The organism is Cyclobacterium xiamenense (assembly GCF_042140265.1).
Taxonomy (GTDB): domain Bacteria; phylum Bacteroidota; class Bacteroidia; order Cytophagales; family Cyclobacteriaceae; genus Cyclobacterium; species Cyclobacterium xiamenense_A.
Genome location: NZ_CP159481.1, coordinates 3,266,612 through 3,381,954, shown reverse-complemented (window position 1 = coordinate 3,381,954; position 115,343 = coordinate 3,266,612). Strand labels below are relative to the sequence as shown.

General features: G+C 47.9%; 86 protein-coding genes, 1 tRNA gene and 2 pseudogenes (2 of these 89 running past the window's edge). 56 read left to right on the top strand and 33 right to left on the bottom strand.

The annotated features are described in order from the left end of the window. The 20 genes from eat to lepB all read left to right on the top strand — a co-directional run. Positions 1-51 carry the final stretch of an ethanolamine permease gene (gene eat / locus ABWH99_RS13885; RefSeq protein ID WP_375582447.1) on the top strand. It extends 1,275 nt beyond the left edge of the window, so 51 of the gene's 1,326 nt are visible here — the last part of the coding sequence; the start codon falls outside the window, past its left edge; it ends in the stop codon at positions 49-51. Between the two features lie 12 nt (positions 52-63). Further along, positions 64-1,422 (top strand): glutamine synthetase family protein, encoded by a 1,359-nt coding sequence (locus tag ABWH99_RS13880; RefSeq protein WP_375586580.1) that lies wholly within the window; start codon positions 64-66, stop codon positions 1,420-1,422. Positions 1,423-1,462: 40 nt separating this feature from the next. After that, positions 1,463-2,611, top strand: coding sequence for an iron-containing alcohol dehydrogenase (locus ABWH99_RS13875; RefSeq protein WP_375582446.1), 1,149 nt, complete (start codon positions 1,463-1,465; stop codon positions 2,609-2,611). 3 nt (positions 2,612-2,614) lie between these two features. Next, positions 2,615-3,382 (top strand): gamma-glutamyl-gamma-aminobutyrate hydrolase family protein, encoded by a 768-nt coding sequence (locus ABWH99_RS13870; protein WP_375582445.1) that lies wholly within the window; start codon positions 2,615-2,617, stop codon positions 3,380-3,382. Positions 3,383-3,386: 4 nt separating this feature from the next. Further along, positions 3,387-4,757, top strand: a complete 1,371-nt coding sequence (locus ABWH99_RS13865; RefSeq protein ID WP_375582444.1) for an aldehyde dehydrogenase family protein — start codon at positions 3,387-3,389, stop codon at positions 4,755-4,757. 328 nt (positions 4,758-5,085) lie between these two features. After that, on the top strand, positions 5,086-8,343 hold the full coding sequence (locus ABWH99_RS13860; protein ID WP_375582443.1) for a SusC/RagA family TonB-linked outer membrane protein: 3,258 nt from the start codon (positions 5,086-5,088) through the stop codon (positions 8,341-8,343). 166 nt (positions 8,344-8,509) lie between these two features. Next, on the top strand, positions 8,510-10,066 hold the full coding sequence (locus ABWH99_RS13855) for a SusD/RagB family nutrient-binding outer membrane lipoprotein (RefSeq protein ID WP_375582442.1): 1,557 nt from the start codon (positions 8,510-8,512) through the stop codon (positions 10,064-10,066). A 100-nt stretch (positions 10,067-10,166) separates the two neighbouring features. Further along, entirely contained in the window at positions 10,167-12,725 is a 2,559-nt protein-coding gene (locus ABWH99_RS13850; RefSeq protein ID WP_375582441.1) for a phosphocholine-specific phospholipase C, read from the top strand. Between the two features lie 379 nt (positions 12,726-13,104). Beyond that, on the top strand, positions 13,105-14,100 hold the full coding sequence (locus ABWH99_RS13845) for a 2-dehydro-3-deoxygalactonokinase (protein WP_375582440.1): 996 nt from the start codon (positions 13,105-13,107) through the stop codon (positions 14,098-14,100). Continuing rightward, positions 14,069-14,725, top strand: coding sequence for a bifunctional 4-hydroxy-2-oxoglutarate aldolase/2-dehydro-3-deoxy-phosphogluconate aldolase (locus ABWH99_RS13840; RefSeq protein WP_375582439.1), 657 nt, complete (start codon positions 14,069-14,071; stop codon positions 14,723-14,725). Before ABWH99_RS13845 ends, ABWH99_RS13840 begins: the two co-directional genes overlap by 32 nt. Before the next feature lie 48 nt (positions 14,726-14,773). Continuing rightward, entirely contained in the window at positions 14,774-16,138 is a 1,365-nt protein-coding gene (locus ABWH99_RS13835; RefSeq protein ID WP_375582438.1) for a GntP family permease, read from the top strand. Positions 16,139-16,172: 34 nt separating this feature from the next. Continuing rightward, on the top strand, positions 16,173-17,009 hold the full coding sequence (locus ABWH99_RS13830) for a fumarylacetoacetate hydrolase family protein (protein WP_375582437.1): 837 nt from the start codon (positions 16,173-16,175) through the stop codon (positions 17,007-17,009). Between the two features lie 197 nt (positions 17,010-17,206). Then, on the top strand, positions 17,207-18,829 hold the full coding sequence (locus tag ABWH99_RS13825) for a CTP synthase (protein WP_375582436.1): 1,623 nt from the start codon (positions 17,207-17,209) through the stop codon (positions 18,827-18,829). A gap of 56 nt (positions 18,830-18,885) precedes the next feature. Then, entirely contained in the window at positions 18,886-20,703 is a 1,818-nt protein-coding gene (gene yidC, locus ABWH99_RS13820; protein WP_375582435.1) for a membrane protein insertase YidC, read from the top strand. A 221-nt stretch (positions 20,704-20,924) separates the two neighbouring features. After that, the gene (locus ABWH99_RS13815; protein WP_375582434.1) at positions 20,925-21,608 is read left to right on the top strand and encodes a metal-dependent hydrolase; all 684 of its coding nucleotides are present in this window, start codon (positions 20,925-20,927) and stop codon (positions 21,606-21,608) included. A 6-nt stretch (positions 21,609-21,614) separates the two neighbouring features. Further along, entirely contained in the window at positions 21,615-22,394 is a 780-nt protein-coding gene (locus ABWH99_RS13810) for a ParA family protein (protein WP_375582433.1), read from the top strand. A gap of 14 nt (positions 22,395-22,408) precedes the next feature. After that, on the top strand, positions 22,409-23,323 hold the full coding sequence (locus ABWH99_RS13805; RefSeq protein ID WP_375582432.1) for a ParB/RepB/Spo0J family partition protein: 915 nt from the start codon (positions 22,409-22,411) through the stop codon (positions 23,321-23,323). 63 nt (positions 23,324-23,386) lie between these two features. Continuing rightward, a complete protein-coding gene (locus tag ABWH99_RS13800) occupies positions 23,387-23,932 on the top strand; it encodes a DUF5683 domain-containing protein (protein WP_375586579.1) in 546 nt (181 codons plus the stop codon). Between the two features lies 1 nt (position 23,933). Beyond that, the gene (dapB, locus tag ABWH99_RS13795) at positions 23,934-24,656 is read left to right on the top strand and encodes a 4-hydroxy-tetrahydrodipicolinate reductase (protein ID WP_375582431.1); all 723 of its coding nucleotides are present in this window, start codon (positions 23,934-23,936) and stop codon (positions 24,654-24,656) included. Positions 24,657-24,668: 12 nt separating this feature from the next. Beyond that, complete coding sequence (gene lepB / locus ABWH99_RS13790) at positions 24,669-25,745, top strand: signal peptidase I (RefSeq protein WP_375582430.1); 1,077 nt, start codon at positions 24,669-24,671, stop codon at positions 25,743-25,745. 50 nt (positions 25,746-25,795) lie between these two features. Here lepB and ung read toward each other — a convergent pair whose 3' ends face one another. Then, positions 25,796-26,458 (bottom strand): uracil-DNA glycosylase, encoded by a 663-nt coding sequence (gene ung, locus ABWH99_RS13785; protein ID WP_375582429.1) that lies wholly within the window; start codon positions 26,456-26,458, stop codon positions 25,796-25,798. 71 nt (positions 26,459-26,529) lie between these two features. On the opposite strand from ung, the gene apaG reads away from it, so the two are divergent. The 9 genes from apaG (at position 26,530) to priA (ending at position 35,814) form a co-directional block, all read left to right on the top strand. Then, the gene (gene apaG / locus ABWH99_RS13780; RefSeq protein WP_375582428.1) at positions 26,530-26,916 is read left to right on the top strand and encodes a Co2+/Mg2+ efflux protein ApaG; all 387 of its coding nucleotides are present in this window, start codon (positions 26,530-26,532) and stop codon (positions 26,914-26,916) included. Further along, positions 26,917-27,699, top strand: a complete 783-nt coding sequence (locus ABWH99_RS13775) for an O-methyltransferase (protein ID WP_375582427.1) — start codon at positions 26,917-26,919, stop codon at positions 27,697-27,699. It begins immediately after the preceding gene. A gap of 217 nt (positions 27,700-27,916) precedes the next feature. After that, the gene (locus ABWH99_RS13770; RefSeq protein WP_375582426.1) at positions 27,917-28,840 is read left to right on the top strand and encodes a hypothetical protein; all 924 of its coding nucleotides are present in this window, start codon (positions 27,917-27,919) and stop codon (positions 28,838-28,840) included. Positions 28,841-28,920: 80 nt separating this feature from the next. Next, positions 28,921-29,292 (top strand): 30S ribosomal protein S6, encoded by a 372-nt coding sequence (gene rpsF / locus ABWH99_RS13765; RefSeq protein WP_092169185.1) that lies wholly within the window; start codon positions 28,921-28,923, stop codon positions 29,290-29,292. Further along, positions 29,289-29,540, top strand: coding sequence for a 30S ribosomal protein S18 (gene rpsR, locus ABWH99_RS13760; RefSeq protein ID WP_092169188.1), 252 nt, complete (start codon positions 29,289-29,291; stop codon positions 29,538-29,540). The genes rpsF and rpsR overlap by 4 nt, the downstream gene beginning before the upstream one ends. A gap of 40 nt (positions 29,541-29,580) precedes the next feature. Then, positions 29,581-30,024 (top strand): 50S ribosomal protein L9, encoded by a 444-nt coding sequence (gene rplI, locus ABWH99_RS13755; RefSeq protein ID WP_375582425.1) that lies wholly within the window; start codon positions 29,581-29,583, stop codon positions 30,022-30,024. A gap of 230 nt (positions 30,025-30,254) precedes the next feature. After that, a complete protein-coding gene (locus tag ABWH99_RS13750; RefSeq protein WP_375582424.1) occupies positions 30,255-31,247 on the top strand; it encodes a GSCFA domain-containing protein in 993 nt (330 codons plus the stop codon). A gap of 20 nt (positions 31,248-31,267) precedes the next feature. Further along, positions 31,268-33,295: a thioredoxin domain-containing protein gene (locus tag ABWH99_RS13745; protein ID WP_375582423.1), complete on the top strand. Its 2,028-nt coding sequence runs from the start codon at positions 31,268-31,270 to the stop codon at positions 33,293-33,295. 2 nt (positions 33,296-33,297) lie between these two features. After that, on the top strand, positions 33,298-35,814 hold the full coding sequence (gene priA / locus ABWH99_RS13740) for a primosomal protein N' (protein WP_375582422.1): 2,517 nt from the start codon (positions 33,298-33,300) through the stop codon (positions 35,812-35,814). Between the two features lie 28 nt (positions 35,815-35,842). On the opposite strand, the gene ABWH99_RS13735 is transcribed toward priA, so the two are convergent. Beyond that, positions 35,843-36,307, bottom strand: a complete 465-nt coding sequence (locus tag ABWH99_RS13735) for a YybH family protein (protein ID WP_375582421.1) — start codon at positions 36,305-36,307, stop codon at positions 35,843-35,845. A gap of 287 nt (positions 36,308-36,594) precedes the next feature. Here ABWH99_RS13735 and ABWH99_RS13730 point away from each other — a divergent pair, with 287 nt between their 5' ends. From ABWH99_RS13730 to ABWH99_RS13700, 7 genes are all read left to right on the top strand, one after another. Continuing rightward, entirely contained in the window at positions 36,595-37,608 is a 1,014-nt protein-coding gene (locus tag ABWH99_RS13730) for an esterase (protein WP_375582420.1), read from the top strand. An 8-nt stretch (positions 37,609-37,616) separates the two neighbouring features. Beyond that, on the top strand, positions 37,617-38,501 hold the full coding sequence (locus ABWH99_RS13725) for an acetoacetate decarboxylase family protein (RefSeq protein WP_375582419.1): 885 nt from the start codon (positions 37,617-37,619) through the stop codon (positions 38,499-38,501). A 21-nt stretch (positions 38,502-38,522) separates the two neighbouring features. Further along, positions 38,523-39,020, top strand: coding sequence for a hypothetical protein (locus ABWH99_RS13720; protein ID WP_375582418.1), 498 nt, complete (start codon positions 38,523-38,525; stop codon positions 39,018-39,020). Beyond that, positions 39,013-39,417, top strand: a complete 405-nt coding sequence (locus ABWH99_RS13715; RefSeq protein ID WP_375582417.1) for a patatin — start codon at positions 39,013-39,015, stop codon at positions 39,415-39,417. The genes ABWH99_RS13720 and ABWH99_RS13715 overlap by 8 nt, the downstream gene beginning before the upstream one ends. Positions 39,418-39,484: 67 nt before the next feature. Next, positions 39,485-40,924 (top strand): patatin-like phospholipase family protein, encoded by a 1,440-nt coding sequence (locus tag ABWH99_RS13710; protein WP_375582416.1) that lies wholly within the window; start codon positions 39,485-39,487, stop codon positions 40,922-40,924. Further along, positions 40,914-42,650, top strand: coding sequence for a metallophosphoesterase (locus ABWH99_RS13705; protein ID WP_375582415.1), 1,737 nt, complete (start codon positions 40,914-40,916; stop codon positions 42,648-42,650). The genes ABWH99_RS13710 and ABWH99_RS13705 overlap by 11 nt, the downstream gene beginning before the upstream one ends. Further along, the gene (locus tag ABWH99_RS13700; RefSeq protein WP_375582414.1) at positions 42,634-44,979 is read left to right on the top strand and encodes a GMC family oxidoreductase N-terminal domain-containing protein; all 2,346 of its coding nucleotides are present in this window, start codon (positions 42,634-42,636) and stop codon (positions 44,977-44,979) included. Before ABWH99_RS13705 ends, ABWH99_RS13700 begins: the two co-directional genes overlap by 17 nt. 25 nt (positions 44,980-45,004) lie before the next feature. On the opposite strand, the gene ABWH99_RS13695 is transcribed toward ABWH99_RS13700, so the two are convergent. Genes ABWH99_RS13695 through ABWH99_RS13680 form a run of 4 tightly spaced genes read right to left on the bottom strand, consistent with a single transcriptional unit; the run spans position 45,005 to position 50,302 of the window. Beyond that, positions 45,005-47,113, bottom strand: a complete 2,109-nt coding sequence (locus tag ABWH99_RS13695; protein ID WP_375582413.1) for a DUF4230 domain-containing protein — start codon at positions 47,111-47,113, stop codon at positions 45,005-45,007. Beyond that, entirely contained in the window at positions 47,110-47,733 is a 624-nt protein-coding gene (locus ABWH99_RS13690) for a DUF4230 domain-containing protein (RefSeq protein WP_375582412.1), read from the bottom strand. The genes ABWH99_RS13695 and ABWH99_RS13690 overlap by 4 nt, the downstream gene beginning before the upstream one ends. Beyond that, entirely contained in the window at positions 47,721-49,442 is a 1,722-nt protein-coding gene (locus ABWH99_RS13685; protein ID WP_375582411.1) for an N-acetylmuramidase domain-containing protein, read from the bottom strand. Before ABWH99_RS13685 ends, ABWH99_RS13690 begins: the two co-directional genes overlap by 13 nt. Positions 49,443-49,471: 29 nt before the next feature. Continuing rightward, on the bottom strand, positions 49,472-50,302 hold the full coding sequence (locus tag ABWH99_RS13680) for a DUF5675 family protein (RefSeq protein ID WP_375582410.1): 831 nt from the start codon (positions 50,300-50,302) through the stop codon (positions 49,472-49,474). Positions 50,303-50,728: 426 nt separating this feature from the next. Here ABWH99_RS13680 and ABWH99_RS13675 point away from each other — a divergent pair, with 426 nt between their 5' ends. Further along, positions 50,729-51,190, top strand: coding sequence for a (2Fe-2S)-binding protein (locus ABWH99_RS13675; protein ID WP_375582409.1), 462 nt, complete (start codon positions 50,729-50,731; stop codon positions 51,188-51,190). 2 nt (positions 51,191-51,192) lie between these two features. Continuing rightward, a pseudogene (locus ABWH99_RS13670) lies at positions 51,193-53,350 on the top strand (molybdopterin cofactor-binding domain-containing protein). Positions 53,351-53,510: 160 nt separating this feature from the next. Here ABWH99_RS13670 and ABWH99_RS13665 read toward each other — a convergent pair. Then, the gene (locus tag ABWH99_RS13665) at positions 53,511-55,067 is read right to left on the bottom strand and encodes a RagB/SusD family nutrient uptake outer membrane protein (protein ID WP_375582408.1); all 1,557 of its coding nucleotides are present in this window, start codon (positions 55,065-55,067) and stop codon (positions 53,511-53,513) included. 243 nt (positions 55,068-55,310) lie between these two features. Here ABWH99_RS13665 and ABWH99_RS13660 point away from each other — a divergent pair, with 243 nt between their 5' ends. Next, the gene (locus ABWH99_RS13660) at positions 55,311-56,381 is read left to right on the top strand and encodes an IS110 family transposase (protein ID WP_375582227.1); all 1,071 of its coding nucleotides are present in this window, start codon (positions 55,311-55,313) and stop codon (positions 56,379-56,381) included. 342 nt (positions 56,382-56,723) lie between these two features. Here the strand turns inward: ABWH99_RS13660 and ABWH99_RS13655 are convergent, their stop codons facing one another. Both ABWH99_RS13655 and ABWH99_RS13650 read right to left on the bottom strand, forming a co-directional pair. Then, entirely contained in the window at positions 56,724-59,777 is a 3,054-nt protein-coding gene (locus ABWH99_RS13655; protein WP_375582407.1) for a SusC/RagA family TonB-linked outer membrane protein, read from the bottom strand. 1,089 nt (positions 59,778-60,866) lie between these two features. Further along, positions 60,867-61,262, bottom strand: a complete 396-nt coding sequence (locus ABWH99_RS13650; RefSeq protein WP_375582406.1) for a hypothetical protein — start codon at positions 61,260-61,262, stop codon at positions 60,867-60,869. Positions 61,263-61,351: 89 nt separating this feature from the next. On the opposite strand from ABWH99_RS13650, the gene ABWH99_RS13645 reads away from it, so the two are divergent. Genes ABWH99_RS13645 through ABWH99_RS13630 form a run of 4 tightly spaced genes read left to right on the top strand, consistent with a single transcriptional unit; the run spans position 61,352 to position 64,127 of the window. Beyond that, entirely contained in the window at positions 61,352-61,915 is a 564-nt protein-coding gene (locus tag ABWH99_RS13645; RefSeq protein WP_375582405.1) for a LemA family protein, read from the top strand. A 7-nt stretch (positions 61,916-61,922) separates the two neighbouring features. Beyond that, the gene (locus ABWH99_RS13640; RefSeq protein ID WP_375582404.1) at positions 61,923-62,858 is read left to right on the top strand and encodes a M48 family metallopeptidase; all 936 of its coding nucleotides are present in this window, start codon (positions 61,923-61,925) and stop codon (positions 62,856-62,858) included. Positions 62,859-62,907: 49 nt separating this feature from the next. Further along, positions 62,908-63,819 (top strand): DnaJ C-terminal domain-containing protein, encoded by a 912-nt coding sequence (locus tag ABWH99_RS13635; protein WP_375582403.1) that lies wholly within the window; start codon positions 62,908-62,910, stop codon positions 63,817-63,819. After that, on the top strand, positions 63,816-64,127 hold the full coding sequence (locus tag ABWH99_RS13630; protein WP_375582402.1) for a chaperone modulator CbpM: 312 nt from the start codon (positions 63,816-63,818) through the stop codon (positions 64,125-64,127). Before ABWH99_RS13635 ends, ABWH99_RS13630 begins: the two co-directional genes overlap by 4 nt. A gap of 5 nt (positions 64,128-64,132) precedes the next feature. On the opposite strand, the gene ABWH99_RS13625 is transcribed toward ABWH99_RS13630, so the two are convergent. After that, a tRNA-Val gene (locus ABWH99_RS13625) sits at positions 64,133-64,207 on the bottom strand. A gap of 63 nt (positions 64,208-64,270) precedes the next feature. Here ABWH99_RS13625 and ABWH99_RS13620 point away from each other — a divergent pair. The 4 genes from ABWH99_RS13620 (at position 64,271) to ABWH99_RS13605 (ending at position 72,747) form a co-directional block, all read left to right on the top strand. Then, positions 64,271-65,602: a neutral/alkaline non-lysosomal ceramidase N-terminal domain-containing protein gene (locus ABWH99_RS13620; protein ID WP_375582401.1), complete on the top strand. Its 1,332-nt coding sequence runs from the start codon at positions 64,271-64,273 to the stop codon at positions 65,600-65,602. A 26-nt stretch (positions 65,603-65,628) separates the two neighbouring features. Further along, on the top strand, positions 65,629-68,640 hold the full coding sequence (locus ABWH99_RS13615; RefSeq protein WP_375582400.1) for a PVC-type heme-binding CxxCH protein: 3,012 nt from the start codon (positions 65,629-65,631) through the stop codon (positions 68,638-68,640). Positions 68,641-68,947: 307 nt separating this feature from the next. After that, positions 68,948-71,284, top strand: a complete 2,337-nt coding sequence (locus ABWH99_RS13610; RefSeq protein ID WP_375582399.1) for a PSD1 and planctomycete cytochrome C domain-containing protein — start codon at positions 68,948-68,950, stop codon at positions 71,282-71,284. Positions 71,285-71,286: 2 nt separating this feature from the next. Continuing rightward, a complete protein-coding gene (locus tag ABWH99_RS13605) occupies positions 71,287-72,747 on the top strand; it encodes a DUF1501 domain-containing protein (RefSeq protein WP_375582398.1) in 1,461 nt (486 codons plus the stop codon). 490 nt (positions 72,748-73,237) lie between these two features. Here the strand turns inward: ABWH99_RS13605 and ABWH99_RS13600 are convergent, their stop codons facing one another. The 5 genes from ABWH99_RS13600 to mnmA form a co-directional block, all read right to left on the bottom strand. After that, positions 73,238-74,518 (bottom strand): aminotransferase class V-fold PLP-dependent enzyme, encoded by a 1,281-nt coding sequence (locus ABWH99_RS13600; RefSeq protein ID WP_375582397.1) that lies wholly within the window; start codon positions 74,516-74,518, stop codon positions 73,238-73,240. 160 nt (positions 74,519-74,678) lie between these two features. Further along, positions 74,679-76,790, bottom strand: a complete 2,112-nt coding sequence (locus tag ABWH99_RS13595) for a PQQ-binding-like beta-propeller repeat protein (RefSeq protein ID WP_375582396.1) — start codon at positions 76,788-76,790, stop codon at positions 74,679-74,681. 316 nt (positions 76,791-77,106) lie between these two features. Then, the gene (locus ABWH99_RS13590; protein WP_375582395.1) at positions 77,107-78,603 is read right to left on the bottom strand and encodes a M28 family peptidase; all 1,497 of its coding nucleotides are present in this window, start codon (positions 78,601-78,603) and stop codon (positions 77,107-77,109) included. Positions 78,604-78,644: 41 nt separating this feature from the next. Next, positions 78,645-79,361, bottom strand: coding sequence for a pseudouridine synthase (locus tag ABWH99_RS13585; protein ID WP_375582394.1), 717 nt, complete (start codon positions 79,359-79,361; stop codon positions 78,645-78,647). A gap of 1 nt (position 79,362) precedes the next feature. Continuing rightward, positions 79,363-80,577, bottom strand: a complete 1,215-nt coding sequence (gene mnmA, locus ABWH99_RS13580; RefSeq protein ID WP_375582393.1) for a tRNA 2-thiouridine(34) synthase MnmA — start codon at positions 80,575-80,577, stop codon at positions 79,363-79,365. Positions 80,578-80,659: 82 nt separating this feature from the next. Here mnmA and gndA point away from each other — a divergent pair. After that, positions 80,660-82,595, top strand: a pseudogene (gndA, locus tag ABWH99_RS13575) (NADP-dependent phosphogluconate dehydrogenase). A 252-nt stretch (positions 82,596-82,847) separates the two neighbouring features. Then, positions 82,848-83,264 carry an alternative ribosome rescue aminoacyl-tRNA hydrolase ArfB gene (gene arfB / locus ABWH99_RS13570; protein WP_375582392.1) on the top strand — a complete coding sequence of 139 codons (417 nt, stop codon included), beginning with the start codon at positions 82,848-82,850 and terminating at the stop codon, positions 83,262-83,264. A 549-nt stretch (positions 83,265-83,813) separates the two neighbouring features. Here the strand turns inward: arfB and ABWH99_RS13565 are convergent. Next, entirely contained in the window at positions 83,814-84,857 is a 1,044-nt protein-coding gene (locus ABWH99_RS13565) for a branched-chain amino acid aminotransferase (RefSeq protein ID WP_375582391.1), read from the bottom strand. A gap of 21 nt (positions 84,858-84,878) precedes the next feature. Beyond that, a complete protein-coding gene (locus ABWH99_RS13560; protein WP_375582390.1) occupies positions 84,879-85,409 on the bottom strand; it encodes a YfiT family bacillithiol transferase in 531 nt (176 codons plus the stop codon). A gap of 137 nt (positions 85,410-85,546) precedes the next feature. Between ABWH99_RS13560 and ABWH99_RS13555 the strand changes: the two genes are divergently transcribed. After that, positions 85,547-86,947, top strand: a complete 1,401-nt coding sequence (locus ABWH99_RS13555) for a PLP-dependent aminotransferase family protein (protein ID WP_375582389.1) — start codon at positions 85,547-85,549, stop codon at positions 86,945-86,947. A gap of 9 nt (positions 86,948-86,956) precedes the next feature. Here ABWH99_RS13555 and ABWH99_RS13550 read toward each other — a convergent pair whose 3' ends face one another. The 4 genes from ABWH99_RS13550 to ABWH99_RS13535 form a co-directional block, all read right to left on the bottom strand. Further along, positions 86,957-89,419 carry a TonB-dependent receptor domain-containing protein gene (locus ABWH99_RS13550; protein ID WP_375582388.1) on the bottom strand — a complete coding sequence of 821 codons (2,463 nt, stop codon included), beginning with the start codon at positions 89,417-89,419 and terminating at the stop codon, positions 86,957-86,959. A gap of 78 nt (positions 89,420-89,497) precedes the next feature. Continuing rightward, positions 89,498-90,313 carry a helix-turn-helix domain-containing protein gene (locus ABWH99_RS13545; RefSeq protein ID WP_375582387.1) on the bottom strand — a complete coding sequence of 272 codons (816 nt, stop codon included), beginning with the start codon at positions 90,311-90,313 and terminating at the stop codon, positions 89,498-89,500. 344 nt (positions 90,314-90,657) lie between these two features. Further along, positions 90,658-93,027 (bottom strand): TonB-dependent receptor domain-containing protein, encoded by a 2,370-nt coding sequence (locus tag ABWH99_RS13540; RefSeq protein WP_375582386.1) that lies wholly within the window; start codon positions 93,025-93,027, stop codon positions 90,658-90,660. Positions 93,028-93,456: 429 nt separating this feature from the next. Next, the gene (locus ABWH99_RS13535) at positions 93,457-94,302 is read right to left on the bottom strand and encodes a DUF1080 domain-containing protein (protein ID WP_375582385.1); all 846 of its coding nucleotides are present in this window, start codon (positions 94,300-94,302) and stop codon (positions 93,457-93,459) included. A gap of 590 nt (positions 94,303-94,892) precedes the next feature. Between ABWH99_RS13535 and ABWH99_RS13530 the strand changes: the two genes are divergently transcribed. Then, complete coding sequence (locus ABWH99_RS13530; protein ID WP_375582384.1) at positions 94,893-96,071, top strand: alpha/beta hydrolase family protein; 1,179 nt, start codon at positions 94,893-94,895, stop codon at positions 96,069-96,071. A 19-nt stretch (positions 96,072-96,090) separates the two neighbouring features. Here the strand turns inward: ABWH99_RS13530 and ABWH99_RS13525 are convergent, their stop codons facing one another. From ABWH99_RS13525 to ABWH99_RS13495, 7 genes are all read right to left on the bottom strand, one after another. Continuing rightward, positions 96,091-96,936, bottom strand: a complete 846-nt coding sequence (locus tag ABWH99_RS13525) for a hypothetical protein (protein WP_375586578.1) — start codon at positions 96,934-96,936, stop codon at positions 96,091-96,093. Between the two features lie 1,402 nt (positions 96,937-98,338). After that, positions 98,339-99,586: a PVC-type heme-binding CxxCH protein gene (locus ABWH99_RS13520; RefSeq protein ID WP_375586577.1), complete on the bottom strand. Its 1,248-nt coding sequence runs from the start codon at positions 99,584-99,586 to the stop codon at positions 98,339-98,341. 39 nt (positions 99,587-99,625) lie between these two features. Further along, the gene (locus ABWH99_RS13515; RefSeq protein ID WP_375582383.1) at positions 99,626-100,804 is read right to left on the bottom strand and encodes a GDSL-type esterase/lipase family protein; all 1,179 of its coding nucleotides are present in this window, start codon (positions 100,802-100,804) and stop codon (positions 99,626-99,628) included. Positions 100,805-101,267: 463 nt separating this feature from the next. After that, on the bottom strand, positions 101,268-104,489 hold the full coding sequence (locus ABWH99_RS13510) for a type I restriction endonuclease subunit R (protein WP_375582382.1): 3,222 nt from the start codon (positions 104,487-104,489) through the stop codon (positions 101,268-101,270). Between the two features lie 90 nt (positions 104,490-104,579). Beyond that, positions 104,580-104,909, bottom strand: a complete 330-nt coding sequence (locus ABWH99_RS13505; RefSeq protein ID WP_375582381.1) for a multiprotein-bridging factor 1 family protein — start codon at positions 104,907-104,909, stop codon at positions 104,580-104,582. A 188-nt stretch (positions 104,910-105,097) separates the two neighbouring features. After that, complete coding sequence (locus tag ABWH99_RS13500; protein WP_375582380.1) at positions 105,098-106,465, bottom strand: restriction endonuclease subunit S; 1,368 nt, start codon at positions 106,463-106,465, stop codon at positions 105,098-105,100. Further along, positions 106,462-108,084 (bottom strand): N-6 DNA methylase, encoded by a 1,623-nt coding sequence (locus ABWH99_RS13495; RefSeq protein ID WP_375582379.1) that lies wholly within the window; start codon positions 108,082-108,084, stop codon positions 106,462-106,464. The genes ABWH99_RS13500 and ABWH99_RS13495 overlap by 4 nt, the downstream gene beginning before the upstream one ends. A gap of 319 nt (positions 108,085-108,403) precedes the next feature. Between ABWH99_RS13495 and ABWH99_RS13490 the strand changes: the two genes are divergently transcribed. From ABWH99_RS13490 to ABWH99_RS13480, 3 genes are all read left to right on the top strand, one after another. Beyond that, the gene (locus ABWH99_RS13490; RefSeq protein WP_375582378.1) at positions 108,404-108,580 is read left to right on the top strand and encodes a hypothetical protein; all 177 of its coding nucleotides are present in this window, start codon (positions 108,404-108,406) and stop codon (positions 108,578-108,580) included. A gap of 139 nt (positions 108,581-108,719) precedes the next feature. Next, positions 108,720-109,100 carry a hypothetical protein gene (locus tag ABWH99_RS13485; protein WP_375582377.1) on the top strand — a complete coding sequence of 127 codons (381 nt, stop codon included), beginning with the start codon at positions 108,720-108,722 and terminating at the stop codon, positions 109,098-109,100. Positions 109,101-109,306: 206 nt separating this feature from the next. Continuing rightward, positions 109,307-109,876, top strand: coding sequence for an acyl-CoA thioesterase (locus tag ABWH99_RS13480; RefSeq protein WP_375582376.1), 570 nt, complete (start codon positions 109,307-109,309; stop codon positions 109,874-109,876). A 1-nt stretch (position 109,877) separates the two neighbouring features. Here ABWH99_RS13480 and ABWH99_RS13475 read toward each other — a convergent pair whose 3' ends face one another. Beyond that, positions 109,878-110,597, bottom strand: a complete 720-nt coding sequence (locus ABWH99_RS13475; RefSeq protein ID WP_375582375.1) for a class I SAM-dependent methyltransferase — start codon at positions 110,595-110,597, stop codon at positions 109,878-109,880. A gap of 194 nt (positions 110,598-110,791) precedes the next feature. Here ABWH99_RS13475 and ABWH99_RS13470 point away from each other — a divergent pair, with 194 nt between their 5' ends. Beyond that, complete coding sequence (locus tag ABWH99_RS13470) at positions 110,792-111,238, top strand: DUF4440 domain-containing protein (protein WP_375582374.1); 447 nt, start codon at positions 110,792-110,794, stop codon at positions 111,236-111,238. A gap of 253 nt (positions 111,239-111,491) precedes the next feature. On the opposite strand, the gene ABWH99_RS13465 is transcribed toward ABWH99_RS13470, so the two are convergent. The 4 genes from ABWH99_RS13465 to ABWH99_RS13450 all read right to left on the bottom strand — a co-directional run bounded on the left by ABWH99_RS13465 (position 111,492) and on the right by ABWH99_RS13450 (position 114,570). After that, positions 111,492-112,154: a bifunctional 4-hydroxy-2-oxoglutarate aldolase/2-dehydro-3-deoxy-phosphogluconate aldolase gene (locus tag ABWH99_RS13465; protein ID WP_375582373.1), complete on the bottom strand. Its 663-nt coding sequence runs from the start codon at positions 112,152-112,154 to the stop codon at positions 111,492-111,494. A gap of 96 nt (positions 112,155-112,250) precedes the next feature. Further along, positions 112,251-112,703: a YhcH/YjgK/YiaL family protein gene (locus ABWH99_RS13460; RefSeq protein ID WP_375582372.1), complete on the bottom strand. Its 453-nt coding sequence runs from the start codon at positions 112,701-112,703 to the stop codon at positions 112,251-112,253. An 11-nt stretch (positions 112,704-112,714) separates the two neighbouring features. Further along, complete coding sequence (locus tag ABWH99_RS13455; RefSeq protein WP_375582371.1) at positions 112,715-113,740, bottom strand: PfkB family carbohydrate kinase; 1,026 nt, start codon at positions 113,738-113,740, stop codon at positions 112,715-112,717. Positions 113,741-114,090: 350 nt separating this feature from the next. Next, positions 114,091-114,570 (bottom strand): DUF1456 family protein, encoded by a 480-nt coding sequence (locus tag ABWH99_RS13450; RefSeq protein ID WP_375582370.1) that lies wholly within the window; start codon positions 114,568-114,570, stop codon positions 114,091-114,093. A gap of 517 nt (positions 114,571-115,087) precedes the next feature. On the opposite strand from ABWH99_RS13450, the gene ABWH99_RS13445 reads away from it, so the two are divergent. Next, a protein-coding gene (locus ABWH99_RS13445) for an SDR family NAD(P)-dependent oxidoreductase (protein ID WP_375582369.1) crosses the window boundary here: on the top strand, positions 115,088-115,343 show its beginning. 392 nt of this gene lie beyond the right edge of the window; the window shows 256 of its 648 coding nt (coding positions 1-256); the start codon lies at positions 115,088-115,090; the stop codon falls past the right edge of the window.

Below are 115,343 nucleotides of genomic sequence, written 5' to 3'. Positions count from 1 at the left end.
ATGCTCATCGGTTCTTACCTGTTTTTCAGAATTTTCATCTACAAACCCTGACCTGACATGCAACTGACCAATGAAGAAATAATTCGTTCCCTAAAGGAACGTTCCTGCGAAAAGGTTAAACTAGCCATCGTGGATATCGATGGTGTGTTGAGGGGTAAAGTAGTCTCCCTGGAGAAATTTTCTTCCCTATTGGAAGGAGGGATGGGCTTTTGTGCGGTCGTCTTCGGCTGGGACATGGAGGACAAATCCTACGATAACGTGTCCGTAACCGGCTGGCATACCGGCTACCCGGATTTTAAAGCCCGCATCGATCTATCCACTCAGCGAAACATTCCCTGGGAGAACGATCTGCCATTCTTTTTGGCTGATTTTTACCAGGATACCGAAGGAGGTGCCCTCGTGTGCCCGCGAAGTCTCCTCCGAACGGTCCGCCAAAAATCCCTGGAAATGGGATTCAGTCCACTTTTCTCTCAAGAATTCGAATGGTTTAATTTTGAAGTGACGCCCGATGGGTTTACTGGAAATCCGCCTGCGGGCACGAAACCCATGACGCCTGGCATGTTCGGGTATTCCCACCTCAGGGCCTCATTGAAAAGTGCATTTTTCAACGATCTTTTTGATTTATGTCATCGCTTTGGGATTCCCCTGGAAGGCCTGCATACCGAAACGGGTCCTGGGGTATACGAGGCAGCGATTCGCTACAGCGAACTGCTTTCCGCTGCTGATCGAGCGGTTCTGTTCAAAACCAGCGTGAAAGAAATTGCCTACAAGCACGGATTGATGGCTACGTTTATGGCCAAATGGACGGAAGACTTACCGGGAAATGGGGGACACGTTCACCAAAGTTTGTGGGACTCCGACACGGAAAAAAATCTTTTTTATGATTCTACCGACCCTTGGAGCATGAGTCCTTTGATGCGGCAATACATAGCTGGCCAATTGCATTGCCTGCCCCATATGCTGCCCATGTTTGCACCGACAATCAATAGTTACAAACGATTGGTAGAAGGTGCCTGGGCACCTACCACGCTCACCTGGGCCAGGGACAACCGGACGACAGCACTGCGTGTATTGGCGGGCGGAAAATCCTCCACGCGACTGGAAACGCGTGTAATCGGATCGGATGTAAACCCTTACCTGGCCATGGCTGCCTGTTTGGCAGCTGGACTTTACGGTATTGAGCATCAATTGGAGCTCAAGCAGCCGGCTACGGTTGGGAACGGCTACGAGGATTTTGCGAATGGAACCCTCCCCACTTCGCTTATCGAAGCCACCGCGGCCATGAAAAATTCAGAAGTAGCGGCTGAACTTTTTGGGTCGGATTTTGTGCAGCATTTCTGCAAGACCAGAGAATGGGAATGCCGTGAATTTGCCTCCAAGGTGACCGATTGGGAACGAAGAAGGTATTTTGAAATCATCTAATCAGTACTAAAACCATACAAAAAGATTTGTAACTTGCCGCATGACTACCCAACAAAAATACAGCTTTAGTTTTCCCACCGCCATTCGTTTTGGTGCGGGTGTAATCGCCGAATTGGGAGATTATTTAAAGAGCAATGGCCTCAGTAGGCCCCTTTTGGTCACTGACCCCTTGGTTCGGGAATTGGATTTTTTCAAGAAAATCACTGCCCAGTTACAGGAGGCTGGGATCTCCGTAGCCGTTTTTTCTGACGTACACAAAAATCCCGTGAAGTCCGATGTATTGAAAGGTAAAGAAGCCTATCTCTCTACTGAACGGGACGGGATTGTAGGCATAGGGGGAGGGGTAGGTTTGGACGTCGCCCGGGCGATCGCATTGAGTATCCATCATCCCCGGGATTTGTTTGATTACGACGACTTGATTGGAGGGGATAAATACGTAACCGAACCCATTCCGCATTTTGTGACGATTCCTACGACGGCAGGTACCGGGAGTGAGGTGGGGCGAAGCGCGATCATTTCTGAGGATGAAAGCAAGAAAAAGAGAATCCTTTTCGCCCCATCACTGTTGGCAAAGATGGTTTTTGCCGATCCGGAATTGACCATGGATCTACCCGCATTTGTGACGGCTGCAACAGGAATGGATGCGCTTACACACAATATTGAGGCGTATTTATCGAAAAACTGGCATCCCATGTGCAGCGGCATCGCCCTGGAGGGAATCCAACTGATTGGAAAATCGCTGGAAAGGGCTACCCGTAACCCGGACCTGGAATCTCGTAGCAACATGCTTATGGCTTCGATGATGGGGGCGGTAGCCTTTCAAAAGGGACTGGGAGTCGTGCACAGTCTTGCCCATCCGCTTTCCAGCCTCCTGGATACGCACCATGGCCTGGCAAATGCGGTCAATTTGCCGCAAGGGTTGGCCTTTAATTATCCGGGCTGCGAGGAAAAATTTGATCAGATGGCAATGATGCTCGGATTCGCGAAAGGCGAGGGGGCTTTGCTGCCAACGTATATCAACGAATTAAATACCAAATTGGGCCTTCCTACCCGTCTGTCGGAGATCGGGGTTCAGAAATCACATATTTCCACCCTGGCATCTCTTGCAGTCGCGGATTTTTGCCATCCCAACAATCCCAAACCGGTCACCGAGAAAGATTTTGAAACCATGTATCTAAACGCGTTGTAAGGGATGCTTAAAATTGGTATCAGTGCCTGTTTTATGTATGCCGATCCTTCCCGTCTGGTTTTTGGTCCAAAAAACCTGGCATACGTAGAGTGCGACATGTTTTCCTACCTTTCGCAAGCCGGTATTCTCCCGGTTTTAATTCCCAATTTGCCTATGGAGCGATTGGAACCCTTACTGGCTGAATTGAATGGATTTGTTTTTCAGGGCGGAACGGACCTGGCCCCTCAAAGTTACGGTGAAACGCCATTGATTGCAGGAAAGTGGCTGGGCGATCCGTACCGGGATGCGTACGAATTGCGCCTATTGGATTACGCCATTCGGCATCAAAAACCTGTATTGGGAATATGCCGGGGTTTGCAATTGATCAACGTGTTTTTTGGAGGGACCCTCTACCAGGACATCACCTACCAATTGGCGGACGCCATCCTACACCGGGATGCCGAACGCTATGATGGGTTGACGCACCAAATTGATCTGGTACCTGGAAAGACATTGGAACAGATCTATCCGGAAAAGCAACGAGATACCGTTAATTCGGTGCATCACCAGGGAATAAAGGACCTGGGCAAGGGTTTGGAGGTCCTGGCGCGATGCAGGGAAGATGGCATGATCGAGGCCATTCAATCCTGCGACCCAAAACTGCCTCCGGTGATTGCGGTGCAATGGCATCCTGAATTCTCGGTGGGCAAAGAAGCACCTTTTCTTGACCCGCTTCGCCTTTATCACCATTTTATCGACACCACCAAATCAATAACTGCTAAAAAAAACTAAACAAATGGATATTCTAAACCCAGCAAACGAAACGCTCCTGCAATCCCTACCCGCTGATGATCGAAGTCAGGTCCTGGCTAAGATTGAAAGTCTTAAAAAGGCGCAGCCGGATTGGGCACTTCGTTCCGTAGACGAACGCTTGAACATCCTTGTCCGATTTGGTAGTTTGGTAAAAGAGAATTTGGAAAACCTGGCGCTGGTGCTCACCTCTGAAACTGGAAAACCTCTGGCACAGGCACGGAACGAAATTCGCGGGGCACATAACCGCATTGAACACCTGCAGGCAAACGCAGCCACCTGGCTGGCTCGGGAAAAGGTAGTAACGGAGGGTGCGGTACGAGAGGAAATTGTTCACGAGCCATTGGGTGTAATTGCCAACATATCTGCCTGGAATTTTCCTTATAACGTAGGCTACAATGTTTTTTTGTATGCCCTGCTTGCTGGGAATGCTGTCGCATACAAGCCGTCTGAATATGCCAGTCTCACAGGTCTTAAATTCGGCGAGTTGTTGGCCAAAGCGGGCGTACCGTCCGGTGTATTCGAATGCTTTATCGGCGGCGCTGCCGTGGGTGAAATGCTATTGGAAGCCGATTTAGATGGATATTTTTTTACCGGATCCTATAAGACCGGAAAATACATTACACAGAAGGTAGCTACCAAAATGGTTCCCGTCCAGCTGGAACTTGGAGGCAAAGATGCCCTCTACGTGATGGACGACGTGCAGGATATCAAACAGGCTGCAATCAATGCGGCGGAAGGGGCCTTTTATAACAATGGCCAAAGCTGTTGTGCGGTGGAGCGCATCTATGTACACGAAAACGTGTACGAGGCATTTGTCAAGGCCTTTGAAGAAGAAGTGGAAGGGTACCTGATTGGCGATCCACTAGCAGAAGGGACCTTTATCGGGCCGGTCACCCGGAGGGAACAGTTGGACGTTTTGCAGGACCAGGTTCAGGATGCGTTGGATAAGGGAGCTGTACTGCATACCGGAGGCAAGCGAAGGGCAGGGGCAGGGTATTATTGGGAGCCAACTGTACTAACCGGGGTTTCACACGAAATGAAGGTCATGATGGAAGAGTCCTTTGGCCCGATTATCGGGATACAATCGGTTCGGAACGACGAAGAAGCAGTCGCCCTGATGAAGGATACTACCTATGGATTGACGGCGGCTGTTTTTTCGGATAACGAAGCCCGCGCAGTTCAGGTCCTGGAGAAATTACCAACCGGTACTGCCTACTGGAATTGCTGCGACCGGGTCAGTCCGAATTTGCCATGGACCGGTCGAAAAAACTCAGGGCTGGGGGTAACACTGTCGTACCTTGGTATCCGTGCATTTACGCAGCCGAAGGCCTATCATCTCAAGGGATCATCCTGAACACACAGCTCTACGCAATACCCTCGATTAAATAATTGTTACTTTTTTTTGATTTGTTGACAAATTCTTAAACGGCATTGGTGCCGGTAAAATAAATTCTTTAGGAAATTTGCGTTCAGACGCGTTTAACCTATGAAAATTATTTATATTTAACATAAGCAAATTAGATTATCTTGCCTGACATGTTGTACCCGGGTTTCTGCGGACCGGAGACAATTGCAAAGCATAGACATCTTTCCAGCTTAATTCCCTATTGAACCTATCTTATAAACCCTGGGGCAACCCTTGTCCCTATCTTATTCCACACCAATCTAACAGATCAAGAATTATGAAAAAATTATTACTTCATTTGAAGAATCGTAGAAACGGTTCTTTCAAAGGATCGGTATTGCTGATGCTACTATTGCTTTTCAGTGGTATCGTCCCGCTAATGGCACAGTCCCGAATTGTCCGGGGTCAGGTGACCGAAAGCTCCGATTCGGAGCCGGTTTTGGGTGCATCGGTGCTTATCAAGGGAACCACCAGAGGAACGGTTACCGACCTGGACGGAAATTTTGAGGTGGAGGTGCCCTCCAACGAGGCCGTTTTGGTTTTCTCCTACATCGGCTTTCAATCGCAGGAAATTCCCGTAGGCAACCAATCCCTTATCAACGTAGTGCTGGAATATTCCTCCGAAGAGCTGAGTGAAGTGGTGGTGACGGCACTGGGCGTAGAGCGGGAGACAAAGGCACTGGGGTATTCGGTACAGGCGGTAGATGGCGACCGATTTACCGAAGCCAGAGAAACAAACGTGGTTAATTCGCTTAGCGGAAGAGTTGCGGGAGTACAGATAACCAATTCCTCCAGTGGCGTGGGCGGATCTTCCCGGGTAACCATCCGGGGGGAGTCTTCACTCAATATCAATGCAAACCAACCGCTTTTCGTAGTCGACGGTGTGCCCATTAGCAATAACATCGTAGGCTCCTCCGGATCAGGAAACCAGGAAGTTGACTATGGCAATCCGGCCGGTGAGATAAATCCGGATGATATCGCTTCCATGAGTATTTTGAAGGGTCCGGCGGCCGCTGCTTTATACGGCTCCCGTGCGGCAAATGGCGCGATTCTCATTACCACCAAATCCGGTAAAAACAGACGTGGGTTGGGTGTAAGCATCAATTCCAACACTACCTTCGATACACCCTTACGGTTGCCTGATTGGCAGGACAAGTACGGGCAGGGCAACAATGGCTTGTTCACATTTGTAAACGGCGCAGGAGCTGGTATTGCGGACGGAGTCGACGAGAGTTGGGGGCCGCTTTTAGACCAAGGTACGTTGATTCCTCAGTTTGATTCGCCAAGGGATGTTGCTGGATTTAGAGGGGGTGATTTGAATGCCCCGGCCAATAGCACCATTACCCCCACACCCTGGGTTTCTCAACCGAATAACATCAATGATTTTTTCCAGACCGGACGAACGCTGTCCAATAACGTATCTATCGCCTCTGGAAACGAGCGCTCTAATTTTCGATTTTCCTGGACCAATCTGGATCAAAAAGGTACCATTCCAAACACGGACCTGAAAAGGAATACCCTGGCATTCAATGGAATGACCCAGATCACCGATCGGCTCTCCGTTACGACCGCCATAAACTATCAGAATTCAGTAAGTGGAAATAGGCCTAGCATCAGCTATGGTACGGAAAGTCTCATGTACTTATGGATTTGGTACGGTAGGCAGATCAATACCCACAACCTCCGAGATTATTGGATGCCGGGATTGGAAGGCAGGCAACAGTTTAACTACAATTACAACTATCACGATAACCCGTATTTTAACGTGTACGAAAATACGAACGGACAATCCAAGGACCGGATTTTTGGAAACGTGATGGTTAACTATAAATTTACTGACAAGCTCAATTTGATGGTGCGTACGGGTCTCGATTTGTACAACGACCTGCGCGATCGTAAGCGGGCCTTCAGCACCCAGCGTTTCCCGTTTGGAAGCTATCGGGAAGATGCTGTTTTCTTTAGTGAGCGTAATACGGATTTTTTGCTGACCTATTCCGAGACGGAAAAGCCGAACTGGTCCTATACCGTATCGTTGGGAGGAAACCAGATGATCCAGGAAAATCGGTTTACCCGCACCATGGCGCCTCAGCTATTGATTCCGGAAATCTATAATTTCACCAATACAGCGGTAAACTTGCAAGTGGACCACATGGTTTCTGAGAAGCGAATCAATTCTTTGTATGGCTTCGGGCAAATCGGTTACAAAAACATCCTTTTCCTCGATATCACCGGAAGAAACGATTGGTCCAGTACCTTGCCGGTTTCGAACAACAGTTATTTCTACCCTTCTGCCACCATGAGTGCCGTTATTTCGGACATGGTTGCGTTGCCTGATTTCTTCTCATTCTTCAAAGTCCGGGCCGCGTACGCAGAAGTTGGAAACGATACCAATCCATACAGTCTGACCAACGTGTTTAATCCAGCCGTAGCATGGGGGTCCATACAGAGTAAAACCGAATCCAATCGACTTGCCAATGCAGACCTGAAACCTGAGCGGACCGGATCGGTGGAGTTTGGTACCGATATCCGCTTGCTTAAGGGCAGATTGGGTTTGGATTTCACGTATTATGACAACCGTACCCGTAATCAGATTATCCCAATTGAATTGGATATAGCCACCGGATATGCGAGTCGGATTATCAATGCTGGTGAGATCCAAAATAACGGAATTGAAATCGTCCTCTCCGGTAGTCCTTTGCAGAACGTTAACGGATTGAATTGGAACGTCATGGCGAATTTTACCCGAAATCGCAGCCGGGTACTCGAATTAACCGATGATCTGGACTCCTATTCCATGGTAGGGAGAAATGGTGCCACCATACAGGCCCGTATTGGCGAGCGAATGGGTAATATCTACGGAAGGGGATTTGACCGGGTGGATGATCCTAACAGCCCGTATTTTGGACAAATCATACACAATACCTCCGGTACCCCACTTACTTCGCCCGAACTCGTGCTTCAAGGGAATTACAATCCCGATTGGATGCTTGGGATACAAAATAGCTTCAACTACAAGAAATTTACCTTCGGATTCCTGTTCGACATCCGCTATGGTGGCATTGTGGTTTCCCGAACCAAGACCATTGGAAGTACCGCAGGGCAGTTGGAAGAGACCTTACTTGGGCGGGAAAATGGCTATGACCTGTCCATGGATGGGAATGGAATAATCAGCCCGGGAGTGATTCGGAATACCGATGGAAGTTTCGTACCCAACGACCGGAAAATCAGTTCCAGGGACTGGCACAACCGATATTACGAGCGTAGCAATGTGGAAGCTGCTAAATACGATGCATCTTTTGTTAAGCTACGTGAGGTCACGCTTGGCTACACCATTCCAGGGTCATCCATGGGCAAGTTGCCGTTTCAGGAAGCCCGCCTTTCTCTGGTAGCAAGAAATCTGGCTCTTTGGACGGAGAACCCACATTTCGATCCGGAAACAATGGCCATGAGCGGGGGTACACTTATTCCAGGAGTGGAAGACATGGCTTTTCCTTCTTCCAGAAGCGTCGGATTTAACATCAACCTTAAGTTTTAATTTCTCAGAGCAAACGCAGCATGAAATCGAGCATTTCGAACATCGATCGACAGGCCGAAAATGTCACCTGCGGTGGCGATCAGGCTACGGCTGCTTTCCAGCATATTGGTGCTGGATTCACTGTCGATAGGCAAGCGTTTGTTTAAAAAATGAAAATCATATACCTATGAAAGCAATAGTAAAAAATACGTCAAGCGTCTGGTTTCTGTTCCTGCTTTTAGGGCTGTTAACCGGTTGTGACAAAGATTTTGAGGAAGTGAATCAAAATCCTAACAGCCCGGAAACGGTTTCTTCCTCGCTTTTGCTACCAAATATCATTCGCAACGCTTCCAATGAAATCATTGGGAAAGGCTGGGGAATTGGTAATGTGGTCATGCAATACACCGCAAAAATTCAGTTTACCAACGAAGATCGGTATAACTGGGGACCGGAAGGAAATCCCTACAGTGTGTTTTATAACAGCTTGCGGGACGTGAATAACGTGGTATTGTTGTCCACAGAGCAGGGCGAGAATAATTACATCGGCGTAGCATTGGTGATGAAATCGCTCATGTACGCGTTTATGACCGATGCTTACGGAGACCTGCCTTACACGGAGGCAATTGGTGCAAAGGAAGGGATCAATTATCCGAAATTTGATCGGCAAGAAGTGATTTATGAAGGGATTTTGAGCGATTTGGAACGAGCCAACCAGTTGCTCGGAAGTTCTTCCGAGGCGGTGAACGGGGACATTCTTTTTCAAGGAGATATCATGAAATGGAAAAAGTTGGCAAATTCCTTACGTTTACGGGCCCTAATGCGGCTTTCGGATAGAAAAGACCCTTCGGCAGCCATGCAGGCGATTGTGACGAATCCTCAGCAATTCCCCATCTTTGAAGGAAACGAGGACAATGCGGCACTACAGTATTTACAGGATGTACCTAACCAGCACTACCTGTACACCACCCGTTCCGGGTCTTTTGATGAGTACCGGCTCAGTACCACTGTAGAAGGGTATTTAAAAGACCTTGGCGACCCGCGTTTATTTGCCTATTTTCAGCCGACCAATGCCAGCGGTGCGGGAATCATCGGAGATCCGGAGGACTATGCAGGCGTGCCGAATGGACTTGCAGATGAGGACGCGCTTGAGTATTCTCCGAGTGGGGACCCTACGAGAGGAGGTTCAAATTTCATTTCCCGGGTGGGCCTGCTGTTCTCCTGTCTTGCATGTTCGGAATTCGCTTCACCAATTGGCTTTCAAACCATGTTGATGGGGTATTCTGAACTTCAATTCTTACTCGCTGAAGCAAGAGAAAGAGGGTATATTTCCGTAGGTGATGCAGGTACCTATTATGAAAACGGCATCAAAGCGTCTTTTGACTACTACGAAGAGCGCTTACGAATCGCCAATTTAAACGAGTTGGCCGATGCGGTACAGCCGGATGCAAGCTATTTTTCTCAGGCCGACGTAGCTTATGCCGGTAGTCCCGAGGAAAAGCTGGAAAAAATCGGCACTCAAAAGTGGTTAGCACTTTTCTTTGGCGGATTGGAAGGATGGTTCGACTGGAGAAGAACGGGGATTCCTGCCATTCAACCCGGTCCGGCAGCGTACATTGAGACAATTCCGGTCCGATTCATGTATCCTACGGGTGTTCAGGCGCTCAATCGGGAGAATTACCAGCAAGCAGTGGGTGTGCAAGGTGAGGATCGAATTACCACTCGTGTTTGGTGGGATGTAGAGTAATGGAATATAAGCCGGATAGGGAAATGTAGTACTTATCCGGCTTTTTCGTTAACCTATTTGTACGGGCAGGCATGCCTCTCAAAAATAAGCGTATCTAATCATGAACGAAAACGGAAGGGAGTTTTTAAAGAAAGCGGCATTTTTTTCAGGTGGACTGGGCCTCTGGGGCGCGTTGCCCTCATCGATACAAAAAGCAATGGCCATCGATCCGGACCCCGGTACTACCTTCCTCGATGCAGAGCATGTGGTCATTTTGATGCAGGAAAACCGCTCGTTTGACCATTGTTTTGGAAAACTGAAAGGAGTGCGTGGGTTCAATGACCCTCGTGCCCTTCGGCTTCCAAACAAAGATTTGGTTTGGTTACAACGGGATGCGAAAGGACATACCTTTGCGCCTTTCCGCTTGAATATCAAGGACACGAAGGCCACCTGGATGAGTGCGATTCCTCACTCCTGGGAAGATCAGGTGGATGCCCGGAATACGGGTAAGTACGATGGCTGGATCGAAGCCAAGCGTCCCGGAAGAAAGGAGTTTTCGCACGTGCCCATGACCATGGGTTTTTATGATCGGGAAGATATCCCTTTTTACTACGCATTTGCGGACGCATTTACCGTGTGTGACCAGCATTTTTGTGCTTCGCTTACAGGAACGACTACCAATAGAAATTACCTGTGGGCGGGAAAGTCAGTGGGAAATCCGGGAGAAAAGCCGCTGGTAAGAAACGGAGAACACACGTACGGAAAAGAAGTGGATTGGAAAACCTTTCCGGATCGGCTTCAGCAACACGGGATAGATTGGCGGGTTTACCAAAATGAAGTCAGTGTCAATACCCTGTTGGAGGGAGAGGACAAATCCTGGCTGGCTAATTTTACCGACAATAACCTGGAGTGGTTCAAGCAATTCGGCGTCCGGTTTACGCCCGGACATTATGCCTATTTGCAGCAGCAGCAGAAGCATTTACCGGCTGAAATAGCAAGGCTGCAGCAAAAATCACAAGAGGCCATCGGTGCGGAAAAAGACAGCCTTCTGAAGGAAGGGAGGAGCAAAAGAGAACTGCTGCAGTCTATTGAAAAAAGTTTATCCGAGTACAATCCGGAAACATTTGCCCAAAAGCCTGAGGGAGAAAAAGAGCTGCACCGGCGCGCCTTTACGGTAAATCAAGGGGATCCGAATTACCACCGTACCGAAACCCTTGAATACTTGGACGGTACCGAAAAACGTGCCACAAAAATCCCAAAAGGCGATATTTTTTATCAATTCCGAAAGGATGTGGACGCGGGTAAGTTACCGGCGGTTTCCTGGCTGGTGGCACCTCAGAAATTTTCGGACCATCCAAGTGCTCCCTGGTACGGAGCCTGGTACGTGTCCGAAGCCCTGGAGATCTTGACCAAGAACCCCGAGGTTTGGAAAAAGACCATATTCATTCTCAACTACGATGAAAATGACGGGTACTTCGATCACGTTCCCCCCTTTGTACCGCCGAAGCCCGGCGATCCGTCTACTGGTCTGGTTTCCGAGGGTTTGGATGCAACTACCGAATTTGTAACGTTGGAACAGGAGCTAGCGTATCCGGGAATGAAGCCCGAAAACGCAAGGGAAAGCCCGGTCGGTCTGGGCTATCGGGTACCACTGATCGTTGCTTCGCCCTGGAGTAGGGGGGGATGGGTGAATTCTCAAGTCTGCGATATTTCTTCCACCATCCAGTTTCTCGAGAAATTTCTATCGCATAAAACGGGAAAAACCATTCGGGAGGATAACATCAGCTCCTGGAGAAGGGCCGTGTGCGGGGACCTTACTTCTGTTTTCCGACCCTACCACGGTGAGCAAATTCCGTTACCGGATTTTGTGGATTTTGAGAGGCACGTAAAAACCATCCACAGTGCCGGATTCAAGGAATTACCCAATAATTTTAGAGTCCTGGATGAAAATGACATCCGTAAAGCAAACCTGGATCCCCAACAATCCCCCTGGATTCCGACGCAGGAACCCGGTATCAAGCCTTCCAATTCCTTGCCCTATGAACTCTTTGTTGAAGGCAATTTAGATGAAACAGGTGCCAATCTTCGCGTTAAATTTGAGGCTTCGGATCGGCACTTTGGAAAAAAGGCTCTGGGAGCACCCTTTCTCGTCTATGCACCTGGGGGCTATCGCTCAAAAGGACACGGAGAGCAGGAAACCTGCCGCACCTGGTCTTTCGCGGTAAAAGCTGGCGATGAATTGTACTTTGACTGGCCGCTGGAAGATTTTCAAGGGGAGGATTATGAATTGCTGGTATACGGTCCCAACGGGTTATTTCGGTCGATCCGTGGCAAAAAAAGTTCCGGCACACTGAACATTGAAACCTCTACCTTGCGGGACAATCCGGGTGCAGGTTCTGGTGTTTTTCTTGTTGAACTGGAAAATCGGTCTGGAAGAAACATGGCCATCGAAATAGTTGACAATGCTTACGGTCACGGGAAAAAATCCATGCGATTACGTCCAGGTCAAAAAAAACCGGTACGTATTCCCACAGCAGCTAGCTATGGTTGGTACGATTTTTCGGTATTGGAATCGGAGCAATCCGACATTTTTCACCGGTTTTGCGGCCGCCTGGAATTCGGCACAGATAGTTTTTCCGATCCCTTTATGGGCAGAGAGGGACACCTCCGGTCTACTTGAAAAGGACAGGCTATAAAAAAACCACCCAATTTATGGGTGGTTTTTTTATGCATTATTACCTTTTTACTCATGGATTTTTAAGCCGTTCTAAATTTCCGAAAAACGAAGCGATACGAGTAATTTTTCTTTTTTTTCTGAAATTAGGTATGATTTCCTTAATTTAAGCCGCTGATTGATTTTTGGTTGTGTTTTTTGCCTGCCAAAATTAGGGAGATCAAGGGATACCGATGACGTGAAGGCGCGGACGATTTGTTATTGCCTCCGGTTTAGGGGGTATGGGTTAAATGGTTTTGGCAGAAGAGTTTTCCCAAAGGAACTAGGAAGTTGTGAATTCACCCGATCTAATCAGGACAGATACACCCAATAACCTACGAAAGGTATGATTCAGTTTTTAAGTTGTGACTGGGGAACCAGTTCTTTCAGACTTCGATTGGTCCGGGTGGAAGACATGCGGATTATTGGAGAATACCTTTCGGAGATGGGGGTGCAGCAGGCCAACCGTGATTATCTGAACGCAAAGGACAGTTCCGGCAGAACGTTTTTTTACCGGAAACTGATTAAGAAAGCCGTGCGATCGTTGGAAAGCGAATTGCATCTGGATTTGGCCCAAACCATGATCATATGTTCCGGGATGGCCTCCTCTAGTATCGGTATTGATGAGTTGCCCTACGCGGAGCTGCCATTCCCTGTGGATGGAAGTCGGATGAACATTCAATTTTACAGACCCACGGAAGAAATGGATCACCCACTTTTCTTGCTTTCCGGGGTAAAGAGCGAATCCGACGTGATGCGTGGCGAAGAAACACAGCTGATCGGAATCATTTTGCAGCTTAAAAACTTTGACGGTTCCGGGGTATTTGTGTTTCCCGGTACCCACTCCAAGCACATTACGGTCAGTAAGCAGGTGGTGACGGATTTTCAAACCTACATGACGGGCGAGGTTTTTTGGCTGATGTCTCGTTCCAGTATTCTTTCAAAGAGCGTTTCAGAAGGGGAGGAGAACGGCGATGCATCCGAGCTGGCGTTTATAGAAGGGGTGCGCGTTGGGGCAAAAAATAACCTGCTGGGCAGCCTATTTCAGGTGAGGACAAACGATCTGTTTGGAAAATTAGTGCAAAATGATAATTTTCATTTCCTAAGCGGGTTGCTGATCGGAAACGAGCTATGTAATTTAGTGAGGAATGAAAGGCGGCCCGTGTTCCTTTGTGCAGAGGGGCCACTTCATTACTGGTACGCAAAGGCATTGGAAATTTTACGTGTAGAGGCAAAGGTCCTATCACCACAGGAAGTCCGACAGGCGGTGGTTTACGGACAGTTTGAAATAGTTAACGATACCATAAATCATGAAAAGAGCATTTTCCTGGGAAGCTTTTAATAGCGCGCCCATCGTATCCATTTTCAGAAATCTTGCTAGTGACGATTTGTTGCGGGTAGCTACTTGTTTTCAGAAAGCCGGGCTTTCTACCATGGAAATCACCCTAAATTCCGAAAATGCCAAAACCGATATCGGAAGGTTGGTGCAGGAGTTTGGAGAGGTCCTTAACATCGGTGCAGGTACAGTATGTAATCTCAATGCAATGCACGAAGCATTGGATGCCGGAGCTGAATTCATAGTAACGCCCATTTCAGATGTCGATGTGATCAACTTCTGCGTAGCGCAAAAAATTCCGGTATTTCCGGGTGCTTTTACTCCTACGGAAATTTACAAAGCCTGGCAAATGGGAGCTACCATCGTCAAAGTATTTCCCTCGGCTTCGGTGGGGCCAGGTTACATTCGGGATGTATTGGCTCCTTTGAACGAAATTGCCTTGATGCCTACAGGTGGAGTGGACCAAACCAATGTCGCTGCGTATTTTGAGGCAGGTGCCCGTGCGGTAGGTGTTGGGAGCGCGCTGGTTCCAAAGGAGTTTCTAACATCGAAAGACTGGAATGGACTTACCAAACATCTGACTGCTTTTCTGTCTGCCTATCGAATGTATGCGGAAAGAAATCACGCATAATGGAAGTTCCTCTACCCACATCAACCAAAAAACCAACACCGAATCCCTATGGATCAGACCATTTATTTGTTTCTAATCACTTCCTTATCAATACTGCTTTTGCTGGTATTGGTAATGAAGTTAAAAGTTCACGCGTTTATCTCTTTACTTCTCGCAAGCTGTTTCGTTGGTCTGGCAGCGGGAATGCCTTTCCCGGAATTGCTGTCCAGCCTGCAAACAGGCATGGGGAATATCCTGGGATTCATCACCATTGTCGTTGGCCTTGGTGCTATTCTTGGCAAATTACTCGAGGTTTCGGGCGGAGCACAGACCATGGCCCATTTTCTGATTAGAGGATTCGGAGAGAAGCGTACTTCCTGGGCGCTAATGCTTACCGGTTTCATTGTTTCGATTCCAGTTTTTTTGGATGTGGGATTTATTATTCTCATTCCTCTGGTGTATGCACTCGCATACAAAGCCCGAAAATCGCTGCTGCATTTTGCTGTGCCCCTGTTGGCGGGAATGGCCGTTACCCATGCGTTTATCCCACCGACTCCCGGACCGGTTGCAGTTGCTGAAATAATCGCTGCACCATTGGGTTGGATGATTCTATTTGGAGCAGTTGTTGGTTTGCCCTGTGCGATTCTTGCCGGACCTGTGTTTGGCGGCTTTATCTCAAAACGAATTTTTGTTCCGGTACCTTCCCATATTGAGTTTGCGGATACAGAAGAGGCGAAAGCCAGCAAAGCCGATTTTTTTATGATAGCCTTCATTATTGTGCTACCGTTATTTCTGATTCTGATAGCTACTTCTTCGGATATCTTTGTAGATATGGGGTACTTTAACGGAGAGGCGTACTTCATTCAATTGCTACAGTTTTTGGGTCATCCCTTCATTGCGTTGACCATTGCCACACTGGTTGCCTCCTATTTTCTCGGTTTTAAAAAAGGATTTAAGGCAAAGCAGCTGCTGGAGTTTTCGGACAAGGCATTGGCCCCTGCCGGGTTGATCATTGTCATCACCGGTGCGGGAGGTATGTTTAAAGAAATTCTTGTTCAAAGTGGTGCGGGAGAGGCGCTTGCTTCGGTTTTTATTGCCTACAATGTGGCACCAATTGTGATGGCTTACCTGATCGCCGTGGTTATTCGCGTGATTCAAGGATCCGCCACGGTCGCCATGGTGACGGCAGCCGGTATGATCGCCCCCGTATTGACTGGCATGGACTATTCCGATCCCCAAAAAGCGTTGATAGGTATTGCGATAGCTGCAGGCTCCTGTATTCTTTCCCATGTGAATGATAGTGGATTCTGGCTGGTAAAGAAATACCTGGACATATCGGAAAAAGAAACCCTGCAAACCTGGACCGTTTTGGAAACCATTATTTCGGTGACTGGTTTTGTTTTGGTTTTGCTCCTATCTTTGGTCATCCAGTAATGCCCTTTAAAAAAATTGTAACAAACCCGACACAATGAAAATCCACAAAACCCAAAAAGGAATTGTCCTTGAGAAAAACCAGGAGCTTTACGCGCTGAACGATCAAGACTGGGACCGTTTTATCAATGACGATGATTTATATCAGAAACTAACTTACCTATTGGCCGATAAAGAGCCGGGTCCCGAGGCGCACGATTGGATGAATTCAGGTTTGCTGCCACCGGTCGGCAATCAGGAAGTTTGGGCCAGTGGAGTGACCTACTACCGCAGCAAACTCGGGAGACAAGAAGAATCGAAGGATAGCGGAGGAGGTACGTTTTATGAAAAAGTGTACCTGGCAGAACGGCCGGAATTGTTCATGAAATCAACAGGTCCAAGAGTCGTCGGGCACCTACAAAACGTTCGCATCCGAAAGGATTCCACCTGGAACGTGCCCGAACCGGAATTAACGCTGTTGATTTCCGGTTCGGGCAAGATTCTGGGGTATACCATTGGTAACGATATGAGCTCCAGAAGCATTGAGGGTGAGAATCCCTTGTACCTGCCACAGGCGAAGGTATACGACGGAGCCACCTCCCTGGGGCCTTGCATTCTTGTCAGCCCCGAACCGCTGCCAGCGAGTACTACCATTGGTCTGGAAATTATACGCGAAAGCAGCCTTGTTTTTAGTGATTCGATCACCATCGATCAAATCAAGCGAAGCTTTAAGCAATTGGTTGAATTTCTGTACCGGGAATATTCGTTTCCACACGGTGCATTTTTGATGACGGGAACGGGGATCGTCCCGGACCAGTCGTTCACCTTGCATTCGGGAGACAGTATCAAGATTCACATTGAGGGCATAGGAACACTGATCAACGCGGTAGAATAGGGAATAATGCATGGTTACGAATCCGAGTCGCTGCTAAGTACCTACGGCAGCGCTGGTTACAGTGGGTAGTGGCAGCGCGGGGGACATAGGCTGTAGTACCTGCGAAATTTTAACTGGTTTGTTCCTAACCAAGTCAATTATTTTACTTAATTTTGAATCCCATAAGAAGATAAACAAAATATCATTCACGCGTTCTTATGGGTTTGTCAACGAAACACATCTTTATTACCGGAGGGGTTACTTCCTCGCTAGGAAAGGGTATTATTGCGGCATCTTTGGCCAAACTTCTTCAGTCCAGGGGAATCTCGGTAACCATCCAAAAATTTGATCCCTACCTAAATATTGACCCGGGTACCCTAAATCCATACGAACACGGAGAGTGTTACGTGACAGAGGACGGTGCCGAAACCAATTTGGATTTGGGTCATTACGAACGTTTTTTGAATACGGCCACCTCCCAGGATAACAACGTAACCACTGGCCGCATCTACAACAATGTGATTACCAAGGAAAGAAAAGGTGAGTTTTTAGGGAAAACCGTCCAGGTGGTACCTCACATTACCGATGAAATCAAGAATAATTTCTACAAGCTGGGTAAAGACGGTAAATACGATGTAATCATTACCGAAATTGGCGGATGTGTGGGCGATATCGAATCCCTGCCGTTTGTCGAAGCGGTAAGGCAGGCAAGGTGGGATTTGGGTCCCAATAACTTCCTGGTGATTCATTTGACGTTGATTCCTTACTTATCAGCCGCGAAAGAACTGAAGACAAAGCCCACGCAGCATTCGGTAAAACAACTGCTGGAAGCCGGGGTTCAACCGGATATTTTGGTTTGTAGAACCGAACACCACTTGCCGGTGGACGTGAAAAAGAAGATCGCGCTTTTTTGCAACGTGCAGTTGAATTGTGTTATTGAAGCGATGGATGCAGATTCCATCTACGACGTTCCACTGCTAATGAAAAAAGAGCGCCTGGATGAGCGGGTACTTAGCAAGTTGAAGATTTCTCCAAAGACAAATACCGAGTTGGAGCAATGGAAAGATTTTTTGGGCAAACTGAAAAATCCCACCATGGAGGTAGACATTGCCCTGATCGGCAAATACGTTTCCCTTCCAGATGCCTATAAATCGATCATTGAGTCGTTCATACATGCCGGTACCTCCTTGGAATGTAAGGTGAACCTTCATTTGATTTCTTCCGAGGAAGTAAACAAAGACAATGTCGTGAAGAAGCTAAAGGACATGGATGGAGTACTTGTCGCCCCCGGTTTTGGTATTCGGGGTTTGGACGGAAAGCTCGAAGCGGCTAAATTTGCGCGGGAAAACGAGGTCCCTTATTTCGGAATTTGCCTCGGCATGCAGATTGCCGTCATTGAATTTGCCAGGAACGTGTTGGGATTGTCGGATGCCTCGTCCACGGAAATTAATCCCGATTGCAAGGATCCGGTGATCTTTCTGATGGAGGAGCAAAAAGACATCACCCAAATGGGCGGGACCATGCGATTGGGAGCCTATCCTTGCGAATTGGTAAAGGGAACCAAAGCAATAGCTGCCTACGGCAAACAAAAGGTAACCGAACGTCATCGGCATCGGTACGAGTTTAATAACAAGTACCTGAAGGAATTTGAAAAGCATGGAATGATCGCCTCTGGAAAAAATCCGGACAAAGGGCTGGTAGAAATCATCGAGCTAAAAGAGCATCCCTGGTTTGTAGGCACCCAGTTTCACCCGGAATACAAAAGCACTGTTTTGAACCCCCATCCGTTGTTTGTTCGATTTATTAAAGCAGTAGGGGAAAAGAAACAAAACAAGTCTTAACTGAACATCGCATTGGACAACAGATTGGATGAATCTGTTACATAAACGACTATAACATGGATAAAAATCAAGCGACTGGACTTATTCTTTTCGCAGCGGTAATATTGGTCTATTCGCTGTTTTTTGCCAGCGAACCCGAACCGATTATCGAGCCGCAGACCGACTCTGCTACTCAATTGCAATCGAAGACCTCGGATGATGAACCGGAACAATTCGGGGAAGGCGCCCAAAATGACAGCCTCAACGACCTTTCCAATCAGAAAAAATACGGCAATTTCTCTAGCCTGGTAAAGGGGGAGGAACAGGTATTTACGCTGGAAAACGAAGACCTGAAGGTTACGTTTTCCAATAAAGGCGGAGAGATCCAAACGGTGGAAGTAAAGGGATTCAAGACCTACGATCAACAGGCTCTTATCCTTTTCGACAGGGAATTTGGTGACCTGGAATACGAGATCAATGCTCGGGAAGGGAAAATCGGCCTGAACGACTTGTACTTCCAGGGAAGCCAGTCGACGTCCGGTACGGATGAAGATCGGATGCATCAATTGGTATTTACAGCCAATGTCGGAGGAGGTAGTCTGAAACGAAGCTACCGACTACCTGCCACCGGTTACCAGCTAGCCCATACCCTGGAAACCGATGGATTGGAAACTCTGGTATCGGATGAAATCGCTACAGTGAATTGGAAAGCTGATCTGCCGGTTTTAGAAGAAGACATGCTGGAATCCCGCCGGAAGACGTATATGAATTTCTATACAACCGGCGAAGATTACGATTATTTAACAACCGGAGATTCCGAAGATGCTCAGCAGATCGGTGAGCCATTGAAGTGGGTCGCATTCAAGCAGCGGTTCTTTACAGCCGGAATCGTCGCCAATCAACAGTTTCTGGACGGAAATTTGGCCCAGGAGACGCCGCTTGATGCCTCTTCTGTCAAACGTATGTATGCCACCCTACGTCTCCCCATGAATCAGGAGGTGAGTTATTATTTTGGCCCAAATAATTACAAGATCTTAAAGCAGGTTACCCCTGAATTTGATAAAAACGTCGATATGGGTTACGTTTTTGTCAGCTGGGTAAATAAGTACATCATTGTAAACCTGTTTCATTGGTTGGAAAACTTTTTTGACAACTATGGAGTAATCATTATTTTGATCGTTTTCATTATTAAGTTGTTTTTGCTGCCGCTGACCTATAAATCCTATATCGGGATGGCAAAGATGCGGGTGATCAAACCCGAGATCGATGAGTTGAAGGAGAAATACGGAGACGATCAGACAAAAATGCAACAAGAGCAAATGAAGCTGTTCGGGCAATTGGGTGTCAGCCCGATATCCGGTTGCTTGCCTATGGTTTTGCAGATGCCTTTTCTACTGGCCATGTTCTTTTTCTTTCCCAATTCGATTGAGTTGAGGCAGGAATCATTCCTATGGGCCCATGACTTGTCTACCTATGATTCGATTGTAAACCTGCCGTTTACGATTCCCTTTTATGGATCTCATGTCAGCTTGTTTACGCTGCTGATGACCTTATCGCAGATCGCCTATACCCACTTCAATAATCAACTCACTACCGCTCAGGGCCCGATGAAAAACATAGGATACATCATGCCGGTAGTTTTTATGTTTGTGCTGAACTCCTTTCCGGCCGCTTTGAGTTTTTATTACTTTGTATCAAACATGGTGACCTTCGGCCAGCAGGCCTTGATCAAGCAATTTGTAGACGATGCGAAGATTCGCCAGAAAGTCGAGGAGAGCAAAGCGAAGAATGCCAATAAGAAAAAATCCAAATTTCAGCAACGGATTGAGCAGGCCATGAAGGCTGCGGAAAGTAAAAAAGCGGAACCTGCCAAAAAGAAAGGTCGGCAAAAATAACCGTTAGCGTATTAATGAGAAAAAGGCATGGAGGGATTTCATGCCTTTTTTTTGCTTCCGGGATTCAGAGAAAAGCCTAAGAAACCTTATGGACCGATGCTAGCTTATTGATATCCAGAAAAGTGAGAGTTTTCCACCAAACCATGTGGATAAGTACCTGAGGGTAGTTCCGATTAAAATGATATATTTGTAATTATCAGGATTCGAAAAATCAAAAATCAATGATTGAATTAACGTATTTTGGTCATTCTACCTTCTTGATGGGAGTTAACGGAAAAAAAATCCTGTTTGACCCGTTTATTTCTCCCAACTCGCTTGCCAAAGAGGTGGTCATTGACGAAATACGTCCGGATTACCTCCTCGTGAGCCACGGGCATGAGGACCATGTGGCAGACGTTCAGCGAATTGCGGAAAACTGTGGAGCCATGCTCATCTCCAATTTTGAAATCGTATCCTGGTTTCAGGAAAAAGGGCTTCGTCAGGTTCATCCAATGAATCACGGGGGATCGGCTGTTTTCGACTTCGGACGGGTAAAGTACGTAAATGCCATACACAGCAGCACCATGCCGGATGGCTCCAGCGGGGGTAATCCCGGCGGCTTTGTCGTCGATTCGGACGCCGGGACGTTCTATTACGCGGGGGATACCGCTCTGACCTACGACATGAAATTAATTGCAGATTCTTTTGCCATTGATTTTGCTGTGTTGCCTATAGGGGATAACTTTACGATGGACATACACGATGCCATCAAGGCAGCCGATTTTGTGGGTACGGAGACGATAGTCGCCATGCATTACGACACGTTTCCTTACATTGTCATAGACAAGGAAGCCGTGCAACAAATCGCCCTGAATGCGGGTAAAAAACTGATCATGCTTCAAATAGGAGAACGTATCACGCTTTAAGAAATAATGGGAAAAGTAATCGCTATTGCCAACCAAAAAGGAGGAGTGGGTAAGACCACGACGGCCATGAATCTAGCAGCTAGCCTGGCTGTTTTGGAATACAAAACACTCGTGATCGATGCAGACCCGCAAGCCAATACCACTTCGGGATTGGGTTTCGACCCAAAATCGATAGAGACCAGTATTTACGAGTGCATGGTCAATGAGAATGAGATAGAGGACATTATTATTACAACAGAAATTGACAATTTGGACCTGGTTCCGTCGCATATTGACTTGGTAGGTGCAGAAGTCGAGATGGTAAACCTGGAAAACCGGGAAGAAAAAATGCGAGCCGTCATTCAGGGAATCCGGGATAAATACGATTTCATCATCATTGATTGTTCTCCCTCGCTCGGATTGATCACCATTAATGCATTGACGGCTGCCAATTCGGTAATTATTCCCGTTCAGTGTGAGTATTTTGCCCTGGAAGGTCTGGGTAAATTGTTGAACACAATAAAAATCATTCAAACCAGGCTCAATCAGGACCTCGAGATCGAAGGGATTTTACTGACCATGTACGATGTACGGCTTCGACTTTCCAACCAGGTTGTGGAAGAGGTACAAATGCATTTTAAAAACATGACGTTTGAAACCATTATCCCCCGAAATGTAAAGTTAAGTGAGTCGCCCAGTTTCGGTATGCCGGTCGTTGCCTTTGACGCGACTGGAAAAGGAGCCGTGGCTTATTTGAATCTTGCCAATGAAATTGCCACCAAAAATGGAATGGCCAAGGTAAATTGATTAGTTAACACAAAATGGCAGTAAGCAAAACGAATAAAAAGAGAGGTGCCCTGGGAAAAGGATTGGGAGCTTTGCTACAGGATTCTCCCCAAAAAGGCAAAGGAGAGGAAAATGTAGCCCATCCGATTGCGGGTATTTTTGAGATAGGCCTGGAGGAAATTCAGGTAAACCCTTTTCAGCCCAGAACGCATTTTGATAAAACGGCTCTTGAGGAGTTGGCGGAGTCCATTCGCGTGCAGGGTATTATACAACCGATCACGGTACGCAAATTATCCGAGGGGGAGTACCAGTTGATATCCGGCGAAAGAAGGTATCAGGCTTCCAAAATTGCAGGGCTGGAAAAAATTCCCGCCTATGTTCGTCTGGCGAATGACCAGCAAATGCTAGAAATGGCGCTGATTGAAAACATACAGCGCGAAAACTTAAATGCACTTGAAATTGCTCATTCTTACCAGCGTTTGCTTTCGGAATGCGATTTAAAGCAGGAGCAATTGGGTGACCGGGTAGGAAAAAACCGAACCACGGTAAACAACTACCTGCGCCTGCTGAAGTTGCCACCGGACATTCAGGCAGGGATTCGTGATCAAAAGATCAGCATGGGGCATGCAAGAGCGCTGATCAATATCGAGGACGTAGACAAGCAGCTGGCCATTTTTAAGCGAATGGTGAACGAGGAATTAAGCGTGAGGAAAGTCGAAGCCTTGGTGAAGGAACTGAACGAGGGCCGTGAAAGGAAAGACATACCCGCTGCTTCTAAACTGGACCCGGCAAAAAAATACGAAATCAATAAATTACAGCAAAAGCTGGCTTCCCATTTTGGAACCAAGGTTTCCTTGAAAGCTGACCAGAAAGATAAAGGGGAAATAAAAATACCTTTTCATTCTACCAGCGATCTGAACAGAATATTGGAAATTCTTGATTTGATCTGAGTGAAATGGTCGTTACATTTCGTAAGTGAAGGTATTCGTGTCGGGTATTTTTTTACTTGTTGCATGCTGTTGTGCTGTTTGTGTGCGATGCAACGGGGACTGGCTCAGGAGCAAGGCCAGGTAACGATAATTGAAACGGACACCCTTCCTAAGCCGGCATCACAAAATGTTAAAAATCCTAAAAAAGCAGTACTTTTATCGCTTATTGTGCCCGGCGCGGGACAGGTATATAATGAAAAAGTCTGGAAATTGCCGTTACTTTACGGGGGCGTAGCTACTGCTGTGTATTTTCTGGAATTTAATAACCGAAGGTACCAGGAGTTCTTGATCGCGTTGGAGATTGTTAGGGAGGGTGTGGAGCCCAGTCCTTTTCCCAACCTAAACGAGGATGGGATTATCAGGAATGTCAACTACTGGCGACGAAACAGAGATGCCATGTACATGGTTTTTGGTGCCATTTATGCATTGGGTGCGGTGGACGCCTTTGTGGATGCCCACTTGTCCAGTTTCGATGTCAGCGATGATTTAAGTTTAAGACTGGAACCTTCCGTGCAGCCAACCCTGGCGAGCAGCAGTGCGATAGGGATAGCCATAAAAATAAATTTCTAATATGAACATATTGATTTTGGGGTACGGCAAAATGGGGAAAATCATTTCCCAGATAGCCGAAGAAAGAGGCCACCGAATAGTAGCAAAGATAAACATTGACAACCTTTCGGACCTTGCCCGTATCGATGCTGCGGAAGTAGATGTTGCCATCGAATTCAGCCAGCCCGAATCAGCTGTAGAAAACATTACCTGGTGTCTGGAGCGACACGTGCCGGTAGTGGTTGGCACGACGGGTTGGATGAATCAGAAAGCGGAGGTGGAAAACTCCTGCAAAGCGAAGGGTGGCACGGTCTTTTATGCCTCAAATTTTAGCATTGGGGTCAATCTCTTTTTTAAGGTAAATGCGTTCCTCGCCCGACTAATGAACGAGCAAGAGGCCTATCGGGCAACCATTGAGGAGATTCACCACACAGAAAAAAAGGACGCCCCGAGTGGAACTGCCATTACGCTGGCCGAAGGGCTTATCGGGAATCATCAGCGGTATCACGCCTGGCAGTTACAAGGAGAGGAGCCCGTTTCCTCCGATGCTTTGCCCATTACTTCCAAACGCATTGACCCCGCGCCTGGCACCCATACGGTCAGGTACACCTCCGCTATAGACGATATCAGTATCCGACATACGGCACATAGCCGGGAAGGCTTCGCGCTGGGAGCCGTGCGTGTGGCCGAATGGCTACCGGGCAAGAAGGGCATGTTATCCATGAACGACTTTTTGAAATTTTAACACTACTATAAAATGAGTCAACAAAAAAAGAATAAATCGGCCGTAAGAGAATGGGTGGACGCCTTGCTATTTGCGGTCATAGCGGCCAGTCTTATCCGATGGCTTCTGTTGGAGCCTTTTACCATCCCAACGGCATCCATGGAGAAATCGCTTCTTGTAGGGGATTTTCTATTTGTGAGCAAGATGCACTACGGTACCCGGGTCCCCAAGACTATTCTGCAGGTCCCGTTAACCCACCAGAAAATATGGGGAACGGAAATCCCTTCCTACTCGGAAGCCATACAGCTTCCCTATTACCGCCTGCCCGGTTTCACTTCCATCGAGCGAAACGATGTAGTGGTTTTCAACTATCCGGAAGAATTTCAATACCCGGTAGATTTAAAAACGAATTACATCAAGCGGGCGGTGGGTATGCCTGGGGATGTCATTGAAATCCGGGAGGCCAGACTGTTTGTAAACGGGGAAACCGCCGCCATGCCCGAAGAGATGCAGTTTTCCTACGACCTGACAACAAACCGCCCCCTGAATGCAGATTTTTTTGATCGGTACGGTATCAACCCGGACAGCTATTTCCCATTTTCCGATAATTCGGGATACTTTATATTTGCAACCGAAGAAATGGTCCGTGAGCTGGAAGCATCGCCGGCGGTGGCCTCTGTGAAAAAGCGCGTGAGCAAGCCAGGACAAGGAGATCCCAATATATTTCCCGATGGGGCGTATTATGGATGGAATAAAGATAATTTTGGCCCCTTGGAAATACCGGCAAAAGGAACCACCATTCCCCTGACGGAAGACAATGTGCGTCGGTATTCCTATACGATCGAAAAGTTTGAAGGATTGGACAACGTGCAGATTGACGGAAACGAATTGTTTATTGACGGCCAAAAACAAGATACCTATACCTTCAATCAAAATTATTATTTCATGATGGGTGATAACCGCCACGATTCGCTGGATTCCCGGTTCTGGGGCTTCGTCCCCGAGGACCATGTCGTCGGTAAGGCCTGGTTTTTATGGTTATCACTGGAAAAGCATAAATCCATGTTTAATAAGATTCGATGGAATCGGTTCTTCAAATCAATTGATTGATAAGGGTAACGTTGGTAAGAAAAGGCAGGCTCGTAGGGCCGGGCCTTTTTTTACCAATGGATGGGCGCCTCGCCCCTTTTTTTAAGGTATTCGTTCGCTTTGCTGAAATGTCGGCAACCCAAAAATCCCCTGTGGGCAGAAAGCGGACTTGGATGGGGGGCATATAGCTTGAGGTGGCGTCCATCCGGTATGATTTGCCCTTTTTTCTGTGCATAGGCGCCCCAGAGCATGAATACCAACCCCTCTCGTTCTTCGGCTAGCCGCGCCACTACTTGATCGGTGAACTGCTCCCAGCCTTTTTTTTGGTGACTTCCGGCCTTATTGGCTGCCACCGTTAGGGTTGCATTGAGCAGCAATACGCCTTGTTTCGCCCATTTCTCCAAATTACCATGGGGCGGAAAGGGAAGTCCCAAATCGCTCTTCAGTTCTTTAAAAATATTTACCAGAGAAGGAGGAAAGGGAATTCCCTCTTGTACCGAAAAAGAGAGACCATGCGCCTGTCCCGGCCCGTGGTAGGGGTCTTGTCCCAGGATGACCACTCTGGTTTGCGGAACCGGGCATAAAGTAAAGGCATTGAAAATATGGGATCCTTTTGGATAAACCGTTTTGCTTTGGTATTCCTGCTTAACGAACGCAGCAAGGGATGCGAAATAAGCCTTGGAAAACTCGTCCCGAAGCAATTCTTTCCAACTATTTTCTATTTTGACCTCCATTAATAAAATTTCTATTGGTATATTTGTTTTGACAAGCCAAATTTCGAATAAGTTTTCGTAATAAAAAACACATGGTGACGGCGATTACAGAGGGTATAAAAGTAAGCGTGGAAGCGAGATACCAAAAGGAATTTTCCAATCCCGGACAGCACCACCATGTCTTTACCTACAAAGTAACCATAGAAAACCACAGTCCCTTTACCATTCAGCTACTTAAAAGGCGCTGGGAGATATTTGATGCAGCATCTACCTTGAAAGTTGTCGAGGGAGACGGAGTCGTCGGACAGCAGCCGGTGTTGGAACCGGGTGGACGTCATTCCTACATGTCTGGATGCAATTTAAAATCAGGCATGGGAAAGATGAGAGGGAAATACATCATGGAAAAACTGAAAGACGGGAAACTTCTGACCGTGACCATTCCCGAATTTCAACTAATCGCCAACCTGTTTGATAATTGAGTGAATGGTTTGGTTTTTCAGTTGTGGGAATACCTGCTGTATTTTTTAAAAAAGGAGAACGAACACAGCATACACTCGCCTTACTATTTTCAATGCTACTGCGGCTTGCAGGCGTACCTTAAAACAAATAGGGGAGGTAATCGCGAACTGGAGGACCTTCGAAAATCGTTCGCAGGACAGAAGACGCTCATACAAAGCAGGGATTATGGCGCGGGCTCTCGCTGGACAAGTGGCAGCGAAAAAATGATTTCCACGATTGCCAGGCGCGTCGTCTCTCCTTTACGTAACTCACTGATTTACGCGTATTTTTGCCAACAGACGGAGGCAAGGCAGGTATTGGATTTGGGCACCTCTCTGGGCATCAATACAGGCTATCTGCGGGAGCAGGTACAAGGAATGCTGTATTCCTTTGAAGGTGACCCCAGTTTGTTGAAACTGGCCAAGGTCTATTTAGGAAAGTTTTTTAATGTGCAGCTGGTTCCTGGCAATCTGGACGAATCTTTGCAGACGGTAGTGAATCAATTGGATCGAATAGATTTTGTTCTCATGGATGCCAACCACCGGTTTGGCCCCACCCTTGGCTATTTTCGCACGATATATCCAAAATTGCACGAGCGGAGTATCGTGGTGGTAGCGGACATTCATTGGTCGCGTGAAATGAAGCAGGCCTGGGAGCAGTTGAAAGCCTGGCCGGGGGTCACCGGAAGTATCGATTTCTTTGATTGTGGCATTCTCTTCTTTCGACCTTCCCCCAACCAGACACACTTGGTACTGGAGGTATAAATCAGATTTTTATCTGTGTTGTATTTTGAGGATGATTGACAATTTTTAAATTTGCTTGCAAAGTGTTCCGCTGCTTTCGGTTCAGGGTTCGGTTGCCCAAAAACCTGGTCTGATAATTGAGGAGGATTAGGGGCAACTTGCAGGGGCTGACCTCTGAGCCAATAAATCGCAATAGAAGTTAATGAAGTACCCGGAGTGATTGAATTTTCCAAAAATTATGACACAAGGAGATCTGCCTGATAGAAAATCTTCCGGAACGGAGAAGGGAAAAAATATCCTGATCGTTGTTTTGATCATTTTGGTGATTTTGAGCGGTTGGCGTTTGTTCAACGATCATCGGGAAAAATCAAAAAAGAACGAAGAGATTTTGCTACTGACAGCAGACAACAGTGAGTTGAACATTCGTCTGGATTCGATGACGTTTCAATTGGATTTACGGATTCAGGAAATTGAACGGCTAGGAGGGGATGTGGACTCTCTCGTCCGGATCAAAGAGCAACTGATTCGCGAACGGCAATTGGAGACCAGTCGGACCGCAGCAGAGATTGCGAATCTCAATGCGCAAATCGATTCGTACTCGGGTTTACTCAAACAAAAGGATACGGATATTCTCCGCTTGCGGGATCAAAACGAGCAGCTTTTTTCGGAAAATCAGGAATTGAAAAACAGTAAAGCAGAGGTTGAGGAAAAGGTGGTGATTCTCAATTACCAGGCGGAAGAGCTGGAGGAGAAAGTGACGCTTGCCTCGCAGCTGCGGGCAGAAAATATCCGGGTAGCTGCGATAAATTCCCGCGGACGGGAGCGGGAAGATGAATTCCGGAATCGGCAACTCAGCAAGTTGAAAATTTCGTTTTCCATCGCCGAAAACAAAGTTGCTCCCGAAGGCATTCGAGATGTATACGTGCAGGTACTCACGCCCAATGAACAGGTTATTTTTGATATTGCCAAAGGCTCGGGAACGTTTGAGCTGGATGGAAAAGAGGTGTTTTATACCTCCAAACAGGATTTTATATATACCAATACCCAGCAGCAATTGACCTATTATTACGAAAAAGGAAGCGATTATGCGAAGGGCCTGTACACGGTAAAAGTTTTTTCGGAGGGCACAGAAATAGGCAGCGGTAGTTTCGAGGTAAAATAAACGCCGTATTTTTTGTTTATTGCACGTTAAACCCTAATTTTGCAACCTGTTTTAGACTAACAAGTAAAAATTGTAAAAGAATGTTCCAAAAAAATTATGAAACGGTATTCATCCTTACTCCCGTTTTGTCTGAAGTTCAGATGAAGGATACCGTAGACAAGTACGTAGGCTTGTTGAAAGAATTGGGAGCAGATGTGATCAATGTAGAGAATTGGGGGCTAAAGAAGCTGGCGTACCCGATTCAGAAAAAAACCACCGGTTTTTATGTATTGGTGGAGTACAAGGCCGATCCGACCACGATCAAGAAGTTTGAGTTGGATTTCAGAAGAGACGAGACCGTCCTGAGATTTTTGACGACTGTAATGGACAAGCATGGAATTGTTTACGCAGAGCGAAGAAGAAAAGGAGAATTCAACAAAAAAACGGAAGCTAAGGAGGAGCCAGCAAAATGACATTAAAGAACGAACCAATCAATAGAGAGCAGACCAGGAAAAAATACTGCAGATTCAAAAAGCTCGGCATCAAGTATATCGACTACAAGGATCCCAACTTCCTGCTGAAATTTGTGAACGAACAAGGTAAGATTCTTCCTCGGAGACTTACAGGTAACTCTGCGAAATACCAGAGAAAGGTGGCGCAAGCCATAAAAAAAGCCAGGCATTTGGCTTTGTTGCCGTATGTAGCAGATGGATTGAAATAAATACATCTGTATCCTTCACCAATTAAAATTAGTACACGTAATGGAAGTTATCTTAAAAACGGATATAAAAGGACTTGGATACAAGAACGACCTGGTGGAAGTGAAACCGGGTTATGGTCGAAATTATCTGATCCCGCAAGGCTTTGCCGTGTTGGCTACTTCGTCCAATAAGAAAATATTGGAGGAAAACATCAAGCAAGCCGCCCACAAAGCCGAAAAAATTAAAACGGAAGCAGAGGCAGTGGCTGGAAAAATTGACGAATTGACGCTTGAAATCAAAGCGAAAATCGGAGATTCCGGTAAGATTTTTGGAAAAGTGACCACCCTTCAGCTGTCGGATGCGCTTGCCGAAAAAGGCATCGAGGTAGACCGGAAAAAAATTGCCATCACACAGCCGGTAACGACTTCAGGCGAATACGAGGCGGAAGTGGATCTTCACAGAGAAGTAAAGACGTCAATCAAATTTGTTGTCGTCGCAGAATAATACGATTATTTCAATCAACGTACAAAAAGCCGGGTTTTTCCTGGCTTTTTTTTTGATTCGTACCCACCGTTTTTGAGCCTATCGGGTTCCTGAAGCACTGCATTTTGTTTCCCGGGAAAGGTTCCAACGTGGATGGTACAGCATCGGTGTGCACCGATGTTCACGGATAATTCCGTTACCACTTTCGTTCCTCCCGGGCATTGGTTATTTTGCTGTTCGAACCGATGAACATGAGAAATTTCAGAACCGAGTTTGCGATTGACCCCTGCCCAAAAAAAGTAGGCCATGCCGGCAGCATACTGACCATCGGGTCTTGTTTTTCCGAGACGATTGGCGAAAAAATGATGCAAAGTAAATTTAAGGTGCTGGCCAATCCCTTCGGCGTGATCTACAACCCCATCTCTATATTTGATCTGCTGGAAGCCTCGCTTCGTGAAGCAGCTCTCGCAGAGGAACTTTACCTGCAATCTCATTCACGGTTTTACCATTTTCAAGCTCATTCCCGGCTAAGCGGCTTGTCCCGGGAAGAACTTCAGGCACTGCTCAAAAAGGCCCAGGAGGATACTTCTCGGCAACTAAGGGCAAGCAGTCATCTTTTTATTACCTTTGGAACGGCATTTATTTTTCGCCATCTCCCAACCAATGCCCGGGTAGCCAATTGCCACAAGATACCCCAGCAGCAATTCAAGAAGGAGCTTTTGACACTGGAACAGATGCGCGTGTCCTTTGACCGCTTCTACCGGACACTCCGCGAGTTGTGCCCACAGGTACAATTGGTGCTCACCATTAGTCCGGTTCGGCATGTACGGGAGGGAATTTCGAAAAATCAGGTTAGCAAAAGCTTGCTCCGCGTATTTTGCGACCAACTTGTCAATGATTTATCCGATGTTTTTTACTTTCCGGCATACGAAATCATGATGGATGACTTGCGGGATTATCGGTTTTATAAAGATGACCTCATCCATCCGAATTCCATGGCAGAAACGTATATTTGGGAAAAATTTCAGGCCTGCTTCTTCGATCCGCCAACAGCGCAGCTGGTTGAGGAAATTGAACAAATTCAGCGCAGCTTGAGTCATAGGCCTTTTGAGCCACTTTCCCGTCAACACGGTGCATTTCTGAAGAAACTGGCGCTTCGGATAAAGCAATTACCTCAAAGCCTGGATTTTACCTCCGAACTATCGGCCATTACCGATCAGTTAAGCCAGATTGAAAACGAGTAGTCCTTCCTTAAATCGTGCAAATGAAAACCAACAGACTTATTCACAGCCAAAGCCTTTACTTAAAGCAGCATGCCCACAATCCCGTTGACTGGTATCCCTGGGGAGAAGAGGCACTTCAAAAAGCCCGGACGGAAAATAAACCCATCCTGGTAAGTATCGGGTATTCGGCCTGTCATTGGTGCCACGTAATGGAAAAGGAAAGTTTTGAAGACGAGGAAGTGGCCGGACTCATGAACGAGCACTTCGTGGCAATTAAAATCGATCGCGAGGAACGCCCGGATTTGGATAACCTGTACATGGAAGCCGTACAATTGATGGGGCTGCAGGGAGGTTGGCCGCTCAACGTTTTCCTGTTGCCGGACCAACATCCCTTTTATGGAGGCACCTATTTCCCTAAGAATCAGTGGATAAAAGTGCTTTCCGGTGTTTCAAGCGCCTTTAATAACCAATACGAGGAGCTGGCCAGAAGTGCGGCGGGATTCGGAAAAAGTCTGGGCACCTCCCTGGTAGAAAAATATGGCTTATCGGTCAACCCTTCGCCCTTTGAGGCAGGAACGGTTCGGGAAATTGGTGCAAAAATTATGGAAGCCTACGATCCGGTATGGGGTGGCCTGAAGCGTGTGCCCAAATTTCCCATGCCGGCTATTTGGGCGTTTTTGATGGATTTGGCTATTCTGGATCAGCAGGAGGAGTTGGGCGAAAAGGTCTGTTACACCCTTAAAAAAATCGGGATGGGGGGAATCTACGACCACCTGGGAGGTGGTTTTTGTCGCTACAGTGTGGATGGCGAATGGTTTGCGCCTCATTTTGAGAAAATGCTCTACGACAACGGTCAGCTGCTTTCCTTGTATGCAAAAGCCTATCAGTACAGTGGAGATCGTTTTTTTAGCGAAAAGGTGCGGGAGACAGTTGAATGGTTGACCCGGGAAATGAAAAGTCCCGAAAATGGATTTTATGCCGCATTGGACGCAGACAGTGAAGGGAAGGAGGGAAAGTATTACGTGTGGACGGCGGAGGAGATCAGGGAGGTCTTGGGCGGAGACCGCGGGTGGTTTGGCCGACTGTATGGCATCAAAAGCGAGGGAAACTGGGAGTCCGGTGAAAATATCCTTTTCCAAAAGGAATCTTATGCGGCGATTGCAGATTCCCTGGGCTTGAGTGAGGAAGAATTTGTAAAACGACTCCACGAAATCAAAGCAAAGCTGTTTGCACGCAGAAACAAGCGCCAACGACCCGGACTGGATGACAAGATCATCAGCGGGTGGAACGGTTGGGTCATTCAGGGTATTTGCCAGGCCTACCATGCACTGAATGAGGCATCCTACCGGGAACTTGCCCTCTCTGCCGGGGAATTTATCTGGAGCAACATGGTGAAAGGTAACGAGTTGTTTCGTAATTATAAAGATGGAAAGGCCTATACTTCCGGATTTCTGGAGGATTATGCGGCCGTCATACAAGCCTTCCTCTCCTTGTATACGCTTTCTTTTGATCAGAAATGGCTCGACCGTTCCGAGCAGTTACTGGAACGGAGCCTGCAGCGATTTTTTGACGATTCCGACGACTTGTTCTTTTTGAATGACCCCAATCAGGAAAAGTTGATTGCCGATAAAAAGGAGATTTTTGATAACGTCATCCCCTCTTCCAATGCGATCATGGCACGGAATTTACACCGGATGGGGATATACTACTACCGGCAACGTTATAGGGACCAGGCGGAAAAGATGCTGCAACTGGTCCAAGGGATCCTCCTGCAAGAGCCTTCCTTTCTGGCCTATTGGGCTTCCTTTTACCTGGAAAAATCGATACCCACGGCGGAGATTGCGATTCTTGGACCCAGTGCTACAGAGAACGGATTGAATTTCCAGAAGACCTATCGTCCGAATACCGTGCTGGCCGCCAGTTCAGCGCCTACCGGATTGCCGCTACTGGAAGATAAGCCCCTGGATACCAATCGATTTTTTGTCTGTTTCAATAAGACCTGCAAGCAACCCGTTTCGCGATTGGAAGAGGCAGTGGACCAGTTACCGGACCTCACCCAAACAAGCTGATTTTGGAAGACCTTTTTGCGCAAAGCTACCCCGGAACCGGCGGCAGGACACTGTTTGCGGACGTAATTTTACCCGTGCCGATTCCGAAATGGTTTACCTACAAGGTGGAACGGGAATTTCAGGGGCGAATCGGTATCGGCTATCGCGTGATGGTTCGGTTTGGCAATACGAAGATCCTCACCGGTATCGTGGCCAGGGTGCACCAAAAAGCGCCGGAAGCCTATCTGCCCAAACCCTTGTTGGATGTTCTGGACGACTTTCCGGTAGTGAATGCCCTGCAAATCAAATTTTGGAACTGGATGGCCAGCTATTATTGCTGTCATATCGGGGAAGTAATGCATGCGGCACTTCCGAGCGGACTGAAGCTATCCACGGAAAGTCGGGTGCAGCTGCATCCGGACTTCGATCCCGAGAAACCGGGATTTTCGATGGATGAGCGCGAATTGCTGGTGTTGGAGACCCTGGCCAAACACGATGAAATGAGGGTGGAGCAGTTTGAGCAGCTGTTGCCGGGTAAAATCAGCCATAAAATTATCAAGAGCCTGCTGACCAAAGGGGCCGTTTTGCTCTACGAATCCGTGAGGGAAAAATACAGTCCGAAGACGGAGCAGCGGATTCGCCTGTCGCAAAAATACCTTGCGGAGAAAGGATTGCTTCAGGAGTTGTTTGCTCAAATGAAAGGCAAGCAAAAGCAGGAAGAAGTCCTGCTGAAATACCTGCAGGTCCTGCCGGTCTTTCAAAAACCGGAGCAAAATTCCGGGGGGATCGCTAAAGCGGTTTTGATCGATCACGGTTGCTCGCCCAGTTCCATCGACACCTTGGTGAAGAAAGGGATACTGGAGGCATTTAAAGTGACGATAAGTCGGTTTGAGGAGCAGGAACCCGGCCAGGAACAAGTGGAATTGTCCCCCCTTCAGCAGCAAACGCTTGAAGAAATACAACGGCAGTTTCAGGAAAAGCAAACCGTATTGCTCCAGGGCATCACGGGCTCCGGGAAAACGGAAATCTACATCCAATTGATACAAGAAGTGCTGGAAAGTGGTTCTCAGGTCTTGTTGTTACTCCCGGAGATTGCCCTTACCACCCAATTGGTTTTTAGATTAAAGAAGGTATTTGGAAGCAAAATGGGTGTATTTCACTCCAAATACTCCGATAACGAGCGGGTGGAAGTCTGGCAGGGGGTACTCCAGGGCCGGTTTAACTTAATTATTGGCGTGCGCTCCTCCTTATTTTTGCCCTTTGATAGTCTGGGCCTGGTAATTGTAGACGAGGAGCACGAACCGTCTTACAAGCAGTTTGATCCGGCGCCCCGGTTTCAGGCCCGGGATGCCGCCATCATGCTTGCCTGGATGCATCAGGCGAAGACGCTTCTGGGTTCGGCTACCCCGGCCTTTGAATCCTTCCACAACGCTCAAACCGGAAAATTCGGCTTCGTACAACTCGAAAAGCGCTACGGAAATGCCGAACTCCCGTTCTTCCATTTGGCGGATATTCTCAAAGACAAGAAGAAAAACCTTCTCAAACTGGACTTTACACGAATATTACGGGAAAAGATCCAGGAGGCGTTAAACAAACAGGAGCAGGTTTTGATATTTCAGAATCGGCGGGGATATGCGCCGTATCTTTCCTGCGAGGAATGCGGCTGGATCCCCGAATGCGAGCATTGCGACGTGAGCCTTACCTACCACCAATACCAGGAGGAACTCCGGTGTCATTATTGCGGGTTTAAAGAGAAAGTGCCGAAGGCTTGCCCCGCCTGCGGAAGCCATAAGATCACCACGGTAGGGGTAGGGACGGAGCGCATCGAAGAAAATCTCTCCCTGCTGTTTCCCGAAGCCCGAATTGCCCGAATGGACCTGGATACCACGCGTAGCAAATACGGGTACCAGCGCATCCTGGAAGACTTTGGCGCGGGCAATGTGGATATACTGGTGGGTACCCAAATGATCACCAAAGGACTGGATTTCGATAAGGTTTCGCTGGTGGGAATTGTGGACGCTGACCGGATCCTCTATTTCCCGGATTTTAGATCGGGTGAGCGGGCATTCCAGCAAATAACCCAGGTAGCCGGTAGGGCCGGACGGCGGGATAAAACAGGTGAGGTAATCATTCAAACCAGACGTCCGGATCAGTTGATTTTCAGGCAGATAATGGAAGGAGATTACGCGGGGTTCTACCAGCAGGAACTGCGGGAGCGGAAGCAGTTTTTTTACCCTCCCTTTGTTAAAAACATCAAGGTCACCACGAAACACAAGGATTTTAAAACTGCCGAAAGTGCGGCGCTTCATCTGAAAAACCTACTGGCTTCCATCGAGGCCAAAAAGATCTTGCTGGGTCCGGAAAAATCCCTGATTGGAAAGATCAAAAACCTCTACCTTTTTGAGCTATGGATCAAGCTGGAAAAGTCGGTTTCCGTACAGGAGCAGTTTAAGGTTCAGTTAATGGAAGCCATACGCACCCTTCAGGGAGACAAGAAATTCCGCCCGGTTCGGTTTTTGGTAGACGTGGATCCGTATTGATACCGGACGCTCGTTTTATTCATTTTATTTATTCGTTGGCGTTCCAGATGTCGTGCGTGGTTTTCCAGCTGCCATCCGCCTGCCGTTCGAGAATGTTCAGGTATTTGGAGGTGGAATACAGGGTGTCACCGCTGCTTTTGGAATACAGGGTAACCTTTGCGAATCCTCTTCCAAATGCCAGATCCCCGTCCACGGATACTTGTTCGTAGCCACTTTCCAACTCGGTGCGGTAGCTGTCAAAAATCTCCTGATAATAAGCGGCAACCGCAGCAGGTCCGATCATTTTTGGGCTATTGGGTGCCATCAGGACCGCGTCTTCGGTAAAATAGGCGGCAATGGAGCGCGCGTCTCCCTCATTGAAAGCGTTGGCCCTGGCCTGACTCATGGCTTTGATGGCCGCCACATCCGCAGCTTGTCCCTGCTTGGAATCCGGACGGCAACTACCAATACCAATGAAAAGGCTGCCAAGAATACAAAGTATCAGGAATTTCATGAAGATGGATGGGTTGGTTGATGGGTAAAGATACGGTTTTTCTTCCAAAACTGGTTCAGGTAATCCCAGGGATTCACCTATCCAACGCTGCCTGCGGAGATGGAGTCGCCTTGTTTGTTGCAAGCGCTTCTTTCCAGCCAATCCACCTGTGAACGAAACGATCAACTAACCAAACATTCCGTTGGAATGCGAATGCGTATTGCAGGTTTTCTTCTGAAAACTACTTGCGGCGATGCATGTTGAATCCATTTAATTTTGTTAAATTAAGCGAATGAAAAATAATTTCTATGAATGCTGAATTTGAGACCATAGAATTTAATGCCCTGGACGGGTTTGCTTGCGAATTAAAGCGTTTCAAATCGAGCCAGGTGAGCAAAGGACCGGTACTACTGGTACATGGGGCAGGGGTGAGCAGCATGATCTTTAATCCACCTTCTCCAAACAACATCATTTTCAAATTGGCAGAAGAAGGCTACGACGTTTGGTTGGAAAATTGGAGAGGTTCCATTGTGCTGGAACCGAACGAGTGGAACCTGGATGAGGTGGCCCGGTACGATCATCCGGCCGCGGTTAAGAAAGTGGTAGAACTAACCGGAGCGAAAGAAATCAAGGCAATCATCCACTGTCAGGGAAGTACCAGCTTTATGATGTCAGCGGTGATGGGCTTGTTGCCGGAAGTATCACTGATCATTAGCAACGCCGTTTCCCTGCATCCGGTAGTGCCTGCGTTTTCCAGGTTTAAATTAAAGGCCTTGGTCCCTTTGGTCAGTCGGTTTTTTGATTACATCGACCCGCAATGGGGGCTTTTTCCTCCGGATTTCAAATCCAAACTGTTGCTCAGCGTAGTAAAAGCCACTCACTGGGAGAAAGATACCACCGTAGGAAAGATGGTGAGTTTCACCTATGGATCCGGATTTCCGGCCTTGTGGGAACTCGAAAATCTGGACGAAAAGACGATGGACTGGATACAATACGAATTTGCCCATGTACCGCTCTCTTTTTTCAAACACATGCAGAAATGTGTGAAATATGGAGCACTGGTACCCGTCGAAGACGGTAGCCCCGATTACGTGTCCGAAGCTCCCCGTACGGAGGCACGCATGGTCTTGTTTGGAGGGAAAAAGAACAAGTGTTTCCTGGCAGAAAGCCAGGAAAGAACATTTGCTTACCTGGACCGGGCAAAACCAGGATTTCATAAACTGTACCTATTGGATGAGTACAGTCACCTGGATGTATTTTTCGGGAAGAATGCGCACATCGATGTGTTTCCAAAAATGATTAGCGAACTAAACAATGGTTAGAAAAAGAGATGCCTCCTAAACGAATCAAACGGTATGCCGGCAGGTACGCACAGGTAGACGGAATTCCCTATCAAATGCCGGTTCGGTCTACCGATTCTCCCGCTCTCATGGCAGGGTTTTCCTGTGATTGGGAAAAAGCGAACGAATTGCTTCCGGGAAATGAAATTCATGCCCTGAAACTTCCCAATGGCAGGGCCGCATTATTAATTACTGTGATCAATTACCTGGATACCAGTATAGGAAAGTACATCGAGTACAGTATTGCCATTGCCTGTACGCGGGGTGCCCGTCCTGCTCCGCCTGTTGCTAATGCACTGTTTTTGGGGCATTACGGAACCGGACAATACATTTTAGATTTGCCGGTAAGCAGTGAAATTTCGGTAAAAGGAGGAAAAGGAATATGGGGCATGCCGAAACATCAGGCCAATCTGGATTTTGTGGAATCCACGGAGAAGGTCAGTAGCCAATACGAAAAAGACGGGCAATTTGCATTCCGGATCGAAATTGAAAAGCCCAGCTCTCCTTCGATCAAATTGAAAGTAGGTGCTACCAATTACTGTAGATTTCGAAACATGCTGATGGCTTCTTATATCTATTTCGAAACCAGGGCCGGGATCAACCTATTTGGGAAGGCAAAGGGAAGCCTGTACATCGGAGATCATCCCAAGGTAGCTGCCCTGAGAGGGATTGATCTCTCACCCGATCCGTTTTTTACCACCTTTATGCCAAAAACCAACGGTATTTTGGACGATCATTTTCAGTGTTGGTTCATGACCTACCCGGATCCTCCCCAGGAAATGCCAGAGGGGCTGGAATCGGTTTATCCCTTGGGATACAGTGAGGAGTGGTTGTCGCCGCCGTCGATTACCGATTACGAGAAATTCAGAATCTAAACCCATTAGTCAAGCACCATCATGAATCCTATCAAAAAGACCCTCCTTGACCTGAATAATGCCTACATTTTCTTTTGTGCATCCATTTATCTGGGCATGTTTTGGTCCCTCCATTTCTTTTGGTTTCCGAATTACCCCAATACCCTGACGCTCGATAATTACTACGACGCCATCATTCCGCAAACGGATTTGGCAACGCAGTTTTTTTTCATCACCATTCCAATCATGGCGGTCGCATTGGTGATTCTATTGATCACGGAATGGAAGACAGGGCTTCGCTGGGTACCGATCGCCTGGATACCGGGACTATTGGCGCCGGTGGTGGTGCAGCAGGCCTTTATTGAAGACATCAATAATGAATTTAAAGCGGGAGTGGCCGCTGAAGACAGGTTGCAAGTACTCTTGCAGGAATGGATGTGGCTCAATGACATTCGTTGGATTATCCTCACGGTCATGTGGGGAATTACCATGTACTATTTTATCGCCAAAGCTAAATCAAACCACCAAAATCATGGATGAGCAGAAATTATTCGGAATATCTACCCGCTATATTGAGTTGCTGGTCGTCTTGATCGCATTTGTTACGCTGCTATCCGGATTGGTTCAATTGATCCATCCCTCCTTTGTCTTACGTTTTGTTGGCAAAGCGGAGACAAGTCCGGAGTCGGCCCATTTCTTTGCCATTGTTGGCATGTTCATGGTGCTTTTCGGGGGAATGGTGTTGCATGCCGTTTACGGTTCGATCAGCAACAAGCAGATCATTCTCTGGTCATCCTTGCAAAAATTTGGAGCATTTGCGGCAGTGACAGTGGGCGTGTTTAAAGGCCTGTTCTCCATTCTCGCACTGGGTGTTGCCATTTTCGACTTGTTTTCCGGCATTGTTTTTTTGCTTTACCTGAAAAGCTTGCGCGAATGAGTTTTCTCTCCGTCCGACGCTTCAAAGAAAACGTGGTCCTTTTGCCGTCACTCACCCTTCCCCAGCCATGCTGATTCACCCTCAGACCAACGAATCCAAAAGTAGAAAATCCCTGGTACTGGCCGGTGGCGGTATACGGGTTGCCTATCAGGTGGGGGTGTTGCAAGCCATGGAAGAAGCCGGCCTGGCGTTTGATCACGTGGACGGGACTTCCGGAGGCATTTTTAATGCGGCGATGCTGGCCTCAGGACTGGAGGTGCAGGAACTGATGGATCGCTGGGCCGACTTGAAAATGGCGCATTTCGTATCGCCTGCTGGCCTGACCGATTACCTGCGACCCTGGAGAATGAAAGGGATGGGTGACACGGATGCAATTCGAACCAAGGTATTCCCGCATTTCGGAGTGGATCTGGCAGGCATTCACCGGAATAATCTGCCCATTACGTTCTCTCTCTGCAATTTTTCCAAAAAATCAGTCGAGGCCATTCCCGCGAAAAGCCTGCACGAAAACCACCTGCTGGCGGGGGTATCCTTACCCATTGTGATGCCGGCGTTACAGGTAGGAGACGATTGGTTTATCGATGCCGTTTGGATCAAAGACGCCAACCTCATGGAGGCCGTCAGGCGGGGAGCTGAGGAAATATGGGTGGTATGGGGAATAGGAAACTATCCGGCCTATCTGCCCGGAGCACTACGTCAGTACGTTCATTCCATTGAAATGAGTGCAAATGGTGGTTTATGGGAGGAGTTTGAACAGATCAAATGGATTAACAAGGAGATTTTACGGGGGGAATCCGAATATGGACAGCGCAAACCGATCCGGGTTTTTGTCATCCGCCCGCAATTACCGCTTCCCCTGGATCCCGATTTGTTTTTTAACCGGATTACCGCCAGGGATTTGATGGCCATGGGGTATAGCGATGCCACAGCGTACCTGTCTGCGATTCCCGAATCGGGTACACCGCTGAATGATCGCAGCACGGCTACCCGTAATTTGGGCGATTGCCTGGGTTTTCGCCTTGACTTTTCCGGAGAATTGCCCTGGAAAGACGAGATGTCCCGGGTCAGGTTCCGGATTTTTCTCCGATACACCGACTGGCAAGGAAAAGGGACTGCCGAGGTGTATTCCAGTATTTACCTGGGACATTTAAGCCGGGAATTCCTTGGGACAGGGGGGCAGTTTGTGACCAAAGACGGCCCGGGAAGGGTAGCAGAGATCGCTTCCACCTTCCAGATTGAGGGCCGTAAGTACTACCTGCTGGCAAGATTTAACGTCAAGAGCGCTTGGCATTGGTTGGCCGGCATGGAGTTCAAGGCAATAGAGGTTGTGCTCTATCCCAAAATGGAAGCGGATCCCGAAATTGTGATGGAGGGAACCCTGTATCAGTCCTTTGTCGGGCGACTACGAAGTTTTTGGAAGGCATTAGCCATTACCCGGGAAGGGGGCAGGGGAGGAATCGGATATAAATTAAAACAGATAAAAAAAATGATCTACGATGAAGTTTGAAAAGAAACCCATGGTCAATTGGTACGATCCCCGCCAATTGGCATTTACTGGTGTAAAGACCCTGTTGTCTTCGGTGTTTGGCAATTTTGCTGATCGCAGGGAAATGCTTGCGGCTCTGGACCAGGACGTGCAACTCTACGACTATTCTACGAAGGAGGAGTTTTGGTTCGACTTCATTTCGGATTTGGGAGATGGATTTAATCCCACGTATACACTTGCCGAACTACTGGCCCGGGAGTCCTTGACAGTCCGGGGAAAATCGTTGAAACGGGGCGATGTATTGGTGATGGGAGGGGATGAAGTCTATCCTACCCCCGAAATTATTGAATATACCAACCGCCTGCGGGGACCCTATCAGGCGGCTTTTCCCAAAAACGAGGAGGATGACAATCGGCCGGATGTGTTTGCCATTCCCGGGAATCACGACTGGTACGACGGACTTACCAATTTTCTTCGACTTTTTACGCAAAAACGGTCGCTCGGAAACTGGCGCACCCAGCAAAGCCGAAGCTATTTTGCATTGAAACTACCCCACAATTATTGGTTAATCGCCATCGATGTACAGTTGAATGCCGACATCGATTACCCGCAAATTTGCTATTTTCGGGAAATTGCGAAAACTCATTTTACCGAAGCAAGCAAGGTGATTCTCTGCATCTCGGAGCCTTCCTGGGTCTATAAGTCTTTTGACGATAAAAACGAATCCTTCGACCGGCTGCAATTCTTTATCGACAAGGTACTTTTTGGGAAGGGAGAAAAGGATTACGAGACGAAAAACCAGTCCCTACAGATCAAAGCCATCCTAACGGGTGACCTTCACCACTATGCCCGGTATGAAACCCTGCCGGAGGAAAAACCTTCCTGCCAGCTGATTACCGCAGGGGGAGGAGGGGCTTTCATGCATCCAACGCATACCTTGAACCCTGAAATAGAAAGCCTGGGCGGGCAAACCTCTCAACTGAAGAAAGTATTTCCGTCCAAGGAGGCCTCCGTGAAGCTGAGTTTTCTGAATTTACTCTTTCCTTATTTTAGCCTCACCATGCTTTTTTTCTTTGGCATTTACCATGTGTTTACCTCATGGATTTTGCAAACCGATAGTGAAGCAGGAAAGTCCCTGATGGAACGGCTTGCATCCGTAGACCTTTTTGACGGAGGTTTGGGCGAGGTGCTTCAGGCTGTCTGGAGCGGAATCAGCCACCACCCGGGCGCCCTATTTCTGAACCTGCTGCTGCTTATCGGTCTGGTACTATTCACTGACACCAAGTCCGGAAAAAAGAACCTAAACTATATTGCAGGTATCTTTCACGCTGTATTGCATTTGATAAATTTCTATTTTTTACTCTGGCTATTTTCGTATATCAACCTGAACTTACTCGCCTGGCCAGTAGACTCGGCCAAGCAAATACTGCTTTTCATTGGTGAAATGGTGCTGGCCGGGGGGATTATCAGCGGAGTTTTATTTGGGCTCTACCTCACCATAAGTGTGGTGTTAGTAAAAAACCACATTACCGAAGCCTCGTCTTCCTATCGTTGGGAGGGATACAAGAATTTCCTGCGAATAGCAGTCACCGCAGAAGGGCTTACGATTTACCCCATCGGTGTCAAACGGGTGGTGAGTGATTGGAAAAATACCGGTACGGACGAAAACCCACGATTTGAAGGTGGACCCATTAACTATGATTTAATCGAAGACCCCATAACGATACACCATGAAACGACTCGCTAAAGCATTAACAGACATCAAGTCCTCCTATGATTACGTTATCGTCGGATCGGGATACGGCGGAAGCATCGCAGCATCCCGGATGGCACGAAGTGGACAGACCGTTTGCCTGCTTGAAAAAGGTAAAGAATTCTTGCCGGGAGAATTTCCGGATACGCTGGTAAAGGCTTCGGGCGAAATGAACTTTGTCGGTGGGAAGTCGGTCGACCTGGAAAAAAACGGGCTGTACGAGTTTACCATGGGCAGTGGAATCAACGTATTCAAAGGGTGTGGTTTGGGAGGCACTTCTCTGGTCAATGCCAACGTATCCATTCGACCGGAAGCGCGGGTCATGCAGGACGAGGCATGGCCAAGGGCGTTGCGGGAGGATCTGGAATCGTTTGATGCGGGAGTTGCCCGGGCCTGGTCCATGTTGCGGCCCAGTCCTTACCCGGAAAATAAAAATGGCTACCCGGTATTGAAAAAAACAGAAGCCATGCGGAAGTCTGCGGCGCACATGTCTGCTCCCTTTCGACTGTTGGATATCAATGTGAATTTTGACGATCAGATCAATCAGGTCGGGGTTCGCCAGCCGAAATGCACCAACTGCGGGGATTGTGTAACGGGCTGCAATGTCGGTGCAAAAAACACCACCGCCATGAACTACCTGCCCGATGCCTGCTTTCACGGAGCAGAGATATTTACCGAAATAAATGTACAATACGTTAAAAAAGCGGGACCATACTGGCAGGTGTATTTTCACCCCATCGGCGTCGGAAGGGATCTTTTTGATGCGCCCTTGCTATTTATTCAGGCAAAGCACGTGATCCTGGGAGCAGGAGCATTGGGTTCTACCGAGATCCTATTACGCTCGGCTGCCAAAGGTCTCCGCCTGTCCAAACGCCTGGGGCAACGATTTACCGGAAATGGGGATGTGCTGGGTTTTGGGTACAACAACGATGTGCGGATCAATGGCATCGGGCTGGGTAAAAAAGGCACTGACACGATCGCCGAGGTAGGGCCTTGCATTACCAGTATCATTGATTTGCGGGAGAGGAATCCATTGGAGGATGGTATGACGCTGGAAGAAGGAACCATTCCCGGCCCCATTCGTGGCCTCATGCCCAAGGCTCTGGTCGCTTTTTCCCGCTTGGTGGGAAGGGATACAGACAGGGGATTCAAGGACTATTTCAAAGAAAAGTGGCGAGAGATCAGAAGTCTCTTTCTAGGACCGTTTCACGGTGCGTTGGCTCGAACTCAGGTTTATCTGGTAATGACTCACGACGACGGCAATGGATCACTTAAAATGGACGAGCAGGGCAAATTATCGATCAATTGGCATGGGGTTGGTAAACAAGAGATTTTTAAGAAAGTGAATGGAGAAATGTACCAGGCAACGGAAGCACTCGGTGGTACCAAGATCCCGAACCCTACCTGGAATCAGCTGATGAATTACGATCTGGTAACCGTTCATCCCCTGGGGGGATGTGGGATGGGCGACCATGCAGCGCTAGGTGTGGTAGACCACAAAGGGCAGGTGTTTGATGGAGAGGTTGGAGAGCAATTGCACGAAGGGTTGTACGTGCTGGACGGAGCGGTAATTCCAAGGCCTGTGGGAACCAATCCACTACTAACGATCAGCGCACTGGCGGAGCGAAGCTGCCAATTGATCGCCAAAGAAAAGAACTACACGTTGAACTACGATTTCACCGACACGCAACGGCAGGGCTCAGGCGATTCTTTACCCAAAGGCACCGGCGTGCAGTTTACCGAAACGATGAAAGGATTTATTGGTTGGGGTGAAACGGAAGATTTTGATGCCGGTTTTGAAAAAGGTAAGAAGGAAAACACACCGTTTGAATTTACCCTTACCATTCAGACAGAGGATATCGAAGAGTTTATAGCAAGGGAGGACCATCCCGGGAGCATGTTGGGAAGTATGGAGACTCCGGTCCTCGGTAGCGAGGCCTTAACGGCTTTTGGCGGGCAGTTTAATCTGTTCGTTACCGAGAATGGCAGCAGCAGACAAAAGAAAATGAAGTATACAGCGGGTCTCCTGCATCCGGACGGGAACCACTATTACTTTGAAGGGTACAAAGATATTGAAAACGATTGGGTGGTAGATGCCTGGCAAGATACCACTACGCTGTATATTTCCGTGTACGAAGGAAACGATGGGCAGGGAAAACTTCTAGGCAAAGGGAAATTGGTAATCAAGGTATCCGACCTGCTGCGGCAATTACGTACGGTAAAAGCCATCCATCCCAAGTCCAGGGAGGATGGGCTAAAGGCGATTGCGGGCTTTGGGAAATTCTTTGCTGGAAATGTGTACGAGACGTATTTTCGTATATAGGTACGTGGCATTCCCGGAGGCGGTATCACTGAAACTTGTCCAAAATACCGGGCTTGTTTGCCCATTTTTCGGAAAACCAATCTCCGGCCTGGCTGAGAAAATCCCGACTGTGGTAGGCTTGGTGTTTCCGATACAGGCTTTCCAAGAAGGATTGCATTTGTGCTACCTGCCGCTCGGATAGCGCATGATTGGGGTGGGGTTGGTTTAACGCTTCCTGCAAATCTGTAGCAGACCGAATGACAACCCAAGTATCCAGCGTTACTTGTTGCATATTGGAAAGGGAACCGGGACGAAACAGTTCAGGATGGGTAATTTCAGCAAAGGGAATGGAGAATTGCAGCAAGCTGTTCGGCTGACTGGGATCCATGATCCAAAAGACGTTGGAATTTTCGGACAATTGTCGGATGGTATCCGCCCGTTGAATGAGGCGTATTCGTTCGTCCTCCCCAATCCATGATTCCCAGGATTCCGGGGAATAGTTGAAAGGCACGGGAACTTGAAGTAGACTATCTTGCAGTGATTCATCGATTAGAAAGGATTCGAAAACGACCGAATCGCCCAGGAAGGAAAGGTTTCGAAAGCGCATCCCCCCTTTTTCCAATTGCTGCCAGGCCGGAACAGAAAGGGTGCTATCCGAAAAATCTCCCATGGGAACATCTTTCCGATAAAGTTGCATGACACCGGCACCAAACTGCGAGGGCAGGAGCAGGCTGTCCCGATCTGCCCACAAGGCTACCAGCCGGGAATTCGGTTCCATGGAGGAGGATGCCTGGGATTGTATGGCGAGCCATTCGGCACGATCGACCAGTGAATCGGATGCAATCTGGTACCAGAAGGTGGAATAATAATGATAGGGCAGGGCTTCCGATTCAAATTCGTACTGGCGGGCAGTACGTATCATTTGTTGCAAGGTATTTTCTTTGTTTTCCGCCAATCTTCGGTTGTTGTACCGATCTTCCGAAGCGTTTTTTAACGAGTCAATGGTCTGCAACTCGTTTTGAATCGCCTTTTCGAAATGTACTGCTTCTTCGTAACTGATGTAATAATCCCGGGTAATGTCCTGGGTGAGTTGAATGATTTGGTCCTGGTGAAAGAAAACCTTTTTAATTTCTTTACCGGTAAGCAGTGAAAATAACCTTCCCAGAGTTTCTCCGCCATTGCGCTCGGCTTGTTGGATGATGCCCGCATTTCGGGCATTTACGGTTAGTTTTTGGACGGCATACCGTTTCACCTTTTTGCTATCGTTGAAATTTACCCTTCCGTTATACGTCAAAATATCGAAGCCAGGAATGCCTTTTTCCGGAATAAACCAGGGATTGATATCTGCATTCAGGATCTGTGGCGCAAATCCAAAAAAGTGTAACTCCCCCATTTCTTCGTCGTGGTGATACATGCTTTCGCTTAGCCCCTTGAAGTCAAAGCCCGCTTTGACAGTTCCCCGGCCGATCATAGCCAGTTTTTTTCTGGCTTCACTACGCGAGAGGGAACTCAGTTTATTTCCAAAATAATCTGTAGAAAACCGATCGGAATCCCACCATTCGGCGTTCAGGTTTTTGTACCAGGATACCAGCGTTTGGCGGAGCTGCCGTTCGCTAAGTCGGTCTACGGAGGCTTCGTTTCTTTCCTGGAAATGCATGTACGCGAAGGCGGTCACTTCATCAAAAAGCACCCGCTGACTGGTTTCGTCCCAGTCCCCCAAAAAATACAGTTTTTCCAACACATTTTTGTATCCCACCTCATCGATAAGCATTTTACGGCGTTCCCTTCGGCTGAGGTTTTCGGTTCCGGAACTCAATGCCAGGCGGTTTTCTGAGGATAGCTCGTGGAAATTCCGGAGGTTTTCCAATTCAAGTTGTATTTCATCGTAGGTGATTCGGGCTTGCATCCGTATTTCCGGTTCTTCCAGCAGATTCATTTGGGCTTCGTCAATGGAGGCGACTACTTCTCCGTAATACTCTGCACTGATTAGCTGCCCCATCTCCCGAATTTCAGAGACAATATTGGCAGTAGATTGGATTCCGGGTTTGCCACCGAAAATATTCATCGGATTCCACCAATAGACCAATGCTACCAGGCCTACTACCAGAAGGATCTCCAGAATAAACCGGACACTATGCAGGACCTGACGAATCATGGATTTAAAAGATTATCGGGACTATTAACCTGGCGAATCAGTAGGGAATCGCTGTCAAATTGAATGTAGATCTCCTCGAATGCGAGCCCTTTTAGCACCGTATGGATGAGTTTTCGGGCATGCTCCTGACTGGTTTCCACCAGACCCATATAGGGTAAATGCTCGCGAATGTCCATTTCGGCCATTCGGAAAAACGTTTCCTGGTCTTCCAGGGAAATGCTGTTTAGAAAACGCTTCGGATTGGAGACGAGCGTATCGGCAACAAACGCTTCAGGCGGGTAGGAAAAATTGATCACTTCGATGGAGGGGAGGTCCAAACTTATTTTGTTCCCTTCAATCCGTATGTCTTCTTCTTTGATTTCATTCAAATCAATTCCGGTTTTTATCGTGGCCCGGGAATAGGCCATGAAGGAGGCCTCGTTGATTGGAATAAACAGGATGTTCTTTCGTTTTTTCCCAAAGACGACTTTGTCTACCACAAATTCCGACACTACCAGGTCGCTCGCTTGTTGAATTTTGCCAATGACTAACCCACGAGGATCCTGCTGACAGGCGAGGCATGTCCAACACAAACTGGTAACCAGGAGGCCTTTTAGAAAAACGTCTTTTATGCCAACCATGTGTTCTCGTTTTTAAACCGTTCGTACTGGGCTTTCATTTTTATGTGGTATTGATTGACCTTGTACCCACTTCCATTGTATCCATAGGCAAACGACTCCCAGTCGTAATTCCCTTGATTTTCTTCGGAAATGTATTCCAGCAATGCCCTGCCCCGTGTTTTCTTTGTTTTTATAAATTCAAGAAAATCAAGAAAGTGGATATACTCTGATTCGTGCTGTTGTGCTTCAAATTCGGAAAAGCTTTTATATTTTCGACCTTTGATGTGGTGTTCCAGGTTTTCGCCCAGGATCTGAAAGAGTCCCCAGGAGGTCGCGTAGACAGCCGCTTTGGGGTCAATACGCTTCGCAAGGTCCAGTCTATCGTATTCTTTAGCACCAACCCGGTAATGTTCCCTGGTCCATTTTTCGTAAAGAATGTGCTCGTTGCCCGCCTGCAGGGATTTTGGGTCCTTCCCGAATTTTTCCAGCCAATACCAGAATTTATGCCCTTCGAATAATATTTTGGCCCGTCCATCGTGCAAATGTCCCCTTCCGGCAGATTCCACCGCGATGATCGCCTTGATCACCGGTAAGCTAATTTTAATGTTCTCCCGCTGTTCCAGTTCGTCGAGCGCCTGCCGAATATCCATATCACTGAGCACCTTGCTGGTGGAATTGTCTTTTATCTGAACGTATTCTTCCTTGACCTGAAAAGCTTCCGGAACCTGATCAAAGGAAGTAGACAAAGCGACCCGCTGCGCATCGAGTGGTCCTGAATCTGCCGGTGGTGCATTGCTGGTATCAAAAGAGCTGTCTTCCCAGGCAAAAGCTTTTTCATCGAAGTCCAGGGAGCTTTTCGGCTGAGCTGGGGACCAGTTTTCGGAAGCGGGGGATGCGACGTTGTTATCCGATTCTTTGGTCTCGGCCCCTTTTCGCGGAGTCCAGCGATTTTGCAGGTATTTCAGGGATTTATCGCCAAAATAGAAGGCAATCATCATCAGAAAAGCGGTTTCAAAAAATTCAAATTGCTGGCTGAGTAACGCCGCATCTGCTCCTGAATATTGGGTACCAAAACTAACAATCAACAGGGACATGCCTCCCATAAGCAAAGTAAAAGCAATCATCCCCCGCACGGTACCGGGAGGTAATCCGAACGTTTGGCTGCGGTAAGGATTGTATTCCGGAGTGGACATTTCCTCGGCCTTTACGGGGAACCCTTGACTGTACCGGTCTTTCGCATCGTAGATACGTTGCCAATCCTGGTCCGTCAGTCCATAATTGATGTTGTAATGGTAAACCGACCACATGAAATAGACCAAAAACACCGCGATCCAAATCACCGCAGTGGCTAATCCCACCGACTGGAAAAGGTTATCGTAGGTGACATAGGCGAAAAATGCTCCCAACAGGCCAAAGGCTACCAATAAGCCAGCCAGGATAACCGTTCCTCTAAAGAAGAATGTATGGTAGGGATTAAAATTGGGGTTTCGGTCCTTCGTTTTTGGACTGAAATGCCTGGCCAGCAGCGCGTAGCTACTTACCAAAGCGATGACCACCACCAGACCGGACGCAAGAAGCTGATTGGACGACTCCATGCCCGGCACGATCAGCACCAATACGGCCAGCATGATCAGAAAAATGAAACCGATGTGCAGCCATACATAGGTTCGCTCGGAAATCATCCGTTGATGCTTTCCGTTTTTTTCTTTGTTACTTTCTTCAGTTTCCATAATCGATAGAGAGCTTTTTCGGTAAATATTCAGCCTATGGCCGGGACACGATGTTTTTGTCGGATTCCTGCGCGTTCCACCCAGTCCTCGTTAAGAACAGTTATTTCTAACGAAGACTGTGAGGTAAGTCTAGGGTAAATGGACCGGTAAAACCGTTCATATGCCCGTTGGGATTGGGAGACCATTTTCTCCGAAGACCCCGCGTTTACTCCGTCTGCGAGTAGGATGCATCCGCGGGTATCCTGGTGGCTATTTCCAATATGTAAGTACACCAGGTCAAAATTGGGAATGTTCTTTATTTCAATGTGGAATTCGAACCAGGGAAATCGATTCCGGTATCGTTGGGTCAACTCGGTAAGATTCCCGTTGATAGAAAGTGGATACCTGCCTTCTGGGATGCGGGTCTGCCCGGGTATTTTCAGGTCCCGATGGCTATCTTCCAAGGTATAACAGAAAAACCGATTGCCCAGGTATAGCAATCCAAGTGTGGTAGTTCCATCGTCAAGGTACCGAAGTACCGTAACGGCGGTGTCGCCAAGTTTTTCCCAGGCATCCGGATAGGTCTCGGGTAATCGCTCAAGGAGAGGAGATTTTCCCTGCGGCTCGGGCTTGGATTTCTCAATCTTCCCTAAATCCGATGCGGCAGCATCGTCTTGAGCCGACGCTGCCGGCGAAGGGGCCGGTTCCTGTTTGAACAAAGCCAACAGGTTCTTCGCACCTCTATTGATAAAATAAACAACGTACCCAATAAAACCGACCAACCATAACCAAATGGATTGTAGCAACCCGGGTCTGGTAACCAATAGGACCAGCACCAGGACGATCAAGGCGACGAAAAGTAGTCCTAAAAACCGTTTCATTGTCGATTAAATGGGTACAATGTGCGCATAAAGTAGGGTTGATTTATTTTAAATCAAAATATAATTATTAAAACAGGAAGATCAAAAAAACAATTGCGCTTTGTTCGTATCAAATTCCGGTCAGCTTGCTATGCAGGAGTCGGTACCTGAAAAAATATCGGCCATGCGCGGGCTTATTTAGAAAAAGTATGAATTGTGCACGGTAAAGTCAATTTATGGATGGATCTGCAGGTTATTCCTGAACATAGCTGTAAATTTACTAACATACCGGCTGTAAATCAGTGCGATAGGTTCGGGTAAATTGGGTAATCGGTTAGAGCGGTTACCGAATTCCCTTTATCAAAAAATTCTACCTTCAATAAGGGAATTCATTGAAATTCGAAATAAAAAATTGTATTTTCAAGCACCAACAATAGATGTACTAAAATGGCTAACTACAAACTTCAAATCAACGGCAGGAACTACGAGGTAGACGTGGAAGAAGATACCCCATTGTTGTGGGTGCTTCGGGACACCCTTGGCCTGGTAGGTACAAAGTATTCCTGCGGGGTGGCCCAATGTGGCGCCTGCACCGTGCATGTCAATGACGAGGCCAGGCGGTCCTGCGTGTTACCGGTATCGTCGGTACAAAACGACGCAATCACCACAATAGAAGGATTATCCGAAAACGGAGACCATCCGGTTCAACAAGCCTGGGAAGAGGTAGATGTGGCGCAATGTGGGTATTGTCAGGCAGGCCAAATAATGACAGCAGCTGCTTTATTAAAGAAGAATCCCCAACCCAGTGACGAAGAAATTGTGGCAGGTATGAACGCCAATATCTGCCGATGTGGTACCTATCACCGAATCAAGGAAGCAGTTAAATTGGCATCCGCTAAAACCAAGTAATCATGGAAAAAGCATTGAAAACAAACCGAAGAGATTTCTTAAAAATTGCTGCCACCGCGGGAGGAGGCCTTTTGATCGGTTTTAACTGGTCCAGCTGCGATTCTCCGAAAATGAAAGTGGTGAGCGAAGAGGAGATACTAGACAGCGCATTGAATTTCAACAGCTATTTGTCCATTTCGCCTACCGATCACGTAGTGATTTATTCGCCCAATCCGGAGTTGGGGCAAAATATCAAAACTTCCTTTCCGATGATTGTGGCCGAAGAGTTAGACGTTGATTGGTCGAAGGTTCGTGTCAAACAGGCTTTTTTGGATACAGAAAAATACGATCGGCAGGTCACCGGAGGATCGGGTGCCATGCCTCATTCCTGGGAGCGTTTGCGAAAGGCAGGAGCTACGGCCCGGCAAATGCTCGTTCAGGCGGCAGCCAATCGATTGGGTGTTTCGGCCGCGGACCTGCGCACGGAAAATGGGCACGTAATCCACGGGTCAAAAAAACTTACCTACGGAGAACTGGCAAACGAAGCGGCACTGGTACCTGTACCGGAGGACGTTGCACTTAAGAATAAAAAAGATTTTAAGATCATCGGTACGCCAATAAAAAATGTGGACAACCGCGCCATGTTTACAGGGAAGCCCTTGTATGGATTGGATTTTTACCGGGAAGGGATGGTGCAGGCCATGATACAGCGTCCTCCGTTCGGCATGAAGCTCAAGTCTGTAGATGCCGAGGCAGCCAGAGCGGTGAAAGGAGTGAAAGACGTTGTGACCTTTAAAGAGCAACGTGGCCGTAATCGGTGAATCCACCTGGCCACTAATGAAAGCAAAGAAATTACTAAAAATTACCTATGAGCCGATAGATGGCAAGCTGGAGTCCACGGAGTTTCATAACCGGGTGTTTGATGAAATGCTGGCCTCCGGGAAGGGAGATGTGAAAAGAAAAGATGGAGACGTGAACGCCGCATTCCGTTCCGCCGCAAGGGTAATTAAAAGCGAATACCAATGTCCGTTTCTTTCCCACAGTCCCATGGAGCCGATGAACTTTTTCGCCCATGTGAAGGCAGATGGCGTGGAATTAATCGGTCCTACCCAGACTCCTGATCGGGCCAGAAAAGCTGCGGCCGAAATCTGTGGCCTGCCGCCAGAGAAAGTAACCGTGGAAATGACCCGCTTGGGTGGTGGATTTGGTCGACGATTGCGGGCGGATTTTGTCGAAGAAGCGGTGGAACTCTCAAAAATGCTTCAGGCACCGGTAAAATTAACCTGGTCCAGAGAAGATGATTTGACAGGGGGTGCCTATCGTCCTGCTGTAAAATACCGTTTCGAAGCGGCCCTGGATAGCGAGAACAACCTGATTGGGTACAAATTGAGAGGGGTCGGTATCAATGCGGGTAATTGTACCCGGGAAAATAATTTCCCCTCAGGATCGGTGGATAATCTATTGATAGAGTCCCTTGAGTACAAATCGCCGATTACGACCAATGCATGGCGGGCCCCGATTACCAATTTCCTGGCCTTTGCCGAGCAATCCTTTCTGGACGAAGTTGCCGAGGCCGCGGGAAAGGATCCGGTAACGTTCAGGTTGGAACTGCTGGACCGTGCAAAAAAGAACCCGGTAGGCGAAATCCATTACGATATTGACCGCATGCGGACTGTCGTGGAAACCGCAGCGGAAAAATCCGGCTGGGGAAAGAAACCTGGCGTCTCCCAGGGCTTCAGTGTGTATTTTTCCCATCGATCGTACGTGGCCCAGGTGGCCGAAGCCAGAATAGTAGAAGGCAAACCCAAATTGGATAAAATCTATGCGGTCACAGACTGTGGAATCGTGGTCAATCCCACCGGAGCCGATCAGCAGGTGCGTGGGGGAATGGTGGACGGTATGGGTCATGCCATGTTTACCAACATGACCTTCACGGATGGCATTGCCGATCAGAAAAATTTCGATACCTACCGGTTGATAAAAATGAATGAAATTCCAGAGATCGAAACCCATTTTATCGACAATGGAATCGACCCAACCGGATTGGGCGAACCGGCCTTACCGCCCACAGGTGGAGCGATTGCCAATGCCATTTACAAAGCCTCTGGAAAACGGGTCCGGAATCAGCCCTTCATGGAGCAGGAGGAGATGAAAAATGTTACTCTCGGAGATCCTGCTTGATGAGAGGAGCGCAGGGGTGAGGATCAACGAATCAGCCTGCTGATCTTCCTGTATTTTCAACGATGCGGAAGTCATTGCTCGTTACGGACGTTTGTACGTAGAAATAAAAAAAGCCACAAATTTATTATTTGTGGCTTTTTTTCTTGATGTATTCCCCGTGTTAATAGTTCGGGTTTTGTGTGATTGCGTCGTTGATCTCCATTTCGCTTTGTGGAATTGGCCACAGATAGTCCCTTTCCGGCCTGAAATTCCGGTTTAGGCCGCTGGTGATGGTTTCCCACTGTCCAGAGGTCTCGTTAAAATAATACAGCCCTTCTACGGTACCTATCTTATCCGCTCCAATTTCCCATCGATTCATATCGAATAGCCGCAAGCCTTCAAAGGCCAGCTCCACCGCGCGCTCGTCACGAATGATCGATCGAAGTTCCTCTTGTGTTTTTCCCGCTGTAATTGGTGGCATTTCCACGGTCGGCCTTTCCCGGACACTGTTAATGGCCTCGTACACCGATTCATCAATTTCGTTCAGTTCTATTTTTGACTCGGCATACATTAACAGGACATCGGCATACCGGATCAGGATCATGTTGATCGATCCGGTATTTGGGTTGCTTCTATCAGCTTCGTAATCTACCCACTTCTTTAGATTGTACCCGTGTACCGTCGAAAACTCCGTAGACCTGACCCTATCCGGGGTAGGACTATCCGGTAGAGAGTTGAAGGTACTTGAGCCAATCGGTTGGCCGGTATAGTACGAAGTATAGGACCAACGGGGGTCAATATTTTCAAACGGATCGTTGGGGTTCTGTGGACCTTTGTAGCCGTATTTTAAAAACAAATTATGTATGGGTTCAACCACGGATCCTCCGCCAATCGATGCTGCTGAAAAGGAAAAGGCATTGTAGGTGTCACCACCGACGGTGTACTGCCGGTCAAAAATTACCTCTGACGAGTTTTGGCCCGCATACTGAAACAATTCCTCGTAATTCGGATAGAGTTCGTAGATGCCCAAATCCATAACGGCTTTGGCTGCATCCCTGGCCACCGCATACCGTTCGTTTCGATACGCTACCCGTGCCTTTAACGCCAATGCGGCGCCCATGGTGGCCCTACCGATATCCTGTGAATAGTTCAGCGGCAATTGGTTGCCCTGGATGATTTGGTCCAGTTCGGCAATGACAAAATCGACCACGTCTTCCCTGGCCGTTCGTCCGACCTGAGCGGTCACATCCAAAGGTTCGGTGATGAGTGGCACATCTCCCCAAAGACTGCTCAATTGGGTATAGAAGAACGCACGCAGGAATCGGGCCTCTGCCCCGTATCGGGACAATAACTCTGGATCTGCCTGCTCAATTCTATTGATATTTGCTAGCACGTTGTTTGCGCGCTGCACGCCTCTATAGTATCGGTTCCATTGGGAACCGATTGCTGCATTCACCGGGTCAAAGGAGCCCATGGATACGTCATGTAGGGAACCGGGACCGGAAGGTGCACGAAAGCCGATATCGGTAACGGCGTCCAGCTCTTTCACCATCAATTGACCGTCCAATTCCACATATATCCCGTTTACAGCCAATCTAGCATCTTTTTCTTCTTGCCAGTATATCAGTTCGGATACCTCTCCCGGAGGCAACAGGTCCAGGCCCTGATCGCACGCAACCATGGCCAAAAACAAGCAGGCCATGCCGATGTGTTTCGTCGTATTTTTTATAATGTTCATCTTTTTTCTATTTTTTTGATTAAAACCCAACACTTACACCGCCACTAAAAAGCCTGCTGTGAGGAAAAAACTGACTTCTACCCCGGGGAGTTTCTGGGTCAAACAATTCTGTTTCTGTAAATGTCAGCATGTTTTCTCCGGAGATGTAGACCCGAAGGCCATATGTTTGCAAGAGCAATAGCATAAGTTTCAGGAAATCATTAGATTAAGTTTTCTAGAACCATGCTATAACCTCCGAAACTTATGCAAACACAAGTTAACAAAAACGATTTTTCCGGCCAAAACATTTATGTGGGTATTGATGCCCACCTCAAAAGCTGGAAAGTTACAGTGATGATGGATAATCTTCATAAACGCACGTTTTCACAGGATCCCTGTGCAGAGACTTTGTACAATTATCTTGTCCGGAACTATCCGGGTGCTACCTACTTCAGTGCCTATGAGGCTGGATTCTCGGGATACTGGACTCATTACAAGCTTTGCGCTCTTGGGTTCAATTCCATTGTGGTCAATCCTGCTGATATTCCGACAACCGGCAAGGAAAAAGTACAGAAAGAGGATGCCAGGGACAGCCAAAAAATTGCCCGGTCCCTAAGAAACGGGGAACTGGTCCCTATCTACATACCCTCTTTGGCCTCTCTTGGTGACAGGGGGCTTATGAGGTTAAGAAAAACTGTCGTCAATGATACCACCAGGATCAAAAACAGGATCAAGGCCAGCCTCCATTTTAACGGCATAAGTATTCCCGGGGAAATAAACAGCCCAAAATGGAACAAAAAGCTTCTTAGATGGCTGGATGGACTTGAACTCGGTATGGTGGAAAAACAAATAATGGACAGTCATCTGTCCATTTTGTACCATATGCGGAAAACCACCCTAAATGTCACCAACCAAATACGAACCCTTTCCAAAACAGAAAAGTATGAGCAGGAAATCAAGTTATTGATGACCATTCCAGGAATCGGGCTCTTGACGGCAATGACCCTATTGACCGAGCTGGAAAGGCTGGACAGGTTCAACTCCCTCGACAAACTATGCTCTTTTATCGGCCTTGTACCGTCAACCAACTCATCCGGGGATACCGAAAGAACGGGTAATATCACCCCCAGGGGGCATAAGGTGCTGAGAGCTGCTCTAATAGAATGTGCCTGGGTCGCTGCAAGGACTGATCCGGCATTGGCAAAAAGCTATAACCAATATTGCAAAAGGATGAAAGCCAATCAAGCCATAACCAGAATAGCAAAGAAACTTTTAAGCAGGATCAGATACGTATTGAAAAACAAACAGCCCTATGTGCTTGGAGTCGTCAAATAAAACCGCACAAACATATTATTCTGTAAAACAATCCCCAACCTTTATTGGGACCGTTAAAAAACCTTGCAGCAACTAAGTTGACTGTTATCTCGAAGGCTACGGCCCAATATCCAATAAATTAAAATGTGGCAATGCAGCTCATTGAGTCTGTTAATAGAAGGTTGTTTTATGGAGTAAGTTGCTGTTTTTGATAGTAGTAAAACGAGTTTTTTAAGCTATCAAAAGACAAAGAATTCAAAGATAAAAAAAGCCCCTAACTAAAGGGGCCTGGGAGTATATTCTCCGTCATGAACCCTATTGCTGGTGGGTTGCTCTCCAGCAGAGCCCACTTCCTCTTCAGATTCATGTTTTAAAGATAAAATGTATCTTTCTCAAGAAAAAATATCCCCGCAAATTAGGAAAGCAACATAGAAGGTTTGCAACCACGTTCTGCGGAATGGTATATCCGAATTGGAAGTTTTTCAAGCGCAGATAGCTGGTGTTTTGCAACCAAAAATCGGATTCCATCAGATTTGCCGAGTTTCCGGAACGCACCATCGGCCAGGAACCGTTAGGATTTCTTTCGGGATGAAAGGCCTCACGAGCCATGGTCGTGGGTATGAAATTCGTGTAGTTTGGACCTTCCATCAGTGCCCCATCCAGCGAATGTTGCTGGCGAAGTACGCCCTGCCAAAACATGGAGAAGTCAAACCCCTTGTAGGAAGCGCTAAATCGCACACCAAATTCATACCTCGGATCCTCGTTGCCCATGATGTATTGATCACCCGCTGGGTAAAGGGATTGGGAGATGACTCCGTCCCCGTTTAAATCTTCGTAAATGATGTCTCCGATCGTAACCGATGGAAAAATCGTTGCCGGATAGTTGTCGAGGTCTTCCTGCGTTCGGTAGATACCGGGGGATTGAAGTCCCCTCAACGAGTTGATGGATTCGCCTTCTGTCCAGACGGTGAATTTGTCCGGAAAAAACGGACCCGTTCCCTTCAAGTCCTCTATTCGATTCACAACATCCGAAAAGTTTACCCCAATCGTATATTGAAAACCATTATCGGGTGCCGGGATGCTATTGTAGTTGACAGCCACTTCCCAACCTCGGTTGGAAACCGCCGCTGCATTTTGGACGGGGGGACTGTACCCAATGGTTTGCGGAATGGGCAGCTCAATCAGAATGTCATCCGTGTATTTGTAAAAGTACTCGGCAATGACTTCAATTCGGTCGTCCATAAAACCCATGTCTAACCCAATATTAGACATCGTGGTGGTCTCCCAGGTAATGTCTGGATTTCCTGCACGTGTGATGGCTGTTCCTGGCACTAAATTGTTATTAAATTGGTACCCATTGTTGAGGTTGTAGGTATTCAGGTATCGGTAAAGCCCAATTCGTTGGTTTCCAAGTTGTCCCCAGGAGCCCCTTAATCGCAAATTGCTGAAGGTATCTCCGGTACTCATGAAATTTTCCTCCGAGATTCGCCAACCCGCAGAGAAAGACGGGAAGATTCCCCATCGATTGCCTTCTCCAAATCGGGACGATCCATCGTACCGTACGTTTGCCTGAAACATGTACCGGTCATCAAAATTGTAGTTTGCCCTTCCAAAGAACGAACGCAAGCGCCATTCCTCGGAATATCCCCCGGTGGTTTGATTTTGAATGTCTCCTGCGTTGATGTCCCGCAAGTCATTGCTAAAGAAATTGTCTCTGGAAGCCGAAATCTCTTTGAACTGATTGTAGATTTCCTCGTATCCTGCCGTTCCCTGAATGGTATGCAGCCCGAATGTTTGGTCGTAGTTCAGGTACAGCCGTTGGCTAAGTTCCCGAAGGTTCTCCTGCGTCTCGGTAAGCCTTGAGGTCGCAAACCAACCTCCCACATTCACCAATTCGCCGGTGAGGTAATTCCTCATGCCGGATAGTCCATTTTGGAAGATGAAACCATCCGTAGACGTGGTATTTAGGGTCACGTTACCTTCCAGAGAGAGGGCATCGTTGATGGCATAAGCAAAACCCAACTGACCAAAAACGTCGTCACTGATCCGGCTTGTTTCGCCCTCCTTCACCATCGCCCGGGCATTCCATTGCCCGGAAACCAGGTCATAGGTTCCATCCGGATACTCCATTACAATGTTTCGATTGATGTGTAGAAGCGCCTGCGTGATTCGCTGTCCGGTAAACCCCGGACCACTAAAGGCCCGATTTCGGTACATGAGGTTGGTTTTGATCGTCAGTTTGTCACTGGCGTACAGGTCTGAATTGATCCGCATGGTAACCTGCTTGTTATTGAAATTTTGAAGAATTCCGTCTGTATCTGCATAGTTGATGGACGCAAAAATTCTTCCCGCATCGCTTCCGCTGGAAAGCGATAGCGAATGCCGCTGTTGAAACGCATTTGGGTTAAAAATCCCGCCCTCGTAGTCCGCAAAGGGATATTGCAAGGGATTGGTACCGGCGGCTACGTTTTCAATGTAGGTTTCGCTGTAGGTGGGATTAGCTCCCACATTGGCCTGTGCTTCGTTTTCCAGCCGCATCCAGGTAACGGGGTCGGTTGGTTCTGGAAAGAAATTGGGGTTTTGCCAACCCACAAAATTATTATAATTGATCGCAACGCCACTTTTGGCGCCTCTTTTGGTAGTTACCAATATGACCCCGTTGGCAGCCCTGGAACCGTAAATGGCGGCGGAAGCGGCATCCTTCAATACCGTAATGGTTTCGATGTTCGTGGGTTCCACCGTACTTAAGGACTGTTCGACACCATCAATCAGGATTAGGGGATTGGCATTGTTCAACGTACCTACGCCACGAATTCGAATACTTGTACTTTCGTTACCGGGTGCTCCACCATTATTTTGGATGCTCAGGCCCGGCGTGGTCCCTTGAAGGGCCGCAGCCGTGTTGAGAACCGGCCGTCTGGCAATATCTTCTCCAGCCACGGTACTTACCGCGCCGGTGACATTGGCCCGTTTTTGGGTACCAAAGCCGACTACCACCACCTCGTCCAAAGAGGAAGTGGCCTCGGTAAGCGTAACATTTATAATGGACCGGGCACCGATATTGATGCGCTGACTTTCAAAGCCAATGAATGAAACGACTATTTCAGATCCTTCCGGCACAGTGAGGGCGTATTTTCCATCCAAATCCGTGGCCGTACCGATCGTGGTGCCGGGAAGGGATATGGTGGCGCCTGGAATGGGTTCACCGGACTGATCCGATACCGTACCGGTTACCGTTACGTCCGCGCGTTGTTGAAAGGGGGCTGCTACGATGTGGTAGGTGGAATGGATGCCGAACGCGTCGAGCGTTGCGGAGTGGGCGCGACTTTTCGTCGAATAAATGGTCAGAAGCTGTATTGCCACCAACAAAACCATCGTTTTGTTTGATACAACTCCTCTGAGTAGTGGTTTTTTCATAATTTTTAAGGGAAATGTAGTGATTTGCCTGTACTATTACTGCTAGCGATGTGTTGGCAATACATGCTGCGGCGGTGCCCCATTCTGTGGGAGCTTCTCCGATTTTTGATTCTCTACATAAGAAATAGTTTTCGGTGGATTGATCCATTCCGTCGAAGCGCTTTTTACTACCTTCCTCCGATCCCTGAAAACGGGTTCACAGGTATTCAGTAGGAGAGGTAGGGATTTGTATGCAACAGCTAAGTCCGGAGAAGATCTAGTTGATTTAATAAAGGGTTTTTATATTTCTATGATAAATTGAATATATAATATATATCAAATAAAGAATATACTTAATTTGATACGAAAAACGATTAAAATTACTAAATCGATGGCAGGTTACTTTGGGAAATCACTGCTTCTTGTACCAAATGAGAAATTATTTCGTAAAAAAGTTGTAGGACTACAAATATGAGCAGGAAAAATCAGTATACATTTCGATTTTACCTTCATTATCTTTAAAACGAAAACTTTTGGTTTTGAGAAGGTTAAAAATATCTATTTTTTACTACATAAAAAAATAAATTTTAAATTAGATTAAAAGAAGGAAAATAATCGTCGATTTTCTGTGCTGAACGGTACGTTCTTGGGGATAGGGGGGAATAGGGAGCTGCAAGGCGGAACTCGATGGAGCCGATGCCTCGGGCCGAGACCTAATGCTGTTAAGCCATTTTCGCTCATCGAAAACTTGGAATCTCCAATCGATCGCACGTTCTCGGTGGAATTGCCTGTACCAGTAGGATTCCTCGGCTGTTCGCTTCCCTCTGTAGGGCTGTCTTACAAACGATCTTAAGGGTCAGGCATTGCCATTGGTACCTCAGGTTCCCACAAACACCGTGGAAACAGGTGACAATTATCGCGGGCATACGCATCATACAGGCGCCCGCGACCATCTCTTTGCCAGCCAGGAAGAAGATTATCAGCGAAAATCAGGAAGATTTCTTCTCGGGATAGATGCTGAGCTGCGTATTTTGGGACAAATGCGGGGGATACGATTCCAGAGTATTTCCCAGGGGACTATTATTCTCCCAGGGGGCTTTTTCCCGGTGGTTATTGCATGGGTAATACCGAGCGGTTTGCGTTACCTACTTCTACCACCTCCGTCACAACGTATTCACTCGCACCTCTCCAAGGAATAGGATGGAGGTATTCCTTGTAACGCAATTCAACAAATTTACCACCGGCCCGTTCGAGAATCATTGCCACGGAATCTCCTTCCGCACTGAAGCGAAACTCATTGCTTTGCAGTGCTCCCGGGTTCGGACTTTGAAACCCGTCTTGTACCAATCGTCCCTCCCAGGTTTTAAATACAAACCCTTTTTTCTCAAAGTAGTTGAGGTTACCGGCTTTTATTCCTTCGGAAAACACAAAATAGTACCTCCACCAAAACAGACCTGCTAAAAGAACGACCAGGACGACAGCTACCGGTCCGATAAATTTTTTCATGGATTTTAAATTGAAGTTATACCTCCTTAAAGGTAAGAATAATTCCCATTTTTTGTATATTCCCCGATCAAACGACAAACCCAAAAACTATGAGTATCACTTGGATCGTACTAATTATTGCTGTATTGCTAGGCATTTTCATTGTATCATTATACAATAAACTCGTTGCCTATAAAAACAACCGGGAGAACGCTTTTGCAGACATCGATGTGCAATTGAAACAACGCCACGACTTGATTCCACAGCTGGTAAGTAGCGTCAAGGGATACATGGAGCACGAGGCAGGCGTTCTTACACGAGTGACCGAGGCCAGATCCCGTGCCATGAACGCTTCCAGCATCGACGGGAAGATTGCGGCCGAACAGGAACTAGGTGCTGCCTTGCAGGGGCTGCAAATTCAGGTGGAAGCCTATCCCGATTTAAAAGCAAACACCAACTTTTTACACTTGCAAAACGAGATTTCCGATGTGGAAAACAAGTTGGCCGCCGCCCGGAGGTATTTCAATTCCGCAACCAAAGAATTTAATGTAGCCGTGCAGAGCTTTCCATCCAACCTGATTGCGGGGATGTTTGGGTTCCACACCGAAAAAATGTTTGATGTCGGTACCTCGGAAAGGGAACGGTTGGACCAGGCACCGGAAATTAAATTTTGAGCAGTAGATGGCAGGATATGTAGGGATACAGACGCAAATCAGACGAAATAACCTGCGTTCTGTTCTGTTGCTGCTTGGATTTCCTTTGCTGGTATTGGCGGCTGTTTATGCGTTTTTTTACCTAACGCTTCCACCGGAAGAAACCTCGGATAGGGTTATGGAGCTGTTTCTGCAAACCCTGCCAGGGGTGTTGATTGCGGTTGCCGTTTGGTTTGTTATTGCATTCTTTTTTCATTCGAAGATGATTCGCAGTGCCGCAGGAGCAAAGCCCCTGGAACGAAAAGAAAATATGCGGGTGTACAACCTGGTGGAGAACCTTTGCATCAGCAAGGGCATGAAAATGCCAAAGGTACATATCATTGAGGATCCGGCACTGAATGCATTTGCGAGTGGTATCAACGAAAATACGTATACGGTTACGCTTACGAGAGGGATCATTGATACACTGAACGATGAAGAATTGGAGGGAGTAATCGCCCATGAATTGATGCACATTCGGAACAAAGATGTGCGGCTGCTGATCATCTCCATTATCTTTGTGGGAATTTTCTCATTCGTGGCACAGATTCTTTTTCGAAGCATGATTTACGGTGCAGGCAGGAGGAGGGGAAAGAGCGATAATCGCGCCGTGTTGATTGCTATGCTTATCGCGTTTGTAGCATTTTTGCTGAGCATGCTGTTTCGTTTTGCCATCTCCAGAAAAAGAGAGTACATGGCCGATAGTGGGGCGGCAGAAATGACAAAAAAGCCCTGGGCATTGGCAGCAGCTTTGCGTAAGATTTCAGGAAATTACCGGGTACAGTCCGTAAAAAGTGACGACGTAGCCGAACTTTTCATTGAAAATAGACCGGATAAATCCTCTGGTCTGATGGCGGCAATTACGGGGCTATTTGCTACGCATCCCCCCATAGAAAAGCGGATAGCGATTTTAGAACAGTTTTGACAGATGTTAGTGAAGGCAGAAAACAGAAACCAGCAAAGGCGGATACACCATGGACTTTATTGATTATTACCAACTTCTGGAAATAGGTAAAGATGCCAGTCAAGAAGAAATTAAAAAGGCGTACCGAAAGCTCGCACGAAAATACCATCCCGATCTAAATCCAAACGATCAGGAGGCCCAAAAGAAGTTTCAAGCCATCAATGAAGCGAACGAGGTATTGAGTGATCCGGAAAAAAGAAAAAAATACGATCAATACGGTAAGGACTGGAAACATGCCGAAGCGTTTCAGGGGCAGCCCGGCGGAGGAGGGGCTGGTGGTTTTCGTGGGCAATCGTACCGTCCGGAAGATTTTGAACAAGCATTTGGCCAGGGTGGCTTTTCAGATTTTTTTGAGTCGTTATTTGGAAAGGGAGCGGGAGCGGGTAGGGCTGAATCCAAAATCAGATTCAAAGGTGCGGACCTTCACGCGAGCTTGGAGCTACCTTTACGGGACCTGATGCACACCCATAAGAAAACCCTCGCCATCAATGATCAGAAGATACGAATGACCATTCACGCAGGGGTTGAAGATGGACAAACCATTCGAATCAAGGGGCACGGCGGCGAAGGCATACAGGGAGGTCCACGGGGTGATTTGTACATCACCTTTCATGTAAGCGCCGACCCCGTGTACAGCCGGGAGGGGTCCAATCTGTACAAAACGGAGCCGCTGGATTTGTATACGGCGGTACTGGGAGGCGAAGTGATTGTAGAAACGCTTTCCGGAAAAGTAAAGCTAAAGATTCCGCCCGGGACACAAAATGGAACAAAGGTAAAACTGAAAGGAAAAGGCCTGCCCTTGTACAAACACGAACATATTCTGGGAGACTTGTACTTAACCTATCAGGTAAAGATACCCAAAAACCTCTTGGAGCAAGAGAAAAACCTATTTACCCAGTTAGCAAACCTGAAAAAACCATGAACTACCCTGATGACAGCCTGATACCGCTGGATAAATTTTGCATTTCCTGCGGAATCGAGGTTTCTTTTGTGCACAACCTGTCCGACGAAGGACTTTGTGAATTGATAGTAACGGAAGAATCTACCTATATAACGACGGATCAACTGACCCAATTGGAGCGACTTGCCAGACTCCATTATGAAATGGAGATAAATCTGGAGGGACTGCACGCCGTTTTGAATCTGCAGGAAAAAATTGCTAGTTTAGAAGAGGAAGTTCGAAATCTCCGGAGAAAACTCGAACGACACCAAGGGCCCGAGTTAACGTAGTATAGTAGGTCGTACCAGGCTCGAACTGGTGACCTCTGCCCTGTCAAGGCAGCGCTCTGAACCAACTGAGCTAACGACCTAAATTCTGCTTGCAATATTACAAGAATTCATTTACATAGGCAACAAAACCAATTTAATATAATTTGTCACGCTTGATCGTCTGTATGTTACAAATCGTCCGAATTTTCTCAATCTATCTATTTCTTATCCTGGTCGGGGTTTCTGTCCCTGTTTTGCGTGCGCAGCAGTTGAGGGCTTCGGTTTCGAAGGTTGACATCACCCCGCAAAATAGCCAATGGCTATTGGGCTACGGGGAGCGAAAATCCACTGGTGTCATCGATCGGATCTTTCACCGGGTAGTCTTATTAAGCGAAGGAGCGGAGACATTTTGTTTGATTTCTTCCGATATCTGTCTCGTGTCTCCGGCGGAATACGACCGGGTAGCCGCGGAAATTCACGAGCGGTTTGGGATTCCTCCGTTGAATATTTGGTGGACCGTAACACACACCCATGCGGCGCCGGAGGTGGGACCGCCAGGCCTACCGGAGGCCTTCATGGGGGAACGGTACACCCACGAATGGGACCGTGCATATACCCGGATGGTCGAGGACCGTTTATTGGAATCCATTGGTGAAGCCATGGCCAATCTGGAACCGGCGAAAATGGGATGGGGCTGGGGATTTTCAAAAGCCAATATCAATCGCAGGGCGATCGATGAGAACGGAAATGCCTCCCTTGGTCTGAATCCGGACGGGCCGGTGGACCGCAAAATTGGATTGATCCGAATTGATAAAGCAAATGGAGATCCGTTGACCTTGGTAGCCAACTACCCCATACACGGGACAGTCCTTGGACAGGCAAACACCAACATTAGCGGTGATGCGCCGGGGGTGGTAGCCGCTTACGTGGAAGAAAAAATCGGTGTGCCCATGTTGTTTATAAACGGTGCCGCGGGAAATCTGGCTCCAATTTATAGCGTATACCCTGATCCCCGCTCCGGACACCTCAGCCAGTTTAAGGTGCTGCTGGGAGATAAAATCCTGGATGCCTATGCCAAAATCGAATCGGTTACCGGAGCGGTGGACCTGCAAACGGCTGCATTGATCGTAAACACGCCACGTAAGGAGGGCTTGTCCTGGCCGGATGACCTGGCTGCCTATGCTGAATTGGATGCCCAAGGAAAGCCCCAAATACGGTTGCCTGTACGTTTTCTTAAAATCAATCAGTCATTGGCTATTTGGAGCGCACCCCTGGAATTGTTTTGCGAATTATCGAACGAAGTACGGGAGGAGTCACCCTTTCCCTACACCTATTACTATGGATACAGCAATGGCTGGTTGGGGTATTTGCCGACCGCTGCGGCTTATGCTCACGGAGGGTACGAAGTGGAACGGGTAAATGCCTTTACGCCCAGAGCTGGCGAGGACCTGACCGCTTCGGTTAAGTCATTCCTTATGGGCTGGCTGAGCGAGTGATTACGATGGAATCTTCACCTATGAAAATGAAAAAAACGAATTATCCCCTGCTTTTTCAGCCATTTGTTTGTGTGTTTTTTCTGGTTTTTGTGGGATGTCGACAAGCCGATGTTTCCCCTATAGTTCCAGATGGGTTTGAAATCGACGACCGCTTTCAAATGGAATTGATCGCCTCGGAACCGCTTGTGGCCGATCCGGTCGACATGCTGATTGATGGGCAGGGACGAATGTTTGTCGTGGAAATGCATGGCTATCCGCTGGATTTAAGTGGCACGGGTAAGGTAAAAGTACTGACGGATACCGACGGCGATGGACTCATGGATCAGTCTACGGTATTTGCGGATAGCCTGGTATTACCAACCGGAATAATGGCCTGGAAAAATGGGATTTTGGTGACAGATCCTCCGCATGTATTGTATTTGGAGGATACCGACGGAGACGATGTAGCCGATAAGCGGGAGGTCATCTTGACCGGATTCGCCCGATCCAATCCCCAGCACAATGTAAATAGTCCCAGGTACGGATTGGATAATTGGGTGTACCTGGGCCATGAACCTGCGGTAACGACAGTGATGTATGCTGAAGAACTGGGAGATAAAGGGAGCGAAATTCATTTTCCGTCCAATCCCGAAGGGTTAACGTTACCCGTAAATGCAGGCGGAAGAAGTGTTCGGTTCAAACCGGACGGAACAGGCTTGGAACGATTGGCCAGCCGTACACAATTTGGTCATGCTTTCGACGCCTGGGGTGAACGGTTTCTGATAACAAACAACAACCATTTGATTCATGAGGTGTTGCCGGCCCGGTACCTGGATAAAAACCCCTTTTTTCCAATCAGCAACGTTACCCAATCCTTTTCTGACCATGGAAACGCAGCCACAGTGTATCCCATCACCGATAATCCCGAACACCAGCTCCTGACGGATGTTGGTGTGATGACTTCTGCCTGTGGCATCACTCCTTACCTGGGCGGTGGCTTTCCGGCACCTTTTGACCGTGTGATTTTTACCGCGGAACCTGTCAGTAATCTGGTGCATGCAGACGTGATTCAGGAGAAAGGGGCCACTTTTACCGGTGCGAAACTGTACGAACGGAGCGAATTTTTGAGGTCTCGGGATGCCTGGTTCAGGCCGGTCAATATGTACCTGGGCCCGGATGGAGCCCTCTACCTGCTCGATTACCACCGAAGAATCATTGAGCACCCCGAATGGATGGCCGATGAGGTAAACCAATCCGGCGCGCTTTACGACGGTACGGATCGGGGGAGAATCTACCGTATCAGTCCGAAAGGATCCCAAAAGGCCGATTTTTCGAAAACAATTGATTTGGAGGCAGCCTCAAATGAGGAGCTGATCGAGCTGCTGGCAGTGGAAAATTATTGGTGGAGAAACCATGCGCAACGGATGCTTGTGGACCGCAATCCGGATCCGGTGCCCACCGATTTGGTGGAACTTGCCAGGGATTCCAGTCGACCCTTGGGAAGGCTGCATGCATTGTGGACACTCCATGGCATGGGAAGGCTCCGGCCGGAACTTGTAAAGGAAGCCCTTGACGACCCGGAGCCGGGAGTACGGAAAAATGCCTTGGTGCTGGCCGAGTTTTTTCCAGAAGCAATGGAGCAATGGAGCCAAAAATTGACAGCCATGCAATCCGATCCGGATCCCAAGGTCCGTTTCCAAGTACTTAATAGTCTTGGGATGCTGTCTTCGGAATGGTCGTTTTCTACCCGTATGGCTATTCTGAAGAAGGACATGTCGGACGAGTGGGTGCAGGTGGCCACATTGGCCGCACCCATTGGCCCCGGTGAAAACCTTTTGAGCGAACTGTTGTCTGGCTACAAACCCGATGTTGCCGGAAACGCGGCAATGATCGAAAAGACAGCTCGGATGCAGGCACAAAGGGATGGTTTTGAAGGAGTGAAAGACCTGCTGCTGCCCCTGTTGGAGGCACATCCATCTGAGTCTGGCTGGGAGGCTCCGGCGATTAAGGGCCTTGCAGCCGGGTTGCGAAAAATTCCTCCGGTCGGAAAGGAGTGGATAGCCTTCCAAACTACGGTCGTTCGGAAGCTGCCCTCGATTGGCTCTATTCCGTTAAAAAATGCGTTTCTTGATATCGTAACAGTGACGCAGCTGCCCGATATTCCTGTAAAGAAAGAGGTGCTGGATCATGCGTTTCAAGTCATATTGAACCCGGATGCACCGGAAGAGGATCGATTGGTGGCCTTGCGCATGCTGGATTTGTTTCAAGCAAACGAAGCAAACGATGAACTGATGCAATTGATCAGACCCCAGGAACCGGTTCGCCTGCAACAACAACTCCTCAGGTATTTGAGCAAAGCTGACGAGGAGGCATATGTCCATTTTCTGATGGAACGTTGGACAGGGTTCAGTCCCGAAGTGAGAAATACTGCTGTAGCCTCGCTATTAAGTAGCAGGGAGCGCATCCATTCCCTGCTGGGTGGGCTTGAGACGGGGATCATCATGCCCAGCCATATACCCTGGGGCAACACGGTGTTTTTAATGAATCAGAAGGATCCGACAATCCGCAATAAGGCGCGAGAACTCCTGGTTCCTTCCGCCAGTGGACGTGCAGCTGTAATCGACCGGTACCAAGCTGCGCTGAAGGCGGAAGGTACACCTGAAAAAGGCTTGCGTGTATACGAACAGAATTGTGCGGTCTGTCATCAAATGACCGAAAGCAAGGGTTTCCATTATGGACCCGATTTGTCCTCCCTTCGTAACCGGCGCTACGAAAGCATACTAAAAGATATTCTGGATCCAAATCTTTCCATCGCAGATGGCTATGATTTATGGCAACTCCTTTTGAGTTCCGGGGAAACGGTTCAGGGTATCATCTTGCAGGAAACTCCAGGGGCCATCGAATTGGCACAGGCAGGTGGATTACAACGAACCATCTCACGCTCGGAGATTTCCAGTATGGAAGCGTTGCCGGTATCCGGAATGGCTCAGGGCCTGGAGAATCAAATTACGCTGGAAGAGATGGCTGATTTACTTGCATACATCAAACAAGGCTTGTAGCTATATCATCCGGGCGTCATGCCTACAATTGATGGGAGTATGAAACGAACGCCTGGGGAATTCCCATCCGCAAAAATTTTCGAAATACCGAATTTAGAAATATATTAGTAGTTTATCAGTCGATCGGTCGGGTGTTTTGGCCGGTCTTTAGGCCTACCCAAGCAGCTGTCATCCCTTCAAAAAAGTTCGGTTGTCGGCAAGTGAAATGCTGTTTGGAGGCGGTTGGGCCCACGCTCACTGGTACCGATCAGGTCAAGCCATTAGAAACTGCCGGGAGCGTGCCTGGTTTGCTTAATTCAGATAACCCATGCGTCAGACTGTCCGAAATCTGTTCTTGTTTTTCCTAGTGAGCGTGTTGATCGGACAGGCTGGCTGTGGCGGACGGGAACAAGAGATGGGACCTCGGGAGGGTTTTCCGGATCAGGTCAGCTATAATTTCCATATCCGGCCCATTCTCTCGGACAATTGCTTTGCCTGTCACGGTCCGGACGCCGATGCGAGAAAGGCGGGATTACGATTAGACATAGAAGAGGAAGCCTTTAAGGCTTTGGCCGAGAATCCTGGTTCATTTGCCCTGGTTCCTGGCAAACCGCACCAATCTGAAGTCTATTTGCGGGTGAAATCCAATGATGAGCGTCAGGTGATGCCACCACCCGAAACCAACCTCCGATTGACAGCAAGAGAAATACAGCTTATCAAAACCTGGATCGAAGATGGCGCTGTGTATGAAAAGCACTGGGCCTTTGAAATTCCCCGCTACCCCGAGTTACCTGTAGTCCATACATCCAACTGGCCTGTGAATGAAATTGACTATTTCATCTTAAAGAAACAAGAGGAGCAGGGCTATCGGCCGAATGAGGCGGCGGATAAGGAAATGCTGTTGAAACGAGTGAGTTTTGACCTGACAGGCTTGCCACCAGGGATGGACCTCATGGATAAATTTGCATCGGATACCAGTTCCGGGGCCTACGAAGAAGTCGTGGATTTTCTGATGGCGCAGCCTTCCTTTGGCGAACGCATGGCGGTTTATTGGATGGATGTGTCCAGGTATGCCGATTCCTACGGGTATCAATTGGATAATTTTCGAACGCAGTGGCCCTGGCGCGATTGGGTTATCCATGCCTTCAATAAAAACCTGTCCTACAAGGATTTTATCACCTGGCAACTGGCAGGAGACCTGCTGGAAAACCCCTCAAAAGAACAAATTCTCGCAACGGGATTCAACAGAAACCACAAGATAACCGAAGAAGGAGCGGTGGATGAAGAAGAATACCGAGTCACCTACGTGAGTGATCGGGTCAATACGGTAGGAAAGGCCCTGACCGGGATCACATTTGAGTGTGCGGCCTGCCACGATCACAAATACGATCCGATTTCCCAGCAGGAGTATTACGAGCTTTTTTCATTCTTTAATTCCGTCGACGAACTCAGGACTTCCAAAACACCCATTGACCCTACCGTAGGTACACCGGCATCCTATGCCAAAAAACCTTTTCTGGAAATCACGGATGAAGACGTAGAAGACGTCCTCTCATTTGTGAACAAGACGGACAGCAGCCGGCTGATTGTTTCCGTAATGGGGGACCTGGATACGCTACGAAAAAATTATGTTCTCGAACGGGGTGTTTTCAATGCGTATGGAAAGGAAGTTTTTCCGGCCACACCTGAATCCATCTTTCCCTTTGACCCGGGCTATCCAAAAAACAGACTGGGCCTGGCCATGTGGCTATTTTCTGAAAGAAATCCCCTCACTGCCCGGGTAGCAGTGAACCAGATCTGGAAGGAGTTTTTCGGCCGGGGTATTGTCAATACCACGGGTGATTTTGGCATGCAGGGAGAACTACCCAGCCACCCGGAATTACTCGATTGGTTGGCCTTGGATTTCCGTGAAAATGGATGGGATGTCAAGCGCCTGGTAAAACAACTGGTCATGTCAGCCACGTACCGGCAGTCAGCGACAATAAGGAAGGAAATGCGCACGGCGGATCCCGAAAATAAGTATTATACACGATCCTCACGTGCACACTTGAAGGCGGAATTTATCCGCGATATGGTCTTGGCGAGTAGCGGACTGCTGGTACCTACCATTGGTGGGCGCAGCGTGAAACCGTACCAACCGGAGGGATTGTGGGAAGCTGCCACCGCAGGGGGCTCTACGTTAGCAGAATACGAACAGGATCATGGAGATGACCTGTACCGAAGGGGCTTGTACACCTTCGTCAAGCGAACGGTGCCCCCACCTTCCATGCTGATATTTGATGCAAGTAACCGGGACCAATGCGAAACGGAACGCTCCACGACCAATACCCCCTTGCAGGCTCTGGTCATGATGAATGACCCCACGGTGCTCGAAGCGGCACGAGTTCTCGCAACACAGCTACTGCGCGAGGCCCACTCAGACCGTGACAGGATTCGCAAAGCGTTTCGATTGATCCTTTGTAGGCAACCAAAAGCGAAAGAATTGAGGTTGCTGGAGGACTATTTTGGGAGGAAACTGGCAGAAATGTCGGAAACGAAGGCCGAAGCATTGGTAGCCATCGGCGAGTCGCCCCGACCCCAACCAGCGGAAATGGTGCACGTAGCGGCCCTGATGCAAGTGATCTCCACGCTGTACAATACGGAAGAAGCAATAACGAAATCGTAGTCATGGAAAAAGAACTGTTGGAATACGGATTGAATAGAAACCGACGAAGGTTTCTCTCCCGGCTGAGCCTTGGGATTGGAACGGTAGCCTTGGGTTCCCTATTGATACCGGACCTGTTCAGCTCGCGTAAAGGTAGCCCGGCCCCTTTTGGCAAGCGTCCCAGCATACCGGATTTTGCCCCCAAGGCCAAACGAGTCATTTACCTGTTTCAAAATGGAGCGCCCTCTCAGCTGGAATCCTTCGACTATAAACCAAAATTGAGAGCGATGCAAGGGCAGGATTTGCCGGAATCCATCCGGGGCGGCCAACGTTTGACGGGGTTTACTGCCAACCAGCCTTCCCTTCCACTGGTAGGATCTTTTGTGGACTTTCAACAATACGGCGCATCCAGGGCCTGGATCAGCGACCTCTTCCCCAAAACTGCAGCCATCGTTGACGACATTTGCATCGTCAAATCCATGCACACCGAGGCCATCAACCACGACCCGGCATTGACATTTTTTCAAACGGGAGCACAGCAGGGAAACAGGCCGAGCATGGGTTCCTGGTTGAGTTACGGCTTGGGAAGCGAGAACCAAAATTTACCTGCATTTACGGTGTTGATTTCCCGTGGAAAAGGAAACAGCCAGGGCGTCTATTCCAAGTTATGGTCCAATGGTTTTTTGGATTCCATACACCAGGGAGTTCAGTTTAGCAGTGGGGAAGATCCGGTGTTGTACCTGAGGGACCCGGAGGGATTGACTCGGAAGGATCGGCGGGACATGCTTGATCAATTGGCCCAATTGAACCAATGGTCGTATGAGGAAAACCAGGATCCCGAAATTCACACAAAAATTCAGCAATACGAAATGGCATACCGGATGCAAACCACGGTTCCGGAGGTATTGGACCTGTCAAAAGAACCCCAAAGTATTCTGGACTTGTATGGAGAAGATTGCAGGAAACCGGGTACGTTCGCTGCCAATTGCCTGCTTGCACGAAAATTATCCGAAGAAGGCGTGCGATTCGTCCAACTGTACCACCAGGGCTGGGATCAACACGCAAATCTGCCAAAGGAATTTACCGGGCAGGCGAAAGACGTGGACCAGGCCTCTGCGGCCTTGGTAACCGACCTGAAACAAAGAGGCATGCTGGACGAAACCCTGGTGATTTGGGGCGGAGAATTTGGCCGTACCAATTTCAGCCAGGGAGCATTGACCAAAGACAATTTCGGACGGGACCACCATCCCAGGTGTTTTAGCATCTGGATGGCGGGTGGTGGTATCAAACCAGGGATTGTGTATGGGGAAACGGATGAACTGGGCTACAATATCGTAAAGGATCCGGTCCACGTACACGATTTTCAGGCCACGGTTCTGCATCAATTGGGCCTGGACCACGAGAAATTAGTTTACAAACATCTGGGACGCCGTTTCCGTCTTACCGATGTGGCCGGAAAAGTTGTAAAGGACATCATTTCCTGATTTTGAAACGCTTCACCACAGCATTTAATTTCTTTTGTCGATTTTTGTTTAATCAGGTCTATTCACCCAAACAGTTCGGAAAAGGACAATGGCATCTAGCCTGGCCGGAGCGAAGCGCTTTCCCCCAGGTGGGCGATCCCTGTATAATAGGGATTTTAAGGCCGGATTCCCCATATTAGCTTATGCTTTTGGTTCCTTTTCATTTTTGGCCTTAATAAAACAGCCAAAATTTGATCCAAGAACGAACCAAACCTGGCTGCAGGAATCAAGGCGGTCAAATCTTAATTTAAATAGCGAGTCAGGTTGTTGGGAAAAGACGGAGCAGCCCGTACAGTTCTTCCTAAAATACGCAGAACCAACCACAGAATCCGCTTCGTACCGCCTGGGAATGTCATTCGTTATTCAGTCCTGTGCTCCGGCCTTATGGTCGCAGTGGATTTGCTACCACAGACCTGACCACTGCAAACGAGTCCTTTTTTTCGCTGTAACTTTACGTCTTTGACAAATCTTGAATTCCTTGTATCAATCGATCCAATTCTTCGGTTTTAGTATAGATGTGAGGCGTTACCCGAATACCATGAAACGTACCTGTTTTGTCTCCTTTTTGACCAACATGAATACGATAGTCTTTTAATAATCGCTGAGCTACTTCTTTATCACTCTTGTTCTTTAACGAGAAAGAACCCAACGCACAGGCATAGTCAGGTTTCAAGGATGTTTTAATTTCCACATTCGGATTGTCCGCAACACGGGTAATCCAGTAGTTTTTTAAATACCTCAGCCTTGCTTCTTTTCTTTTAATACCGATCGTGTTGTGAAATTCAATTGCCCTGGCGATGGCCAGTTCTGCGGGTAAATTTCTTGTTCCAAAAGTGGAAAACTTACTGATCCGATCACTTTGCGGGTTTTCATGTGTAAAAAGAGGCCAAAGCTGTTGAATCTCGGATTTCTTTACGTAAAGCATGCCGGTTCCGAAAGGAGCGCAGAGCCATTTGTGTAAACTGGTGCCGTAATAATCGCAGCCTAGGTCTGAAATCTTAAAATCGAGATGGGCAAATCCATGGGCTCCGTCTACCAAGACTTTAATGGCAGGATTTATATTTTTTACAGCAGCGGTAATTTTCTTTACCGGTAGTATATTTCCATTGATGTTATTAACGTGGGTTATCAGTACTACCTTGGTTTTATCCGTGATCGCACGGATGTACGCATTCACAATTTCTTCCTCGTTTTCGGCAGGAAGTGCCAAAGAAAGCCACTTAAGCACCACACCGTATCTAGCTTCGACTTCTTCCCAAGTATTCATCACCGAGGTGTAATCTTGTTGGCTGAGGATGATTTCGTCGCCTTTGCTGTAGTTCATTCCCCAAATCACCGTATTGATCGCTTCCGTTGTATTTCGGTTTACCGCGATTTCTTCCGGGCTGCAGCCCGCCAAAAGTGCCAATTGCTCCCGAACCGCCCTGGAAGCATCCTCCTCGCTCCACATATACATGGAGGGAATGGTGTTAAACTCACGGGTGTAATGGTGAAACACTTCCTGCACGACCTTAGGCTGAGGGCTCACACTACCGTTGTTTAGATTGGCCACTGTAGCTGATACCGAGTACTCGTTACGAACCCAATTCCAAAGCATTTCCTCCTCGTCAATTTGAGGCAATTTCCTCCAGATAGTCCGTTCTGTTTCTGAGCTTATCGCAATATGGGGTAGGGAAAATGCAGTAGAGGCGACTCTAACTCCCTTTTTTATAAAATCTCTTCTGTGCGTCATGCGCTTGGTGGTTAAAATTTAGGTATCGTCGCGTTTTTTCGATTTTTCGTGGCAATTGAATTTTGAAACCGAGCTATGTTGGGCGTTTGGAACGTAAGACTTTTTTTCAGCGGAGCCTACGGGAGTAAACATTCCTTGACTACAGGTAATCAAGCATGCATCAGTCGGGAAGACTAAAAACATACACGGCCCCCTCAGGGTGGGGTTTCAGTTTCGAGCCGCCTACAGAGATGGCCAGGTATTGTTTGCCATTTACCGCGTATACACTGGGAGTAGCATGTCCCTCAGAAGATAGCTGGTACTCCCAGAGTACTTTTCCATTGTCTTTGTCAAACGCCCGGATTTTGGCATCGGCAGTGGCAGCAATAAACAAGAGCCCTCCGGCGGTTACAACCGGACCACCATAATTCTCCGTGCCAGTGATCGGAACTCCACGTGAGGTCAACGCTTCGTATTCTCCTAACGGCACTTTCCATTTGATGGTACCGGTATTTAGATCGACCGCATTCAGTGTTCCCCAGGGTGGCTTGATGGCGGGATATCCTTCTTCATCCTGCCAGCGCTGAAACCCACGGAAGACATACGGTGGCGTATTTTCGTCGCCCTTGTTCCTGGTATTGACCGGTCTTTCTTCATTAAAGAGGAACGTAACAATGGCGTCCAGACGCGATTGCGAAACCTGATCAAAGGCGGGCATACGTCCTCCTCCCATTTTCATGACCCGCATCACGGTTTCCCTGGTTAATCGGCCGGATACGTCTTCAAGCGAAGGAAAACCGTCGGTAGGATTGCCTTTACGATCCGCTCCATGACAGGAGGCACAATGGATCAGGTATTGCCTTTCACCGGCAGGCAAAGGGGTACCATCGGCCTTTTTTGTGGGAACCAACTGATAAAACCAGGGAATCTCGTTTACATTCACATACACTATTCCTCCAGGATCTGCCGCGGCGCCACCCCATTCCATACCGCCGTCGTATCCTGGAAACATGATCGTTTGTTCGGTACTGGGAGGAGGGTAGGCGCCGTAATTCCCAGATTGACTAAATACCTCTTTGCTCATCTGGTTTGCCCTTGGAGAAATGGTCGAAAAGTCATCCTCAGTATATTCCTGCCGCATCAATGGGGGAGGCTTGGTGGGGAAAGGTTGGCTTGTCCAGGTTTGGATGGCATCAATTTTTGTTGCTGCTTTTGGCCTTTCTTCAATAGGCCATAACGGCTCTCCGGTAACCCGATCAAATACAAACAAAAGACCCATTTTTGTACCTACGGCCACTATATCTACATTTTCTCCCCCGTGCTTTACCGTTAATAACGTCGGAGGCTGCGGGATGTCCAGATCCCAGAGGTCATGGTGTACAAGTTGGTGGTGCCAAAGCCGTTCCCCGGTAGTTGCATCGAGGGCAATGAGCGAGTTCGCAAATAAATTTTCTCCGTAACGATCGCCTCCATAAAAATCAGGACCGGCCGTTTCTGTTGATAAATAGACGATCCCCCGTGCGGTATCGAGCGCCAGCCCCGACCAGTCAGCTGCCCCTCCGGTCTTTTGTAAATAGTTTTCCGGCCAGGTATCTGACCCAAATTCACCGGGCCGTGGAAGCGTGTGAAAAATCCACTTTCGTTTTCCGGTACGGATGTCAAATGCGCGCACAGCACCAGGTACATCTTCCGCTACATTGGCCCCAATGATAAATAAGTCCTTGTAAATCTGTCCCGGAGTATTGAGCATTACATTTGGTTCACCCGAAACATCCATGCTGGCACCCAGGTGAATCGATCCGCTATCACCAAAAGAAGTAATAAGTTCGCCAGTTTTGGCATTCAACGCATAAAGGCGGTTTCCCTTCATGGTCAGTATGCGACCCAGGTCACCATCCTGCCAATACATCAAGCCACGTTGGTCCCCATCCGAAAGCGATTCATGGATATCGGAAGGATCAAATGTCCAGTATTCTTTACCGGTGGCCCCATCCAAGGCAACCACCCGGCTGTTTGGCGTCGCCGTGTACAACCAACCATCCACGATAAGGTTGTTTGTCTGATAATTGGCAGCTTCGCCTGTAACATAGGTCCATGCCAATTCTAATTGAGCTACGTTGGCTTTGTTTATCTGGTCCAGCGTCGAGTACTGGTTGCTACTAGGGTGACCCAGATACGTTGCCCAGTCAGCCCCGGCACCTTCCGGTTTGGTTTGTGTGCAGGCATAGTGGAATAACATCAGGAAAAAAATGGCGACTACCTGCTGTATTGAAAAATAGTGATTCCTTTCCATGTTTTGCCCGATTATACAATTTTGGATAACGTCCTATTGAAGATGCAAAATATCAAAAAAATTGATCATGTCTATACGATTGGTAATCTTTCGAAATACGGGAATAAGCAATACAAAGCTTGCAATGTAAGTTTAATGAACTGATACAAATATATGATAATCAATACTATATAGTAGCATTAGTAAATACGATTTCATTCTACTGACCCAGGGTAAGATATATTAACCATGGGTAAATACCTGGGAATAAAAAAAGTCAGCACCATTTCTAATGCTGACCTATTTAGTGAATGAACGCCTTTAGTCCTCCGGAATATTATTCAGGGTAATCGGATCCGTAAAGATTTTTTCCTGCATCTTCGTATTTGTCACCTTTTTTCCAGAGTGGTTTATCGGGATCATTGGCTATCAACTCAGCGGATAGAATATACGATTTCCAATACTTGAGGGCATAATCCAGATCGAAATTATCTATTTGGTCAGAGGCCTGGTGGTAATGTTTGGCAATTTCCGCATCGAATGCTGTAAACCCCAGACTAAAGGTAGGGGCTGGAATTCCTTTTTTAGCAAAATTCACGTTGTCGGAGCGGTCGTACAATCCCTGCTCCGGAGCCGGGTCGGCAATGGCTTCCAGTCCGAAGGTTTTTGCAGCCTCTTGTAAGTGCCGATCTGCTGTGCTACGGCCCAATCCAATTACGGTTACCAGGGTTGTGTCGTTGTATCCGGCATTGTCAATGTTCAGGTTATAGACGATATCGGATAATTCCACCGGTGGATGGTCCGCAAAATAGGAAGAGCCCAGAAGGCCTTTTTCCTCGGCAGTCCAGGCACAGAGTAGAATGGATCGTTTGGGCGGATGTATACCAAAATACTGCGCGGCCTGTATCAGCGCCGCGGTACCCACAGCATTGTCCCTGGCACCATTATAAATCGAATCTCCTGCAGCGTTGGGGGCGCCGATGCCCACGTGGTCGTAGTGGGCAGAAAGCATAAGAAACTCGTCTCGTAGTGTTTCATCTGTGCCTTCAATATATGCTACGACGTTTTTTCCAGATATTTTTCGGTTTATTTTACCCCGGATATCAACATTTATGTGAGACGATTCGTCACGAATGGCTTGGATACGTTCTCCGGTAAGATCTTTCATCCACAGATAAGGAATGGATTTTTCAGCATCCGGATCGGTATCCAGGCCCATTTGGGGTTTGTTCAGGTAGTTGACCAACAAGGTCCAGGGAGTGGTGGGGACGTTGTACATTTCGATCAGTCCAAGTGCACCTTTGGATCGGGCAAGTACCATTTTCTCTCGTCCGGCTGCAAAAAGTTCAGGGGGCGATAATCGGTTGGGGGCACCTACGCGAGCCACCACCCATTTTCCGTCTACATTGACGTTTTCGTAATCTTCTTCCAATCCATAGCCAACAACGACTGCCTCAAAATCCCCCTGAACATCGTCTCCGGCAAGCACCAATAGCTCCTCACCATGCTGAAGCGTATCATTGTTCCAATAAATGGTTCCTACTACAGGAGGATTTGAGTACCGAAGTGGCACTTTCTGGTAAAAGCTTCCCATTTCCTCCAGAGGCTTTGCGCCGTATTTTTCGAATTGATTGGCGATGTATAGCGCTGCCAGGTCAATTTCGGCACGGGCAGGATCCCTGCCCATTAATTCGTCGGCCGCCAAAAATTTAAAATGGGAAACGGCTTCTGCCTTGTCAATGATGGCATCAATTTCCTCTTTTTGCGCCTTCAAGGAAAAAACAAAAAGCATTAGCAAAGAAAATAAGCCGGTGGAAACTAGTTTGCGATTCATTATAATTTTTGATTTAAATATAGGGATTTATTTTTGTGAAGTTACAGATTAAGGAGTTCCGGATTCCAACCCATTGGTTGCATCAACCGACGAAAGTGTTCAGGAACCTCCGCTTGAATCTGAATTTCCATCTGGCTCTCGGGGTGTGGAAAAGTCAGCTTCCAGGCATGTAGCAGCAGGTTACGAAGCTGGAAATGACGATCAAAAAACTTGTTTTGCTTGTTGTCTCCATGCGTAGTATCACCGATGACGTAGTGGCGGATATGGGCAAAATGCCTTCGGATTTGATGCATTCTTCCGGTATGTGGATAGATTTTGACGAGGGAATACCTGCTGCTGGGATACCGGCTGGAAGAAGCATAGGGAATTTCGGTTTGGGCCAGGGTCCAGTACTCGGTCACGGCTTCTTGCAATTCGTACTCCATGTCTTTGGCCAGTGGATGAGAAATCAGTGCATGTTCCTGGGGCATGTAGCCACGAACCAGAGCCAGGTAGTGCTTTTTGATGGAGGTACCCGCAAATTTAGGCTGTAGGCGGGAGGCAGCCCCCGAGTTCTTGGCAAACAACAGCACACCGGAGGTAGGACGGTCGATCCGGTGCAAGGGGTACACCTTGTATCCCAGCTGCTCCCGCAGCAGGTGTACGGCGTATGCTGCATGGGGGTCTTTTTCCAAGGCAGACTTGTGTACCAATACGCCCGCTGGCTTATTAATGGCTAGGTATTCCTGGTCTTCGTAAATCAGGGGCAGTACAGGCATCTCAGGCAATGGTTCCCGATCCGATGGCCTCATTCCCTTTGTACCAGGCTACAAATTGCCCCGCAGCGATTCCCCGCTGTGCATGTTCGAACAACACGTACAAGCCCTTTTCTTTCATGGATAGCAAGGCTTTGGACAAGGGTTGCCGGTACCGTATCCTTGCGAGGTATTCCGCGGTTTCGCCCACCTGTAGCCTTTTGTCTGGCCGGATCCAATGGATGTCGTGCTTTGGAACAAACAATCCGTAGCGCAACAGTCCGGGGTGGTCTTCTCCCAAACCCGTATAGATGACGTGATTTTTCGTATCGGTAGCGATGACGAACAACGGCTTTCCGGTGCCACCAATCTGCAACCCCTTTCGTTGCCCGATGGTGAAGTAGTGAGCCCCGTTATGCTCACCTACCACCTCTCCCTCGTTTTCCAAATACGGGCGAACAAGACAGGTATCTTCCAGCAGCTCCTGGTCGTAGGCGTCCACTTCCATCCCCGCGGGTATGCCCTTTTTTAGGTAGCGCTCCGCCGTTTCCGGAATGGCGATTACCTGGCCTTTTTTTGGTTTCAGTTGTTGCTGTAGAAAAACCGGAAGCCGGACTTTTCCAATAAAGCAAAGGCCTTGGCTATCCTTCTTTCCGGCCGTTACGAGGTCCAGCTCGGCGGCTATCTTTCGGACCTGCGACTTTTGCAGGTGGCCAATGGGAAACAGCGCTTTTGCTAGTTGTTCCTGATTTAGCTGACATAGAAAATAACTCTGATCTTTGTTGGGATCTGCGCCGGCCAAAAGCCGGTAAACCGGCTTACCATCGATTTCCATCGTTGCTTTTTGGCAATAGTGACCGGTGGCTACGTAGTCAGCGTTGAGTCTCAGGGCGGTCTGAAGAAAAATATCAAATTTAATCTCTCGATTACAAAGAATATCCGGATTGGGTGTTCGACCCGCCTCGTACTCCGCAAACATGTAGTCCACTATTCGCTCCTTGTAATCCTCACTCAAATCGATTGCCTGAAAGGGAATGCCGAGTTTTTGAGCGACCAGCATGGCATCCGTGCTGTCCTCCATCCAGGGGCATTCGTTGGACAAGGTGACGGATTCATCGTGCCAGTTTTTCATAAACAAGCCAATAACCTCGTACCCTTGATCCACCAATAGACTGGCTGCTACCGAACTGTCCACTCCTCCGGAAAGTCCGACGACCACGCGTTTTTTATTGTGTTGCATAACCTTTTTATTCAGGAGGAAAACCTAATGGACAACAATCTCCGACCGGGCAATCGTTCCGTTGGCAAATTTAGGTAAATTAATGATCCGATCCGGAGGCTTTTTAGTAATTTCGCAGATGGTTATCATCCTATACGGCGTTACAGGTTGTGGTAAATCCACGATTGGAAGGCTATTGGCCTCCCGCCTGCATCTTCCTTTTTACGATGGAGATCAGTTCCATCCACCGGCCAATAAGAATAAAATGAGGGACGGAATTCCCCTGACAGACGAAGATCGAATCCCTTGGTTGACGGTGCTTGCGAGCTTGATGGTGGGTTGGGAAAAAGATGGGGGAGCGGTTCTGGCTTGTTCTGCATTGAATGAAAAATACCGCAATGTCCTGCAGGTCGTTCCTGATCTTCGCTGGGTGCTCCTGCACGGAAGCAAGGAGCTGGTAAAGGACCGTTTAATGAATAGGGTCGGCCATTTTATGAACCCTGCCTTACTGGATTCACAGTTAGCCACATTAGAGATCCCCGATTATGGCCTTAAGATATCGGTAGACAAGACGCCAGAAAACGTAGTAAAAGAAATTGTAGAAACGATGAATTCCGTTGAAAAACGATCCGAAATAGGCATCATTGGAATGGGCGTTATGGGAAAAAATCTCGCCCTTAACCTGGCAGCGCATCATACCGCGCTATCTATTTATAACCGCCATGTTCCGGGAAAGGAAGAAAAAGTAGCTGAACAAGTGCTTGCAGCTAATCCGGGCCTGAAGCAGGTTCGTGCATTCGATGACCTGGAAACTTTTATGCAAAGTCTGCAATCGCCAAAAAAGGTACTGATGATGATACCGGCAGGGGAGGCGGTGGATCAGCAAATCGAGGAATTGCGTGCATTCTTAAAACCCGGGGACATCCTGATCGATGGGGGCAATTCGTTTTACAAAGACAGCAGTTCCAGGGCCCGTTACCTGCAAGAAAAACAGGTATTGTACATAGGAATGGGTGTGTCCGGAGGGGAAGAAGGAGCCCGGTTCGGCCCGTCCCTGATGCCGGGGGGGACCCAAGCCGGGTACCTACAGATAAAGCCGTATCTGGAAAAAATAGCTGCCAGGGATTTTCGGGGCAATCCTTGCGTCAGCTACATCGGTCCCGATGGTGCCGGGCATTTTGTCAAAATCGTTCACAACAGCATTGAATACGGTGAAATGCAGACCCTAGTGGAGATCTACTTCTTAATGAGACACTACCTACAGCTGCATTTGGACGAAATCGCGGATATTTTTCAATCCTGGATGGATAGCGATTTATCGAGCTACCTATTGGAGATCACCGTAGCCATTCTTCGAAAAAGAGAACGGAGAACCCCTGCTGGATAAGATTCTGGATCAAGCGGCTCAGAAAGGGACCGGAGGCTGGTCGGTGACCACGGCCCTGGAATACGGCCAACCGTACGGAGTTCTGGCGGAAGCAGTGATGGTTCGCAACCTGTCTGCCCGGAAGCCTTTCCGTCGGATCGCCTCGGAGCTGTATAATCCGAAGCAAATCGCAGCAATCGAGGACCGCGAGGTTTTTATTCAGAAACTTAGGGCAGCCTATCAGGTGACACGAATCCTTAATCACGATACCGGGTTTTCCTTGATGTTGGAAGTTTCCGAAAAGAATAACTGGCATCTGAATTTTTCAGAGATCGCCCGGGTCTGGACCAGTGGCTGCATCATCCGCTCCCGGCTGATGGAGGAGTTGGTGGATCTCTTTCAGGAAAGCAACCGTATCTTTCTGCATCCGAAAGCGGTGGCTGCGTTAAATGGTTCTCAGGCTGATCTGTCTTACGTAGTAGGGCAGGCCCTTCGGCATGGATTTTCTGTTCCGTTGCTTTCCAGTGCCATCAATTATTTCCTGGGAGCCGTGACAGCAGATTCGCCGATGAATCTGATTCAGGCCCAACGCGATTATTTTGGCGCTCACAGGTACCAGCGGACCGATAGCGATCTAAACGAATCGTTCCACACAGAATGGAAGGATAGCTGAGGTAAACGATACGCATTAGCTTAATGGGCTGAGGTAGCGGATCGCATGCATTACTTTTCTGTCCATCAGGATGCTGTCCCAACCCATATTCATTAATGAAGGTAGGGAGGCTCCTGAATTCGGCGCGATCTTGCAGGTGTAGGCATTCGGAGTGGTCGAACGCCGGTTTTTTAAATCCTGCCGCGGTGAGGGGAACTTCTTTTTTGTGCAAATCCTTGAACAGACGTCAACAAAATAATCTAATCGGCTGACATGTCTCTTTTTCAGAAAATACAATCGCAATTTTTAAACCAGGAACTGTCCTTTCAGGCGAGCAGAAGCAGTGGCCCGGGTGGGCAAAATGTCAATAAGGTGAATTCAAAAATACTATTGAAGTTCAATGTGCCCGAATCCCGATTATTGGATGCGCACGAACGAAACCTACTGATGAAAAAGTGGGCAAGCAAACTGGATAACGAAGGAACTATAGTCATTCAAGCCCAGGAAAGCAGGTCCCAGCTACAAAACAAAGCCATTGCGCTGCGGAAATTCTATGCCTTGGTAGAAGCCGCGTTTCAGCAAAAAAAGCTACGAAAGGCTACCAGACCCAGCAAACGGGCGATTGAAAAACGGCTCAAAACAAAGCGTATGCAAGCGGAAAAGAAACAACTACGAGGAAAAAAGTGGTAGGTGGGGCAAGGGATCAAACCCGGAGTTAAATAGCCTGACCTACGGTCAAAAAAAATCCCGGGCCGGATGCCGGTTCTACTATTGCACCTTTTTAGGGATAGCCTGATAGGTTTCCACTGCTTTGGTACGGGCGAACACGGATTTTCCTAAATATCCCGAGGCAAGTAGCGTAAATCTGTCGAATTTCAAGTTTCACGATTTGTTTGGTAGCGAGTGTGATTGTCCTGCGCTGTCCCGGCATTGGCAGGATTTCTTTGCCCTTTTGCCTTCACGCATCTGTCGGTAGCTGAGGGAAAACATTTTCTCTTCCAGACACCAGATGTGACCTGAGAGGTCCTGCGGATGGAAAGGACAGGGGCAGGGCCCTGTATCGCCGGGTTTATGGCTTGGGAATCAGTAGTGATTTCGGATTATTTTCAGTTTTGTCCAAGCAAGCCGGAGGCCATTGCCCGGGATGGGGTACCAAGGGCCCACCCTTCCTGGCGGATGATACGAGGTATTCCGGTTCGGGTACTTCTGGCTATGAAAATCTTACAAAAACCTGCTCAATCAGGCATCCAGGAGATGGTTCCACCCATGCTTGTCCGGCAGTACGCCAATGCGTACAGCCGATAGCCGGTTTTTCAGTCGGTACATGCCGGCATCTGCCGCCAGGTAAGTAGCAAAGGATTTGCCCTGGTAGCTGATCGTTTCGATGGGTGAGATTACCGCAGCAGTGCCTGCGCCAAAAGCTTCTACTCGTTCTCCGTTTTCAATCCGTTGACATATTTCTTCAATGGAGACCGGCCGCTCTTCTACGGAAAAACCTTCCTCCCCGGCCAGTTTCAATAAAGAATCACGAGTAATACCATCCAGGATACTATCGCTGAGTTCAGGAGTAACGAGCCGGTTTCCCTCCAGAATAAAAAGAATGTTCATGGTTCCAGACTCTTCAATGAACTTTTTTTCCTTGGCGTCAAGCCAGATAATCTGATCGAACCCCTCTTTTTTTGCGTTGATTTGCGGAAGCAGGGATGCGCCGTAGTTCCCTCCGTTCTTTGCCGCACCGGCTCCCCCCCGGGCAGCGCGGATGTAGTTGGTTTCCACCTTTACTTTCAAGGGCTTGTTGTAGTAGGCCCGCATGGGAGATAGCACGACCATAAATAGGTATTCCTGGGAAGCATCTACGCCTAATTTCTGTTCCGTAGCAATCACAAAAGGACGGATGTACAGGGAATACTCCGGGTCGTCGATCACCCAGGCTGAGTCCTGTTTCAACAGCTGTTGAATACCTTCCATGAAGAGTTCCTCCGGCAAGGGCGGCATGGCCATCCGTTTCAGGGATCGATTGATTCGTTTCCAGTGGCTTTCCATTCGGAAAACATTGATTTTACCATTGCTCATCCGAAAGGCTTTCAGGCCCTCAAAAACCGTCTGCCCGTAATGAAAGCACATGGCCAATGGGGACAGGGAGATGGACTGTACCGGCGCGATGCGGTAGGTGGACCAGGCGCCTTTTTGGTAAGCTGCCATTAGCATGTGATCCGTGGATTGAACGCCAAAGGTGAAGTTTTCAAAATCAAAATCGGGTCTTCGGGTTTCGGTTTGGTTCATGATGTACGTGCGACTAAAAGGTTACTTGTTTGCGTTTTTTACCAGCCGGATGTGGGCCAGGTGGTGTTTACCGTGCCAATCGCGGGCCAAAGCACTTGCATTTCGTGCGATGGACTGCTTTTGTTCCGGATGAAAAAAGGAGCGAAGCCATTGAGGTGCGTTCCTATTTTCCATCAGGTAACACCAGCATTTGTGGATTCCACCGAATAGTTGAACGGATGCGTCAATTTGAAGTTTTGAATCTGCCAGCTCGGCCCAATCATTTTCTTTGTAGGGCTTGATCATCGGGGCTTTTTTTTCTATCACAGCAAGTTTGAATCGAATGAATGCGTTCGTGTGGCTATCGGCCAAATGGTATACCGGTTGCCGGATACTCCATCCGCCGGGCCGGTAGGTTGTCTTCAACTTTTGGTCCGATAAGCCGGTAGGCAATTCCAACAGTGCCACCGGAAAACGCTGCATACCCAAAATCGCCTCCTTCACGCATGCATTCGATTTGGATTCCGGAAAACGGAACCGACCGATGGGATACATGAGGCTTTCTTCAGGCATGATCTAGGAATAATTGAACGATGTATGGAGCGGGAATTCGATGTACCCAAACTCCTCCACAAAGAAACAACGAAATGTGTATTGGTTACAGATACAATTTATTTAAATTTGATGGGTACAGTTAAACAAGCCTGTTTATGACATTGTATCAGGAAGTAGCGGATAATTTTGAACAGCTTATTCAGAAGGGAAGCCTGAAGGTAGGGGACAAGATGCCTTCCATTCGGACGGTGAGTAAGGAGTACGGGGTAAGCAAAAACACCGTGATTCAGGCCTATTTGGTATTGGAAAGCAGGTCATGCATTGTTTCAAGGCCTCAGTCAGGTTTTTTCGTTTGTGAAAAAGCAGACCAACGGTTGCCGGTTCCGGATGCCAGTATGCCTCAAAATCATCCCGCTGACCCGGCGGACGACGGATTGATTGGGAAGGTTTTCCGTAATTTTGTCAACAAAGAGATTACCCAATTATCCCTGAGCGTACCCGATGAGCGTTTTTTTCCTGTCGCCCGGCTCAATAAATGTCTCCAGCAAGCGACCAAAACACTTTCCTCCGGAGGTACAGGGTACGACGACGTCCAGGGTAATGTACGGTTGAGGAAAAATATTGCCAAATGGTCCTTCACCTGGTCCGGCAATTTGGGAGTGCAGGACCTGGTCAGTACTTCCGGAGCCATGCATGCCATTTCGTTGGCATTTATGGCGTTAACACGTCCGGGAACCCGCATAGCGGTGGAGAGTCCGGTATATTTTGGGATACTCCAATTGGCAAAGAACATGGGTCTACAGGTAGTGGAGTTGCCTACCCACCCGGTTTTTGGGGTAAATCCGGATGACCTGAAAGCGGTGGTGGGTAAGATTGATATATGCCTGTTGGTGAGTAATTTCAATAATCCGTTGGGAAGTTGCATGCCGGAGGAAAACAAACGAGCGGTGGTTGAAATTCTGGCTCGGCATGGCATTCCACTGATCGAAGACGATCTGTATGGAGATGTGTACTTCGGGCCAAACCGGCCCAAGCCCTGCAAAGCTTTTGATCAGGAGGGCCTGGTGTTGTGGTGCGGTTCGGTTTCAAAAACGCTGGCTCCGGGCTATCGGGTGGGCTGGATGGCTCCGGGAAAATACATGAAAGACATCTTGAAGTTAAAACTTTTTCATTCGGTGTCTGGTACGGCACTCACGCAGGAAGCCATCGGCTTATTTTTGGAAAATGATCGCTATGAGCGGCATCTACGCCAACTGCGAAAAACCCTCCATGCCAACTCCCTGCATTTTATACGTACAATTGCCGATCACTTTCCAGCTGAAACAAAGGTAAGCCGGCCACAGGGTGGATTCGTATTATGGGTGGAGTTGGCCAAACAGCTGGACACGGGGAAATTATTCGATCCGGTCCTTTCACAGGGAATAAGTTTCGCACCTGGCCGAATGTTTACCCTTCAAAGCCAATTTCACCACTGCCTGCGTTTAAATTATGGCTTGCCCTGGTCTGAAAAATTGGAACAGCAGCTGATGGTACTGGGCAGGCTATTGAAAGGTTGACTTTGTTGTTCAGAATTCTTTCTCTCCAAATTCACTTTTAATAAAGCGTGATTTGTTGCGACTAGGATTGAGGGTGTAGCTTAGATTCAGAAGTACCACATCCACCTCGAGCACGTAATTCGTGCTGGTGTAAAATTCGTTTTCCCTCCAGGTGCTGATTCGTTGTTCATTGGTACGCAAAAGACCCATATCCATATTGAGCCATTGGAGACCCACTCGGAGCCGTTCGTCCATAAAGGTTTTATTCAGAACCAAATTGGGTGACAAAAACCGGGAGTCCTCACCTTGCGCCGTGATACGGCTAGAAAGGTAGTTGAAAGACCATTGCGCTGAAAAGGTTGGAGAGAAGTCGTAGCGGGTATTGGCATTGATGGAATAAACCCAGGCAGCGTTATCAATCGGCCGATCATCAAAGCTACCTTCAATGCGGTACCGATATAGGTTTCCTCCTGCAAATACGCTCCATTTGTCGGCAGGATTGAGCTCCATGCCTACCTCAATCCCTAGTGACCTGGCATTTCCGACGTTGGAATAAATCCGGTTCAGAATGGTATCGTTGTAAACGGTGTTCACCCTGTTGACCAGGTTTTTTACATGCCGGTAATAGGCCGTGGCAAAGAGGCTGTTTTCTCCAAAGTCTTTTATCAACCCGGTCTCTACCAGGTCTATAAATTCAGGGAGCAGGGTGGGATCTCCCTGTTCCAGCGTCTCGGAATGCTCGCGTTCAGGAAAAGGATTCATTTTGAAGGTGGTGGTTCGTTCCACCCTTCGGCTGTACGCTCCTTTTACCCGCATATTGTCTCCCAGCTTGTATTGGACGCTGGCGGTAGGATAGGGTATAAAAAAATCATAGGAATAAAGACTATCTACCGTGTTGGATTTATCCTGGAGCACTAGTTCCCGGTCCATGGATTCCATTCGTACGCCAATCGCATAGTCCCATTTTTTCGTTTGCCCGCTTAGTTGTCCGTACCCGGAATGAATGACGCGGGTCAACGCCACATTGGAGGAAAACTCGGGTACCAATTCAAATTCGCCGGTCTCGTTATTTCTTCGTTCGTATACAAAATCACCCTGATGGTCCAGGAAACGAAACTGATAGCCTGCCTCCAGTATCCCCCATGCCCTGGGATTGGATTGGTAGTCGACCTGCCACCGGATTCCGTGCAGGGGATTATCGTTGGTGTTGTATTCGTCCTGGTAGATCAGACTGGTGTTTGGAAAGCCCAGATTCCGGTTCGTGGTGGGACCTCCCAGCATGGTGTATTCGTACAGGAAAGAACTGGAGAGGCGGCCCTGGTTGGTAAATGTGTGGGCGTAGTCAATGCTTCCCATCGCAAAATCACTTTTCCGGATCCGCAAGTTTTCGTTATAATACTGCAAGGTATAAAGGCGCTGTCCTTTCACGATCGCGTGGTTATCGTAGTACACAATATCCGCGGTGCGGTCCTTGCTGCGTATTCCTCCGTAAAAACCCAGACTGAATTCATTGTTGGCGTCAGGGGTATAGGCCACCGTAAAGCGTCCGGAGTAGGCTTCCTCGTCGAAACCCCGCTCACCCTCCGACGGAAAGCGGGTGGTCGTGTCTCCATCCATCGTATACACATCACCTATTCTCCGGCCATTCACATCATTTCTCAAATAGCTGGCCCCCAGAGAAAAATCCCAATCCCCTTGCCGGTGGTTCAGCGTAAAATCGGCTCCATACCGTTGTGGCTTTTTCTTATTGTCGTAATCCTGTATACTCGGGGCGCCTATTCGGGTGTTAAATTGGATAAATGTCCCATCGGTGGCCCCTTTTTCTGTGGTAATATTGATAATACCTGCTTTACCTTCCGGGTCGTATCGTGCAGAGGGAGCTGTCACTACTTCGATGTTTTTGATGGCGTTGGCTGGCAATTGTCCGAGTAGTATGGCCGGGTCGGATTGTATCGGTTTGCCGTTAAGCATGACTACAAATCCGGTAGCCCCTCTCACCGATAAATCCCCTTCCGCGTTAAGGCTGACGGACGGAAGGTTTCGAATCAGGTCAACGGCCGTCCCTCCCTGAGCAGATAGAAATTCAGCCGCTTCAAATACCTGACGATCTATTCGGTGCATGGCGGTAAACTGGCTTCCGGTTACCTCTACCAGTTCCAATAATTGTTCATTGGGAGTCAGCCGAATGGTCTCAAGGTCCAGTGCCTGTCCCCTTTCCAACAACAAATTTCCGATGGTTATCCTTTCGTATCCCATGAATTGGACGAACAGGTAATAGGCACCAGGCTTCATACCGCTAAGCTCAAAAACTCCGTCAGGTCCGCTTACCGTTCCGGATACCAGGCTAGAGTCAGTGCGGGTGTAAAGCCCCACGCTGCCGTATTCGATGGGGTTGCCTTCCGTAGAATCCACCAGCATACCGCGGACGGTTATTTGAGAAAGGGCCGGAAAAATCAAAAAAAGTTGGACTACGAAGGCCAGAAGTATTTTCATTGCGACATTATTTCCTTCGCAAGTTACGGCTACGGACCTTTCAAATCTGTGGTTAATTTCTGTTAATAATGGTAGATTTTATAATCTTGCACGGTATTCGGTAGGAGTGAGCGTTGTTTGTGCTTTAAAAAACTTCACAAAGTTTGAGGCATCCGAAAAATTCAATTGATAGGCAATTTCAGTTACCTGCAATCCGGTGTGAGTAAGCAGATTTTTGGATTCGATCAGCAAGTATTCGCGAATGAGTTCGATCGCATTGCTTCCCGTTGCCGCCTGGCAAATCTGGTTTAACTTTCGAATGCTGATGCGCATGGCTGCTGCATAGGCTTCGGAAGTTTTCAAATGTCGGTAGTTTTCGCGGAGCAGTTTTTTGAAAATGGCAAATTCATCCAAAACGGTGGGAGGGAGCTTTCGCCGATCTTGTGGCAACTGAATGGTTTTGTAAATCAAGCTATTTAATTGTGCAGCCAATACATCAAGCGGTAGTCCTCGTTTGAAGTCGGAGAAAAAAACATCGAGTAACTGCAGGACAGATGGATCTTCTTCGGAAAGCCTGAAGGTTTCCTTCATCCCAAACAGGTGGGCAAGTGCCTTCGGATAACCCGAAAGTACCTCCTCCCTGAATAACACGACGTAGCCATCGGGTATTCGGGAAAAATTCCAGCAATGAACCTGACCGAGATTCAGGTAGAAACCCATGGGGGGACGTACTTCGTGTACCTGATCACCGACGGTATGTTGCCCGGCCCCTTTTGACAGGTAGATCAGCTCGTGGTATCCTTCGTGTCGGTGGGGTTTGGTGGGTTTGATAACTGGCTTCATCCTGGAAATCTTCAGCATCAAGTCTGGTTCAATCTTGTTTTTACTCCCGATGATTTTTGGTTTAGTTTCCATATAGATGCTTTGTGAGGGTGAAAGCCAGAGGCAAAACCGCATCCTGGCCTCAAATGAAATGGTAAATTAGTAGGTTTTTTCTGGCAATTGGTTCCGGACATCACCCAAGAAGGCCATTTAGGGAAAATCAGCCTGATTCCTAATTCATTACCACTGCAGGCGGTCCCCGCTGCCACTCGATTGGGTCAGGACTTGATTGCTGCGAGGGAAATGGAAGTTCAACCCCACCTGGACTGTTGCCTGGAATCGCCTGGCCTACGTTTTCTGGATACAGGCCTTTCCTGGTGGCAGTACTTGCTGAAAAACAGATCGCAAGGGGCCCATACGATGGGGACGTAAGTCCATTAAAATCTCTTTTGACCGCTGAATTCCATGGCCTCGCCTTTTCCAAAACCATAACTGATACCGAAGGTAATGAACCGGCCCCGTAGTCGGTAATCGTATTGGCGGAAGGTATTCTGCACGGTTTCGTTTTCAAATATCCTGGAGGCAATGGCGTCCCGGATGCTGAGGTTCAAGATGGTTTTGCCCTTCATGATTTTTTTGCGAAGGCCGATATCGGCCAATGCATAGCCGCTAATGGTTCGCTGAAAGGTTTGGTAAGCCGATTGGTAATTACCGATGAGCTCCAGGGTGAAATCCGCAGGCAGGCTAAATTTGGAGGTTAGCCGGGCTGACCACTGATCCGCGGTGAAATCAAACGGGCTGGCTTCGAAAGTTCCTTCCCGGTTGAAATAGTTGTAGTTGAAATCTGCATTGAGAGACAACCAGTCATTGGGGGTGAATTTCCCATTAATTTCCAGGCCGGTTGCTTTATTGGTCCCGATATTCATTGGCTTGGTGATCGCTACGTTGTCTTCAAAAATAGTCACGTTTTCCACGGTTTGGGTGATGTACCGGTGGTACACCGAACTGCTGAGCGAGAGTAATTCAAAGTCGAGAATACCGGTGATTTCGTAACTATCCGTTAATTCCGGCAACAGGTCCGGATTTCCGGTACGGATACTGAAATTGTTTCGGATGTTGTAAAACGGATTCAGGTCAAAAAGCCGGGGACGGGAGATGCGGCGGGAGTAGCCTCCCTGCAAGGAAAAATTATCGGCGAGCTTGTACGAACTGTGTAAGGTAGGGAATAGATTTGTGAAATTTTTTCGGTTTTCTTCTTCGGTTTGCTCCAATAAGGTATTCATGTCCGTGTTTTCCGCTCGTATTCCAAGTTTGAGTCCGAATTTATCTCCCTCGTAGGCGCCGGTACTGTACAGGCCCAGTACTTTTTGCAGGAAAAAAAATGTATTGGTACGCTCGGGGATTTCCTGCCAGCCACCGTTTTCAAAACCCAGTATGGCAAAATCATTGCGCACGTCGGTGATCAGGTATTGTCCCCCCGACTCAAAGGTGAGCTTATCCGTTATCGGGCGGGTATAGTCGGCTTTAAATGTATATTCCCACTGTCCGAAATCGGTATCGGTCTGTTGCCGATCCTGCAGTGCCGATTCACCAAAAGACGGCAGGTTATCGAAAGTGGACTGCTGTTTTTTTGCAAAAGAACTTCCCAAAGCGCTCACCAATAGGTAGTGGTCGTCCTGGTCCGAGAAGTCACTCTTGTACTGCAATTCGTACTGCCACTTGGGATTGGTGGCCTCGGTTGCTTCTTCCCGCATCCAGCCGGCATCAGGTGCGGCTGTTCCGGTTTGGGCGGTAAAGTTTCCATTGGAATACTCGGTCTCCAACTCGTAGGCAAAATTACCAGTCAGCGAAAGGACATTTCGTTCGTTGATGTGGTAATCGGTGCCCAGGATGAGGTTAAAAAACGTTTCGTTCTTTTCCCCATCACCCACATTTCGAATGAAGGTTTGTTCGCTAAGGTTGCTGTTTAAGGTCTCAAAGGTTTCGGGAAAGGTACGGTGACCCAGGCCCAGCTGGCTGAAAAGGTTGAATTTGTCGGTGCGCTTGTTCAGGCTAAATCCCAAACTGTGGTTGTTGGGTACTCCGGTATTGAGCGTAATGGATCCGTTGATACCTCTCTTTTCTTCTTTTTTAAGGACAATGTTGATGATACCTGAGGTACCCGATGCATCGTATTTGGCAGAGGGGTTGGTAATGACTTCCACCCGTTCGATCATGTCTGCAGTGATGGTGCCGAGGGCATTGCCTCCGTCACTGGCTAGCACTGAAGGTTTTCCGTTGATTAGTATCTGAACGCCACCGATGCCCCGAAGCTGGATCTGCCCTTCGATATTCACGGTGACCGAAGGTACATTATTCAACACTTCCAGGGCACTGGCTCCGGTGCTACTCAGGTCCTGGCCCACGTTAAACACGCGCTTATCCAACTGAAATTCGGTAGTTGACCGTTCACCCCGGATCACCACCTCGTCCATCAGCTCGCTGTCCTCAGACAAGCGAATGGTTCCCAAATCCACCTTTCCATCGCTGACCGTATAGTCGGAAATGCGGGTGGTAATAAAGCCGATAAAACTAATCTCCAGGGTAAAATCCTTCCGTTGGGTACTCAGGAGCAGCCTGCCATCCGCTGCCGTGGTGGTACCTGCAAGCATTTCTCCGCTCTGAGCATCCAGAAGCTTGACGGTCGCAAATTCTATGGGTGTCTGGCTATTGGTTTCAACTACTCTACCGGTTATCTCGATGTTTTGTGCCTGTATACAGCTCAAGCTGATTGCCAAACCGATGATTGTGACTAGAATTTTTTTCATGACCTCTTGCGTAGTACCTTACCGCGGTAAATTTCTATAGAAAATACCTCGTAAAAAAATTATTTTTTGTAAATGCCTGGTATTTTTTGCGCAAACGGCAGGACGTATCGATTCTGGCATCAAACCGAAACAATCTAATTTCTCAGCGACACTGGAACTGCTTCAGCGGGAATTGCGCGCTGGAAGCAAACCTATGGCGGACGTTTCAAGCCCATCCTGGGTCAAGACCCGGAATCAGCGGGCTGCACCCAGGGTTCGTAGTGGTAAGGCCCTTTCCAACAAAAAAGCTCCCATCCGACTCCGAAAGCCGAAAGGCTTCAACTGAACGTTTGCTGCCCTTAAGGCGCTTTCTATCTACTTTTGATCGGAGTAGCCTGGCGTTTGCATAACGTGGTAATTGAGCACATGGTGGTGTCTAGGGTGAACCGCCTACTCCAGTTCTTTGATGCGAATGTTTTTAAACTCCACTCCCTGACCTTCCGCCTGTAGCCCGATATAGCCCTCTTTGAGTGGTTTTCCGTCTACTTTGAAGGCAGGGTCGTATCCGTTGGCGACGCCGCCGCCAATCTGGGTTTGGCTGTATTCCAGCACGGTATCTCCGTTTACTTTGTGAATAATCAGGGAATCCCTGTAAACAATCAGTTCGGCATGAACCCATTCATCCCATCCGAAGGTGGGAGAGGTAGAGTTGATGCAATGCCGGGGATCCATTTCCCCCTGAAAGACTACTTCGGTACCCGGTGAACACATATTGCCTGTTGGTCTGGGTTTGCCGTCACCGGCGTCAGCGAGCATTTGGTATTCCACGGAAATGGGCCAATCCTGTTCCTTTAGAATGGTTTCCGGAGCCTGAGAATGGAACATGACTCCGCTGTTGCGGTAGGTATAATCCGGCGCGTCCTCCATCCACTGCTCGGTGAAGCGGTAGTCAAACTTCAAGTGAAAGGAGGAAAAGGGCTTGTGGTAAAAAAGGTGGCCGTATCGCTCCTCAAACTGGGTATAATCGTTGTAGTTCACCTGAATCGTTCCATCGACTACCCGAAAGGTGTTAGCGTAGTTATCGCCCGCTTCGTGATGGTGAAATTTTGGAATCCATCCCTCCAGATCGGTTCCGTTGAAGAGCGTTTGCCAGTTAGAAAGCCGGGTGCGTTCCTCGTTGTTTCGACCGGCGCTGCAGCCCGTGAGCCAGCCAATAGCCGCAGCAACACAGGCGATAAGGGTCAGACAGTTTGTGAACCTGGTGGCAGGTTTTTCGCTAGAATAAGGTATGTTCATTTTCGGGTCGCTTGGTTTTTCGAATACGGTATAAATGGGTGCACGGAGTCCGGGCGTGGCAAGTGCGAACGCCAGGTCGTTCTTGCCAGATATAGAGAGGGACCCCAACTAAAACAAAGGAAACAGCGTTTTTCCTTATTTTTTAACCCAGGAAACAAATGCCACAGCAACGATTCCGATAGCCGGGCAGGTTTCCCTTTCAAGAATTTGAATGCCCAACGGACCGATTTTCCTCTCTATTCGCTTTGGTTTCACCGATGCAAAAGATTATGGATGTGTCCACATGGAAAAGTTTCCTGGGTTATAACTTCGGATGCAACATACGCTTAATTTTTCAGAAATACCGCTCTTTTACGGCAAATGCTCGTCCGGCCTATGCTTGTTTCCGGTCGGTCCAGTATTGGATGAATTGGTGTCGAATCTGCCGGGAGCACTTAGAAAATCGCTATATTTAGCAAAATTTTAAACCATCATCGCTACCAATCATGAGTTGACCGCTGATTTTCGTTGCATTCTGTTTTTTTGCCTGCTTCCTTTCAATTATTCATCCGGTTTATTCTCAGACCGATCCGTTTGTTTTCGGAGATCCCTTGCCCGACGCACCGGAGCTTGCCCGTCCCGGCGCTTTTCGTGTGGGTGTACGCACCCTGGAATTAGTCCATGCGAATCAGCCGGATATCCAAAAGGGCAGCGGGGTGGAAATGCCCGTTTACGACCGGCCCTTGCGCGTAGAAGTGTGGTACCCCGCGCAGGAAAAAATAACTGGTACAACGGCGGAATACAGCGATTTTTTGGGTTCCGCCTCGGATCCCGACCGGCCGCTAACGCCCTTTACCTTTCCGGGAAGAGCAGCGAGGAATGTCGCCCCGAATACCAGCGAAGGTCCCTACCCATTGGTTATCGTTTCCCATGGGTACCTGGGATCCCGTGTGTTAATGACCTACCTGACCGAAAACCTTGCATCCAAAGGCTACCTGGTCGTTGCCATTGACCATACCGAGTCTACCCACGAGAATCCGGGCAAGTTTACCAGTACGCTCTACCACCGGCCTCTGGATGATTTGTTTGTACTTAACGAGATGGATCGGTTCAATCGATCAGGAGAAGGTCACTTTTTATCCGGAATGGTGGACGTATCCCGGACTGCCCTACTGGGCTATTCGATGGGAGGATACGGGGTATTGAATGCTGCAGGGGCGGGATTCGCTCCTGGTTTTGTGGGTGCATTTTCACAAATGACGGCTGGAAGTCAACTGCTTGCTACGCGTAGCCTTTCCGATCCCAGCTATTCAGGTACTGTTGATCCCCGGGTAAAGGCTATTGTCGCGTTTGCTCCATGGGGAATGCAGCGTGGCGCATGGGATAGCGAGGGACTGAAAAACCTGCGTATACCGACGTTTTTCATCGCCGGAAGCGAAGACGACATATCGGGATACGAAGATGGTGTTAAAGCCATTTACGAAGGAGCCTTGAATGCAGAAAGATACCTACTGACCTACTTAAATGCCCGCCATAACGTGGCGCCGAATCCACCGGTATCTCCCTACCTGGAACCGGCGGATTACATGCACTACAGCGAACCTGTCTGGGACGAGCGACGAATCAATAATATCAATCAGCACTTTGTCACTGCCTTTCTCGGTATCTACCTGAAAGGAATGGAGTACGGAAAATTCTTGGATTTGCCAGTAAACTCGCTGGACGAGACCTGGACTGGTTATATGCCCAGAACTTCCATTGGCTTGGAGATGAGGCATTCAGCACCTTAAAATCGGCAAGAGACTACGCTCAGTTTTCTGTAACCAAGCGGTTTTGCGAGGACTGTTTCCCGTCTTCAAGTACCTGTATCCGAAGGAATTCCTGATCTGCAGATCCCAAATCCAGGACAACCTGCACCCGGTGCTTGCCCGGGTCCACCATCGTGCTGGCCTCGGTTGAAGTCAACGACAGCTCTTCAGTTCCTACCCATACACGTAGTGCCTTGATGCTATTGAAACCAAGTGTCAGGGTACCGCTGCCCAGGACTTCCACCTCAAACGTTAGCAGTCCGTATTCCCTGTCATCCACATCCTTCAATACCGGAATTTCTTCGAGCGGGAGGCCTCCTGCAACCCTACTATAGAGGGGCATACGGCCTTTTTCAATGGGTGCAATGGCCTCGGAAGCAACAGCCCCGGAGAGGAGGGAACGCACGGCATCCGTATCCGTGCTGGCATACCAGGTGCGAACAAATTTTTCATTGGTAACACGAAAATCTCCGGAACTTCCCAATTTGGACAGGTAGCCAACCAGGTCAATAAACTCTTCCCGCTCCAAACTTGCCGTAAGACCCGGAGGCATTAGGGACCCGGGTACATTTTCCCGATTGGCCACCTGATTCTTGGGCAACGATGTTTCCTGCCCCGACATGTCCCGCATGAGCAATTCATCCGTTCCATCACCTACCAGGTAGCCCATAAAAATACTACCATCCGTCTTTGTTACCTTTTGTAGTTCATAGCCTTCCTTAACCGACTCAGAGGGGTCCAAAAGGGATTGAATGATATTATCGATAGGAGAACTGGTCCCCAGCGAACTTAGATCGGGCCCTAATCTCCCCCCAGCACCCCCAAGCGCGTGGCAATTCTGACACATCAGTGACTTTCTTCGGTAGATGCTTTCGCCAATAACCGGATCCGCCTTGATCTTTACTTCCTGAGCCAATGCATATACCTGGTTTTCGTCCAATCGCTGGGGCATGCGCTCTGGAGGCAATACCCCACCGGATTTTTCGAACGCGGCTTGTAAGTCTTTCACCTGGGCACTGTTTCTGCGGTACCAGGGGACGTAGCGTTGCATGACTTTTCTACCCTGTATGGCCATATTTTCCGGAATGGTGGAGCCAATCAGGTTTTCGGTGAGTACCTGTGTGCCCGTATCGGTTCGCATAAATGCGCCAAACAATTGGCCGGCAGCCTCTTCGGGAATGCCTCGCTTCCAGGCATCCATCGCCAATGGAATCGCGTCACCCGGCCTGCTGACTGCCAGTTGCCCCAACGCAAGTAACTGAATTTCCAGGTTGGATGCATTTTGAGCGAATTCGTTCAATAGCTGAATGCTGGCATTGTCTTCCATTTGGGCCAGCGCTTGCATGCCTGCAATTTTGACGGGTAGATTTCCTCGATGGATCAACTCCACGATATTTTTCTCGTAGGATGTACTTTTCCAGGATCCTGCCAGGCGAAGGGCCTTGGTTACCAATACTTCCTCCCCCGATTCCAATAAAGAAACAAGCCCCTGCGTCCGATTTTCAGGACGAAGCCCGCGGTCTCTGGCAGCCTGAATCAACGCATCCAGTTCCATTCCACGTTGATCGGCAGCTCGATCCGCCTGCAGGCTTCGCTCAAACAAAATGGCCAGTTCCTTGCCGGAACCGTACCTGCCCAGGGTCTGAATTACCTGAGGCCGAAACGTATCTGGCAATTGGTCCCTTGCATACATGCGTCCAAGAAGCTCGATCGCCTCGGGATCGGTGGCTGTCTGCAGCGCAAAAATAGTTTTGGCCGTATCCCCAAAATAGCCCGGGTCTGCAAGCAGCTTAGGAAGCCAGGCAGAACGCAGGGCTTTGACCGTGGTATACAGCGCAAACTCCAGGTTGGTGTCCAGCTCTTGTTCCAAGGTGGTCAAGGCCAGTCCCGCTGCGGCTGCATCCGTTTCGTTCTGTAAACTTACCACGGCTGCCAACCGCACCCGTGGGTCCGAATCGCCTACGGCCCGCTGCAGGTATTCCTGGTATTCGGGTAATTCGTTTCTCCAGTGTGTAGCTACCCGAAGTGCGGCTGCGCGGGCACGCGGGTCAACTGCTTGCAATACTTTTTCCAAAAGAGGAACCGACACCTGTCCAAGGGTTTGGTAGAGCCATAGGCCCTCCAGGAGTTGGTGTTCGTAGTCATCCTCATTGGGGTTACGCGTGAGCAGCCAATTTTCCAGTACCGGGATTACCTCGGCCAAAGGCTTAGAACGAAGCAGCAGCTTTGCCTGCAGTCGGGTCCAGTTTTCATTCGCTTGCAGACTTTCGACTAATTCCGGGATACCTCGTTGGAGCAGGTCGGGTTTGGCTACCAGGGGACTGCCTTTTTTGGTGATTCTCCATATTCTCCCGTGCTGCTGATCCCTTCGCAGGATCATGAAAATCCACCTCTCCGTGTTGGATAATGGGATTGTACCAATCGGCCACGTACAGGGCACCGTCCGGGCCGACCAGGATATCAACCGGGCGAAAGCCAATGTGATCCGTCCAAAGAATGTCTTCCGCTTGCCGCGATATAAAGCCGCTTCCCTGCGTTTCCAATGCAAACCGATTGATGCGATTGGCTCGAAAGTCATTGGTAACCAGGCTTCCCTGCCATTCTTTCGGGAGGTGAGAGCCAGAAACCACATCCAACCCGCTATGTTTGGGTTGACCGGGGTTCAACCCTCTTAATACCCGGTCAGCACCGGGTGCCGCTACAAAGGTTGCTCCCTGGAAGGCATGGTTGATTCCTTCGGTTCCGGCACCGTCCGTCAGCAAGGCCGTGCCCCAGCGATCAAATTGCAGGCCCCAGGGGTTAATCAGGCCCCGGGCAAAGACTTCCAGTTGTTTGGTTTTGGGATTGTACTGCCAAACACCTCCACCCTCCAACCGGCGTACTCCCCAGGGGGTTTCCACATGGCTGTAAATGTAGATAGACTGATTGAAATACAATAATCCGTCTGGGCCCCAGCGAAACGTATGGATCAAGTGGTGGGTATCTCCTGTCCCGAAACCCGTCAGTATGGTCTCCCGTTTGTCTGCTTTTCCGTCGCCGTCGGTGTCTTTTAAGTGGAGAACTTCCGTGGAATTGGCTACGTAAACCCCGCCGTCACCGGGAAGAATCCCGGTCGGGGTGATCAACCCTTCTGCGAAAACGGTGGACGAATCGGCTGTTCCATCCCCATCGGTATCCTCCAGGACGAGGATTTTATCGTTGGCGAGTTCTCCCGGCTTGAGGTGGGGATACACGGTGCTGCTTACCACCCACAATCTGCCCTCCTGATCCCAGTTCATCTGGATGGGCTTCACTACCATTGGGTCCGAAGCAAACAGGTTTACCTCAAATCCATCGGCGACCTGAAACATGCGCAGTTGCACCTCCGGGTCCGGATCCGGGATGTCTCGCAAGGCATTTTGCCCCCTTAGCTGAGCGGTATACAAAAGGGCTAAAAGCGCCAGTGTACTGCTGCGTAACAAAAATAGGCTGGATGGGATCGTCTGTTGATGGGTCATTTCCACAATCAGTGATAGGGTTTTGTTAATTAATTCATTTTAGTTGCTGGCTACCGGTTGAATGCGGTACTGCCTACGTACGGGTTTCTTCGCCAGGTTTATCTTTTCCTCTAGCCAAAAGACCAGTGTATCGAGCGCTTCCAGCCCCTCTTTATGCCTGCCTTGTTCGTACTGCCTGAATCCAATGATATAGGTGCGATTTTGCGGGCGGTATTGTTGAAAATAGACCCGATCTTTTTCCCGGATCAGTTCCAATAGCTCGCGGCCCTGAACAATATCGGGTCCTTGTTCCAGGGCGAGGCCAGCAGCGAACTGCTTGTGGCTGCCTACAGCTACCAATTCCTCGTCAACGGTCAACGCATACATTCCTTTTGCCAGTCCCTTCACCGTTACCTCGCTATTGTCTCCCGGCAGGCGCATTCGGTGGGAAACTCGGGTAAATGAAACCGTTCCGGCTTTTCGATCCGATTTCAGTCCGCTTATAGCATCTCCGCTAAGGAGCGCGTTGTCAGAAATATCCAGTGCCAGTTTGTTTTCCAGATCGGGGCCAAGAATGGAAGCAAGGACGGTATGGGCAAGCTTGAGGTATCCCTTTTCATTGAGATGGACGCCGTTACTTTCCCAGTAGGCGTTTGATTCGGTTCCGTCAAAGGCATCAAAAATATCCACAAAAAACACCTGCTCCCCGTCCTCGTATTGCGCCATTTGCTGATTGTACAGGCGCAGCAGGTTGTTCCGTTCCTGCGCCTCGTTTTCGCTACCCGTCACAGGCTGGGGTAGGGTAGAAAGCACTAGTACCTTTGCCTGCATCCGGTTCAGCGAGTCTAGTAAGCGTTGCAATCCCTCGGCAAAGGAGGGGAGTCCCGCTTTTCCGGATTGCGCTTCGATACCCCCATAGGCCAGAAAAACCCACTGCGGTTGTACGGCGCGTATTTGTTGGATAAGTAATTCAAAGGGGCCCGGAGGACTGGTATAATAACTTCTGGCATCACCGAAAACCGTATCCCCGGACCAGCCGAGGTTTCGAAAAGAGAGCTGCTTTTCCGGGTGATTGCTTGTAATCAGGTACTCCAGAAATCCATACTGCTGTTCGTTCTCCATCAGGGCATTCCCTACATAGACGATCCGGTCCCCATCTTTGGGATTAAAGGCTGGTTGAGAAAATCCTACGGAACAGCAAGCTACCAGCAAAAACAGAAAAGCAGTAATTCGGTACATGGGTTTAAATAAGGTCTTGGGCATATGCCACTGAATTCGATTGACAATATAAAAAGGAAGCATCGTTTTCAATTGGAAATTTCCATTTATTCCATTGCTGGTTCATTTTTCAAGCCAATTGGTTTAAATTCGAAAACCCGCTAGGTTTTGGTCAGTATCCTATCACTATAAAACGTTGACAGATGAAACCTGACAGGTTTGCACGAACACGTTTTACTATTCCTATCCGTATAATAGGATAGGCCGGTTTTTTCTCCACCTATCGTGTGATTGAATGGTTTCCATGTAAGGTGTCGCTGCTGAAACCATTCAACAGGGCTTCGGGCGCGTTTTTAATCCCTTTCTCGAATTTTTTCTACCCCCTTTTTTCTGGTTTCAAAAATACATCCTTACCAATCAAATTGAGAAATACGTCAAATAGACATTGCTTGGTTTACCATCCATTGTAGTGGCTTTTTTCTCCTCAACTATTTCGCTGATACACACTTCTTCCTCCACCAAAATAATTGCTGTAAATATGCTGGTACACACTAACGGTCTTTAGGCTAACCTCTTCATCGGAATACACTTCCTGTGGTAGCCAGAGCAGGTTGTCATAAATCATTCCCTTTACCTGGGCCGTGATTTGCCGGCTTTCACGCCATCGATCAATCTTCAGCTTTTCTGCTTTTAGCTTCTCAAGGGTTTGCCTGGCGACCTTTTTAACCTCCTTCTTTTCTTTGGACCCAAGTTCTTTGCCTTCCCGAAGAAGATCGAAAATAGCTAAGGTCTCTTGATCTTCAAGATTTTCACGAACAGCCCGTTGTTCTTCTTCGGATAGCGATGCAAGGAAGTCTGAAAGCTTGTTGAAGGCGCTGACCGTATTTTCCAGTGACTTGCCGTTGTTGTATTCGTCAATGATCTCCTTGTAGCGTTTGAAAAACTCAAGCCGCAATGGATTTTCCTTCAGCATTTGATCCAGCTTCTTTTCAATGGCCTGTTGGAGGTCATAGGCAATGGTGTTTTTGCGCGGTGCCTTTTCAAATGCGGCCTTGAGTTTGTCAAAATCCAACTTGCTGAGATCCACATACACTTCTTCTTCCGGGGCCGTAACTGCATCCTCCAATAAAATGCTTCCACTCACCACTTCCTGAAGCTGCATCATGATTTCGATCACATCGGAACTCTTGGTCTTTTGGTTTAAATGGCCATAAATAGCCTCAATGGCGTATTGTTTTTTTGCGTACGGTTTTACCTGTTCTTCCGGATAGAGGGCCTTAAACTTTCGAAATACATTCCTAGCCATCATTTCAAAAGTAGTCCGGGTAGTCTCATTCAAGTTCACACAGTCTCCGGCTTCCTTGATCTTTCCAAGCTTCTGCATGGGTTGGGCATCGACTAGGTCTGAAAGATTGAAATTCAGCGATTGCAGATATTTTTCCACCTTCTTGATTGCCTCCTTCAGTTCGTCTGCAAGGCTTTCCAATTCCTCAATCGGTTTGCTTGGACCCTTAGAACCATTACCTCCATCAGCTCCGCCGCCCTTACTTCCTTCCCCATAAATGGAATAGGCTTTTTCCAATTGCTCGTAGACATTACCATAGTCTACAATCAACCCGTTCTCTTTCATGTCGTCATACACACGGTTTGCACGAGCGATTGTCTGCATTAGGGTATGACCCTTTATCGGTTTATCTAGGTAGACTGTGGAGACGCATTGTGCATCAAATCCTGTAATCCACATGGCGCAAACAATGGCTAGTCGGAATGGATTGTCAGGATCTTTAAATTCCTTCTCTAGATTTCGTTCGACCATTTTCCGGCGATGGGTTTCAATATCCAGATCCATCTTTCGGAATTTATCTACTTCATTCTGCTCGCTGCTGACTATCACACATACTTCGGTCGATTTGACCTTTTCGTATTTCCTTTGAAGCTCCTGTGCTTCTTGTGGATCGGTAGTTTCATGGATTTTTGCTTCTAGTTCAGCCAAATACTCAGGCCAATATTTCATGACCAATTGATGCATTCGTACTGCTGTGGGCTTATCAAGTGCCACAAACATAGCCTTACCCTGATACCCTCGCTCATTGAAATGCCAGACCAAATCCTTGGCGATGGCATCCAGCCTGGGCGCTGCGGTAAGGATGGGATAGTTTTTCTGAAATAGGTAGGTGAGCTTCCGCTTCTGGTCATCATCCAGGTTTTCATCCTCCAGGATTTCTGCCATTTGCTCATCCAACTGTGGATTTTCGATGTTCAGCTTTTCTCCTCGGTTGATGTATTTCAAGGGTAGGGTAGCTTCATCTTCTATCGCTCTCTTGAAGTCATATACTGACACGTATTCACCAAATATATTTTTGGTAAGCTCTTCTTCATCTTTTATGATTGGCGTCCCTGTAAAGCCCAGAAAGGAGGCATTCGGTAAGCCATGGAATCGCATGTTTCTTGCATAGGTTCCTCCTTGCGTTCGGTGAGCTTCATCGGAAATCACAATGATGTTTTTCCTGTCGGTAATCAAGGGATATTCGCTTTCCTTTTCGGAATCAATGGAGAATTTATGGATCAGGCTAAAAACGTATTTATGGTTTTGGGCCAATAATTCTCGAAGGTGCTCCCGACCAGTCAAACCTGCTTTATTTCCTGCAACGATGGATTTATCGTTGACTACTCCCACGCCGGAGAAGGTGTCATATAGCTGATTTTCCAACTCCTGCCTATCAACTGCAATCAAGAAAGTATAAGAGCCACCAAGCTTCCGGTGAATCTTTTCGCATAGAAAGACCATGGAATAGGATTTTCCACTACCCTGCGTGTGCCAATACACTCCAAGTTTGCCGTTTAGGTTATCAATATTCTTGACATTATCAATGACTTCGTTTACCCCGATATACTGGTGGTTTTTAGCCATCAGTTTCATGACATCACCCTTTGAATCATCGAAGAACAAGAAGTTTTCAAAAATATCCATCAAGCGGTTGGGTTCACAGGTGCCACGCAGCATGGTGTCCAAACTGACAATCCCTTCCTGATCCTCGTGAATTCGTTTCCAATCCAAAAAGTATTTGTATGGACTCGTTACTGTTCCAACCTTGGCGTCTGTTCCATTGCTAAGGATAATAAAGGCGTTGCAGTTGAAAACATGAGGTATGGTATCCTTGTAATCCTTCAGATTATCGTTATAAGCATTTTGAAGGTCTGTATGATGTGCTTTCAACTCCATGAATACTAGAGGAATCCCGTTGACAAAACAGATCACATCGGGCCGTCTTAGGTATAGCTCTCCAAGTACTTCAAACTGACGTATTGCCAAAAAATGATTGGCTTGGTAGTCATTAAAATCAAATACTTTGAGCCTCTTTTTCACTAACTCTCCTTTGTCATTGGTAAAGCTTACAGGGACTCCATTTTTTAACAAATCGTATTTTCCCTTATTGATTTTACCCAAGGACTGATCGGCTATTTTTTGGCTGATCTCAGTGACTGCTTGTTCGTAAGCTGTGGAGGGGAGCTCTGGATTTAGTCTTTGTAGGGCCTTTTCAAGATGGCGGGTGAGGATTACTTCTGATTTATTATCTCTCCCCAATAGCCCATCTTCCCCAAATTTTTCCTTTTTCCATGCGGTCAAGACTTCCCATCCCAGTTCTTCCAATACTTGCTGGGTAGCTTCTTCGATCAGTCCGTCTTCCGAGTATTCGTAGCTCATTTGTAAAAAATTATTTTGCCCATGAATTAATCATATCTCGAATGTTTATGTACAAGTCCTGTACAGATGATAGGCTTGACCAAGAAAGCGTCAGTCCTGATGTTGTTCCTCTGCAAAACCTCTCTTTGATTCTTGGTCGGAATGACCTAACCCAGCGTTCTTTGGAACACAAATAATTGTTTCACCCAATTGTGCCTGTAGTTTAGCTATCGAGCGAAGGGTAAAATTATGTTCGCCGTTCAGCCATTTGCTGATTTCGGAGGGTTTTTTCCCAATACTTTCGGCGAGTTGCTTTTGTGTGTAGCCTTTTTCGGCAATCAATTCATTGATGCGAACTACAATAGCTGAGTATAGGGAAACAAATTCCCTTGTTTCGTTAGAGGTACTCTCGAATAGTTTTTGTGCGGTCTTGCTTCTCATAGTAGTTTCTATCTTCTTCCCTGAAATTATCCAATCTCCTCTTGGTTTTATTGAGCTATATTAGATCGTTCCTGTTTAAGTAATTACAGCTTACCTACCAAGTCTTAATTAGCACACATTTCATAACTAAACATATTCACTTATAAGTTAATTTGCAAATTTGATTCACTTTTAAGTGAATTTAGATGCTATTCTTCATCTGTTCTATTTTTACTAGAATAGCTTCTTCCCGGTTCTGCCGCCATCAGCATCCCATCCGCATCTCCATTTTCAAAGGCACTCAAATCCAAGGCATCCACAACTTGTCCCGATATTTTATCGGGATCGATCATCCCGGTCATCAAGCGGGGGAGAAGGATGTCTCGGGCCTCTTTAAGGAGTTGGTTTTGATATATTAGCGTTTCTATTGATTTGTAAAGCTTTGAACATTCTCCCGCAAATAATTTCAACAAATCCTTGGATGGTAGAATAATTTTAATGTTCTGAATAATTGTCTGACTTATGTTCTCCTGCGCTGCTCCCATACGATAGTTGAGGATGTAATTCTTATTATAGAGCAGGTATTGGTGTAAGAAGTATGATAAATATGATTTATCCCCTACAAGAAAAGCACAACAGGCTTGATTTGTACTGACCTCCTTAGTTACAAAAGATGTTTCGCCAATCGTATTGCCATACATAGCTAAAAGAACTGTGTCTTTGGGAAATACTTTGGCGGAGGAGTTTTTTAATCCAATCTCGGTTATTTTGTACTCAGCATCTGTTAAAATAAACTCTTTCAGTTCACCTGTTCTGACCCAAGGTATAGTGCCATTTTCATAATATTCCGTCTCTTTTTTTCTGCTTGGAGTTCCACCCGATGATGTTTTAGTTATTTCTCCAATTTTTTTCTTCTCCCACCCCTCAGGCAATCCTGTTTCCTCATTGATCGGAGTGCTTTCATGTCCAGGGAATTTCATACGGACAAACCACTCCTCGTAGGTGAGTTGGGCTTTTTCTTCCAGTAGCTTGATACGCTTCAGGTTGTTCTCGATCAGGTCATCATAAGCCGATAGGGTGGCTGCTATTTTGCGTTGATTTTCAACCACAGGAAAATCAAATTCAAAACTTTTGATTCCACCTATGGGGATTCTCATTTGATTAGCAGCACCCTTTCCTCTTTGTTGTATAAAATGTTGGAAGACTTGTGATTTACATAAGTAGCCTAAATACCGCTGGTCTATTACACCTTGATCTTTCGTTCTTAAGCAAACAGCATTCTGATTTAACAAAAGACCCTCAGCACTTTTGGGTATGGTGATGACTCTACCTGCTGCTGAATTGACCAGAGAAGGGTGCGAACCAACGGTAGCAATAACAATATCAAATAGATTAAGCCTGTTTCTTTGATATTTAGGGTAACTCTCCTTTTGTAAGTAACTCAGGTCATCGAATGAAATAGAATCCTTATCAAAATTAGATACTTTCAGGACTGGGTATCCTGATGACGAATATTCATCGGCCGTCCAACTACCTCCGTTTATAAATTCACAATGGTCTTCCAGTTTTAGTATCATAGCGATAAAGACTGGATTTGAAACATTAGATTATTTGCTTCTTCATTCAGTTGACCAAGTTCAGCATGGATTTCCTTGATCCGACTTTGGTAGTCAAAGTCCATATCCAGTTCAATACTTACGCCCACATAGCGTCCTGGAGTGAGGCTATAATCCTGCTCGATCACCTCATCCAGCGTGACGATCTTGCATAAGCCCTCCACGTCTTGATATTTGCCCTCAGGGAAGTGTTCTTGTAACCATTTATTGTTGTGAGATTGCTTCTCCCGACCTTGTCGGGATCGCAATGACGTACCTAGGAGTGATTCATCGCCTCGGAAGGCATTGATTAAGGCTGTCAGGCCTTCGAGATGTTCTTCAGTAAAGTCGTTGATGGTGGTACTAACCTTGCGATACACATTCCGTGCATCGATCATCAGGATTTTGTTCTTGTTTTCGGGCTTTTTGCCCTTGTTGTAGAACCAGAGGTGGCAAGGTAGGCTTCGGGTATAGAAGAAGTTGTTTCCGACGGACACGATGCATTCCACCGCACCTGTTTCTATCAGCTTTTGCCGAATTAGCTTTTCGGCATTTCCTGCATCCGTAGCCGAGGAAGCCATGACAAAGCCTGCTCTTCCTGTTTCGTTCAGGTAGGAGTAGAAATACTGCATCCAGAGGTAGTTTCCATTGCCGATAGTGCCTTTTCCCGTCAGTGGAGCCCCGAAAGGCAAGCGATCGTCTTCGGTTAGGAATTTGTTTTTGGCATCCACCTTGTCCACGTTGAAAGGGGGATTAGCCATCACGAAGTCACACTTTCCGGTTAGGTTAAAAGGATTGGTGTAAAAGCTATTGCTTTCCATGATCTTGCCTTCGATTCCATGAATCGCCAGGTTCATCTTGGCCAGCTTGGCGTTGTTGCTTTTTAGCTCGGTACCATAGACCGTGATAGCTTCATTCACTGATTTATTTCCGTCATGGCTTTGGATAAAGTGTGCCGTCTGGACAAACATGCCGCCTGAACCACATGCAGGATCGTGGATGATCCCATGATTGGGCTGGATAAAGTTGATGATCAGGTTCACCAAGGAAGGAGGCGTAAAGAATTCTCCGCCTTCCTGCGCACCGGCTCCCTGCATGGAGAACTTCATCAGGAAGAATTCATAAATCCTTCCGAACACATCACCCTTGGCATGCTTGACGGCATCGGAGTTGAACACCCGTACCAAGTCCCGCAAAAGTTTGGCATCAAACTCCTGATAGCTTTTGGGAAGAATACCTGCCAGATCAGGGTATTCTGCTTCGATCAGCTTCATGGCATTGTTGATGGCCTCTGCGATGTCTTCGCTTTCCGGAAGGGACACCAGATAGTCGTATTTGGCTTTTTCAGGAAGGAGAATAGCTCCTGCCGCTGCATAATCCGTTTTGGTAGCTTCCCGCTTTTCACCTGTCCGGGGATTGATGGGAAGGTTTTTCTCCACTTCGATCTTTGCGTCCTCGTACCGGTTCTGCGCAAAGCGAAGGAGCACCAGGCCTAGAAGGGGATCTTTGTATTCTGCTGCGGTTAATTTGGAGTTGCCTCTAAGGTCATCGGCAGCATCCCAGAGTTCTTTCTCCAGGTTTTTTATGTCTGATTGGGTCATGGTTGATGGAAAGGTGAAAAATCATTCCTGCAAAAATTAGTTTTATTATTTGAATTTACCAAGAAAAACAGGGTCGGGGAGTAGGTATTCCTGCAATTTGTGGAACAGCCGCATACTGCCTGGTCAAAAAAGAGGAGGTAGCATGCCTTGCGGGTCTCTCGATGGGGTGTTGGCTACCCATTTTAGTAAGGAAAACCAACAAAATATTTATATAAATCGAAGATTTACATGTATATAGACAAGTACTGTTCTTAATCCCTCCTGCCGATTTCATCCTTTTTCAGTTTGACGAAATTTGTCGTTGTTCAATAAGATTAGATTGGATAGGCAGCAACCGGACCCGCTTTCCCGTCTGCCCATGGAAGAAGTGCTTTTGGAAAGGACATTTCCCTGGGATAAACCCGGATTGCTCAAACCAGGACTTGGCAATAACCGCTACCTGCAATATGCCGATCAGGCCGATATACAGGAGGAGGAAAAAGGGAATCAGTGTTAGTATAGGTATGAATGACGGATTAAAAAATAGGACCGGAGAGTGCATCCGTCCATTTCCTTAAAAAATGATTCGAGGTTCAGTTGAAACCCCTTCATTCCCTTGGATCTTACCATATGCCCGGAAATAAAAGTCGGCAGGGATGAAATTTTCCCTCGACCAGGGAATAAATCAATACGGTTTGTTCAATGGGGTGAATGATCCACTATTCCTTGACACCAGATTCCTCCTAAACTTCGTAATTGTTTGCCAGTTCCTTTCGATTGGTTCCAGGAGAACGTATGTCTACGAATACATCCGGGGCGCCAACACATCCGGCATCGTCCAGCTTACGTGGATCGCAACTAACATAACGATCGAGTTGGACTACCGCATACATTGCTTCATTAGTTTTGGACTATTTGGGCAAAACCACATCAAATGGAGCAGCATGGGTTTCATAGGGCTTGTTTTTGAGGTAATTGAAAAAAGCATTGAAAAGATATCCGGAAAATCTTTAATGCAGCCGGTTGGGTCCGGGTGATCGTTTAAAAATCCGGCCTTTGATCAGCTCTACCGTTTCATCCAGATCCTATTTCTGGTAATCTGTATAGGAATGGTTGTGATACCCAAAACCGTGTTCTTCTGCTTTCGGCATGGGGATATGCATTTCTTCTGTATAATTTATAAAAATCTTACCTATCTTTAAAGGCCTTTACGATGTATGTTGATGTCTACCTATCCTCTTCAATGAATGCACTCCTTCCTGCAAAGCCAGCTAATTTTTCCCGGGTTACCATGACCGAATTAATGATTCCTTCTTATGCAAATTTTGGAGGAAAGATACACGGGGGCATATTGCTCTCACTGATGGACAAAGTAGCCTATGCGGCTGCCAGCAAGCATTCGGGCGCCTATTGTGTTACGGTTTCGGTGGATACAGTGGATTTTCTCCAACCGGTAGAAGTAGGGGAGTTGGTTTCTTTGAAGGCGTCTGTAAACCATGTGGGCACAAGTTCCATGGTCATTGGCATCAAGGTGATTTCCGAAAATGTCAAAACGGGTGTCGTAAAACATACGAATACCTGCTACTTTACCATGGTCGCAAAAGGGGAAGACGACAAGCCCACAGCGGTTCCGCCCTTGCTGCTCGAAACCCGGACGGATGTCCGGAGATTTGTAGAAGCCATCAAACGAAAAACCTATAAAAAAGAGTACGGCGACCTTTTGCGTAACATCAAGCAGACCTGGGATCAGGAAGCCATTTCCTCTTTGCTGGCCGCTCAGCGCTGTGAATTGGCACCTGAGTTACGCAAGTAGCCTACCGGTCTTTCCCAAATACCAGAAAATGCTGGATGTTTAAAAATTGACCGTTTTTTTCCAGGGTAAATCCGTTCGCAGCCAACTCTTTCCGCACTTGCTTTACTGTCATTTTATGTAGGGGCTTGATGGCTACGGCAGGGTCTTCGCCCCGGTATTCAATCAGTACCAATTTGCCCGTGGGCTTGAGGGCCTTGCGCATGTTTTGCAGCATTTCCTGGGGAAACGCCAACTCGTGGTACACATCTACCATCAAGATAAGGTCCAGGCTTCCCTCGGGTAAATTCGGGGATTTTTCCGAGCCCATGAGGGGTACCACCTGTTTTGTACCCAAATTTTCTGCTTTTTTTTGCAAATAATTGATCGCTTCTTCCTGAATTTCCACGGCATACACGGTTCCATCGGTTACTTTTTGGGCGATCCGGAAGGTATAAAAACCGGAGCCTGCTCCGATATCAGCTACCACGGAAGTAGGAGTCAGGGGAAGGTTTTTAATGGCCAAATCCGTGTTTTCCTCTTCCGATCGTTCGGGTCTTTCCAGCCAGGCCATGCCGTGAAACCCCATGATTTGTGAGATTTCCCGGCCCATGTACCATTTGCCTGTACCATCGCGACTGGCGGTAGTATAGCTATAGGGGCTGAATTCCTGGCCGAACGCAGGTATTCCTGAAGTAATTAGTAGGAGTAGGACAAAAGCGCGGATAGGTAGAAATGAATTCATGCTGTGTTAACGAAATTTTCGGTGCTTTGTTTCCAGCCGGTGGGGTTTCCGGTACCCTGAAAAATGTGTAGAAAGCTACCGCTGTTTTTGCATTGCCTGACCAAACAGCAGGAGGCAACCGGATGATCCGGCCGGGGGTTGTACGCCGGTTTCACCAAATTTTAGTATCTTTAGGAAAACCTAAAAGACGGATCATGAGCAAACCAGCGATCATTTGCGTCGTTTTGCTTTCGGCGCTCTTTTCCAGCGGACTTCGGGGACAGACCATCGAAGACGGAAAGGCCATTATTGACCTGGTCGGCATGTATGCCGATGCCAGGGATCGGGTAGACACCGTGCTCCTTGCCAGCCTATTGACAGAGGATGTGGATCAGTTGGTTTCCACCGGAGAGTGGCGGCATGGCAAAGCAGCGGCCATCGATGGGATGTCGGGCAGTTCCCGCGCAAATCCCGGCGACCGGGTGTTGAAGGTAGAGCGGGTCCGGTATTTGGACGAGCGATGTGCGCTGGCCGACGCCCGGTATGTCATCAAGCAGGAAAATGGCACGGAAAGAAAAATGTGGAGCACCTTTATTGCGGTAAAGGTCAAAGGAAATTGGAAGATTTCAGGAATCCGAAACATGTTACCTTCCGGGAATTAAACCCGAAATAGGTATCGAAATTGCTACCGCAGCCATTTACGGCCTCAAAATCAGCCGCTTCGCTCCGTTTTTCGGGTTCCCCCTAGGCGTGGAAACGCCTCAATCTCCAAAATGGCTGATTTCCATGCATTGCAAACCCCTTCTACCATTCGGAACGGCCGATCACGAACCCGAATGCATGAGGCAGTATAAAAAACAACCAGCCAGGCTGTTGGGCGCGGCTGGTTAGATTATTGGGAGATGCATGTAGCAGTTAGCCCTTTATCTCGCTAACGATTTCCAGCGCCTTCTTGGTCATTTCCTGAATTTTGGTGTAGTCCTTCGCTTGAAGTAAAGGCTTGCTTACCAGTTTGCTACCCATGCCTACCGCACATACCCCGGCGTCAAACCATGATTGGATGTTCTCCCGGTCCAGGGAAACACCACCGGTGGGCATGAAAAGCAGGTTGGGGAAAAGTGATTTGATCGCGCTCATAAAGCCGGGACCTAGCATGTCACCGGGAAACAATTTAATCATTTTGGCTCCCATGTTTTCAGCCTTGATGATTTCCGAAGGTGTCATGCATCCGGGAATCCAAAGCATGTCGTTTTCGTCTGCCACTTCGGCGACTTCCTCAACCAAACCCGGGCAAATGATGAAATCCGCACCCGCTTCGATGTAGGTAGCTGCCATTTCTTTGTTTTTGATGGTACCGATACCCAGCAACAGGTCCTTCATTTCGCTGTCGCGCAAGGCCACCATCTTTTTAAAATTGGATAGGGCTGCTTCTCCGCGGTTGGTGTATTCCACCATGCGAATACCTGCGCCATACAATGCCTTAAGTACTTCCAGACTGACCGTTTCGTCCTTGTCAAAATACAAAGGAAGCAGCGCTTGTTCCGGAATCTTATGTAAGATTGTTTCTTTTTTGCTCATTGTTGTAAAGTTAAGCCTTCCCGTATCAGCGAATGATCGGGAAGAAAATGAATGAGGGGTAGCCTTGACTAACCCGACGTTAACTCAATACTATTATTAAATCAATACTTTAATCACCATTTTCTTTATCTCCCCTTCGCCAATCATGGGCGAATGCACATCTTCTGGGAAAAGAATGACAAACTGCCCCGGTTCCATTCCAAAGTACATTTCCGGTGCATCCGCATAAAAAGACACGTCCTTTTCCGGATTATAGCTGCCTTTGGGTTGGGTACAGGTTTCCCGCGGCTTCCAGCCGATGGATTCCTTCCCTTTGATGCACACCTGAATGTCGATGTGCCGGTCGTGGCATTCGAATTTTTCATTCGCTTCTTCCGGCGTTTTGGCCGGTTTGGTAAAAACCGCGGCGATCAGCTTGTCTCCGTCTATCGCGTACTTTCCATCCGCCAGGGCAGACAAGTCTTGTTTGGATAGGTAGTCAAAGGCCTTTGCAAACAAGGGATGCACGGCATGGTACTTTTTGCTATTGGCAAGGGTATCAAGGATCATGGTTTCTAGTATTAACGCTGTACCCTTCCGCTGGCATCGCCTCCCATCAGCACCTTGACTTCGGCCAACGTAGCGTGGTTCATGTCACCCGGAATGGTATGCTTGAGTGCAGAAGCCGCTACTGCAAATTCACAGGCGTCTTTCATGGACATTTTTTCTACCAGACCGTAGATAAAGCCACTGGCAAAGGAATCCCCGCCGCCAACGCGATCGACGATGCGTACATCGTACTTTTTGGAATGATAAAATTCGTTGCCGTCATACACCAGGGCACTCCAGCCATTATCCGAAGCGCTGTAACTTTCACGAAGGGTAGAGGCAATGTATTGAAAACCAAATTTCTCTTTCATCTGCTTGAAGACGTCCTTGTACCCGTCCAGATTGAGTTCTCCTTTGGTTACGTCGGTTTCTTTGCTTTTGAATCCCAGAGTGGTTTCGGCATCTTCCTCATTCCCGATACAAACATCCACGTACTGACAAAGTCTTGTCATTACTTCTTTGGCTTTTTCCTTGCTCCAAAGTTTCTTGCGGTAGTTTAGGTCAATACTGGTTGTTACCCCCTTAGCTTTGGCGGCCTTGAGTGCGGCTTCGGTCAGGGCCGCTGCTTTGTCGCTAAGGGCAGGGGTGATGCCGGTGGTATGAAACCACACCGCATTTTCAAAAATTTTGTCAAAATCAAAATCGGCAATTTCTGCTTCGGCTATGGACGCATCGGCCCGGTCGTAGACCACCTGAGAAGCTCGCATGGACGCACCGGTTTCCAAAAAATAAATGCCCAGACGTTTTCCGCCCCTGGCAATGAACTGGGTATCTACCCCATATCTTCTCAAATGATTGATTGCAGACTGACCAATGGGATTCTCCGGAACCTTGGTTACAAAAGTCCCTTGCAGGCCATAATTGCAAAGCGCGCCGGCAACATTGGCTTCCCCTCCTCCATAAGTAATATCAAAAGTGTCTGACTGCACGAAACGCTTGAAGTCAGGTGTAGAGAGACGAAGCATTACTTCTCCTAGGGTAACAACTTTTTTTGACATGATTGGTTTATGCGTTTAATGGTGAATTGAACAAGTACGGTAAAAATTCGAAAGGGTCCATTTCGGAAGCTTTGATGCCACAGATGCCCTTTTCAGGACAAGACTACTGCTTTATTTTCTAAAAACCAAATATATTGGGTGGGCCCAAAAGTATTTGATTCGCTATCAATGGGATACCGATTATCGGTACAAATCCTCGAAAACGATGCGTAGAAACGCCACTTTGTCGCTTGGCCGCCCGTGGGATTTTGACTACCCGGAGGCCGAATCAACGAGCCGAAGATTGGCGCTGCCAATGTCTCCGGAAGGTGTAGGCATCCGCCTGCCTCGTTTGACAAAATCATTTGCGATCAACTATCGGAATTATCGGTTGTTTCCCGGTAATAGCGCCGCATCCCTTGAAGAAAATTTCGTAGGATTTGGTCTTTGCAAAGTCGGTATTGCTTCTGTTCCGGTTTCCGGTAAAACGCACTTAACTCGTGTTTGCTGATGGTTCGCCCAGCCAATTCCAGGATCTCCAGCTGATTCTCGTCTGATAGTTCCAGCGCAATTTTTAACTTTCGCAGGATTTGGTTATTGGTCAATCGATTTTCTGGCAGGGGAACCGCTCCTTCCTTTGCACCTCTTTTATAGATGATCAATCCATTCAAAAAGGCAGCTAATTTGAAGTCGCCTAAGGGGTTGAAAGCTTCGTCATCGTCTTTTTTCAACCAGTCACTGACTTCCGCACGCGAGGTTTCCAGGCCCCCTAATCCAAAGATTCGAATCATCTGATCGTCTCCAAAATCAAAGGTATACCGCAGGCTTCGTAGAATATCGTTGTTTTGCATGGAGCACAAAGATACGGAAAGTGCTGAATTTGTTGGGCATGGAAGGGAGGCTAATTGCCCGGGGGAGCGATCGTGGCAGCTCCTACGGACCGATTGCTGTAAGGAAAGTAACCGTTTTTTTGAGTAACCCAATCGCATGGACATGCTAATTGGCTAGGGTACTGACAGTTGGAGCCTGTGGCGAAAGGTCACCGTATTTGATGCAAAAAGGTTGGCCGCATGCCGACAGAATTCTACCAAATTTTCGTACCTTATATCGGCGGAAGCGACCCGTATACGGGTACCGGGGAGTCATTCGCCCCGGACTGGGAGTGCCTAGCCGGATCGCTTTTGGGGTTCAACAAGTAATTTTGCATCAATCGATGCAAATGGGTAGCGTTCGCCCCCTGTACCCTTATCGGACTGGATTTGGAGGCGCAGGGTCCGGATAGCAGGGATTGGAACGATGCGCTGTTCGATATTTACTTGTCTACTCCGTAGTCCGCCGAGGCGCTTCCACCAAGGTAGCATGGGCCAAATGACTCCATTCGGCGGTTTTGCAGCTTACTTTTCGCTGATATTCGATGTACGCATGCTTTCGGGTAAAAATAAAATGCAGACGCAAAATCAACGTCCCTTTTCATTAATCACCGGAGCCAGTAGGGGTATAGGAGAGGCGTTTGCCTTTACCTGCGCCCAACGAGGCAGAAATTTACTATTGGTGGCCTTCCCCGACGGACGTTTGGAGGAGGTGCAACGGGAATTGCTGGCGGCATTTTCGGTAACCATCCTGA

Excerpts from the sequence above, each read along its gene's own strand:
- ABWH99_RS13875 (WP_375582446.1), top strand. The coding sequence starts at position 1,463 with ATGACTACCCAACAAAAATACAGCTTTAGTTTTCCCACCGCCATTCGT.
- ABWH99_RS13870 (WP_375582445.1), top strand. The coding sequence starts at position 2,615 with ATGCTTAAAATTGGTATCAGTGCCTGTTTTATGTATGCCGATCCTTCC.
- ABWH99_RS13865 (WP_375582444.1), top strand. The coding sequence starts at position 3,387 with ATGGATATTCTAAACCCAGCAAACGAAACGCTCCTGCAATCCCTACCC.
- ABWH99_RS13860 (WP_375582443.1), top strand. The coding sequence starts at position 5,086 with ATGAAAAAATTATTACTTCATTTGAAGAATCGTAGAAACGGTTCTTTC.
- ABWH99_RS13855 (WP_375582442.1), top strand. The coding sequence starts at position 8,510 with ATGAAAGCAATAGTAAAAAATACGTCAAGCGTCTGGTTTCTGTTCCTG.
- ABWH99_RS13850 (WP_375582441.1), top strand. The coding sequence starts at position 10,167 with ATGAACGAAAACGGAAGGGAGTTTTTAAAGAAAGCGGCATTTTTTTCA.
- ABWH99_RS13845 (WP_375582440.1), top strand. The coding sequence starts at position 13,105 with ATGATTCAGTTTTTAAGTTGTGACTGGGGAACCAGTTCTTTCAGACTT.
- ABWH99_RS13840 (WP_375582439.1), top strand. The coding sequence starts at position 14,069 with ATGAAAAGAGCATTTTCCTGGGAAGCTTTTAATAGCGCGCCCATCGTA.
- ABWH99_RS13835 (WP_375582438.1), top strand. The coding sequence starts at position 14,774 with ATGGATCAGACCATTTATTTGTTTCTAATCACTTCCTTATCAATACTG.
- ABWH99_RS13830 (WP_375582437.1), top strand. The coding sequence starts at position 16,173 with ATGAAAATCCACAAAACCCAAAAAGGAATTGTCCTTGAGAAAAACCAG.
- ABWH99_RS13825 (WP_375582436.1), top strand. The coding sequence starts at position 17,207 with ATGGGTTTGTCAACGAAACACATCTTTATTACCGGAGGGGTTACTTCC.
- yidC (WP_375582435.1), top strand. The coding sequence starts at position 18,886 with ATGGATAAAAATCAAGCGACTGGACTTATTCTTTTCGCAGCGGTAATA.
- ABWH99_RS13815 (WP_375582434.1), top strand. The coding sequence starts at position 20,925 with ATGATTGAATTAACGTATTTTGGTCATTCTACCTTCTTGATGGGAGTT.
- ABWH99_RS13810 (WP_375582433.1), top strand. The coding sequence starts at position 21,615 with ATGGGAAAAGTAATCGCTATTGCCAACCAAAAAGGAGGAGTGGGTAAG.
- ABWH99_RS13805 (WP_375582432.1), top strand. The coding sequence starts at position 22,409 with ATGGCAGTAAGCAAAACGAATAAAAAGAGAGGTGCCCTGGGAAAAGGA.
- ABWH99_RS13800 (WP_375586579.1), top strand. The coding sequence starts at position 23,387 with ATGCTGTTGTGCTGTTTGTGTGCGATGCAACGGGGACTGGCTCAGGAG.
- dapB (WP_375582431.1), top strand. The coding sequence starts at position 23,934 with ATGAACATATTGATTTTGGGGTACGGCAAAATGGGGAAAATCATTTCC.
- lepB (WP_375582430.1), top strand. The coding sequence starts at position 24,669 with ATGAGTCAACAAAAAAAGAATAAATCGGCCGTAAGAGAATGGGTGGAC.
- ung (WP_375582429.1), bottom strand. The coding sequence starts at position 26,458 with ATGGAGGTCAAAATAGAAAATAGTTGGAAAGAATTGCTTCGGGACGAG.
- apaG (WP_375582428.1), top strand. The coding sequence starts at position 26,530 with ATGGTGACGGCGATTACAGAGGGTATAAAAGTAAGCGTGGAAGCGAGA.
- ABWH99_RS13770 (WP_375582426.1), top strand. The coding sequence starts at position 27,917 with ATGACACAAGGAGATCTGCCTGATAGAAAATCTTCCGGAACGGAGAAG.
- rpsF (WP_092169185.1), top strand. The coding sequence starts at position 28,921 with ATGTTCCAAAAAAATTATGAAACGGTATTCATCCTTACTCCCGTTTTG.
- rpsR (WP_092169188.1), top strand. The coding sequence starts at position 29,289 with ATGACATTAAAGAACGAACCAATCAATAGAGAGCAGACCAGGAAAAAA.
- rplI (WP_375582425.1), top strand. The coding sequence starts at position 29,581 with ATGGAAGTTATCTTAAAAACGGATATAAAAGGACTTGGATACAAGAAC.
- ABWH99_RS13750 (WP_375582424.1), top strand. The coding sequence starts at position 30,255 with ATGAGAAATTTCAGAACCGAGTTTGCGATTGACCCCTGCCCAAAAAAA.
- ABWH99_RS13745 (WP_375582423.1), top strand. The coding sequence starts at position 31,268 with ATGAAAACCAACAGACTTATTCACAGCCAAAGCCTTTACTTAAAGCAG.
- ABWH99_RS13735 (WP_375582421.1), bottom strand. The coding sequence starts at position 36,307 with ATGAAATTCCTGATACTTTGTATTCTTGGCAGCCTTTTCATTGGTATT.
- ABWH99_RS13730 (WP_375582420.1), top strand. The coding sequence starts at position 36,595 with ATGAATGCTGAATTTGAGACCATAGAATTTAATGCCCTGGACGGGTTT.
- ABWH99_RS13725 (WP_375582419.1), top strand. The coding sequence starts at position 37,617 with ATGCCTCCTAAACGAATCAAACGGTATGCCGGCAGGTACGCACAGGTA.
- ABWH99_RS13720 (WP_375582418.1), top strand. The coding sequence starts at position 38,523 with ATGAATCCTATCAAAAAGACCCTCCTTGACCTGAATAATGCCTACATT.
- ABWH99_RS13715 (WP_375582417.1), top strand. The coding sequence starts at position 39,013 with ATGGATGAGCAGAAATTATTCGGAATATCTACCCGCTATATTGAGTTG.
- ABWH99_RS13710 (WP_375582416.1), top strand. The coding sequence starts at position 39,485 with ATGCTGATTCACCCTCAGACCAACGAATCCAAAAGTAGAAAATCCCTG.
- ABWH99_RS13705 (WP_375582415.1), top strand. The coding sequence starts at position 40,914 with ATGAAGTTTGAAAAGAAACCCATGGTCAATTGGTACGATCCCCGCCAA.
- ABWH99_RS13700 (WP_375582414.1), top strand. The coding sequence starts at position 42,634 with ATGAAACGACTCGCTAAAGCATTAACAGACATCAAGTCCTCCTATGAT.
- ABWH99_RS13695 (WP_375582413.1), bottom strand. The coding sequence starts at position 47,113 with ATGATTCGTCAGGTCCTGCATAGTGTCCGGTTTATTCTGGAGATCCTT.
- ABWH99_RS13690 (WP_375582412.1), bottom strand. The coding sequence starts at position 47,733 with ATGGTTGGCATAAAAGACGTTTTTCTAAAAGGCCTCCTGGTTACCAGT.
- ABWH99_RS13685 (WP_375582411.1), bottom strand. The coding sequence starts at position 49,442 with ATGGAAACTGAAGAAAGTAACAAAGAAAAAAACGGAAAGCATCAACGG.
- ABWH99_RS13680 (WP_375582410.1), bottom strand. The coding sequence starts at position 50,302 with ATGAAACGGTTTTTAGGACTACTTTTCGTCGCCTTGATCGTCCTGGTG.
- ABWH99_RS13675 (WP_375582409.1), top strand. The coding sequence starts at position 50,729 with ATGGCTAACTACAAACTTCAAATCAACGGCAGGAACTACGAGGTAGAC.
- ABWH99_RS13665 (WP_375582408.1), bottom strand. The coding sequence starts at position 55,067 with ATGAACATTATAAAAAATACGACGAAACACATCGGCATGGCCTGCTTG.
- ABWH99_RS13660 (WP_375582227.1), top strand. The coding sequence starts at position 55,311 with ATGCAAACACAAGTTAACAAAAACGATTTTTCCGGCCAAAACATTTAT.
- ABWH99_RS13655 (WP_375582407.1), bottom strand. The coding sequence starts at position 59,777 with ATGAAAAAACCACTACTCAGAGGAGTTGTATCAAACAAAACGATGGTT.
- ABWH99_RS13650 (WP_375582406.1), bottom strand. The coding sequence starts at position 61,262 with ATGAAAAAATTTATCGGACCGGTAGCTGTCGTCCTGGTCGTTCTTTTA.
- ABWH99_RS13645 (WP_375582405.1), top strand. The coding sequence starts at position 61,352 with ATGAGTATCACTTGGATCGTACTAATTATTGCTGTATTGCTAGGCATT.
- ABWH99_RS13640 (WP_375582404.1), top strand. The coding sequence starts at position 61,923 with ATGGCAGGATATGTAGGGATACAGACGCAAATCAGACGAAATAACCTG.
- ABWH99_RS13635 (WP_375582403.1), top strand. The coding sequence starts at position 62,908 with ATGGACTTTATTGATTATTACCAACTTCTGGAAATAGGTAAAGATGCC.
- ABWH99_RS13630 (WP_375582402.1), top strand. The coding sequence starts at position 63,816 with ATGAACTACCCTGATGACAGCCTGATACCGCTGGATAAATTTTGCATT.
- ABWH99_RS13615 (WP_375582400.1), top strand. The coding sequence starts at position 65,629 with ATGAAAAAAACGAATTATCCCCTGCTTTTTCAGCCATTTGTTTGTGTG.
- ABWH99_RS13610 (WP_375582399.1), top strand. The coding sequence starts at position 68,948 with ATGCGTCAGACTGTCCGAAATCTGTTCTTGTTTTTCCTAGTGAGCGTG.
- ABWH99_RS13605 (WP_375582398.1), top strand. The coding sequence starts at position 71,287 with ATGGAAAAAGAACTGTTGGAATACGGATTGAATAGAAACCGACGAAGG.
- ABWH99_RS13600 (WP_375582397.1), bottom strand. The coding sequence starts at position 74,518 with ATGACGCACAGAAGAGATTTTATAAAAAAGGGAGTTAGAGTCGCCTCT.
- ABWH99_RS13595 (WP_375582396.1), bottom strand. The coding sequence starts at position 76,790 with ATGGAAAGGAATCACTATTTTTCAATACAGCAGGTAGTCGCCATTTTT.
- ABWH99_RS13590 (WP_375582395.1), bottom strand. The coding sequence starts at position 78,603 with ATGAATCGCAAACTAGTTTCCACCGGCTTATTTTCTTTGCTAATGCTT.
- ABWH99_RS13585 (WP_375582394.1), bottom strand. The coding sequence starts at position 79,361 with ATGCCTGTACTGCCCCTGATTTACGAAGACCAGGAATACCTAGCCATT.
- mnmA (WP_375582393.1), bottom strand. The coding sequence starts at position 80,577 with ATGCAACACAATAAAAAACGCGTGGTCGTCGGACTTTCCGGAGGAGTG.
- arfB (WP_375582392.1), top strand. The coding sequence starts at position 82,848 with ATGTCTCTTTTTCAGAAAATACAATCGCAATTTTTAAACCAGGAACTG.
- ABWH99_RS13565 (WP_375582391.1), bottom strand. The coding sequence starts at position 84,857 with ATGAACCAAACCGAAACCCGAAGACCCGATTTTGATTTTGAAAACTTC.
- ABWH99_RS13560 (WP_375582390.1), bottom strand. The coding sequence starts at position 85,409 with ATGCCTGAAGAAAGCCTCATGTATCCCATCGGTCGGTTCCGTTTTCCG.
- ABWH99_RS13555 (WP_375582389.1), top strand. The coding sequence starts at position 85,547 with ATGACATTGTATCAGGAAGTAGCGGATAATTTTGAACAGCTTATTCAG.
- ABWH99_RS13550 (WP_375582388.1), bottom strand. The coding sequence starts at position 89,419 with ATGAAAATACTTCTGGCCTTCGTAGTCCAACTTTTTTTGATTTTTCCG.
- ABWH99_RS13545 (WP_375582387.1), bottom strand. The coding sequence starts at position 90,313 with ATGGAAACTAAACCAAAAATCATCGGGAGTAAAAACAAGATTGAACCA.
- ABWH99_RS13540 (WP_375582386.1), bottom strand. The coding sequence starts at position 93,027 with ATGAAAAAAATTCTAGTCACAATCATCGGTTTGGCAATCAGCTTGAGC.
- ABWH99_RS13535 (WP_375582385.1), bottom strand. The coding sequence starts at position 94,302 with ATGAACATACCTTATTCTAGCGAAAAACCTGCCACCAGGTTCACAAAC.
- ABWH99_RS13525 (WP_375586578.1), bottom strand. The coding sequence starts at position 96,936 with ATGTGTCAGAATTGCCACGCGCTTGGGGGTGCTGGGGGGAGATTAGGG.
- ABWH99_RS13520 (WP_375586577.1), bottom strand. The coding sequence starts at position 99,586 with ATGACCCATCAACAGACGATCCCATCCAGCCTATTTTTGTTACGCAGC.
- ABWH99_RS13515 (WP_375582383.1), bottom strand. The coding sequence starts at position 100,804 with ATGTACCGAATTACTGCTTTTCTGTTTTTGCTGGTAGCTTGCTGTTCC.
- ABWH99_RS13510 (WP_375582382.1), bottom strand. The coding sequence starts at position 104,489 with ATGAGCTACGAATACTCGGAAGACGGACTGATCGAAGAAGCTACCCAG.
- ABWH99_RS13505 (WP_375582381.1), bottom strand. The coding sequence starts at position 104,909 with ATGAGAAGCAAGACCGCACAAAAACTATTCGAGAGTACCTCTAACGAA.
- ABWH99_RS13500 (WP_375582380.1), bottom strand. The coding sequence starts at position 106,465 with ATGATACTAAAACTGGAAGACCATTGTGAATTTATAAACGGAGGTAGT.
- ABWH99_RS13495 (WP_375582379.1), bottom strand. The coding sequence starts at position 108,084 with ATGACCCAATCAGACATAAAAAACCTGGAGAAAGAACTCTGGGATGCT.
- ABWH99_RS13485 (WP_375582377.1), top strand. The coding sequence starts at position 108,720 with ATGAAATTTTCCCTCGACCAGGGAATAAATCAATACGGTTTGTTCAAT.
- ABWH99_RS13480 (WP_375582376.1), top strand. The coding sequence starts at position 109,307 with ATGAATGCACTCCTTCCTGCAAAGCCAGCTAATTTTTCCCGGGTTACC.
- ABWH99_RS13475 (WP_375582375.1), bottom strand. The coding sequence starts at position 110,597 with ATGAATTCATTTCTACCTATCCGCGCTTTTGTCCTACTCCTACTAATT.
- ABWH99_RS13470 (WP_375582374.1), top strand. The coding sequence starts at position 110,792 with ATGAGCAAACCAGCGATCATTTGCGTCGTTTTGCTTTCGGCGCTCTTT.
- ABWH99_RS13465 (WP_375582373.1), bottom strand. The coding sequence starts at position 112,154 with ATGAGCAAAAAAGAAACAATCTTACATAAGATTCCGGAACAAGCGCTG.
- ABWH99_RS13460 (WP_375582372.1), bottom strand. The coding sequence starts at position 112,703 with ATGATCCTTGATACCCTTGCCAATAGCAAAAAGTACCATGCCGTGCAT.
- ABWH99_RS13455 (WP_375582371.1), bottom strand. The coding sequence starts at position 113,740 with ATGTCAAAAAAAGTTGTTACCCTAGGAGAAGTAATGCTTCGTCTCTCT.
- ABWH99_RS13450 (WP_375582370.1), bottom strand. The coding sequence starts at position 114,570 with ATGCAAAACAACGATATTCTACGAAGCCTGCGGTATACCTTTGATTTT.